98 protein-coding genes and 2 pseudogenes (1 of these 100 running past the window's edge) are annotated in these 115,033 nt (G+C 63.7%); 40 read left to right on the top strand and 60 right to left on the bottom strand.

Features of this window, described 5'->3' with window-relative positions; all coding sequences use genetic code 11:
• Positions 1-402: the beginning of a methyl-accepting chemotaxis protein gene (locus tag AB688_RS09880; RefSeq protein WP_063543770.1), read on the bottom strand. 1,164 nt of this gene lie to the left of the window's left edge; only the first 402 of its 1,566 coding nucleotides appear in the window; it begins with the start codon at positions 400-402; its stop codon lies off the left edge, out of view.
• A gap of 140 nt (positions 403-542) precedes the next feature.
• Positions 543-1,436, bottom strand: a complete 894-nt coding sequence (locus AB688_RS09875) for a LysR family transcriptional regulator (RefSeq protein ID WP_054893274.1) — start codon at positions 1,434-1,436, stop codon at positions 543-545.
• Between the two features lie 227 nt (positions 1,437-1,663).
• Between AB688_RS09875 and speB the strand changes: the two genes are divergently transcribed.
• Entirely contained in the window at positions 1,664-2,614 is a 951-nt protein-coding gene (gene speB / locus AB688_RS09870; RefSeq protein WP_063543768.1) for an agmatinase, read from the top strand.
• Between the two features lie 141 nt (positions 2,615-2,755).
• Positions 2,756-4,135, top strand: coding sequence for a sodium:solute symporter (locus tag AB688_RS09865; protein WP_063543766.1), 1,380 nt, complete (start codon positions 2,756-2,758; stop codon positions 4,133-4,135).
• Between the two features lie 226 nt (positions 4,136-4,361).
• Here the strand turns inward: AB688_RS09865 and AB688_RS27325 are convergent, their stop codons facing one another.
• Complete coding sequence (locus AB688_RS27325; RefSeq protein ID WP_256093825.1) at positions 4,362-4,490, bottom strand: PA1414 family protein; 129 nt, start codon at positions 4,488-4,490, stop codon at positions 4,362-4,364.
• A gap of 124 nt (positions 4,491-4,614) precedes the next feature.
• Positions 4,615-5,508 (bottom strand): putrescine utilization regulator PtrR, encoded by an 894-nt coding sequence (gene ptrR, locus AB688_RS09860; protein ID WP_063543764.1) that lies wholly within the window; start codon positions 5,506-5,508, stop codon positions 4,615-4,617.
• A 106-nt stretch (positions 5,509-5,614) separates the two neighbouring features.
• Here ptrR and AB688_RS09855 point away from each other — a divergent pair, with 106 nt between their 5' ends.
• Positions 5,615-6,784 (top strand): YbfB/YjiJ family MFS transporter, encoded by a 1,170-nt coding sequence (locus AB688_RS09855; protein ID WP_063543762.1) that lies wholly within the window; start codon positions 5,615-5,617, stop codon positions 6,782-6,784.
• Between the two features lie 207 nt (positions 6,785-6,991).
• On the opposite strand, the gene AB688_RS09850 is transcribed toward AB688_RS09855, so the two are convergent.
• The 13 genes and pseudogenes from AB688_RS09850 to AB688_RS09810 form a co-directional block, all read right to left on the bottom strand.
• The gene (locus AB688_RS09850; protein WP_063543760.1) at positions 6,992-7,237 is read right to left on the bottom strand and encodes a DUF3077 domain-containing protein; all 246 of its coding nucleotides are present in this window, start codon (positions 7,235-7,237) and stop codon (positions 6,992-6,994) included.
• Between the two features lie 402 nt (positions 7,238-7,639).
• The gene (locus AB688_RS09845; RefSeq protein ID WP_063543758.1) at positions 7,640-8,566 is read right to left on the bottom strand and encodes a DMT family transporter; all 927 of its coding nucleotides are present in this window, start codon (positions 8,564-8,566) and stop codon (positions 7,640-7,642) included.
• A 99-nt stretch (positions 8,567-8,665) separates the two neighbouring features.
• Positions 8,666-9,070 (bottom strand): hypothetical protein, encoded by a 405-nt coding sequence (locus AB688_RS09840; RefSeq protein ID WP_054893282.1) that lies wholly within the window; start codon positions 9,068-9,070, stop codon positions 8,666-8,668.
• 231 nt (positions 9,071-9,301) lie between these two features.
• Positions 9,302-11,065 carry a DUF637 domain-containing protein gene (locus AB688_RS09835; RefSeq protein ID WP_063543756.1) on the bottom strand — a complete coding sequence of 588 codons (1,764 nt, stop codon included), beginning with the start codon at positions 11,063-11,065 and terminating at the stop codon, positions 9,302-9,304.
• A gap of 384 nt (positions 11,066-11,449) precedes the next feature.
• Entirely contained in the window at positions 11,450-11,743 is a 294-nt protein-coding gene (locus AB688_RS26770) for a hypothetical protein (protein WP_155738199.1), read from the bottom strand.
• 52 nt (positions 11,744-11,795) lie between these two features.
• A complete protein-coding gene (locus AB688_RS09830; protein WP_063543754.1) occupies positions 11,796-12,071 on the bottom strand; it encodes a hypothetical protein in 276 nt (91 codons plus the stop codon).
• Positions 12,068-12,469 (bottom strand): hypothetical protein, encoded by a 402-nt coding sequence (locus tag AB688_RS26765; RefSeq protein ID WP_155738198.1) that lies wholly within the window; start codon positions 12,467-12,469, stop codon positions 12,068-12,070. Before AB688_RS26765 ends, AB688_RS09830 begins: the two co-directional genes overlap by 4 nt.
• A pseudogene (locus AB688_RS27385) lies at positions 12,468-12,851 on the bottom strand (hemagglutinin repeat-containing protein); the annotation flags it as partial. The pseudogene AB688_RS27385 and the gene AB688_RS26765, both read right to left, overlap by 2 nt.
• A gap of 72 nt (positions 12,852-12,923) precedes the next feature.
• Positions 12,924-13,169 carry a hypothetical protein gene (locus tag AB688_RS26755; protein WP_155738197.1) on the bottom strand — a complete coding sequence of 82 codons (246 nt, stop codon included), beginning with the start codon at positions 13,167-13,169 and terminating at the stop codon, positions 12,924-12,926.
• Positions 13,166-13,534: a hypothetical protein gene (locus AB688_RS26750; protein ID WP_155738196.1), complete on the bottom strand. Its 369-nt coding sequence runs from the start codon at positions 13,532-13,534 to the stop codon at positions 13,166-13,168. Before AB688_RS26750 ends, AB688_RS26755 begins: the two co-directional genes overlap by 4 nt.
• A gap of 116 nt (positions 13,535-13,650) precedes the next feature.
• Positions 13,651-15,839, bottom strand: a pseudogene (locus tag AB688_RS09825) (hemagglutinin repeat-containing protein); the annotation flags it as partial.
• A gap of 405 nt (positions 15,840-16,244) precedes the next feature.
• On the bottom strand, positions 16,245-30,497 hold the full coding sequence (locus AB688_RS26745) for a filamentous hemagglutinin N-terminal domain-containing protein (RefSeq protein WP_063543748.1): 14,253 nt from the start codon (positions 30,495-30,497) through the stop codon (positions 16,245-16,247).
• A gap of 27 nt (positions 30,498-30,524) precedes the next feature.
• The gene (locus tag AB688_RS09810) at positions 30,525-32,225 is read right to left on the bottom strand and encodes a ShlB/FhaC/HecB family hemolysin secretion/activation protein (protein ID WP_063543746.1); all 1,701 of its coding nucleotides are present in this window, start codon (positions 32,223-32,225) and stop codon (positions 30,525-30,527) included.
• A 154-nt stretch (positions 32,226-32,379) separates the two neighbouring features.
• Here AB688_RS09810 and AB688_RS09805 point away from each other — a divergent pair, with 154 nt between their 5' ends.
• Positions 32,380-32,652 (top strand): hypothetical protein, encoded by a 273-nt coding sequence (locus tag AB688_RS09805; RefSeq protein ID WP_063543744.1) that lies wholly within the window; start codon positions 32,380-32,382, stop codon positions 32,650-32,652.
• 179 nt (positions 32,653-32,831) lie between these two features.
• On the opposite strand, the gene AB688_RS09800 is transcribed toward AB688_RS09805, so the two are convergent.
• Positions 32,832-34,154, bottom strand: a complete 1,323-nt coding sequence (locus AB688_RS09800) for a DEAD/DEAH box helicase (protein WP_063543742.1) — start codon at positions 34,152-34,154, stop codon at positions 32,832-32,834.
• A gap of 140 nt (positions 34,155-34,294) precedes the next feature.
• Here AB688_RS09800 and AB688_RS09795 point away from each other — a divergent pair, with 140 nt between their 5' ends.
• The 4 genes from AB688_RS09795 to AB688_RS09780 all read left to right on the top strand — a co-directional run bounded on the left by AB688_RS09795 (position 34,295) and on the right by AB688_RS09780 (position 39,496).
• The gene (locus AB688_RS09795; RefSeq protein ID WP_054893287.1) at positions 34,295-35,569 is read left to right on the top strand and encodes a mechanosensitive ion channel family protein; all 1,275 of its coding nucleotides are present in this window, start codon (positions 34,295-34,297) and stop codon (positions 35,567-35,569) included.
• 425 nt (positions 35,570-35,994) lie between these two features.
• Complete coding sequence (locus tag AB688_RS09790; protein ID WP_063543740.1) at positions 35,995-37,239, top strand: MFS transporter; 1,245 nt, start codon at positions 35,995-35,997, stop codon at positions 37,237-37,239.
• Positions 37,240-37,246: 7 nt separating this feature from the next.
• A complete protein-coding gene (locus tag AB688_RS09785; protein WP_063543738.1) occupies positions 37,247-38,494 on the top strand; it encodes an arsenic transporter in 1,248 nt (415 codons plus the stop codon).
• 207 nt (positions 38,495-38,701) lie between these two features.
• Complete coding sequence (locus tag AB688_RS09780) at positions 38,702-39,496, top strand: substrate-binding domain-containing protein (protein WP_063543736.1); 795 nt, start codon at positions 38,702-38,704, stop codon at positions 39,494-39,496.
• Positions 39,497-39,719: 223 nt separating this feature from the next.
• On the opposite strand, the gene AB688_RS09775 is transcribed toward AB688_RS09780, so the two are convergent.
• The 3 genes from AB688_RS09775 to AB688_RS09765 all read right to left on the bottom strand — a co-directional run bounded on the left by AB688_RS09775 (position 39,720) and on the right by AB688_RS09765 (position 42,907).
• Positions 39,720-40,655, bottom strand: coding sequence for an AEC family transporter (locus AB688_RS09775; protein WP_063543734.1), 936 nt, complete (start codon positions 40,653-40,655; stop codon positions 39,720-39,722).
• Between the two features lie 7 nt (positions 40,656-40,662).
• The gene (locus AB688_RS09770; protein WP_063543732.1) at positions 40,663-41,538 is read right to left on the bottom strand and encodes a carboxylate/amino acid/amine transporter; all 876 of its coding nucleotides are present in this window, start codon (positions 41,536-41,538) and stop codon (positions 40,663-40,665) included.
• 319 nt (positions 41,539-41,857) lie between these two features.
• A complete protein-coding gene (locus AB688_RS09765) occupies positions 41,858-42,907 on the bottom strand; it encodes an NAD(P)H-dependent flavin oxidoreductase (RefSeq protein WP_063543730.1) in 1,050 nt (349 codons plus the stop codon).
• 263 nt (positions 42,908-43,170) lie between these two features.
• On the opposite strand from AB688_RS09765, the gene AB688_RS09760 reads away from it, so the two are divergent.
• Positions 43,171-44,058: a LysR family transcriptional regulator gene (locus AB688_RS09760; protein ID WP_063543728.1), complete on the top strand. Its 888-nt coding sequence runs from the start codon at positions 43,171-43,173 to the stop codon at positions 44,056-44,058.
• 102 nt (positions 44,059-44,160) lie between these two features.
• Here the strand turns inward: AB688_RS09760 and AB688_RS09755 are convergent, their stop codons facing one another.
• A complete protein-coding gene (locus AB688_RS09755; protein ID WP_063543726.1) occupies positions 44,161-44,760 on the bottom strand; it encodes an FMN-dependent NADH-azoreductase in 600 nt (199 codons plus the stop codon).
• Positions 44,761-44,870: 110 nt separating this feature from the next.
• Entirely contained in the window at positions 44,871-45,185 is a 315-nt protein-coding gene (locus AB688_RS09750; RefSeq protein WP_054893296.1) for a hypothetical protein, read from the bottom strand.
• Positions 45,186-45,234: 49 nt separating this feature from the next.
• Here AB688_RS09750 and AB688_RS09745 point away from each other — a divergent pair, with 49 nt between their 5' ends.
• The 4 genes from AB688_RS09745 to AB688_RS09730 are packed head-to-tail and all read left to right on the top strand — an operon-like array spanning position 45,235 to position 49,423.
• Positions 45,235-46,158 (top strand): LysR family transcriptional regulator, encoded by a 924-nt coding sequence (locus AB688_RS09745; protein ID WP_054893297.1) that lies wholly within the window; start codon positions 45,235-45,237, stop codon positions 46,156-46,158.
• Positions 46,159-46,171: 13 nt separating this feature from the next.
• On the top strand, positions 46,172-46,984 hold the full coding sequence (locus AB688_RS09740) for an alpha/beta fold hydrolase (protein ID WP_063543724.1): 813 nt from the start codon (positions 46,172-46,174) through the stop codon (positions 46,982-46,984).
• Complete coding sequence (locus tag AB688_RS09735) at positions 46,978-47,535, top strand: peptidylprolyl isomerase (RefSeq protein ID WP_063543722.1); 558 nt, start codon at positions 46,978-46,980, stop codon at positions 47,533-47,535. Before AB688_RS09740 ends, AB688_RS09735 begins: the two co-directional genes overlap by 7 nt.
• Positions 47,536-47,590: 55 nt before the next feature.
• Positions 47,591-49,423, top strand: a complete 1,833-nt coding sequence (locus AB688_RS09730) for an ABC transporter ATP-binding protein (RefSeq protein WP_054893300.1) — start codon at positions 47,591-47,593, stop codon at positions 49,421-49,423.
• A gap of 121 nt (positions 49,424-49,544) precedes the next feature.
• Here the strand turns inward: AB688_RS09730 and AB688_RS09725 are convergent, their stop codons facing one another.
• On the bottom strand, positions 49,545-50,672 hold the full coding sequence (locus tag AB688_RS09725) for a GNAT family N-acetyltransferase (RefSeq protein ID WP_063543720.1): 1,128 nt from the start codon (positions 50,670-50,672) through the stop codon (positions 49,545-49,547).
• A gap of 264 nt (positions 50,673-50,936) precedes the next feature.
• On the opposite strand from AB688_RS09725, the gene AB688_RS09720 reads away from it, so the two are divergent.
• On the top strand, positions 50,937-52,181 hold the full coding sequence (locus tag AB688_RS09720; RefSeq protein ID WP_054893302.1) for a putative porin: 1,245 nt from the start codon (positions 50,937-50,939) through the stop codon (positions 52,179-52,181).
• Between the two features lie 185 nt (positions 52,182-52,366).
• On the opposite strand, the gene AB688_RS09715 is transcribed toward AB688_RS09720, so the two are convergent.
• Both AB688_RS09715 and hrpA read right to left on the bottom strand, forming a co-directional pair.
• Positions 52,367-53,488: a beta-ketoacyl-ACP synthase III gene (locus AB688_RS09715; protein ID WP_063543718.1), complete on the bottom strand. Its 1,122-nt coding sequence runs from the start codon at positions 53,486-53,488 to the stop codon at positions 52,367-52,369.
• A gap of 187 nt (positions 53,489-53,675) precedes the next feature.
• Positions 53,676-57,581, bottom strand: a complete 3,906-nt coding sequence (gene hrpA / locus AB688_RS09710) for an ATP-dependent RNA helicase HrpA (RefSeq protein ID WP_063543716.1) — start codon at positions 57,579-57,581, stop codon at positions 53,676-53,678.
• Between the two features lie 908 nt (positions 57,582-58,489).
• On the opposite strand from hrpA, the gene AB688_RS09700 reads away from it, so the two are divergent.
• Together AB688_RS09700 and AB688_RS09695 are read left to right on the top strand one after the other, a co-directional pair.
• Positions 58,490-59,854 (top strand): glutamine synthetase family protein, encoded by a 1,365-nt coding sequence (locus tag AB688_RS09700; RefSeq protein WP_063543712.1) that lies wholly within the window; start codon positions 58,490-58,492, stop codon positions 59,852-59,854.
• A 31-nt stretch (positions 59,855-59,885) separates the two neighbouring features.
• Entirely contained in the window at positions 59,886-61,193 is a 1,308-nt protein-coding gene (locus tag AB688_RS09695) for an NAD(P)/FAD-dependent oxidoreductase (protein WP_063543710.1), read from the top strand.
• Between the two features lie 42 nt (positions 61,194-61,235).
• Here the strand turns inward: AB688_RS09695 and fadD1 are convergent, their stop codons facing one another.
• Both fadD1 and fadD2 read right to left on the bottom strand, forming a co-directional pair.
• Complete coding sequence (gene fadD1 / locus AB688_RS09690; RefSeq protein WP_054893308.1) at positions 61,236-62,933, bottom strand: long-chain-fatty-acid--CoA ligase FadD1; 1,698 nt, start codon at positions 62,931-62,933, stop codon at positions 61,236-61,238.
• A gap of 445 nt (positions 62,934-63,378) precedes the next feature.
• On the bottom strand, positions 63,379-65,067 hold the full coding sequence (fadD2, locus tag AB688_RS09685; RefSeq protein ID WP_063543708.1) for a long-chain-fatty-acid--CoA ligase FadD2: 1,689 nt from the start codon (positions 65,065-65,067) through the stop codon (positions 63,379-63,381).
• Between the two features lie 201 nt (positions 65,068-65,268).
• Here fadD2 and AB688_RS09680 point away from each other — a divergent pair, with 201 nt between their 5' ends.
• Entirely contained in the window at positions 65,269-66,213 is a 945-nt protein-coding gene (locus tag AB688_RS09680) for an alpha/beta hydrolase (protein WP_063543706.1), read from the top strand.
• Positions 66,214-66,246: 33 nt separating this feature from the next.
• Positions 66,247-66,717, top strand: a complete 471-nt coding sequence (locus tag AB688_RS09675) for a MaoC family dehydratase (protein ID WP_054893311.1) — start codon at positions 66,247-66,249, stop codon at positions 66,715-66,717.
• 23 nt (positions 66,718-66,740) lie between these two features.
• Here the strand turns inward: AB688_RS09675 and AB688_RS09670 are convergent, their stop codons facing one another.
• From AB688_RS09670 to AB688_RS09655, 4 genes are all read right to left on the bottom strand, one after another.
• Positions 66,741-67,988 (bottom strand): RNA polymerase sigma factor, encoded by a 1,248-nt coding sequence (locus AB688_RS09670; protein WP_054893312.1) that lies wholly within the window; start codon positions 67,986-67,988, stop codon positions 66,741-66,743.
• Between the two features lie 42 nt (positions 67,989-68,030).
• On the bottom strand, positions 68,031-68,375 hold the full coding sequence (locus tag AB688_RS09665) for a YciI family protein (protein ID WP_063543704.1): 345 nt from the start codon (positions 68,373-68,375) through the stop codon (positions 68,031-68,033).
• Positions 68,376-68,399: 24 nt separating this feature from the next.
• On the bottom strand, positions 68,400-68,825 hold the full coding sequence (locus AB688_RS09660; RefSeq protein ID WP_063543702.1) for a YybH family protein: 426 nt from the start codon (positions 68,823-68,825) through the stop codon (positions 68,400-68,402).
• A 150-nt stretch (positions 68,826-68,975) separates the two neighbouring features.
• Positions 68,976-69,929: a threonine dehydratase gene (locus AB688_RS09655; RefSeq protein ID WP_063543700.1), complete on the bottom strand. Its 954-nt coding sequence runs from the start codon at positions 69,927-69,929 to the stop codon at positions 68,976-68,978.
• A 75-nt stretch (positions 69,930-70,004) separates the two neighbouring features.
• Between AB688_RS09655 and AB688_RS09650 the strand changes: the two genes are divergently transcribed.
• Positions 70,005-71,375, top strand: coding sequence for a PLP-dependent aminotransferase family protein (locus tag AB688_RS09650; RefSeq protein WP_155738195.1), 1,371 nt, complete (start codon positions 70,005-70,007; stop codon positions 71,373-71,375).
• Between the two features lie 3 nt (positions 71,376-71,378).
• On the opposite strand, the gene AB688_RS09645 is transcribed toward AB688_RS09650, so the two are convergent.
• Complete coding sequence (locus tag AB688_RS09645; RefSeq protein ID WP_054893315.1) at positions 71,379-71,633, bottom strand: DUF2790 domain-containing protein; 255 nt, start codon at positions 71,631-71,633, stop codon at positions 71,379-71,381.
• A 221-nt stretch (positions 71,634-71,854) separates the two neighbouring features.
• On the opposite strand from AB688_RS09645, the gene AB688_RS09640 reads away from it, so the two are divergent.
• On the top strand, positions 71,855-72,304 hold the full coding sequence (locus tag AB688_RS09640) for a GNAT family N-acetyltransferase (protein ID WP_063543698.1): 450 nt from the start codon (positions 71,855-71,857) through the stop codon (positions 72,302-72,304).
• On the opposite strand, the gene def is transcribed toward AB688_RS09640, so the two are convergent.
• The 3 genes from def to AB688_RS09625 all read right to left on the bottom strand — a co-directional run bounded on the left by def (position 72,259) and on the right by AB688_RS09625 (position 74,117).
• Entirely contained in the window at positions 72,259-72,795 is a 537-nt protein-coding gene (gene def / locus AB688_RS09635; RefSeq protein ID WP_063543696.1) for a peptide deformylase, read from the bottom strand. The genes AB688_RS09640 and def overlap by 46 nt on opposite strands.
• Positions 72,795-73,751: a YihY/virulence factor BrkB family protein gene (locus AB688_RS09630; protein ID WP_054893318.1), complete on the bottom strand. Its 957-nt coding sequence runs from the start codon at positions 73,749-73,751 to the stop codon at positions 72,795-72,797. Before AB688_RS09630 ends, def begins: the two co-directional genes overlap by 1 nt.
• Before the next feature lie 186 nt (positions 73,752-73,937).
• Positions 73,938-74,117, bottom strand: coding sequence for a CsbD family protein (locus AB688_RS09625; RefSeq protein WP_063543694.1), 180 nt, complete (start codon positions 74,115-74,117; stop codon positions 73,938-73,940).
• A 216-nt stretch (positions 74,118-74,333) separates the two neighbouring features.
• Between AB688_RS09625 and AB688_RS09620 the strand changes: the two genes are divergently transcribed.
• Entirely contained in the window at positions 74,334-75,806 is a 1,473-nt protein-coding gene (locus AB688_RS09620; RefSeq protein ID WP_063543692.1) for a right-handed parallel beta-helix repeat-containing protein, read from the top strand.
• 126 nt (positions 75,807-75,932) lie between these two features.
• Positions 75,933-76,313, top strand: coding sequence for a hypothetical protein (locus tag AB688_RS09615; protein WP_054893320.1), 381 nt, complete (start codon positions 75,933-75,935; stop codon positions 76,311-76,313).
• Here the strand turns inward: AB688_RS09615 and AB688_RS09610 are convergent, their stop codons facing one another.
• Positions 76,314-77,150 carry a S1 RNA-binding domain-containing protein gene (locus tag AB688_RS09610; RefSeq protein WP_063543690.1) on the bottom strand — a complete coding sequence of 279 codons (837 nt, stop codon included), beginning with the start codon at positions 77,148-77,150 and terminating at the stop codon, positions 76,314-76,316.
• Positions 77,151-77,274: 124 nt separating this feature from the next.
• Between AB688_RS09610 and AB688_RS09605 the strand changes: the two genes are divergently transcribed.
• Positions 77,275-78,135, top strand: coding sequence for a DUF6279 family lipoprotein (locus AB688_RS09605; RefSeq protein WP_063543688.1), 861 nt, complete (start codon positions 77,275-77,277; stop codon positions 78,133-78,135).
• Positions 78,136-78,260: 125 nt separating this feature from the next.
• Here AB688_RS09605 and aceK read toward each other — a convergent pair whose 3' ends face one another.
• Positions 78,261-79,976 (bottom strand): bifunctional isocitrate dehydrogenase kinase/phosphatase, encoded by a 1,716-nt coding sequence (gene aceK, locus AB688_RS09600; RefSeq protein WP_063543686.1) that lies wholly within the window; start codon positions 79,974-79,976, stop codon positions 78,261-78,263.
• A gap of 151 nt (positions 79,977-80,127) precedes the next feature.
• On the opposite strand from aceK, the gene AB688_RS09595 reads away from it, so the two are divergent.
• On the top strand, positions 80,128-81,003 hold the full coding sequence (locus AB688_RS09595) for a DMT family transporter (protein WP_063543684.1): 876 nt from the start codon (positions 80,128-80,130) through the stop codon (positions 81,001-81,003).
• Positions 81,004-81,026: 23 nt separating this feature from the next.
• On the opposite strand, the gene AB688_RS09590 is transcribed toward AB688_RS09595, so the two are convergent.
• From AB688_RS09590 to cysK, 4 genes are all read right to left on the bottom strand, one after another.
• A complete protein-coding gene (locus AB688_RS09590; RefSeq protein WP_054895016.1) occupies positions 81,027-81,908 on the bottom strand; it encodes a DMT family transporter in 882 nt (293 codons plus the stop codon).
• Between the two features lie 113 nt (positions 81,909-82,021).
• On the bottom strand, positions 82,022-82,183 hold the full coding sequence (locus tag AB688_RS26995; protein WP_176717845.1) for a hypothetical protein: 162 nt from the start codon (positions 82,181-82,183) through the stop codon (positions 82,022-82,024).
• 120 nt (positions 82,184-82,303) lie between these two features.
• Positions 82,304-83,239 (bottom strand): aspartyl/asparaginyl beta-hydroxylase domain-containing protein, encoded by a 936-nt coding sequence (locus AB688_RS09585; protein WP_063543682.1) that lies wholly within the window; start codon positions 83,237-83,239, stop codon positions 82,304-82,306.
• Between the two features lie 164 nt (positions 83,240-83,403).
• Positions 83,404-84,378 (bottom strand): cysteine synthase A, encoded by a 975-nt coding sequence (gene cysK, locus AB688_RS09580; RefSeq protein WP_063543680.1) that lies wholly within the window; start codon positions 84,376-84,378, stop codon positions 83,404-83,406.
• Between the two features lie 135 nt (positions 84,379-84,513).
• Here cysK and AB688_RS09575 point away from each other — a divergent pair, with 135 nt between their 5' ends.
• The 3 genes from AB688_RS09575 (at position 84,514) to AB688_RS09565 (ending at position 87,832) form a co-directional block, all read left to right on the top strand.
• Positions 84,514-85,587: a DUF748 domain-containing protein gene (locus AB688_RS09575; RefSeq protein WP_063543678.1), complete on the top strand. Its 1,074-nt coding sequence runs from the start codon at positions 84,514-84,516 to the stop codon at positions 85,585-85,587.
• 210 nt (positions 85,588-85,797) lie between these two features.
• Positions 85,798-86,643: an AAA family ATPase gene (locus tag AB688_RS09570; RefSeq protein ID WP_054895020.1), complete on the top strand. Its 846-nt coding sequence runs from the start codon at positions 85,798-85,800 to the stop codon at positions 86,641-86,643.
• Positions 86,644-86,653: 10 nt separating this feature from the next.
• The gene (locus AB688_RS09565; protein ID WP_054895021.1) at positions 86,654-87,832 is read left to right on the top strand and encodes a vWA domain-containing protein; all 1,179 of its coding nucleotides are present in this window, start codon (positions 86,654-86,656) and stop codon (positions 87,830-87,832) included.
• Positions 87,833-87,937: 105 nt separating this feature from the next.
• Here AB688_RS09565 and AB688_RS09560 read toward each other — a convergent pair whose 3' ends face one another.
• Genes AB688_RS09560 through AB688_RS09545 form a run of 4 tightly spaced genes read right to left on the bottom strand, consistent with a single transcriptional unit; the run spans position 87,938 to position 91,630 of the window.
• Complete coding sequence (locus AB688_RS09560) at positions 87,938-88,855, bottom strand: biotin-dependent carboxyltransferase family protein (protein ID WP_063543676.1); 918 nt, start codon at positions 88,853-88,855, stop codon at positions 87,938-87,940.
• A complete protein-coding gene (gene pxpB, locus AB688_RS09555; protein ID WP_063543674.1) occupies positions 88,852-89,547 on the bottom strand; it encodes a 5-oxoprolinase subunit PxpB in 696 nt (231 codons plus the stop codon). The genes AB688_RS09560 and pxpB overlap by 4 nt, the downstream gene beginning before the upstream one ends.
• 10 nt (positions 89,548-89,557) lie before the next feature.
• On the bottom strand, positions 89,558-90,334 hold the full coding sequence (locus tag AB688_RS09550; RefSeq protein ID WP_063543672.1) for a 5-oxoprolinase subunit PxpA: 777 nt from the start codon (positions 90,332-90,334) through the stop codon (positions 89,558-89,560).
• Positions 90,335-90,343: 9 nt separating this feature from the next.
• Complete coding sequence (locus tag AB688_RS09545; RefSeq protein WP_063546681.1) at positions 90,344-91,630, bottom strand: MFS transporter; 1,287 nt, start codon at positions 91,628-91,630, stop codon at positions 90,344-90,346.
• A gap of 150 nt (positions 91,631-91,780) precedes the next feature.
• On the opposite strand from AB688_RS09545, the gene AB688_RS09540 reads away from it, so the two are divergent.
• Entirely contained in the window at positions 91,781-92,692 is a 912-nt protein-coding gene (locus AB688_RS09540) for a LysR family transcriptional regulator (protein WP_063543670.1), read from the top strand.
• A 181-nt stretch (positions 92,693-92,873) separates the two neighbouring features.
• Here the strand turns inward: AB688_RS09540 and AB688_RS09535 are convergent, their stop codons facing one another.
• Genes AB688_RS09535 through AB688_RS09525 form a run of 3 tightly spaced genes read right to left on the bottom strand, consistent with a single transcriptional unit; the run spans position 92,874 to position 94,695 of the window.
• Positions 92,874-93,395 (bottom strand): DUF2937 family protein, encoded by a 522-nt coding sequence (locus tag AB688_RS09535; protein WP_063543668.1) that lies wholly within the window; start codon positions 93,393-93,395, stop codon positions 92,874-92,876.
• 9 nt (positions 93,396-93,404) lie between these two features.
• Positions 93,405-94,172: a class II glutamine amidotransferase gene (locus AB688_RS09530; protein WP_054895027.1), complete on the bottom strand. Its 768-nt coding sequence runs from the start codon at positions 94,170-94,172 to the stop codon at positions 93,405-93,407.
• Positions 94,173-94,188: 16 nt separating this feature from the next.
• Complete coding sequence (locus tag AB688_RS09525; protein ID WP_063543666.1) at positions 94,189-94,695, bottom strand: hypothetical protein; 507 nt, start codon at positions 94,693-94,695, stop codon at positions 94,189-94,191.
• Positions 94,696-94,865: 170 nt separating this feature from the next.
• On the opposite strand from AB688_RS09525, the gene AB688_RS09520 reads away from it, so the two are divergent.
• Both AB688_RS09520 and AB688_RS09515 read left to right on the top strand, forming a co-directional pair.
• Positions 94,866-96,908, top strand: coding sequence for a S9 family peptidase (locus AB688_RS09520; RefSeq protein WP_063543664.1), 2,043 nt, complete (start codon positions 94,866-94,868; stop codon positions 96,906-96,908).
• A 99-nt stretch (positions 96,909-97,007) separates the two neighbouring features.
• Positions 97,008-97,481 (top strand): cyclic nucleotide-binding domain-containing protein, encoded by a 474-nt coding sequence (locus tag AB688_RS09515; RefSeq protein WP_063543662.1) that lies wholly within the window; start codon positions 97,008-97,010, stop codon positions 97,479-97,481.
• Here the strand turns inward: AB688_RS09515 and AB688_RS09510 are convergent.
• Positions 97,478-97,747, bottom strand: a complete 270-nt coding sequence (locus AB688_RS09510; RefSeq protein WP_054895031.1) for a hypothetical protein — start codon at positions 97,745-97,747, stop codon at positions 97,478-97,480. The two genes, AB688_RS09515 and AB688_RS09510, sit on opposite strands and share 4 nt — an antisense overlap.
• Positions 97,748-97,878: 131 nt before the next feature.
• Between AB688_RS09510 and AB688_RS09505 the strand changes: the two genes are divergently transcribed.
• From AB688_RS09505 to AB688_RS09495, 3 genes are all read left to right on the top strand, one after another.
• Complete coding sequence (locus AB688_RS09505; RefSeq protein ID WP_063543660.1) at positions 97,879-98,250, top strand: YajD family HNH nuclease; 372 nt, start codon at positions 97,879-97,881, stop codon at positions 98,248-98,250.
• A gap of 73 nt (positions 98,251-98,323) precedes the next feature.
• Positions 98,324-98,794, top strand: coding sequence for an RNA methyltransferase (locus AB688_RS09500; protein WP_054895033.1), 471 nt, complete (start codon positions 98,324-98,326; stop codon positions 98,792-98,794).
• A gap of 80 nt (positions 98,795-98,874) precedes the next feature.
• A complete protein-coding gene (locus tag AB688_RS09495) occupies positions 98,875-99,216 on the top strand; it encodes a YgaP family membrane protein (RefSeq protein WP_063543658.1) in 342 nt (113 codons plus the stop codon).
• Positions 99,217-99,317: 101 nt separating this feature from the next.
• On the opposite strand, the gene AB688_RS09490 is transcribed toward AB688_RS09495, so the two are convergent.
• Positions 99,318-100,526 (bottom strand): hypothetical protein, encoded by a 1,209-nt coding sequence (locus tag AB688_RS09490; RefSeq protein WP_063543656.1) that lies wholly within the window; start codon positions 100,524-100,526, stop codon positions 99,318-99,320.
• A 40-nt stretch (positions 100,527-100,566) separates the two neighbouring features.
• Positions 100,567-101,016: a YcgN family cysteine cluster protein gene (locus tag AB688_RS09485; RefSeq protein WP_063543654.1), complete on the bottom strand. Its 450-nt coding sequence runs from the start codon at positions 101,014-101,016 to the stop codon at positions 100,567-100,569.
• 147 nt (positions 101,017-101,163) lie between these two features.
• Here AB688_RS09485 and AB688_RS09480 point away from each other — a divergent pair, with 147 nt between their 5' ends.
• Positions 101,164-101,757: a nitroreductase family protein gene (locus AB688_RS09480; RefSeq protein WP_054895037.1), complete on the top strand. Its 594-nt coding sequence runs from the start codon at positions 101,164-101,166 to the stop codon at positions 101,755-101,757.
• 54 nt (positions 101,758-101,811) lie between these two features.
• Here the strand turns inward: AB688_RS09480 and AB688_RS09475 are convergent, their stop codons facing one another.
• From AB688_RS09475 to AB688_RS09460, 4 genes are all read right to left on the bottom strand, one after another.
• Positions 101,812-102,744 (bottom strand): D-2-hydroxyacid dehydrogenase, encoded by a 933-nt coding sequence (locus AB688_RS09475; RefSeq protein WP_063543652.1) that lies wholly within the window; start codon positions 102,742-102,744, stop codon positions 101,812-101,814.
• A gap of 73 nt (positions 102,745-102,817) precedes the next feature.
• The gene (locus AB688_RS09470) at positions 102,818-103,111 is read right to left on the bottom strand and encodes a YcgL domain-containing protein (RefSeq protein ID WP_054895039.1); all 294 of its coding nucleotides are present in this window, start codon (positions 103,109-103,111) and stop codon (positions 102,818-102,820) included.
• Complete coding sequence (gene rnd, locus AB688_RS09465) at positions 103,108-104,241, bottom strand: ribonuclease D (protein WP_063543647.1); 1,134 nt, start codon at positions 104,239-104,241, stop codon at positions 103,108-103,110. Before rnd ends, AB688_RS09470 begins: the two co-directional genes overlap by 4 nt.
• Positions 104,242-104,344: 103 nt before the next feature.
• Positions 104,345-105,982 (bottom strand): phosphoethanolamine transferase, encoded by a 1,638-nt coding sequence (locus tag AB688_RS09460; RefSeq protein WP_063543645.1) that lies wholly within the window; start codon positions 105,980-105,982, stop codon positions 104,345-104,347.
• A 277-nt stretch (positions 105,983-106,259) separates the two neighbouring features.
• On the opposite strand from AB688_RS09460, the gene AB688_RS09455 reads away from it, so the two are divergent.
• Positions 106,260-106,496 (top strand): YdcH family protein, encoded by a 237-nt coding sequence (locus AB688_RS09455; protein ID WP_054895041.1) that lies wholly within the window; start codon positions 106,260-106,262, stop codon positions 106,494-106,496.
• 54 nt (positions 106,497-106,550) lie between these two features.
• Here the strand turns inward: AB688_RS09455 and AB688_RS09450 are convergent, their stop codons facing one another.
• Positions 106,551-107,720 carry a trans-sulfuration enzyme family protein gene (locus AB688_RS09450; protein ID WP_054895042.1) on the bottom strand — a complete coding sequence of 390 codons (1,170 nt, stop codon included), beginning with the start codon at positions 107,718-107,720 and terminating at the stop codon, positions 106,551-106,553.
• Between the two features lie 151 nt (positions 107,721-107,871).
• On the opposite strand from AB688_RS09450, the gene AB688_RS09445 reads away from it, so the two are divergent.
• The 3 genes from AB688_RS09445 to AB688_RS09435 all read left to right on the top strand — a co-directional run bounded on the left by AB688_RS09445 (position 107,872) and on the right by AB688_RS09435 (position 110,397).
• On the top strand, positions 107,872-108,330 hold the full coding sequence (locus AB688_RS09445) for an Lrp/AsnC family transcriptional regulator (RefSeq protein ID WP_054895043.1): 459 nt from the start codon (positions 107,872-107,874) through the stop codon (positions 108,328-108,330).
• 144 nt (positions 108,331-108,474) lie between these two features.
• Entirely contained in the window at positions 108,475-109,479 is a 1,005-nt protein-coding gene (gene moaA, locus AB688_RS09440) for a GTP 3',8-cyclase MoaA (RefSeq protein WP_081255212.1), read from the top strand.
• A gap of 21 nt (positions 109,480-109,500) precedes the next feature.
• Positions 109,501-110,397 carry a bestrophin family protein gene (locus AB688_RS09435; protein ID WP_063543643.1) on the top strand — a complete coding sequence of 299 codons (897 nt, stop codon included), beginning with the start codon at positions 109,501-109,503 and terminating at the stop codon, positions 110,395-110,397.
• Positions 110,398-110,466: 69 nt separating this feature from the next.
• Here AB688_RS09435 and moaB read toward each other — a convergent pair whose 3' ends face one another.
• The gene (gene moaB, locus AB688_RS09430; protein WP_063543641.1) at positions 110,467-111,006 is read right to left on the bottom strand and encodes a molybdenum cofactor biosynthesis protein B; all 540 of its coding nucleotides are present in this window, start codon (positions 111,004-111,006) and stop codon (positions 110,467-110,469) included.
• A gap of 109 nt (positions 111,007-111,115) precedes the next feature.
• On the opposite strand from moaB, the gene AB688_RS09425 reads away from it, so the two are divergent.
• Positions 111,116-112,003 carry a LysR family transcriptional regulator gene (locus tag AB688_RS09425; RefSeq protein WP_063543640.1) on the top strand — a complete coding sequence of 296 codons (888 nt, stop codon included), beginning with the start codon at positions 111,116-111,118 and terminating at the stop codon, positions 112,001-112,003.
• Positions 112,004-112,009: 6 nt separating this feature from the next.
• On the opposite strand, the gene AB688_RS09420 is transcribed toward AB688_RS09425, so the two are convergent.
• Positions 112,010-112,870, bottom strand: a complete 861-nt coding sequence (locus AB688_RS09420) for an alpha/beta fold hydrolase (RefSeq protein WP_081255211.1) — start codon at positions 112,868-112,870, stop codon at positions 112,010-112,012.
• Positions 112,871-112,949: 79 nt separating this feature from the next.
• Positions 112,950-113,840 carry a LysR family transcriptional regulator gene (locus tag AB688_RS09415; RefSeq protein ID WP_063543638.1) on the bottom strand — a complete coding sequence of 297 codons (891 nt, stop codon included), beginning with the start codon at positions 113,838-113,840 and terminating at the stop codon, positions 112,950-112,952.
• A 154-nt stretch (positions 113,841-113,994) separates the two neighbouring features.
• Here AB688_RS09415 and AB688_RS09410 point away from each other — a divergent pair, with 154 nt between their 5' ends.
• Complete coding sequence (locus AB688_RS09410; RefSeq protein ID WP_063543636.1) at positions 113,995-114,735, top strand: SDR family oxidoreductase; 741 nt, start codon at positions 113,995-113,997, stop codon at positions 114,733-114,735.
• The last annotated feature ends 298 nt before the right edge of the window (positions 114,736-115,033 follow it).

Below are 115,033 nucleotides of genomic sequence, written 5' to 3'. Positions count from 1 at the left end.
CCGCAGGCGTGCGTATAACGCTTCGGCACGACGAATCTGTTCGCGGGTCGGCACCGAACGCACCGATTCGTAGCCACTGATGCGGCCGTTCTCGTAGACCGCCGTGACATAGGCGCTGACCCAGTAGAAATCGCCGTTCTTGGCGCGGTTCTTCACCACCCCCATCCACGGCTTGCCCTGCTTGATGGTTTCCCACATATGGCCGAACACCGACGGCGGCATGTCGGGATGGCGCACCAGGTTGTGCGGCTGCCCCACCAACTCGTCGTAGGTGAATCCGCTGATTGCCACGAACGCATCGTTGCAGTAGGTGATCCGGCTGTTCAGGTCGGTGGTGGAAATCAACCGCTGCTCGCTGGAGAACGTTCTTTCATGCTCGGTTACGGGCAGATTCGTGCGCATCTCGGGCGGTCCTTGCTTGTGTAGATGAGGGGGTAATTTCATCAAAGCAAGTAAAGGTTTAGCAGAGCTTTTTCACGTGCGTGATCAGCATCTGTAAGAAAAGTTTCCGACCTGATGGAATGTATTTTCGCCAACGCCAATCAGCCCACATTCAACTGCGACTTGAGCAGGTCGCGGAAGGTCTGGATCAACGGTTCGCGGCTGCGCCCACGCCGGATGATCAACGAAAATGGCGCCTGGTAGCCGAAGGTAGACGGCGATAACACTCGCAGATCACCTTTGTCGGCCCAGGCCTGGGCATAGTGCTCAGGCAGGTAACCGATGTAGGCACCGGACAGGATCAGGATCAACTGCGCCTCCATGCTTTCCACGGTCGCGGCGCTGTGCTTGAAGCCGTGACGAGCCAGCTCCGCCTGGCTCCAGTAACCGCGCCCGACCATGCGCTGCTGGGTGATGACTTGCGCCGGAATGCGCCGCTCGTTGAACAGCGGGTGGCGGCTGCTGCAGTACAGCCAGTGCTGCTCGCGGTACAACGGCTGGTACACCAGGCCGCTCATGCGCGAAGAGAAGGCGCCGATGGCCAGGTCCAGGCGGTTGTCCTGCACACCCAGCTGCAGCTCGTAAGGGCTGGAAACCGACAGGTGCAAATGCACGGCCGGGTGCTCCTGGCTGTAGGCGCCGATCGCCTCGGCCAGGGGCAGCGCGCGATCGCCGACGGTGGAGTCGATCACCCCCAGGTTGAGGGTGCCGCGTAGCTCACCCTTGAGCGCCGCAGCGTATTGCTCGAAACCGTCGAGCTCGCCCAGCAGGCGCAAGGTCTCCTGGTGGAACAGCTCACCCTTGCTGGTCAGGCTGAAACCACCACGGCCGCGGTGGCACAGCACCAGGCCCAGGGCACTTTCCAGCTGGCTCATGTAGGTGCTGATGGCCGACGTGGAAAGGTTGAGGTCACGCTGGGCGTTGGCGAAACCTTGGTGACGCACCACGCTGACGAAGATGCGCAGCAGTTTCAGGTCGGGCAGCGATGAGGCCATGGCGCACAGGTTCCGCAGACTGGAAATCCGTCAGAGTCTACCGCGCCTTCGTCGCGATAGTTCAGAAATTCCTGAAGTAAGTATTTGTCGGTAGCGATTCTTCCGGCGCACTACCTTGCGCAGACTTGGCCGAAATGTCCCTGGTCGCCGGCGCCTTCGCGCTTGCCGAGCGTGCCGCGACACAGGTTCGAACAAACAGAACAATCGACCGACTGATGAGGCCCACCGTGGACAAGATTCTCCACCAACCACTGGGCGGCAACGAAATGCCGCGTTTCGGCGGCATCGCCACCATGCTCCGCCTCCCCCACCTGCAAAGCGCCGAAGGCCTGGACGCCGCCTTCATCGGCGTGCCGCTGGACATCGGCACCTCGCTGCGCTCCGGTACCCGCTTCGGCCCGCGGCAGATCCGCGCCGAATCGGTGATGATCCGCCCGTACAACATGGCGACCGGCGCCGCCCCGTTCGACTCGCTGTCGGTCGCCGACATCGGTGACGTGGCGATCAACACCTTCAACCTGCTCGACGCCGTACGCATCATCGAAGAAGCCTACGACGAGATCCTCGAACACAACGTCATCCCCATGACCCTGGGTGGCGACCACACCATCACCCTGCCGATCCTGCGCGCCCTGCATAAAAAGCACGGCAAGATCGGCCTGGTGCACATCGACGCCCACGCCGACGTCAACGATCATATGTTCGGCGAGAAGATCGCCCACGGCACCACCTTCCGCCGCGCCGTCGAGGAAGGCCTGCTGGACTGCGACCGCGTGGTGCAGATCGGCCTGCGCGCCCAGGGCTATACCGCCGATGACTTCAACTGGAGCCGCCGCCAGGGCTTCCGCGTTGTGCAAGCCGAAGAGTGCTGGCACAAATCGCTGGAGCCGCTGATGGCCGAAGTGCGCGAGAAGGTCGGCGGTGGCCCGGTGTACCTGTCGTTCGACATCGACGGCATCGACCCGGCCTGGGCGCCAGGCACCGGCACCCCGGAAATCGGCGGCCTGACCACCATCCAGGCGATGGAAATCATCCGCGGTTGCCACGGCCTGGACCTGATCGGCTGCGACCTGGTCGAGGTCTCGCCACCGTACGACACCACCGGCAACACCTCGCTGCTGGGCGCCAACCTGTTGTTCGAAATGCTCTGCGTGCTTCCCGGCGTAGTGCGTCGCTGATCACCTGAAACACCTGCAATACCCAGGCAGGAGCCGTGGGACAGGGCCATAGAGGCCCGCCAACACTCGATGAGGAGCGCCGGACGCGGTGAGAGCGTCCGAGCGATCGATCTCGCATAATAAAGATAATCGGAGACACCCATGGCCTTGGACATCATTGTTGTACTGATCTACGCCGCTGGCATGCTCGGGCTTGGCTGGTACGGCATGCGGCGTGCGAAGACCCACGAAGACTACCTGGTCGCCGGACGCAATCTCGGCCCGACCCTCTACATGGGCACCATGGCCACCACCGTGCTCGGCGGTGCATCCACCGTCGGCACCGTGCGCCTGGGCTATGTCCACGGCATTTCCGGTTTCTGGCTGTGCGCGGCCCTGGGCCTGGGCATCATCGCCCTGAACCTGTTCCTCGCCAAACCGCTGCTGCGCCTGCGCATCTTCACCGTGACCCAGGTCCTGGAGCGCCGCTACAACCCGATGGCGCGCCAGGCCAGTGCAGTGATCATGCTGGCCTACGCGCTGATGATCGGCGTGGTCTCCACGCTGGCCATGGGCACCGTGCTGCAAGTGCTGCTCGATGTGCCGTTCTGGATGGCCTTGCTGTTCGGCGGTGGCGTGGTGGTGGTCTACTCGACCATCGGCGGCATGTGGTCGCTGACCCTCACCGACATCGTGCAGTTCGTCATCAAGACCGTGGGCCTGATGTTCATCCTCCTGCCGGTGTGCCTGTACAAGGCCGGTGGCTGGGATGCACTGGTGGCCAAGCTGCCGGCGGCGAGCTTCCAGCTCACCACCATCGGCTGGGACACCATCATCACCTACTTCCTGATCTACTTCTTCGGCATCCTGATCGGCCAGGACATCTGGCAGCGTGTGTTCACCGCACGTGACGAGAAAGTCTGCCAGCGCGCCGGCACCGCCGCAGGCGTGTACTGCGTGATCTACGGCCTGGCCTGCGCGCTGATCGGCATGGCCGCCCACGTGCTGATGCCAGACCTGGCCAACCCGAACAACGCCTTCGCCGAAATGATCAAGACCACCCTGCCCGACGGCATCCGTGGCCTGCTGATGGCGGCGGCACTGGCGGCGATGATGTCGACCGCAAGCGCCGGCCTGCTGGCGGCGTCCACCACCCTGACCGAAGACCTGCTGCCCAAGCTGCGTGGTGGCAAGCGCTCGAGCCTGGGCGTGAACCGCCTGTTCACCCTGCTCACTGGCGTGGCCGTGCTGGTGATCGCCCTGGCGGTGAACGATGTGATCAGTGCCCTCACCCTGGCCTACAACCTGCTGGTCGGTGGCATGCTGATCCCGCTGATCGGGGCGATCTTCTGGAAACGCGCCACCACTCCAGGCGCAATCGCCAGCATGTCGCTGGGCTTTGCCACCGCGCTGTTCTTCATGTTCAAGGACGGCCTGGATGCCAACTCGCCGATCTACTACAGCCTGGCGGTGGGCCTGGTGAGCTTTGTCGTGGTCAGCCTGATGTCGCGTAAACCGACGGCGGCGGTGAACCTGGCCTGATCTCCAGGGCAGAAAATCTCCGGACCAGCCCGCCCCTACCCTGTGGAAGCAGCTGTCTTGTTCAAAATCTAAAGGTCAGCCCAATCCCTGTGGGAGCGGGCTGGTCCCGCGATCACCGGCGAAGCCGGTGCCATGCACTGCGAAAGCCACACCACAGATCCCCCTTGCAAAAACGCAAAAGGCCGCCGCCCCCCCCAAGGATGCAGCGGCCTTTTTCCTGCGCTAATCAGCGCCGACGCGGCTGGCGCTTGCGCTGTTCTTCGTCGGTGGGGATCGGTACCGGTTGCAATGGCGGCGGTACCAGGCCAAGGGCGACGGCAAGGTCGTGGAGCCAGTTGTACATGCGCTTGTTCATAGTGCCCCCTTCACGGGTCAGCCTTGCGGCAAATCAGTCCTGCGATGCTTCATACAGATCATAGTCCCATGTTCTGTATATCGCCTGCGTCTAACCTTACAGATATGGGCGATTTTGCCGCAGATCAAGCGGAAATGCCGTACTCCGACAGCCGGTTTACTGTTTCACCTTGTTGCAGGTCGATCCACGCCTGCAAATTCGCCCCGCACATGCCCTGGCGCCACATCAGCCAGGTCTCGGCATGATCGAACGGCGCCTGCAGCGGATGCGCGCTGACCCGCTCGCGGCCCGGCAGGCTGTCGAGCATCGACTGCGACATCATCGCCACCCCCGCCCCCGCGATCACGCACGCCAGCATGCCCTGGTACGACTCGATCTCCATCACCCGCCCCATTGGCGTGTGGTCGTGCGCATACCAGGCCTCCAGACGCATGCGGTAGGCACAGCCCTGGCGGAACGTGAACACCGAACGCCCGGCCACATCACGCGCACTGTGCACCGGTGGATGCTCAGGGCTAGTGATCAGCACCAGCCGTTCCTCGCACAACGGCACGCCATCGAGCCCGGCCAGCCCCGGCGGGCCATCCACCAACGCGGCGTCCAGGCGGCGCTCGAGCAGGCCCTGCAACAACTCGCCACTGGGCGCGGCCTGCACCTGCAGGTTCACTGCCGGATAGGCCTGATGGTACCGCGCAAGCAACGCCGGAAGCTGGATGGCCGCCGTGCTGTACATGGTCCCGATGATGAAGTCCCCGGCTGGCTGACCGCCCTGCACCGCCGCCATGGCTTCATCGCGCAGTACCGAAAGCTTGTGCGCATAGTCCAGCAACACCTTGCCGGCCGGCGACAGCTGCAAGCGCTGACGCTCGCGCAGGAACAACTCCACGCCCAGTTGCTCCTCGAGCTGACGCAGGCGCGTCGACAGGTTCGACGGCACCCGGTGCAGGCGCTCGGCGGCGCGAGTCACTGAACCCTCCTCGGCGACGGCCTGGAAGATCCGCAATTGGCTGAAATCCACGACATTCTCCAAAACAGAACAACTTGATCATCATTATTCAATTTTATTGAAAGTCAAGAACTCCTAACCTGCCATCCACCGCTTACCACTGCGCAGGAGTCTTACCATGTCGCCCCTACTGCAACTCATGGCCAGTGCCGTCGCACTGATGATGGCCATGGGCATCGGCCGCTTCGCCCTGACCCCGCAGATGCCCCGCCTGATTGCCGAGGGCCAGTTCGACCTGACCGCAGGCGGCCTGGTGGCCGCTGCCAACTATCTCGGCTATTTTCTGGGCGCCGTGGACGGCATGTTCGCCCGCCACCCGCACCAGGTGCGCCTGCGCCTGCATGCCGGGCTGTGGCTGTGCGTGCTGCTGACCCTGGCCTCCTGGGCTGCCAACGGATTCTGGAGCCACCTGCTGCTGCGCTTCGGCACCGGTGTGGCAAGCGCCTGGGCATTGGTGATGCTGACCAGCCTCAGCCAGCACGTGGCCAGCAGCCATGGTCGCGCGCGACTCGGCGCCTTGGTGTTCGCAGGCCCAGGCGTGGGGATCGCCGTCACCGGTTTCCTCGCGCTCGGTGCGCACCTGCTCAGCCTCGATTCGGCGGCGCTGTGGTTGGTGTACTCGGTGGCCGCGCTGGTGATGCTGCTGGCTGTGCTGCCGTGGCTGCCGCGCGCTCATCTGCTGAAGCCTGCGACCAACACCGCAGCGGTACAGGCTCCACACCAGCGCAGCATCGCCCGTCTGGCGGTGGTCTATGCGTTGTACGGCATCGGCTACATCCTCCCCGCCACCTTCCTCTCGCAGATGGCCAGCCAGCAATTCCAGGGGCAGTGGCTTGCCGACCTGTTCTGGCCCGGCTTCGGCCTTGCCGCAGCGCTTGGCGTGGTGATCGTCAGCCTGCGCGGCCCGGGTCGCACCAGCGTCTGGCTGACCGCCACACTCTGGCTGCAAGCCTTGGGCGTGCTGGCCTGCCTGCTGGGCGGCGGTATCGGACTGGGGCTCGGGGTACTGCTGTGCGGTGCGCCGTTCCTGGCCTGCATGCAGTTGGTGATGCAGCGTTCGCGAGAGCTCGCGCCCCACGCCACCCAGCGCAACGCCGGCCTGCTGACCGCCTGCTTCGCCCTCGGCCAACTCAGCGGCCCCTTGCTGGCCGCGCTGAGCAACCACTTCAGCGGCGGGCTGCAACCCGCACTGTTGCTGGCGGCTGCGGGGCTGGGGGTCGCCGGGTTGCTGGTGGCGACAAGCAGATCGGATCAACGCGCCGCCGAGCAACTGGCGACCACAGTGTAGGAGCAGCTGTCTCGCTCAACATCTAAAGGTCAGCCCAATCCCTGTGGGAACAACTGTCTTGCTCAAAATCTAAAGACCAGCCCAATCCCTGTGGGAGCGGGCTTGCCCGCGAACACGGGCGTAGCCCGTGCCAGGCAGCGCGATATCTTCTTCGCGGGCAAGCCCGCTCCTACAGGGTCGAGGCGGTTTCGTAGCCGGGCAGTGGCCTCAATGCACCGAGTTACGCCCAACCTCCAGGTCGTTCAGCAACGCCTTGGCCATCGCGCTCAGGTAGTGCAGTGCGGTGATGCTCACCGGGTCCACCTGTTCCTGCTCGCTCAATTCGCGGACACAGCCAAGGATCACCGACACTTCTTCAAGCACCCGCTCGAAAGGAATGCCAGGCTGTACGCGGTACATGTCCAGGAAAGTCGCCACACCGGCGGTGGTGTAGCCATCGGATAGATCAGTCATGTTCACGTTTCCTCACTGTGGTGCGGGGAACGTGCTTAAGGCGGGGTGGATCGGGGACGAGCTTTTTCATGGGGTCAAATCTCACGTCTGGTCAGAGATATCACCACCCCACTCTTTCTCACGGAATTAGGGTGGCAACCGTGCACGGAGTGAGAAACCGAGGACGTGAGAGCCCGGCCGGACCGAAGCCCGTCCGCACACGGCTGCCATAAAGAAGTGCCGCTGCCACGTCGTCGGGTTTCTCACGCCCGGTCGCCAAATGACGACCCGGCGAAGTTATCCCTGACGCATTTCCACGACAATTAAGACGCTTCCGCAAGCCGCGTAGGATAGATCCTAACGACTCAAAACCTGACACCGGCGCCCGAGAATTAGGAAAAATCAGACACGCCACAGCCCGCCTTACCCCACCGCCCGACGCAACTGCCGCCGCACCCAAGGCTCGGCACTCACCAGCACCACACCACCGAGCACCATCACCGCCCCCACCACGAAGTTCACGCTCAGCGGCTCATCCAGCAACAACACCCCGAACGTCACCCCGAACAACGGCGTGATGAACGAAAACACCGCCAGGTTCGACGCCAGGTACTGGCGCAGCAACCAGAACCAGGTCAGGTAACTGAAGAACGACACCACCAACCCCTGGAACAGCACGCTGCCCAGTGCCAACGGCGTGAACGACACCGCACCGATCTGCCCGCTGAACAACGCCATCAGCAGCAAGCCGACGAAGCCCACCATCAGCTGATAGAACAGCGTCAAGGTCGCCGGCGCCTCCGACAGCCGCGAAGCCCGCACCACCACCGTGGTCGCACCCCACATCAGCCCGGCCAGCACCGCCATGGCATCGCCGAGCAGCACCCGCCCATCGAGTTGATCCAGCGACAGCCCGCCCGCAAAGGCCAGGGCAATCCCGGCAAACGCCAGCGCAATCCCCAGCCACTGCAACAAACGCAGACGCTCGCTGGGCAATATGAAGTGCAGCCCCAGCGCGGTGAACACTGGGGCCGTATAGAGAAATACCGACATATGCGCCGCCGAGGTCAGCTTCAGCCCCTCGGCGATGAACAGAAACTCCAGCCCGAACAACGCCCCGGCCAGCAAGCCCGCGCGCCAGGTGCTGCCCAACTGCGCCCAGCCGCCCCGCCAGCACATCAGCAGCCCGACCAGCAGCGCAGCGATACCAGAACGAAATGCCGCCTGCATCACCGGCGCGATATCCACGGCAGCCCATTTGATCATCACCTGCTGCGAGCCCCAGATCAGGCACAACCCCAGCATCACCTGCAGGGCAAAAGCGTCAGTGTTCTTGCGGGCCGCGCTCATGGGCGGGCCTCGTAGCGGGTCAGGGGCATGGGCAACGCTCGGCAGTCAGAAAATGGATCCATTGCCGATTATCGGTGCGCCCGCCCCGCCGATACCAGTCTAAATCGCACCTGGTGTGATCTGCGGCTTGCTCGAGACCTGATCGAAGGTGGACTCATCCAGCGCATCTGCCTGCTGATCCAGCTTCAAGCGTGGACTGTCCGCTCCTGGAATCGCGCTGTCGATAAGGCTGAGCAGGCGCGAGCCGCGCTCGGTGAGCACGAAGTTCTCACCATTGCCGCCATCCTCTTCAGGCCGGCTTTCGATGAAGCCGCGCTGGAACAGCAGCTTTTCGTATTCACAGGCGCGGGTTTTCAGCTGATCCAGATCGCCCACCGGCTGGCCTTTGGCGGCCATCGCCGCAGCATGCTGCTCGGCGTAGGGGCGTGGCGTGAAGCTTTGACCTGCGCCGTTCTGCACCTCGTGCAGCAAGCGTTCGATCAGGTCCCAGTCGTAGGTGCTCATGGCAGTGGCCTCTTGCTGTGGACGGTGGGTACACAGCATGGGACCGGAGGCGTTGGAGGTCCGTTCAAATCATCGACAGTACACGGTTGGAACCGGCTCGGGGCCTGCGAACAGGCATCTACGGCACTTAAAATCGGCTCAAATGCTTCGCAATCAAGTGCCCGCAAGCTGCTTCATGTGCCGCAAGCCCGCACCTGCGATAATCGTTCCAACTGCCTTTAGCAGCATCTTTTAGACCAAAGAAACAGTCTTACCTAGGCTCACTACCGCCGTATACCCCTCCGGCGCCACCACGTTCGCACCAACCCCTGAACCATCGCGGTAATACGACGGCAACCCCGGCACCTGTCTGCCCGTCGCACCACCCACCGCTTCGGCAATGGCCTCGCGCTCGGCCACCGTCTTGCTCACCTGACCCAGCTTCCCGGCCTTGCCGACCGGTACCGGCACCAGGCTCATCACGAACTTGGTCTGCCACTCCGCCTCCACCCGCGCCGCTGCCGTAGGATTGCCCTGCAGCCGATACAGGGTCGCCTCGGCGCGCATGTCCTGCCACTCCTGCACCACCGCTTCAGGGTGACTCAAGGCGTTGATCACCTGATGAGGCACCTGCGATGCGGTGTTCTGGGTGTCGGTCAGCAACCCCTTGCCTAGGCCATACAAGCCTTTGAGCATGTCGCCCAGCGCCGTGCCTACACCCGCCACCGAACCCAGCGTTTCTGCCGTGGGATCGTACTTGCCGAAGTTCAGGTTATTGGCGTAGTACGCGGCGTACTCGGGGTCCCCCCCAGGACGCAGGAACTCGCGATTCTTGGTGGAATCATTAAACTCGGCGCTATGCGTGCTCGCATAGTCCTTGAGCAATGCCACGGTCTGCTGCGCGGTGTACTGCTTGCCCGCCTCCCCCACCATAGGCACGTCACCATTGGCGCGGCTCACGTCGAGGCTGTCCGCCATTGGCGCCAGCGCCTGGCCGAGGTGCGCCAGGGTACTGGCGTCGATGCTCCTGCCATTGGCGGTAATCACCTGCCGCCACTCGTTGTCGGTGTAGTAGGCCAAGGCTTCGGCCATGCGCCGCTCCGCCTCGGCGGGGCTGATACCTAGCTCCTGGGCGAGTGCAGGTGCCTGCTTCTTGATCTGGACCACCTCTTTCGGATGCGCCTGCCGGTTGTAGCGGTCGGCCATCTGGGCGATCCAGGCACCTTTCTCGACGTCACCGTTGACCAGCCCCGCCGCAGCGAGTCCGGTGAGTTGCGAGAAGGTATCGCGCAGCGCAGGCTGCTTCTTGTAGAGCTCATCCAGCGCCCCCGCCATAGCGGCGTTGGCCCCGGCAGCCGTCGCTCCGCTGGCGAAGTCGCCGCCGGAGGCCACAGAAACGGCGCCCCCTGCCAACGCGTGCAAGGCTACACGGCCTGCGCCACCTTCCTGCCACAACGCGATAGCGGCGGCATCGCTGCGGCTTTCTGCGTCGGCCAGGTTCTTCGTTGCGAGGTTGCCGATGGCATTGAAGGCGGAGGCTGCGACGACGTTGGACGCCTGTGACACCAATGCGTTGAGCAGGTTGTCGCTCAGGCTCCCACCGTTCACCACGGTCTTGATCGCACCCGAGGTCACACCGATCGCACCGGCCCGCAGGCCGAAGCCACCTATGCCTTCGAGCTTGCTCAGGTCAAAGCCATAAGTACGGCTGAAGCCTGCATTGTCGCCGCTGAACTTGGGATCGATGTAGCCAGCGGTGACGCCGGTCACCAGGCCGGAGATCACCGCGCCCTTCAGGCTGTCGCTGCTGAAGGTATCCTTGACCACCAACCCCAGGTTGCCGCGGTTGTTGATGGCGCTGATCGCCGCATTGCTGGTCAAGCCGGTCAGCCCGGCCGTCACCGCCGCATTGGCCCAACCAATCCCGCTCAGGGCAGCGCCGGTACCTGCTGCCCAGGCACCACCTGCAGTGGTCGCGGTAACGGGCTGGCAAGCGTGATCGGCGTGCTCGCCCAAGGCTGTGCAGTGGACCAGTGCACCCCGTCGGCGGCCCCTCCTACCTGGCTCGACGTGCCTTGGCGGGCGGCCACTTCTCCGCTGCGGCTGGGCAGTTTACCCGGCCCTTGGGCCTGATCGATGGCGGCCACGCGCACGCGCGACACTTGAAGCAACCGACGGAGCTCTGAGGGCGAAACCAATCTTTGAATTTATTAAGCCCAATTGAATCAAGGGCAATAAATTTCATCTCACCTTTTCGATACGACACATTCGAAGTCTTTAGCTTTCCAAGCCCTTGAATTACATCGCCACGCTCTATTCTTGCGCCTATAAGCGAACTGATCCGACCAAATACACAATTGGCATCCTAGATAAATTTAGACCCCCACAAATTCCGCCCCTCTAAAGCCCAGACAACCCCAACACAACCACAAATAAAAAATCAGTCGCTGCGCTTTTTTTAACCTCTGCCACCTTTGACTTCACCCATATCCCTAAAGCGACTGGAACCCCGCAAGACAATCCAACAAGAATAGACTTATGAATATCCTCCCAACCAAATACCCAATAATCAAACTTATAATAACCAATAATCGACCCTACAAGGTGCCCCAACACCCCAACTCCAAGAAAAAACAATACAGAATACACCAACAACATAGCCATCAACAAAAACCCAGCTCTTTCCAGCTTCACTTTATATCTCCTACAGAACCGAGCTTGGTTACAGCACATAGAGGCATACCTTTCACCGTTTCTCCTCTTTATCTCTGGAGGCTTTACGTTCTTTATGGTCTTTCAGCCGAGCCAGCCCCCATATGCCCACCGTAGCAAACACCGTGTAGATTAAAGCTCCAGGAACCAGCCGGAAAATTTCCGACCACTCAAGCATCCAACTGCCTATCTTAAAAAAATTTATTGCCGCCCCTAGAACAACCCCCATAACACTCACTAGCATAAACCCTAAAAAACAGTAAAAAAACAGCAACAGAAAAGCTTGAAAACTTGATTTTGGCCTAATCATTTGCCCTCTCCCAAAGATCCCACTTTTCCTCCAGTGACTTCTGAAGCAACAGAACCAAACATATTACCTAAAACATCAGCCGAAGTTCCTACATATGGCTTCAGCTGGCCAGACACCACCTGCCCAGTTCTGAAACCCACTACCCCGCCTAAAATTGCTCCCAAAAGTGAATACGTCGGATCTTCACCCTTGATCAAACTTCCTAAATAAGAGCCACCCGCCCCAGCACCGAGAGTGAACCCTAACCCTCTGCCTTGAGTGGCCCCGCCAACAGTAGCAGCAATTGATGCATCCACGTAACTAAACGGCTTATCGGTGGATAACTGATAACCGATATTCGCTCCGCCGGAAATTGCCGCACCTGATACGACACCTGCAACACCGGTCGCTGGCGCCACTCTCCTGATGCAGGTCCTTGACCGCCTCGAACGTCACCGCGCCGCCACCGTCAATGGTTAGGTCATTACCCGAGGCAAGCTTCGCCCCCTGGTACAACTGATCGCAGCCGCTCTTGAGCGTCAGGTCGCCACCGCTGCTAACTTCGCTGCCTAGCGCCTTGACGTCGGTGACTTAGTCGCGCTGGGTCTGCTTGCTGCCCCAGCCGTCTTTCTTGCTCATGTCGTACAGCGAGCACTGGCTGTCGTTGGCCGCAGCAGCCAGGGTGAGGTCGCGGCCGGCCTGCAGGGCCAGGTCGCGGCGTGCCTCGACTTCGCTGACAACCATGCTCAGGTCCTCGCCTGCTGTGGCGGTGAGGTTGCCGCCTGCGCTGATCTCGCTGCCGTACTACCCGCACGCGCCAGTTTTCATTGAGCCATATAGGTCAAGAAAATTCATGAGCAGCGATTATAAAGATCAACGCCCACGACCATCCTTCATATATGACAAAACACAAATTCCAACCCCAACCGGCACTGCATATGCAATCGCACCGGGAAGCTCTCCAGGAACATCAGACCAACCAAAACTCCACACTCCAAAATTGTAGTAATTAATTGACGAACCTAAAAACCTTGAAGCAACACCAACTAAAAAAAACGCACCTATTAGATATATAAATAGCAAAATGAACGCTTGCAACCTTGATCGAGGCTTAATCACTTCCCATCTCCTAACGAACCTATCTCACCACTTACTTTTTCAGACGCGAAGGCACCGATGGCGCTTCCAGTCACCTCTGCGGAGTTCTTGAGGTATGGCCTAAGCTTTCCTGTTACCGTCTGACCAGTTTTTAGACCTGCTACACCGCCTAAAGCCGCTCCGATGAGAGAGTATGTCGGCGACTCGCCTTTGATTAAACTACCCAAATAAGCTCCAACCACTCCTGCACTTAGGGTAAAACCTGCCCCGCGACCTTGAGTTGCACCACCCACAGTGGTAGCAATGGCGGCATCCACATAACTAAACGGCTTATCCGTAGACAATTGATAGCTAATGTTAGCACCACCGCCAATGACACCGCCCATCGCTGCGCCAGCTAGTCCTGCCGGAGGCGATAAAGCCGTGCCCAACACAGCTGGAGAATACACCCAACCAGCTACATAATCATGACCTGGGCCTTTGTACCCATCGCTTTCCCATTACCCAGGGCTCCTGCCATAACCCCAATAATCTGGGCGGTCGCCACCTTGTTTTGTGCAGAGCCAGGACTGACGTTGAGATAATCAGCCAAATCGCCGACCTGTTTATTACCGAAGGCCGCCGCCAAATCCAATCCTTCAGACACAGCAGCAGCCCCAAGATTATCTTTGAAGCTGCCTCCATTTATCACTGTGTTCACACTGCCAGCGACCAAAGCATGTGTGCTGCTACGAAGGATGTTCTGGCTGACCGAATTCCAATCCAACATACCAGAGCTATACCCTGGATTATTGATGCCATTGGCACTCAGAACCAACGGGCCGTCGGGATTCCACCCCGCAACTGCTGTGTCTATTCCACTCAAAATTCCGCTTGTCACCATCTGTGTAGCGTATCCCTTTATGGCCTTGCTGCTGGTTGCCGCTTTTAGGCCAGCACCGATGTCTCCACCACCGTTTATGGTTCCTACTGCAAAGTTACTGGCCATGGCACCTGCAAGAGGACCAAGGTAGACGCTCGCGACAATTGAAATAATCAGGGCGGGCGCTGCTCCCAGTCCTGAATTTTTGTAATCCCAGCTGTCGTGAATTTCTTTTACTACTCGCCAATCCACTTGTCCGCTGGCCTCGGCCTGCTTGATCCACGCCAGTTGGGGTTCTGCTCGGACCATTGCATCAATCGTTTGGCTGACGGTGTTTTGGTCAATTTGCTTAATATCAATATTTATTTTGCCGGCGGCCCGAATCGCCGATTCCCCCTGGGTTACCATCAGGGTCTGGCGCAGCGTCTCATCAGTACTTCCCTTGCCTTTGGCGCTGGTCCACGCCAGATCCGACTTGCTCTTCTCGTGACTCTCCTGATGCAGGTCCTTGACCGCCTCGAACGTCACCGCGCCGCCACTATCAATGGTCAGATCAGCACCCGAGGCGAGCTTCGCGCCCTGGTACAGCTGATCGCCGCCGCTCTTGAACGTCAGGTCGCCACCGCTGCTGACTTCGCTGCCCACCGCCTTGACGTCGGTGACTTCGTCGCGCTGGGTCTGCTTGCTGCCCCAGCCGCCTTTCTTGCTCATGTCATACAGGGAGTACTGGCTGTCGTTGGCCGCCAGCAGCTCCAGCTTGTCGCCGGCCACCAGGTAGGCTTCCTCGCCGGCGCTGACTTTGCTCGCCACCAGGCGCAGGTCACGTCCGGCGTCGATGGCCAGGTCGCCGCCGGCCTTCACCACGGCAGACTGCTGCTCGACGTCATCCTCCTGCCGCTCGTACTTGGTCTTGCCCTTTTTGCCCTTGGCGTAGCTGTGCTCCTCGTTCGCCGCAGCGGCCAGGGTCACGTCGCGGCCGGCCTGCAGGGCCAGGTCGCGGCGTGCCTCGACTTCGCTGGCGACGATGCTCAGGTCCTGGCCTGCCGTGGCGGTGAGATTGCCGCCTGCGCTGATCTCGCTGCCATACTGGGTGATGCTGGTGTCGTGGCCGCTGACACGGCGGCGTTGATACTCGTGGCTGTCGACGCCTTCCTGGCTGACGATGGACAGGTCGCGACCAGCATCCAGCCTGATATCGCCACCCGCCTTGAGCACCCCGCCCACGTTGCCGATATCGCGCCCAGCGGTGACGGTCAGGTCGTTCGCCGCCTCGATGCGCGCAGCGCTGTCGACCAGGTCCTTGGTCACATGCTCGCCACCGGCCCGGCCTTCCAGGCGGGTGACGCTGCGTTCGTTGATCACATCGCCGGTCAGCGCGGTCAGGCTCACTTCACGGCCAGCGATGATCCCGCCCTGGGCGTTGCGGATCGAGTCGGTGGCGAGCATGTCCAGGCGCCCGCCCGCTTCGATCAGCCCGCTGTTGCTGATGTTGGTAGCGCTGGCGGCGAGGTTGTTGGTGGCACGCAGGGTGCCGACGTTGACCAGGTCGCCGCCGCTGATCAGTTGACGTCACGGCCTTGAATCAGCGCGCCGTTGAGGGGGACGCGACCGTTGGCGTGGGCCAGGTACAGCACTGGCGCCAGCACCTTCTCGCCGTTGACCTCGACCTGCTCCATCCAGACGATGTCGTGGGTCAGGGCGGCGACCTGCTCGGCGCTGAGCGACACGCCCACGCTCAGCGACAGCTTGTCCTTGCTGGCGATGGCGTTGTCCATCAGGTAGCGGAACAGCTTCTCGTCGGCGGCCTGGCCGGCGAGGAAGCATTGGCCGGGGTGGGTTAGGCTGCCTCTACTTTCGCCCGTGCAGTTAATAATGGAGCTATGTAGCTCTGCGACGCATTAAATTGCTCACACTAGGTCAATGCAGGCATGCTTCACTTAAGTTTGAAACCTTGAGACTCAAGCAATCCACGCTCGGAAATTACTTCGGAATTTACTTCCCACCGCCCCATTTGAAATATGAAGCAAGACATATCCCAAACCAGACAGGGACCGCATAGGCTAGAAATCCAGGAAACACGCCGGAAATATCAGCCCAGCCAAAATGCCATGTGTCATATTTAAAATACAGGGCTATAGCCCCTAAAAAATTTGATACGACCCCTCCAAAGAAAAACAAAACAACCAAATAGACTAAAAATAGTATATAAGCTTGAAACCTCGACTTGGGTTTCATTATTTGCTATCTCCTATTGATCCTATCTTGCCACCTGTAGCTTCGGAAATCTGAGACCCCAAAGAGGCACCTACAATTTCAGAATAACTTCCGAGATACGGCTTCAATTTATCAGTTACAACTTGCCCACTTTTCAAACCCACAGCACCGCCGATGGCCGCACCTAAAACTGGATATATTGGACTATCACCTTTAATCAAGCTCCCTAAAAATGCCCCTCCCGTGCCTGCACCAATAGTGAATGCGACCCCGCGACCTTGAGTTGCGCCACCCACAGTGGTAGCAATGGCGGCATCCACATAACTAAACGGCTTATCCGTAGACAATTGATAGCTAATGTTAGCACCACCGCCAATGACACCGCCCATCGCTGCGCCAGCTAGTCCTGCCGGAGGCGATAAAGCCGTGCCCAACACAGCTGGAGAATACACCCAACCAGCTACATAATCATGACCCGGGCCTTTGTACCCATCGCTTCTAGCCAAGGACTGGAGCGCATCAGAAATCTGCTCGGGTGTCTTGCCTTGCTCAGCCATATATGCTCCTAAGCTAGCAGCTTCCGCCCCCCAACTTCCCCCGGGATGTAAAAAGTCATTATAGCGCTGAGCGTTTCCTGCCACCCAACTGGCGGTTTCAGGGTTCCCATTACCCAGGGCTCCTGCCAAAACCCCAATAATCTGGGCGGTCGCCACCTTGAACTGGTCGTCCGTAGCAAACCGTGAATCGAGATACTTGCCTAGACCTGCACTTGTAGCCGCCGTGAGCCCCTGCGCTGCCGCACCTGCCAGTGCCCCTGTTTTGAAGTCTCCTCCCTTGGCGGATGACAGCGCACCACCCAAGACTGCGTGCATCAGGATTTTTTGTGCAGAGCCAGGACTGACGTTGAGATAATTAGCCAAATCACCGACCTGTTTATTACCGAAGGCCGCCGCCAAATCCAATCCTTCAGACACAGCAGCAGCCCCAAGATTATCTTTGAAGCTGCCTCCATTTATCGCTGTGTTCACACTGCCAGCGACCAAAGCGTGCGTGCTGCTACGAAGGATGTTCTGGCTGACCGAATTCCAATCCAACATACCAGAGCTATACCCTGGATTATTGATGCCACTGGCACTCAGAACCAACGGGCCATCGGGATTCCACCCCGCAACTGCTGTGTCTATTCCACTCAAAATTCCGCTTGTCACCATCTGCGTAGCGTATCCCTTTATGGCCTTGCTGCTGGTTGCCGCTTTTAGGCCAGCACCAATGTCTCCACCACCGTTTATGGTTCCTACTGCAAAGTTACTGGCCATGGCACCTGCAAGAGGACCAAGGTAGACGCTCGCGACAATTGAAATAATCAGGGCGGGCGCTGCTCCCAGTCCTGAATTTTTGTAATCCCAGCTGTCGTGAATTTCTTTTACTACTCGCCAATCCACTTGTCCGCTGGCCTCGGCCTGCTTGATCCACGCCAGCTGGGGTTCTGCTCGGACCATTGCATCAATCGTTTGGCTGACGGTGTTTTGGTCAATTTGCTTAATATCAATATTTATTTTGCCAGCGGCCCGAATCGCCAATTCCCCCTGGGTTACCATCAAGGTCTGGCGCAGCGTCTCATCCGTACTTCCCTTACCTTGGGCACTGTTCCACGCCAGGTTCGACTTGCTCTTCTCGTGACTCTCCTGATGCAGGTCCTTGACGCCCTCGAACGTGATCGCCCCACCACTGGCCAAGGTCAGGTCTTCACCGCTCTCAAGCTTCGCCGCCTGATAGCGCTGGTCGCCGCCGCTCGCCAGCGTGACAGCGCCTGCCGCCGAGACTTCGCTGCCAACATGTCGCACATCGGTGACTTCGTCGCGCTTGGTCTTCTTGCTGCCGAAGCTGCCTTTGCTCTTCTTGTCGTACAGGGAGTAGTCGCTGTCCGCCTCGGCGAGCAACGACAGTTGCTCCCTGGCATACAGGTACGCCTCGTCCCCGGCACTCACGCGGCTGGAAATCAGCGCCAGGTCCTGGCCAGCGGTCAGCGCAACATCACCTCCTGCCTTGACCGAAGTACCGACCTGGCTGACGTGGTCTTCCTGGCGGGTGACTTTCTTGGTCTTGCTGTAGAAGTTCGACTCGTTGGCCGCCGAGGCCAGGGTCAGGTTCTCCAGTGCATCGACCGCAACATTGCGCCCGGCCTCCAGGGTGCTGGCGATGGCGGTGAAATCGCGACCGGCACTCAAGGCCAGGTCGCCGCCTGCGGTCACCTGCGAGCCGTATTGCTGCGTGGTCTGCGTGCGGTAGTTGGAGCCTATCTGCGTGCTGTCGACCTGCTGCGCCGAGGTGATCAGCAGATCGCGCCCGGTGCGGATATCCAGGTCGGCTCCAGCACTCAATACACCGCCACTATTGATCAGGTCGCGACCAGCATGAATCGAAAGGTCATTGGCTGCCTCGATACGCGCGGCACTGTCGACGAAGTCAGCACGCTTGCTGTACGCACCGGCACCGCTGGCATGGCTGCTGACGCTGCGCTCGTTGACCACATCGCCGCTGAGGCTGGTGAGGCTGACGTCGCGGCCGCTGATCAGGCCGCCGGCGCCATTGACGATGCGGTTGCCAGCCAGCAGGTCCAGACGGCTACCGGCCTCGATCAGGCCGCTGTTGTCGAGGTCGTGGCCGGCGCTGGCGGAGAGGTTGTTGCTGGCCCGCAAGGTGCCGCTGTTGTCCAGGTTCTGGCCGGCGACCAAGGTCAGGTCGTTGCCGGCGATCAGGGCGCCGTTGGGCGCCAGACGGTTGTTGGCGTGGGCCAGGTACAGCACCGGCACCAGCACCTGCTCGCCCATCACCTCGTGCTGTTCAAGCCAGACGATGTCGTGGGTCAGAGCGGCGACCTGCTCGGCGCTGAGGCTGACGCCGACCTGGAGGTCGAGCTGGTTCTTGCTCGTCAGAGCGTTGTCCATCAGGTGGCGGTACAGGGCCTCGCCGTCGGCCTGGCCATCGATGAATTGCTGACCGGTGCGGGCGACCACCGCCTGCTGGATCAGACGCTGCTCGTAGAAGCCGTCGCCCAGGCGCTTCCAGCTCTGGTCAGGGTCGTAGCCGAGGTTGCCAAGCAGATAGTCCGAACTCATGAACTGCTTGAGGTCGGTGAGTACCGGATTGGTCTCGATCAGGTACTTGTGCGGCTGCGGGGTGCCAGTATTGGCCGGAACCCCCTGCACCCGCGGGATGCTCTGCGCCGCGGGCAGTGTCATGGCGGTGGAGACGGTGCTGGCGACGGTCGGGAGGGCCTGCTGGAGCGTCGGCGCGGCCACCGACGTCATTGCCGGGAGGCTGGTGTCGCGGGCAACGATGGTCTCGGTGGAGGGCTGGGCAAGCGTGATTGGCGTGCTCGGCCCAGGCTGTGCAGTGGACCAGTGCAACCCGTCGGCGGCCCCTCCTACCTGGCTCGACGTGCCTTGGCTGGCGGCCACTTCGCCGCTGCGGCTGGGCAGTGCACCCGGCCCCTGGGCCTGATCGATGGCCGCCACGCGCACGTTGGTGGCGCCCGGGTCCAGACCTGCGGCCTGACGCTGATGCGCCTGCAGGGCGCGGTCGCTGCCAGCGACGGTGGCCAGCTCGGCGAGGTCGACGCTGCGGCCCTGCACAAGCGGCGTGGGCTGCTGGCGCTGTTGCAGGTCGATGCTCGCGCTGCCCAGTTGCCACTGGGTCGGGACGCTGGACGTAGCGCTGGCCTTGGCCTGGTTGGCAGCCTGGGCGCTGAGGCGGAACAAGCCGTTCTGACCGGTAGGCAGGCTGAAGCCGGGCAGGGTCAGCGGGTTGACCTGCTGCTGGGCGAGGTCAGGCGGCAGTTGCTGATGAATCGTCACGATGGTCGGCTGGGCCCCGCCGGAGACCGTAGTGTCCGAAGACCGCTGGCTGATGGATGACGCGGTGTTCTGCACCACGATGTTGCTGATGTCGTTGCTGGCGGTCAGCCTTGCCTTGCCACCGGCCTGGATGATCGCGGGGGCCACGGGGGCGCCACCCTCGACCTTGATCTTGTCATCGATCCCGATGAACACACCCGGATCGAACTTGTCGACCAAGGCCTTGAAAGCCACCGGATCGAACGGCCCAGATTGCGGATGGGCCTGATCGTAGGCGGCCACCGCATCGATCATTTCGTAGAAGTAACGACCGGAGATCTTCACGTCCTTGCCGATCTGATGGCGGTCAGTCCCCGAAGCCGAACCGCCGGCCACGTTGGAGATATTGGCGCTGTCGATGGCCAGGTCGTTGACGGCGGAGATCAGGCTGAATTCGTTGTTCAGTGCAGTGCTGGCAATCGTCAGGTTACGGCCGGCCATCAGCATTGCCATGGGCGAATCTTCATGCACAACGGTGGAAACCGTCTGCGAGATGAACGCCGGCCCACGCACCCACTTGCCGCCAGGGCGACCGCAATGCTGGACGCAGTAGATGCTGATCGAGCCGCTGGTCACCTGCGTGTCCGAACGGAATTTTTCACGCTTGTTGATCACGCTCGCGGCCTGCAGGTCGATATCACCCGCCGCTTCGATACTGGCAGAGCTGTTGAGCACGCTGTTTGCCCGCGTTCCGCCCGTCACACCGCCAACCAGCAGATTGCCGAGGCTGTAGACATCGGCGTATTCGTTGCTGAAAGCGCCCACCTGAAGCCTCATGTTCTGGCCACTGAACATGAAACCACGGCTGCCATCGGCAGCCTGGACGTTGCGCAAGTCCTGGCTGACGACCGTCAAGTCCTGCGAGGCGGCCAGGGTACCGACGTTGGTCATGCTCCCGGCCAGCATTTCGAAGTTGCGTGCCGAGGTCAGGCGGCCTTGGTTGGACACTTGACCGGCTACTGCGATACGCGTGTTGTCGCCCCCGGCGATACTGCCAGTGACGCCAAGCTCTAGCTGCCCGGCATCAATGCCCAGTTGGCCAAGGCTGGCGATGCGACCATTGCCGGCATAGCGTCCGCCAAGGTGCAGGTCGAGGCTGCCATCACTGATGATCCGGCCGTCGTTGAGCCAATTGCCGCCACTTCCCGACAGCCGCTGGGTCGCCAGCAACTGCCCGGAGGCTGTCTGGGTCAGCTCGCCGACGTTGAGCGTCAGCCGCGCGGCCTGCAGCACACTGCTGTTGGTCCAGCTGGCCGCCTCCAGGGTCAGGCCGCCAAGGGTGGCAATGTCACCGCCGGCATTGCTGAGGTTGGCCATGCCGATCTGCAGGTCGCCACTGCCACCGTGCAGCAGGCGGCCCTGCTGGTTGAGGAAGGTGCCGGCCTGCAGGTTGAAGTCCTGGCTGCCGATTTCAAGGGCGCCAGTGCGGTTGTCGAGCAGCCCGGTAACCTGCAGGCGGCTCTGGGCGCCGCCAAGGCTGCGCAATTGACCGCCCTGGTTGTCGAGGGTGGCAGCGACCAGGCCCAGGCGGCTGTCACTTTCGATGATTCCTGCGCGGTTGTACAAAGCACCGCCAAGGGTCAAGTCCAGCGCTTGACCGGCGAGCTTGCCACCGGCGCTGTTGTCCAGCGCAGTCGCCTCGAGGGTGACCTGGCCCTGGCCGTAGAGCCCGCCATTACGGTTGTCCAACTGTTGCGTACGGATAACCAGAGGCCCTGCCTGCGCCGCCAGACGACCGCCCTGGTTGTTCAGACCGCCGAGGGCAACGAGGTTGAGCTGGCTGGCCTGCAGCGTGCCGCCTTGGTCGTTGCGCAACAGGCCAGCGACCTGCGCCTGCAAAAGCCCGTGAAGGCTGGCCAGCACACCGCCGCGGTTGTCCGTGCTGCTGGCCGACAGCGCCAGCGGGCCCTGCTGGGCGATCAGTTTGCCGCGCTGGTTGTCCAGCACTTGCTGCAGGCGCACATCGAGCGCCTGGCCGGCCTGTACCGCACCGCCCTGGTTGGTCAGGCTGGCGGCTTGCAGGCTGACGCTGGCGTCACGGCTGGAGATCAGGCCGTCCTGGTCGTTGGCCAGGGTGTCGGCGAGCGTCACGGCTACCGCGCCGTTGGCGGCCAGGGTGCCCTGGGCAGAGTTGTCCAGACGGCTGCCTGCCAACTGCAGGGTGCCCTGGCTGGCCAGTTGACCACCCTGGTTGAGCAGCGTCGCGTTGCCCAGCACCTGCAAGGCGCTGGTCGCGAGCAACTGGCCCTGGGCGTTGTTCAGCAGACTGGCCAGGTCCAGGCTGAGCAAGCCCTGGCTGATGACGTTGGCGCTGCGGTTGTCGAGGCTGGCGGCCTGGATGAACAGGTCGCCACCGGCATCGATGCGGCCCTGACGGTTGTCCAGGGCGCCGAGCAGGTGCAGGCGCTGGAGTCCGCCGCTGGCCAGGTAGCCGCTACGGTTGTCCAGCGCAGCCGCGTTCAGGCGCAGCGCGCCCTGGCTGACCAGGGCGCCGCCGCTGCTGTTGTCGAGGTTGGAAGTGACGCTCAGGTCCAGGTCGCCGGCGCGACTGGAGAGCGTGCCCTGGTTGCGGTTGTCCAGGCTGTCGGCACTGACCGACAGGCCCTGCCAGCCGGAAACCAGGCCGCCCTGGTTGCTCAACACGCCGCTGCCGACACCCAGGCGCTGGGCCGAAATCAGCCGGCCGCCGTCGTTGTTCAGGGTCCGTGCTGCCAGGTCGAAGCCCAGGTCGCTGGCGATCTCGCCACGCTGGTTATCCAGGTCGCGCAGGTTGGCCAAGGTCAGGGCACCCTTGGCGCGAATCAGTCCATCGCGGTTGTTCAGGCCGCCGCCATCCAGGCCCAGCAGTAGGGCCAAGGTGCTGTCGCCGAGCAGGCGTCCGCCCTGCTGGCTGAACTGGCGTGCCTTGATCTGCAGCGCCGCGCCAGCGGAAAGTTCGCCCCCGTCGTTGTTGACGTCGGTGGCTGTCAGATCCAGACCTGCCTGGCTGTTGATCAAGCCTTTGTTGCCGTTGTCGAGTTTGCCGGTCACGAGGGTCAGTCGTTCGCTGGCAAGCAACTGACCGCCTTGGTTGGCCAGGCTCGCGCTGTTCAGCACGAGTGCGCGACCGGCATTGAGCAGCCCGCCACCCTGGTTGGCCAACTGACCGGCAACGTCCAGTTGCAGATCGCCGCGGCTGGTCAGCAGGCCCGCGCCGTTGTCCAGGCTGGCGGCGCTGACCGAGAGGCTGGCGGCGGCGATCTGGCCCTTGAGGTTGGCCAGGCTGCGCGCGACGATCAGGTTCAGGCCTTGGTTGCCGAGCAGGCGACCGTTGCCGTTGTCCAGTTCGGCGGCCGCCAGGGTGAAGGCGTTGGCACTGGAAATTTCACCGCCACGATTGTCGACCCGGCCAAGGCGCGTAAGCAGCAGTTGACCTGGGGTATTGATCAGCCCGCCCTGGTTGTCGAGGGTGCCGCCGGCCAGATCGATTGCCACGCCGCTGGCGCTATACAGCGTGCCGCCATGCTGGCGCAGGCTGCCGAGGTTGGCCTGCAAGGCCTGCTGACTGGTGATGCGTCCGCCACTGTTATCGAGCTGGGTAGCCTCGATGCGCAGGCGATCGGCACTGCTCAGGCGGGCGCCGGAAAGGTTGTCGACGCTGGCGGCGCTGATACTCAGCAGGCCCTTGGCGCTGACCGTACCAGCGTCGCGGTTGTCCAGGTGCGCCGCTCTCAGTTCCAGGCCCGCGTCGCCCAGGATCTGTCCCCCGGCGTTGCCCAGCGTGCCCTGGCTGCGCAACAGCAGGTCGCCGGCACCGGACAGCACGCCGTGATCGTTGTCGATGCTTGCGGCGCTGACGCTCAGCGTGCCGTCGCTGTCCAGACGCCCATTCTGGTTGAGCAGGCCGTCGTCCAGCTCGACACTCAGGTCGGCGCCGCTGCGCAGTGTGCCGCCGGCGTTGTCCAGCCGCGTGCCGGTGAGGGTCAGCGGCCCCACGCTGGACACCAGCCCCATGGCGTTGAGCAGAGTGTGCTGCTCGATGACCAGCGCACCCTTGGCCAGGATCAAGCCAGCGCCGTTATCCAAGCGCTGCCCGCTCAGGCGCACTTCGCCCTGCCCGGAGACTTCGCCAGCGCGGTTGTCGAAGGCAGCGCTGTGCACGGTCAACAGGCTCTTGGCGGCGAGCAGGCCTTTGTCACGGTTATCGAGGGTGTCGGCCTGCAGGTTCAGCGTAGTGTCGCTGGCAATCTGGCCAGCCTGATTGTCCAGGCTGCCCAGGCGCGCTTGCAGACCCGATCTGGCAGACAACTGGCCTTTGCCGTTGAATACGCTGCCGGCCACCAGTAACAGCTTGCCGTCAGCCTGTAATGTGCCCGCTGCGTTGCCCAGCAGGCCGTCGACCTGCACCTGGAGGTCGCCGCGGCTGCTGATCAGACCGGCGCCGTTGTCCAGGCCGGCAGCCTGCAACTGCAGGCTGCGCGCACTGACCAGGCCGCGCAGGTTGTCCATTTGCCGGGCGATGCGCAAGGTCAGGCTGGCGCCGGAGAGCAGCTTGCCACCGGTGTTGTCCAGACCGTCCGCGGCCAGCTCGAAGCCGACCAGACTGGAGATCTCGCCATCGCGGTTGTCGACCTGACCAAGGTTGTGCAGCAGCAGGCTGCCCGGGCCGCGGATAAGCCCGGCACTGTTGTCCAGCACACCGCCGTTGAGGTCCAGGTTCAGGCCATCGAGGCTGAACAGTTCACCGCCGTGCTGATCGAGACCGCTGACGCTGGCCTGTACCTGACGTCCGGCCAAGGTGCCGGCCTGGTTGCCGACCTGCCCGGCGCGCACTTGCAGCAGTTGCCCACTGCTGATCAGGCCGCCCTGGCCGTTGCTCAAAGCACCGCTGCTCAGGCGATTGTCACCCTCGGCGGTGATGCGGCCGTGGTCACGGTTGTCGAGGCTGGCGCTGGCCAGTGTCAGCGCCGCGTCGGTCTCGATGGTGCCGCCGCGGTTGTCCAGCGCCTGGATGCCCGTGAGGGACAATTCACCGTGGCTGGAAAGCTGGCCTGCCTGGTTGAGCAGTTGCCCGCCTTCCAGGATCAGGCGGCCAGCGCTGTCCAGGCGTCCGCCGCGGTTGTCCAGCAGCGCCTCGGTCAGTGGCACGCCGCTGTTGTCGAGCACCAGGTGCAGAGCCTGCCCGGCAGCGATCGAACCGCCCTGGTTGTCCACCCGCGCAGCACGCAATTCGACCTGCTGGGCGAATACCAGCGCCGTATTGCGGTTGAGCAGGCGTTCGACGGTCAGGGCCAGACGCGTGCCGGCGATCAGCTTGCCACCGTCGCTATTGTCCAGCTGTGTGCCGCCCAGAGTAGCCTGCGCCAGGCTGCTGAGCTGGCCACCACGGTTGTCGAGCATACCGACCTGCAGGTCGAGACCCGTGTTGCCGGCGATCAGGCCACCGCTTCGGTTATCGGCATTATCGCCGTGCAGGGTGAGCCGACCTTCGGCGATCAACTCGCCACCCTGCTGCTGCAAGGTGGCAACACTGGCGTCGAGATTACCGCGAGTGGCAATACGACCCTTGCTGTTGTCGACCTGGGCCAGGCGCAGATCAAGTGGCCCGCTGGCGCTGAGCAGGCCTTCGCGGTTGTCCAGCGCGGCACCTTGGTAATCCAGGCGGTCCTTGCTGCGCGTCACCCCCTGGCGGTTATCGAAGCGGTCGACCAGCAGTTGCAACAGGCTGTCGGCATGCAGCAGGCCAGCCTGATTATCGACGCTGTTCGCCTGCAGGCTGAGCAGTTGCTTGCCGGAGACGACGCCGCCACGGTTGTCCAGACGGCCCAGGGCCAGGTCGATCAGGCCACGGGCACGCAGTTCGCCAGCTTGGTTGTCGAACAGGCCGGTGCTGCGTACGTGCAGACTGCCGTCGCTGACCAGGCTGCCCTGGGCGCTGTTGTCCAGGCCCGCGCTCTCGACCTGCAAGGCGTTGCCGGCAGCCAGGGTACCGCCGCGGTTGTCCAGTGCGTCGCTCAGGGTCAGGGTCGTGCTGTCGTCGCCCAGTACGGCGCCGTCCTGGTTGTCCAGGCTGGCAGCGCGAACCTGGGTCTGACCGCTGCTGGACAGCTCGCCGCCGCGATTGTCTACCTCGGCAGCCACCTGCACGTTCAGGCGTTGCCCGGCGCCGAGAGTGCCGTGCTGGTTATCCAGCGTGCCGGCCACCACCTGAAGCTGGTCGGCCTGTACCAGGCCCTGGGTATTGCGCAACTGTTGCGCCACACGGATGAGCAGTGCGTCATCGCTGATCAGTTGGCCGCCACCGTTGTCCAGACGCTGGGCGACCAGCTCGAAACTGCGCGCGCTGGAGATCTCGCCTGCGCGGTTGTCGACCTCGCCAAGCTGGCGCAACAGCAGTTGGCCGGCGGTGTGGATGAGGCCCTGACGGTTGTCGAGCCGCGCGCCGCGCATGTCGACGGTCAGGGCGGTGTCGCTGAGCAGCTGCCCGCCGCCTCGCTGGTCGAGCCCGATGAGTTCGGCCAGCAGTGCACCCTGACTTGTGACACGACCGCCGTTGCGGTTATCCAGGTTGGCGCCGATGAGGCTGAGGGTCGCGCCACTGGTAACGCGACCGGCCTGGGCGTTGCTCAGTTCAGCCAGTTCCAGGCGCAACGGGCCCTTGCCTTCGAACAGGCCGCTGGCACTGTTGTCCAGGCGCTGGCCAAGCAGCTCGATGCCGGCCTCGGCGCTCACCATGCCGCCCCGGTTGTCCACCTGACCGAGCACCAGGGTCAGGGCATTGCCACTGAGCAGACGGCCAGCGCGGTTGTCCAGGTACTCGCCGCTCAGGCTCAGCCCGGCCTTGCCCAGCAATCGTCCCTGGGCCTGGTTGTCGAGGCTGCCGGCGCTCAATTGCAACTGAGCGCCGGCTGCGAGCAGGCCGCCACGGTTGAGCAACCCGGCAGCGATACGGGCGCGCAGGCCCGCATCACTGGTCAGTTGCCCGGCGCTGTTGTCGAGGCTGCCGGCGTCGAGCGTCAGCGGCCCGCCGGCCTGCAACGTGCCGTTCTGGTTGTCCAGGTGCGTCGTCAACTGCAACTCGGCATCCTGTTCGACCTGCAACAGGCCCTGGCGGTTGTCCAGTTGGCCAAGTCGCGCATTCAGGTGCGCAGCACGCACTTCGCCCTGGCGGTTGTCGAGGCTTTCAGCCTGCAGGTCCAGGCGCTGAGTGGCGGCGAGCACTCCGGCGTTGTTGATCAGTGCCGTGCTGTGCAGATCGATGAGCGGTGCAGCCAGGCGCCCGCCGACGCTGTTGTCCAGGGCGCGAGCGATGCGCAAGGTGAGTGCTTGCTCGGAGAGCAGTTTGCCGCCCCGGTTGTCGAGGTTGTCAGCCAGCAGTTCGAACGCCCGCGCAGAGGAGATCTCGCCGCCGCGGTTGTCGACCTGAGCCAGTTGTCGAAGCAGCAACTGGCCAGGTGCATTGATCAGGCCGCCCTGGTTGTCGAGCAGACCGCCGCGCAGGTTCAGCAGCAGATCGGCGCCACTGAACACTTGCCCGGCGTTGTGCATTTGCGTGGCGCTGACCTGCAACCTCTGACCAGCATGCAGGCGCGCGGCAGTGCCGTTGTCCAGGCGTGCGGCATTCAGGCTCAGATGATCGGCGGCGTACAGTTGCCCACCGGTGTTGTCAAGGTCACCGCTGTCGATATTTGCCGACTGACCGGCGATCACGGCGCCACTGCGGTTGTCCAGCACAGCGGCGCTGGTCAGGGTCAGTCCCGCATCGGTCTGCACGCGACCGGCGCGGTTGTCGAGGCGGCCGAGGTGGGCATCGAGGGTCTGCCCGCCGAGGTTGCCGCGCTGGTTGTCGAGCGCGCCCTGAACGCTCAGGGTGAGCCCTTGACGGGCCTGCACGCGGCCATCGAGGTTGAGCACGTCACCGGCGCTCAGGTCCAGCTGCTCGGCGCTGATCAAGGCGCGACTGTTATCGAGTACGGCGGCGATACGCAGGATCAACGCACCATTGGACGACAGGCTGCCATCCTGGTTGTCGAGGCTGTCGGCGGCGAAGGTGAAACCGCTGCTGGCATGCATCTCGCCGTGACGGTTGTCCACGCTCGCCAGATTGCGCAACACCAACGCACCTGCACTGTGCAGGCGCCCGCCAGCGTTGTTCCAATGACCATGCAGCAGATCGAGGGTGAGTGCCTGATCGGCGTCCAGGCGCCCACCTTCACTGTTGTCCAGGCTGGCGCTGCTCAGGCTCAGGCTCTGCTGGCTGGTCATGCGCGCGCCACGGTTGTCCAGCGCGAGCGCCTGAACGTCGGCGGCCAGGACCGCGCTGGTCAGCCCGCCACGGTTGTCGAACCGGCCCTTGACCTGTGCAGCCAGGGTGCCACGCGCCTGCAAGGTACCCTGGCCATTGAGCAGTTCGGCGGCACTGAGCGCCAGCCCTTGTGCCGCGATCAGGCCTGCGCCGTTGTTCAACTGCTCGACAATCGCCAGTTGCAGGTCGGCGCCGCTCAGCACCTTGCCACCGCGGTTATCCAGCTGGCGCGTGGCAAGCTGGTAACCCTGCGCCGAGGAGATCTCGCCGGCGCGGTTGCCGACGCTGCCCAGGCCCAGCAGCCGCAGCGTACCAGGGCTGCTGATCAAGCCGCCGTCACTGTTCTCCAGGTGCCCGCCGCGCAGGTCCAGGCTCAACGCCTGGTCGGCGTGCAATTGGCCGCCGCCGCGCTGGTCGAGGCTGCCGGCCTGGACATCGAGCTGGCCGGTGCTGGCGATGCGTCCACCGTCACGGTTGCCGAGGCTGCCCGCCTGCAGGCGCAGCTCACGGTCGGCGGCCAGGGTACCGGCGCGGTTATCCAGTGCGCTGCTGGCGGTCACGGCCAGTTCACGGCCGGCACTGATACGCCCGCTGTCATTGTCCACCTGCTGCGCGGCAATGGCCTGGCGCTCGCCAGCGGCGAGCTGCCCGGCGCGGTTGCTGACCCGGGTGGCGGTGATCTGCTGGGCACGCGTGGCAACGACCTGCCCGCCCTGATCGTTGATCAGGCTGGCAGCCTGCACAGTCTGGTCGCGGCCTGCCAGAACGCGGCCCTGGGCGCTGTTGTCCAGCACACCGACGTGGCTGCGCAGGTCTTGGGCAGCGCTCAGCGTGCCGCCGCGGTTGTCCAGCGAGCCACGAATGTCGGCGTTCAGGTCACGGCTGGCAACGATGCTTTTGCCGGTATTGACCAGCGCACCAGCGGCCAGGTCGATATCGCCTTGGGTATTGCGGCTGCCGTCGGTGTTGACCCCGCTCTCGATCACGCCCAGGTTGCTCAGGGTGCCGACAGCCTGGACCTGCAGCTTGCCGCCTGCGGTCAGCGCCTGGCGATTGACCACTTCGGCACTGCTGAGCACTTCGACGCGCGACGCGCCATGAACCGGCCCCTGGAGATCGACACCTGCCGCCCGCACCGTCACCGCGCCGCTGGCGCTGGCCTGGTTCAGGGTGAGCTGCCCGTTGACATCGAGCTGGATGTCGCCGCCGCTGGCGGCCATCTGGCCATCGAGCTTGACCCCTACACCGGCTTCGGTGCCCACCAGCTTGATGGCCCCGGCATACATGCCGCCCAGGGCAGAGCTGTCGATGGCCAGTGTCGGCTTGGCGCTACCCTCTTCGGCTCGAGCCGTCGCCGCGAGCGTCCGGGCATCGACATCGTTGCGTCCGGCGACGATATCCAGGCGCTTGGCCTGCAGCCCAGCATTGATCTGCGCACTGCGGGTGATGATCTCGAAGCGGTCGACGTTGCTGGCATTGAGCCCGGCACCTTCGATCGCCACGCTGCCCTGCTCCACCTGGTAGCGGGTCAATTGACCGTTGTCGATCACCGGCGTACCCGTAGTCAAGGTCACCTGGGGCGTGTTGATAAAGCCGCAGCCATTACAGGTGATGCCATGCGGGTTGGCGACGATGACATGGGCCGACTGCCCCGCCACCTCCGTATAGCCGCGTAGCTGGCTGGAGTTGGCGCCGTTGACTTCGTTGAGGATGATGCTCGCCGCCGTGCCCTGCAGGTTGGGGTTGCCGACGATGATGCCGCCCAGTTGCGTCTGCTGCGTACGGCTGGTGGCGTTGTTGAGGATCAGCCCCTGCTGGCCGACGTTGTAATCGCTGAACTGGTTATGCGAGAGGCCACTGCCGTTGGGCGCGGCAATATTGACGATCGGCACGCCGTTGCCCGCCTGACCGACACTGGTATTGCCGCCGCTGACCATCACTCCTTCGGCAGCCTGCGCCCACAGTGGCTGCCAGAACATGACGTTGGCCAACAGGAAGGCCAGCGCGCGCTTGGACACACCGCAGAATTGCAGGCGGGGTTGCAGGCGCGCCGAAGGCTGGCGAACCAGGAAGGTGAAAAGGCGAACGTCCATGTGTTCTCTCGGGGCTCAAAGCACGAATCAGATGAAGAAATCGAGGCGCAGGTATACCGGATGCTCCTTGTCGGGCAGGGCATCCGGGCGTTCGAGGCTGCGGGCAAAAGTCACACTGGCCGCCAGGTGACGGCCCCGGGCGAACAGCTCCAGCGAATGGCTGCTGGCACGGCCATGGCGGTCGCCGTTGTAGCGGTCGTTGCGGATCACACCCAGGTCGTAGCCCAGGCCCATCCCGTATTCGGCAATCACCGGCTGTGCGACGGACCAGGTCACCGGGCGCGTCCAGCGCAGGTCGCTGCGCCAGTAGGCGCCGCTGTCGCCGGACAGCGACTGGTCCTTGAAACCACGCACCGATGACAACCCACCCAGGCTTATGCGCTGCGGGCTGAACAACACGTCTTCGCTGCGCTGGGCGGTAGCCAGGCTGGTAACGCTCAACTGCTCGCCGAATACCTCAAAGCCCTGCACGTAACTGACCGTCGCGGTGTACTTGCGATAGCGCGCGACCGGCTCGCCAGGTCGCGGATTGCCGTTGCCCTGGGCATCGAAGGCACCGATGCCCTCCTGCGTGCCCAAGTCAAGGTTGACGAAGGCCGTGCCCAGGCGCCGACCGTGGTTGATGCCGAACTGCGCTTCGCTCAGACGATTGCTGCTGGCGCGCAGCAGGCTGTCTTCGATGTAGTTGCGGGTGCGCAGATGGGCAACGCCCAGGTTGACCGAGGTCTTGCTCGTAGCGTCGCGATGCAGTACACGATCGACGCGCAATTGATGATTCTGGCTGTCGCCGGTCTGTTTGAAGTCGAAGCCGTTGGCCTGGCCTACGGAGCGGTAGTCGGACGCGCTGTAGCTGTACGAGAAGTTCCACCAGCCCCAGGGCAGGCTGTAGGCCAGTACCCCGTTCTTCGCCCCCTTGGTGTGATCGCTGACCACATCGTGGGCACCGCGTAGCACCAACTGGTCGGCCAGGCCCAGCGGGCTATCCCACTCGAAGCCTAGGTTGACCTGCTGCTCGCCGGTGCTGCGTTGGCCTTCGTTGTTGCGCGACAGGGAAGCCCGCCAGGGCTTCTGCGCCTGATTGCGTACCAGCACCTGGCTGCCACCCACCGCCTCGCCGGGGACCAGTTCCATCTGCGCCTTGTTCGAAGGCAGACGGTTGAGCTGATCGACCATCTGCTCGATCTCACGCAGGTTCAGACGCTCGCCGGGCGCGCCGGGAAAAGCCATGGCCAGCTCCCGCTCGCTCAGCCTGCTGTCGGGAGCTGCGCGCAAACTCTCCAGGCGCCCCTCTACCACCAACACCTGCAGGTGCCCGGTGGACAGATCCTGCTGCGGCAAGTAGGCGCGGCTGGTCACTTGGCCACGATCCAGATAATGATTGGTGATGACCTTAAGGAGCTCGTTGAGCTGGCTGACACCCAGGCACTGACCAATGAACGGCTTGAGCAGGCGCTCGCGCTCGGTCTCGGTGAGGCTGTCGGCACCCTTGAGGGTGATGGTGCGAATGGTGAAGCAGCGGCTGTCTTCAAGCGCCGGTACAGCACTCGGCGGCGCCGTGCTGCCGGGCAGGTTGCGCAGCTCTTCGATGCGCCGCTGCTGCTCTTGCAGCAGGCGATCCTGGCGGTCACGTATCAGTTCCTGCTCCAGCGGCGAGGCCGCCAGGGCAGGCATGCTGGCAGTCAGCATGAGGATCGCGCTGCAAAGGCGTGTGCGAAACCCTGTCGCCATGTTCCAGTCCCTGGGCGGTGAAAAAGTGGAGACGGAGGATACAGAGATGGCCTTTTGACGTCAATTTGCCATCACATCAGTGGCAAACGCCTACATGCTGAACCTTTGCTGGCCGACCAGACTCCACCGATAGACTGCACAAGGAGCAAGCGCCATGAACGTTATATGCCGCATCACCCTGCTCGCCACCCTGTCCTGCGCCGTGCCCGCCTGGGCCTGCACACCTGAAGAAGCCACGCAAAAGCGCGAGGAACTGGCCAAGCTGGTGACTCAACTGACCGAGCAGAACCCGCAGAAGGCCAAGGAGATAAATGATGAGCTCCAGGGTATGGAGCTAGGGACGGCGAGCAAGGACTTGCCGGACAAATGCCAGCTGATCGACAAGCGGGTGAAGGAGTTGAAAGAGGCGGAGCAAAAGGCGGGCTGAATCCAGCAGCCTGACCCCTTTGTGGAAGCGGCGGTTAGGCGCCCCGACTTGTCCCGCGGTCGGACGCGACACGGCCGCAAACCAGGCCGCCGGGATGTTTCTGGAACACCACGGTGACTGGGTTGCGGCCGCTTCGCGCCCGATCGCGGCACAAGGCCGCTCCCACAGGGGTGGGGGGGTTATTCTGCCTTCGGCGTACGCTTCTTCAGCGGTGCCAGGCCATCGGCGCTGGCCAGCGGCGCGTTCGGGCGCGGCTTGGCGGACGGTTTGCGCTTGGCGGCGGTCTTCTTCTCGCCGGTCTTCTTGTCGACCTTTTTCTTCTTCGCGCCCACTGCCTTGCCCGAAGCCTTGACCTTCTTCGGCCCGCTGTAGGTGCCCTTGACCTCCTTGATGACGCGGCGCTCGAACTGCTGCTTGAGGTAGCGCTCGATGCTCGACATCAGGTTCCAGTCGTTGTGGGTGATCAGCGAGATCGCCAGGCCTTCACCACCGGCACGGCCGGTACGGCCCACGCGGTGCACGTACTCGTCACCACTGCGCGGCATGTCGAAGTTGATCACCAGGTCCAGGCCGTCGATGTCCAGGCCACGGGCCGCCACGTCGGTGGCCACCAGCACCTTGGAGCTGCCCTGCTTGAAGCGCTCGATGGCCAGCTTGCGGTCCTTCTGGTCCTTCTCGCCGTGCAGGACAAAAGCCTTCACATCCTTGGCCACCAGGTGACCATAAATGCGGTCGGCCAGGGCGCGGGTGTTGGTGAAGATGATCGCCTTGTCGAAGGTCTCGTTGGCCAGCAGCCACTGCACGATCGCTTCCTTGTGCTGGTCGTGGTCGGCAGTGATGATCTGCTGACGGGTGCCTTCGGCGAGTTGCGAGACGCTGTTGAGCATCAGGTGCTCAGGATCCTTCAATACCTTGCCGATGATGTCGCGCAGCGCCGCACCGCCAGTGGTGGCGGAGAACAGCAGGGTCTGCTCGCGGTTCTCGCACTCCTTGCACAGGCGCTCCATGTCTTCGGCAAAGCCCATGTCGAGCATGCGGTCGGCTTCGTCGAGGATCATCACCTGCACGTGGGAGAGGTCGAGGTTGCCGGCATTGAGCTGCTCGAGCAGGCGACCTGGGGTGCCGATCAGCACGTCCGGCACCTTGCGCAGCATCGCGGCCTGTTCCTTGAAGTCTTCACCGCCGGTGACCAGGCCGGACTTGATGTAGGTGAACTGCGAGAACAGTTGCACCTGCTTGAGGGTCTGCTGCGCCAGCTCGCGGGTCGGCAGCAGGATCAGCGCACGGATCTCGACCCGTGGCCCGCTCAGGTCGACCAGGCGGTTGAGCAGCGGCAGCACGAAGGCGGCGGTCTTGCCGCTGCCGGTCTGCGCCGTGACCCGCAGGTCACGCCCTTGCAGGGCCAGGGGAATGGCCGCCGCCTGCACCGGGGTCGGCTCGACAAATTTCAGCTCGGCCACGGCTTTGAGCAGGCGTTCGTGCAGGGCGAATTGGGAAAACACGGGTGTACCTCAGACAGATGCGGACAATTCGGTTGCATAGGGTAACGTTTTCCGCAGCTGTAGCCGAATATCTTTTGGCAACATTCGCGGTTTCCGCGCTCTAATGGCGCTCCGTTCGACCCACTGAATGCATTGATTACATGGATATCCAACGAATCTGGCACGACACCCTGGACCTCTGGGGCACCCTCGACCAACACCCAATGCTGCACGCCTCCCTCGGCGTGCTGGTCCTGCTGCTGGTCTCGCTGCTGGTCGGCCGCCTGGCGCGCTTCCTGCTGCTGCACAGCACCCGCCTGCTGGCCCGCCAGCCGCCGCTGCGCTGGCTCGACGACCTGCGCCATAACAAGGTCTTCCACCGCCTGGCGCAGACCACGCCGTCACTGATCCTGCAGTTCGGCCTGAAACTGGTGCCGGAGCTCTCGGCCACCGCCCAGCATTTTCTCGGCAATCTGGCCCTGGCCGTCACCCTGCTGTTCCTCACCCGCGCCCTGTCGTGCCTGCTCGACGGCCTGCTGGACATCTACGCCCGCACCGAACACGCCCGTACCCGCTCGATCAAGGGCTACGTGCAACTGGCGAAGATGGTGCTGTGGGTGTTCAGCGCCATCGTCATCGTCGCCACCCTGATCGACCGCTCGCCGCTGTTGCTGCTGTCGGGCCTGGGTGCGATGTCGGCGGTGCTGTTGTTGGTGTACAAGGACACCCTGCTGTCGTTCGTTGCCAGCGTACAGCTCACCAGCAACGACATGCTCCACGTCGGCGACTGGATCGAAATGCCCCAGGTCGGCGCCGACGGTGATGTGATCGACATCACCCTGCACACGGTCAAGGTGCAGAACTTCGACAAGACCATCGTCTCCATCCCCACCTGGCGCTTGATGAGCGAGTCGTTCCGCAACTACCGCGGCATGCAGCAATCCGGCGGCCGTCGCATCAAGCGCAGCCTGTTCATCGACGCCACCGGCGTGCGCTTTCTCACCCTCGAAGAAGAACAACGCCTGGGCGGCGTGCGCCTGCTCGGCGACTACCTGGCCACCAAGCGCAAGGAGCTGCACGACTGGAACGAAGCCCAGGGCCTGGTCGCCGAACTCTCGGCCAACCGCCGCAAGCTGACCAACATCGGCACGTTCCGCGCATTCGCCCTGGCCTACCTGAAGAACCACCCCGACGTGCACCCGAACATGACCTGCATGGTCCGCCAGATGCAGACCAGCGCCGAGGGTGTGCCGCTGGAGATCTACTGCTTTACCCGCACCACGGTGTGGGCCGAGTACGAACGGATCCAGGGGGATATCTTTGATTATTTGCTGGCGGTGTTGCCGGAGTTTGGCTTGAGTCTGTATCAGCAGCCTAGCGGTAGTGATATGCGCTCGGGGCTGGCGGCGCGGGTCGAGCGCATGAGCGAGGCCTAAAAAGCGCTCCCCCAATGGATGCGGCGGTTCGGCGCCCCGACTTGCCCCGCGAAAGGGCCGCAAAGCAGCCCTCTGCAATGAAAAGCCGCATCCAATAACCAATGGGAGCTCAAACTCTTGGGTTTTCACCTAAAAGCCGTATAGCAACTCGCGCCTCCCTGCCAGTACCTCGCTTGCGCAACGCGTAGCCGCACTTATCGGCTGCCCCATTTAAACCGCAAATAATCTGCATGCTGACCGCTCGTGTGCCGAACCATTTGAGCAAGTCCTATGTCAACGACAGAGCCGCGTACAGATAGGGGCGCGCTGGCCTAAAGTGCAGGAAGTGCGTTGGACTGATGGGCATCAGACGGCAGCTTTATCAGCCCTGCGCGCGTCCAGTAACTACCCATCGCGCTCCCCCCTTGTTTTTAGAGACTGCGTCCATGGAACACTCAAGCTGCGCCGCTTCGCACGACCGTGCCCTTGACTGGCTGAACTTCTTCCTGGCTGACGTGCGTGACGGACTCGGGCCCTACCTCGCCATCTACCTGCTTGCCGTGCACCAGTGGCAGCCGGCGAGCATTGGCCTGGTGATGAGCCTGGCAGGCATCGCTGCACTGGTGGCGCAAACTCCGGCTGGAGCCTTGATTGACCGCACCACAGCCAAACACGCGGTGGTCGTGACCGCCGCCGTGCTGGTGACCGGCAGCTGCCTGCTGCTGCCGTGGATTTCGTCGTTCGCCGGGGTGGCCTTGACCCAGACGATCGGTGCCATAGCAGGCTCGCTGTTCGCTCCGGCGATTGCCGCCATCTCGCTGGGCATCACAGGCCCCAAGGCCTTTACGCGAAGGGTGGGTCGCAACGAGACGTTCAACCATGCGGGCAATGCCTGCTCAGCATTGCTGGCCGGTGGCTTGGCGTATCTGTTCGGCCCGGTGGTGGTGTTCTATCTCATGGCGGTGATGACCGTAGCCAGCATCGTGGCGATGTGGCGTGTGCCAGCAGCCGCCATCGACCACCAGGTGGCTCGCGGCCTTGTCCATGGTCCGGGTTGTGCTGAAAACCTTGCCAAGTTCAGGGTCCTCCTGCACAACCGCACGCTCTTGGTATTCGCTGTGTGCTGCGCGTTGTTCCACTTGGCCAACGCGGCGATGCTGCCGCTGGTGAGCCAGAAGCTATCGCAAGTCGACCTGCGCTTGGCCACGCCACTCACATCCGCCTGCATCGTCGCAGCGCAGTTGGTGATGGTGCCGATGGCGCTGCTGGTGGGGGCAAAGGCCGAGACCTGGGGGCGCAGGCCGTTCCTTCTGGCCGGCTTTTTCATCCTACCGCTGCGCGGAGCCCTGTATGTGGCGTCCGACAATCCATTCTGGCTGGTTGGCGTGCAATTGCTCGATGGAATCGGCGCAGGCATCTTCGGAGCATTGTTCCCGATCGTGATCAAGGACTTGACCGAAGGTACCGGGCGCTTCAATTTCAGCCTTGGCGCGCTGACGGCGGTGTTCGGACTGGGCGCTGCGCTCAGCCCTGGGATTGCCGGGCTGGTTGTTCAAGCAGCCGGCTACGATGCGGCATTCCTGACCTTGGCCGGCATTGCCGCGGTCGCCTTCGCAATAGTGCTGATGGCGCTGCCGGAGACTCACCCGCGCGTCGCGCCATCGCCCCTGCCTACCCCTGCCGGAAACTAGACGCCTCATGCCTTACAGCGAAAACGCCTCGATCATCTGGACGGTAGCCGCTCTGGCAACCTGCGGTGTCATCCTGCGCCCCTGGCGGATCCCGGAATACGTCTGGGCCATGGGCGGTGCGCTGCTACTGACAGGCCTGGGCCTGATCACACCGCGCAGCGCTCTGGCGGCAGTGGCCGAAGGCGGCGACGTGTACCTCTTCCTGATCGGCATGATGGTATTGGCCGAGCTTGCACGCCAGGAAGGGCTGTTCGACTGGCTGGCCCGCTACGCGGTCCGCCACGCCCGAGGTTCGGGGCAAAGGCTGTTCGACCTGGTATTTCTGGTGGGCACGCTGGTCACCGTGTTCCTGTCCAACGATGCAACGGCGGTGGTGTTGACTCCTGCGGTGTATGCGGCGTGCAAGGCTGCCAAGGCCGAGCCTTTGCCCTACCTGTTGATCTGCGCCTTCATCGCCAACGCCGCCAGTTTCGTGCTGCCGATTTCCAATCCGGCCAACCTGGTAGTCTTCGGCAGCCAGATGCCCCCGCTACTGGAGTGGCTGAGGCAGTTCAGTTTGCCATCGCTTGCGGCAATCGCTGTGACCTATCTGGTGCTGCGCCTGACCCAACGCCGGCAGATCCGCCAACCGCTGACCCTGAATGTGGATAACCAGCCGCTGTCTCCGGGCGCCCGTCTATGCGCAGTGGGCATCGTGCTCACCGCAATCCTGCTGCTGGGAGCCTCAGCGCTGGACCGGGCACTAGGCCTGCCGACCTTCTGTGCAGGCGTGGCAACCACAGCACTGATCCACTTACGCCAGCGGCGCAGCCCGATGCCGGTGCTACGCCATGTAGCGTGGGGTGTGCTGCCGTTGGTGGCGGGCTTGTTCATACTGGTCGAAGCTGTCGCCCAGACCGGCCTGATAGTGCAGCTTGCCCAGGGGCTGGCTGCTCTGGCCGCAGACTCGACGATCGGGGCGAGTTGGGTGGGAGGCGTGGGCGTGGCCATCGCCAGCAACCTGATGAACAACTTGCCGACTGGACTGATGGCCGGGTCCATGGGGTCGCTGGTGGCCCTGCCGCAGCCGGTGACCGCTGCGCTGCTGATCGGCGTCGACCTGGGGCCGAACCTGTCGATTACCGGATCACTGGCCACCCTTTTGTGGTTGGTGGCGATCCGTCGCGAAGGGGCGCATGTCAGCGCCTGGAACTTTTTACGCCTAGGGGTGCTGGTGATGCCGCCTGCACTTGCAGCAGCACTGCTGGCGCTATAGCGTCGGGCCCCGTGCAAGGGCAACTTGATGGCGGCGAGCGGTCCCAGACGATTTTTTGGGGGAATACAGCACATCCACGAAGGTCAACTTTCTACCTGTAGATGCCATTGGTGGGGAGAAAGTAAAACATTCTTAATCGCTGATTAATCACAACTTTGAGCTTCGCCCAGGTAGGATTTTGCGCGTATACCTGTGGAGAAAGCTCCGATGTTCCGAATGCTGTTCTGTGCCACCCTCTTAACCACTTCATTCGCCTGCTCGGCTGCTGACGTTGTACACGGCGGTAAGGAAACACTGACCGTTCTGAGTTCCGGCGGGATCATGGGCGCCATCCGGGAAGTAGCGCCGGCGTATGAGAAGAAATATGGCGTGAAGCTGGAAATTCTAGCCGCCCCATCGATGGGGGATACCCCACAGGCCATCCCGAACAGACTCGCTCGTGGTGAGCAGGCGGATGTTGTGCTGATGGTTGGTTCGGCCCTCGACAACTTGGTCGCCAGTGGACAAGCCGACAAAACGAGTCGAATAGATCTCGGGAAATCTTTCATTGCCATGGCCGTTCGCAAAGGTGAACCGAAGCCGGACATAAGCACCATGCAGACCTTACGCAAAGTGCTGCAAGATAGCAGCTCTGTCGCTTACTCCGACAGCGCAAGCGGGGTATATCTTTCCAAGACGCTGTTCCCTCGCATGCAGCTTGGTGAACAGTTCGAATCCAAGGCTCACATGATACCTGCCGAGCCCGTAGGCGCAGTGATCGCTCGCGGCCAAGCACAGATCGGCTTTCAACAGCTCAGTGAGCTTAAGCCAGTAAAAGGTATCGACATCGTTGGTCTGATCCCGGCAGAAGCGCAGAAAATGACCCTGTATTCGGGCGCTGTCGTCAACAAGAGCCAGCATCACGCCGCAGCCCAGGCGCTGCTCGATTACCTGGCCTCACCAGAAGCCGACGCAGCGATCAAAGATAGTGGCTTGACGCCGCTACCTCATGCAGCAAGCTGACGACGCGCGCCGACATTGACAACCCGGCTACGCAAGACACGACGGTCTTGCCTCGGCCTTCGCTGCGCGAGTGTCGGCTTTGGGTCGAGAGCATTCCGTCACGACCCGCAAGCCGCCGCTCGCCTTCAACCCTGTTTCAGTTGGCCGCATAGACTCGCTGAATGGCCCATATCCTCGGCCGTTCCTACAGACGCGGGCTTGTCCCGCGATCATTTCGTAGCAGTCAGCCCGCCACACCCAGCAGGTACATGAGCCCGGTCAGGGTCAGCAGCGAAGCCACCGTCGACAGCAGAATGGTGCGCGAAATGAGCCCCGCCTCGCGGTTGTAGTACTCCGCCAGCATGAACGGCCCGGTCCCGGTCGGCAGCGCCGCCAGCAGCACGGCCGAAGTCGCCCACATGGTCGGCAGGCTGAACACCTTGAAAGCCAGCACCCAGGTCAGTGCCGGTTGCCCGACCAGCTTGAGCCCCACCAGCGGCCAGGGGCTGGCCTGCGCGCCGCTGCGTTTCTGCGCCAGGAATGCCCCCAGCGACACCAGCGCGCAAGGCGTGGTGGCCAGGGAAAGCATGTCGAGAAAGTGCATCACCGGCTCGGCCAGGCCCAGGCCGGACATGGCCCAGGCGGCGCCTGCCAGTGGCGAAATCACCAGCGGGTTCGTCGCCAGCGCCTTGGCCACCAGCAATACGGCGCGGCCGATCTGGCGTTCTTCCTGCAGACCGATCTCGATCAGGGTCAGGGAAATCGCGAACACCAGGCAGACCACGATCAGCGACGAGATCAATGCCGGTTGCAACCCTGGTTGGCCGAACAGCAACAGGCACAGCGGGATGCCGATGTAGCCGGTGTTGGCATAGCCTGCACTCAAGCCATCGATGCTCGAGGCTACCAGGCTGTGGCCGCTGAACAAGCGCCAAGCAAGGGTGATGAAGAACATTGCCAGCGCGCCGGCACCAAAGGCGACGATGAAGCCGGGGTGCCAGATTTCGCTCCAGGTCGCGGTGGCGGTCACCTTGAACAGCAGCGCCGGCAGGCACAGCCAGACCACCATGCGGTTGATTTCGGCGGCGGCCTGTTCGCCGAGCTTGCCGGTCTTGCGGCACAGGTAGCCGACCAGGATCAGGGCGAAGATCGGCGCGACGATGACCAGGATGGTATGCATGGGCGCCTCAGGCTTTGCCGGCCAGCGCCGGGCTGGGGCGGTCGCCCAGGCGGCTCAGCCACACCGAGGCGAGGATCACCGCACCGCCGATGAACAACCGCCCCAGCGGCTCGTGCTGGTTCCAGATCAGCAGGTTGAGCAGCAAGCCCACCGGCACGTGCAGGTTGTTCATCACCGCCAGGGTGCCGCCGGAAACCAGGCAGGCGCCCTTGTTCCACCAGTACAACCCCAGTGCGGTCGGGCACAGGCCGAGGAACAACAGCACCAGCCATTGCACGTCGGTGCTCGGCAGGTGCTGGGCGTTGCCGAACAGCAGGAAGGCCGGCAGCACGACGATCAGCGCGCCCAGGTAGAAGTAGCCAAAGCGCTTGTAGTGCGGCAGGTCGCTGGGGTGGCGGGCGATCAGGTGACGGTACAGGACCTGCCCGGCGGCGTAGGTGAAGTTGGCCAGTTGCAGGAGCAGGAAGCCCATGAAGAACTCGCCGCTGATGCTGTCGAAGCGGATCACCGCTGCGCCGGCCACCGCGACCAGGGCCGCGAGCAGCGCCCAGGGATTGAAGCGGCGGTTCAGTGCATCTTCGATGAGGGTGACGTGCAGCGGGGTGAGGATGGTGAACAGCAGCACTTCAGGCACGGTGAGCACGCGAAAGCTCAGGTACAGGCAGACATAGGTGATGCCGTACTGCAGTGCGCCGATCAGCAGCATCGAGCGCATGAAGCGCGGTTCGACCTGGTGCCAGCGGGTGAGCGGCAGGAACACCAGCCCTGCCAACAGTACCCGCGCCAGCACGGCGAAGTAGCTGTCGACATGGCCGGCCAGGTATTCGCCGATCAGGCTGAAGGAAAACGCCTGGATCAGCGCGACGATAATCAGGTAGCCCATGGTTGCCTCTCGTGGATCAAGGCGGCGACCTTAGCGGGTACGGGGTGTTCTGGGCAACCGGGAGGAAGATGAAGATGCGGCGGTGGATGGCACCGGTTGTGCTGGTGTTCGCGGGACCAGCCCGCTCCCGCAACTCACATCCGTGAGTGCCACAGCGCCTTTGTAGGAGCGGGCTTGCCCGCGAACACCGGCGGAGCCGGTGCCATCCACCGCGGCGACCTTTTCGCGGGCAAGTCGGAGCGCCGAACCGCCGCTCCTACAGGGATTGGGCTGGTCTTTGGATTTTGAAAAGACAGTTGCTCCAGCCAGAGCTTGCCTGTCAGCGCTGCGCGTCGAGCTCGGCCATCAGCACTTCGACCAACTGCGCTGCCGGCATCGCGCGCGCCCGGTGGGCGCCGGTACCGGCCCATTGTGCGGCGAAGTCGCTGCAACCCTGGGCAGTCGCCACGCTATTGAGCGCCTTGTTGGCATCGTAGGCGCGGGGATAATCCGGCACGCCCGCAGCGCTCTTCACCTCGAACGCGCGGTTGACCATACCCCGCGCAGGCCGCCCGGAAATTGCGCTGGTGATCTGCGTCTGCCGCGCCCGTGGCCCGGTCAGCGCCTCACGATAGGCCGCGTTGGCCGCCGACTCCGGGCACAGCAAGAACGCTGTACCCAACTGTGCCGCACAGGCGCCCTGCGCGAACGCCTTGGCGATGTCTGCGCCGTCCATGATCCCGCCGGCCGCGATGATCGGCAGTTGAACGTGATCAGCCAGCAGGCGTACGAGTGCCAGGGTGCTCAATCGATCATCATGATCCTGGTCGAAGATCCCGCGGTGGCCGCCCGCTTCGTAACCCTGGGCGATCAGTGCATCGACCCCGGCTCGCTGTACCTGCAGCGCCTCCTCCACATTGGTCACGCAGGCCAGCAGCACGATACCGGCCGCCTTGAGCGCCTCGATGAACGACTGCGGCGGCAGACCGAAATGAAAGCTCACCACTGCCGGTTTTTCTTCCAGCAGCATCTGCAGCATCTCGGGGTCTTCGACGAACGAGCGATAGATTTCCCGCAGGCTCTGCGGCGGCTGGGCCTGGAACTCGGCAAAGGACGCTTCGAGCGCTTGCAGCCAGGCATTCTCGCGCACGTCATCTCGCAGCGCCGGGCGGTGGCAGAACAGATTCACGTTGAACGATTCTTGGGTCAGCGCGAAGGTTTCGCGTATGGACTGGCGAGCCTGCTCGACCGAGCACGCGCCGATCGCGATCGACCCCAAGCCACCCGCATTCGATACCGCCGCCGCCAGCGCTGGCGTAGAAACGCCCGCCATGGGCGCCTGGATGATGGGGAAACGGATGTTCAGCAAAGCGTGGATGTCAGTGGTCATGGAGGTTGCTCATCATGGATCGCTCATCGCAGCGCAGGCGACGGCGGGTGGCTCATGGCGGGCGCGCGTGTCCGTTGGCGTGGAGCGAGCCCAGAGTCGACCTTAAACACACCCACGAATTTTCACAAATGATGATAAATGATGAATTCCATCACTGATCGTGAACCAGCAGACGGGATCGGTTGCCTCCAAGCCACTGGAAAGCCGTGCATGAAATGATGCATAAACATGCCATCAATCATCATCAGTGATAGGTAGACCTCATGGAAATGCGCCAGTTGAAGATTTTCTGCGCCGTGGCCGACCTGGGCAGTTTTACCGCGGCCGCAGCCAGGATCAACACCGTGCAATCCAACGTGACCATGCGCATCAAGGAGCTCGAGGCGGAGCTCAATCGCGAGCTGTTCATCCGCAGAAAATCCGGCGTCGTGCTCACGGCTGCGGGCGAGACGTTTCTCGGGTATGCCCGACGCATCCTGCAACTGACCGAAGAAAGCCGCAGCGCCCTGCTCGATACCGGCGTACCCAACGGCCCGCTGCGCCTGGGCTCGATGGAGACCACCGCCGCCATTCGCCTGCCGAAGATCCTCACCCGCTACCGCGAGCAGCATCCCGATGTGCAACTGTCGTTGCTTACCGGCACCACTGCCGAACTGATCAAGGCCATCGAGTCCCACCGGATCGATGGCGCTTTCGTCGGAGGGTTTCACCAGAATCCGATGCTTGCCCAGCAAGAGGTGTTCTGCGAGGAATTGGTGCTGGTCAGCAGCGACCAGTTCGATTCGCTCGACAGCTTGATGGGGCGAATGCTCTCGCAGACAGTGCTGGTGTTTCGCAGCGGCTGCTTCTACCGCTCCACCTTGGAGAACTGGTTCTACCGGGTTGGCCTGGTGCCCAACCAGATCATGGAAATGGGCACCCTGGATGGCATCCTTACCTGCGTGTCGGCCGGAATGGGCGTGACCCTGTTACCCAGGTCGGTGACGCAGAACTGCAGCGTGCGCCATGCGCTTCGCTGCCATGAACTGCCCGCGGAATTCTCTCGCGTGTCCACGGTGTTCATCCGTCGCCAGGATTCGCTGCCGACTTCGGCGATGAGCGCCTTCATGGAGATGGCGCAGCAGCGCAGGGAAGTGGCGGATCTGCACTGAGAGTTTTGCGCGCAAAAAAAACCCGGTCATGCACATGACCGGGCACATACACCCAAAGGAGCAACAGGTGTCAGGGTTGGGAATTCGTGGATGCCTCGCGCTTCAAGCCACTGCGGCCAGCTTCGCCTTGGCCTGGTTCAGCCCCTTCTCGTGGAAGTCGCCACTCATGTTCAGGCCCTCGGCGTGAATGAAGTTCACCTCGTGGATACCGATGAAGGCCATCACCTGGCGCAGGTAGGGTTCCTGGTGATCGCTGGTGGCGCCGGCATGGATGCCGCCACGCGCAGTCAGGACGATCGCACGCTTGCCGTTGAGCAGCCCCTGCGGCCCGGTCGGGGTGTACTTGAAGGTGATGCCGGCACGCAGCACGTGGTCGAGCCAGGCCTTGAGGGTGCTGGGGATGGCGAAGTTGTACATGGGCGCAGCCATCACCAGTACGTCGGCGGCCAGCAACTCATCGGTCAGCTCGTTGGAACGGGCCAGCGCTTCGATTTCAGCCGCGCTGCGCTGTTCCTCGGGTTTCATCCAGCCACCGAGCAGGTTGGCGTCCAGGTGCGGCACCGGGTTGACCGCCAAGTCGCGTACCTTGATCTCGTCGGCAGGATGCGCCGCTTGCCACTGCTGGATGAAGTCGCGGGTCAGTTGACGGGAAACGGAATCCTGCTGGCGGGCGCTGCTTTCGATGATCAGTACGCGGGACATGGGGTGCCTCCATCGGCAAAAAGTGTTGCGATTCAATGGAGGCGAGATTAAGGCTTGACCTATCGATAAAAAAGCGTAAAAAGTGGGACCAATCTATCGATTAATCTGTTTTATTCAGGTTTGCAGCTCAGGTCGATGCGCAGCTTGATGATCTGCCGGTTGAACTTGGCAGTGACGTCGACGCTCTTGCCGGCCGGCACATTGACCCGACGCACCCTGGGTGCTTCCGGGCCGTTGCGCATCGTGACCTTGCAGGCAGCCGGCACCTGTCCATAGTTGTTCAGGCTGATGCTGCCGATGTCGTAGGCGGTGTCGTACGCGGTGTAGTCGAGCTTGACCCCTTCGATCTCCTTTTGCACATCGATCGGATAGGCCATGGCGCTCAGGGGCAGGGACGTCAGCAGTACCGCAAACCATTTCTTCATTTCGCGCTCTCCTTGTAGTGAGCGCAGCTTAGGACAACAGGAGCCGAAGATGAAAGCGCCGCGCGTGACCCTGGATCAGTGGCGAACCCTGCAGGCGGTCGTCGATCACGGCGGCTTCGCCCAGGCCGCCGAAGCCCTGCACCGCTCGCAATCCTCGGTGAGCTACACCGTGGCACGCATGCAGGAGCAACTGGGTGTGCCGCTGCTGCGCATCGACGGGCGCAAGGCGGTACTGACCGAGGCCGGCAGCGTGCTGCTGCGTCGCTCGCGGCAACTGGTCAAGCAAGCCAGCCAGCTCGAAGACCTGGCTCACCACATGGAACAGGGCTGGGAGGCCGAAGTGCGCCTGGTGGTCGATGCCGCCTACCCCAGCGCCCGCCTGGTGCGTGCGCTCAGCGCCTTCATGCCGCAAAGCCGCGGCTGCCGGGTGCGCCTGCGTGAAGAAGTGCTGTCCGGGGTCGAGGAAGTACTGCACGAAGGCATCGCCGACCTTGCCATCAGCAGCTTCAACATTCCCGGCTATCTGGGCGCCGAGCTGAGCGCGGTGGAGTTCGTCGCCGTCGCCCACCCCGAGCACAGCCTGCACCGCCTGGGCCGAGAGATCACGTTCCAGGACCTGGAAAGCCAGTTGCAAGTGGTGATCCGCGACTCTGGCCGCAGCCAGCCACGCGACGTTGGTTGGCTCGGTGCCGAACAACGCTGGACCGTCGGCAGCCTGGGCACCGCGGCGACCTTCGTCGGCAGTGGCCTGGGCTTTGCCTGGCTGCCCCGGCACATGATCGAACGCGAGCTGCGCGAGGGCCTGCTAAAGCCTCTGCCGCTCGATCAGGGTGGCAGTCGCCACCCGCTGTTCTACCTTTACTCGAGCAAGGAAAAGACCTTGGGTCCGGCCACGCAGATCCTCATCGAGCTGCTGCGCAATTTCGACACCGCGCCACTGGACGTGCCCTTCGCAGCCCCCCCGCAAGCCTGAGAGGACCGCGCCCATGGCCTGTTTCGAACGTGACGGATGCCTGCTGCACCATGAGGAACATGGCCAGGGCGAGCCCCTGGTACTGCTGCACGGGCTCGGTTCGAGCAGCCAGGACTGGGAACTGCAGGTCCCCGAGCTGAGCCGTCACTATCGGGTGATCCTGATGGACATCCGCGGCCACGGCCAGTCGGCCAAGCCTCGCCACGGCTACCAGATCAAGACCTTCAGCGAAGACTTGCTGGCCTTGCTCGACCATCTAAACACTGGCCCGGTGCACTTCGTGGGCTTGTCCATGGGCGGCATGGTCGGCTTTCAGTTTGCCGTCGACCATCCGCAGTGGCTGCGCAGCCTGTGCATCGTCAACAGCGCCCCCGAGGTCAAGCGCCACAATCTCGAACACTGGATCTGGTGGGCCAAGCGCTGGAGTCTGGCACGCCTGCTCAGCGTCGAGACGGTCGGCCAGGGCCTGGCCGCGCGCCTGTTTCCCAAGCCCGAACAAGGCGAACTGCGGCGCAAGATGGCCGAGCGCTGGGCGCGCAACGACAAGCGCGCCTATCTCAAGAGCTTCGACGCCATCGTCGACTGGGGCGTGCAGGAACGCATTGGGCAGATCCAGTGTCCGACGCTGGTGATTGCCGCCGACCACGACTACACCCCGATACAACAGAAAGAACGCTACGTTGCCCTGATGCCCCACGCGACACTGGCGGTCATCGAGGATTCGCGGCACGCTACGCCCCTGGACCAACCCGAGGTCTTCAACCAGACCCTGCTGCGCTTTCTCGCAGCCGCATCCACCTCTCAAGGATCATTGAGCCCATGCTGAAGAAACTCCTGCTCACCGCCTGCTCGTTCGCCTTCGCCGCCAGTGTCATGGCCTCCGACAAGACCCCTCACGTGCTGCTGGACACCAGCTTCGGCCAGGTGGAGATCGAACTGAACGCCGAAAAAGCGCCGATCAGCACGAAGAACTTCCTGGCGTACGTCGACAGCGGCTTCTACAACAACACCATCTTCCACCGCGTGATCCCGGGCTTCATGGTCCAGGGCGGCGGCTTCACCGATCAGATGGTGCAGAAGAGCACCAAGGATCCGATCCGCAACGAAGCCAGCAACGGCCTGCAGAATACCCGTGGCACGCTGTCGATGGCGCGCACCTCGAATCCTAACTCGGCGACCAGCCAATTCTTCATCAACGTGGCCGACAACGACTTCCTCAACCCCGGCCGTGACGCCGGCTACGCCGTATTCGGCAAGGTGACCAAGGGCATGGAGGTGGTCGACCAGATCGTCAACTCCCCCACCACGGTCAAGAAAGGCATGCGCGATGTACCGGCCGATCCGGTCTACATCAAGTCGGCCAAACGTATCGACTGATCGCGGGTCTCACAGGATGTGAAGCCGCCCGCGAGCGGGATCAACAGGAGTTTCCATGCTGTACCGTCGCTTCGAGCAACTGATCGACATTTTCCGTGAGGCGCCCAGCGAGGCGCCGCCGAGCACGGTCTGGCCGTTCTACCTGTACTACCTGCGTCAGGTCTGGCCGAGCTTTCTCGCCTTGCTGGTGGTCGGCCTGGTCGCCTCGCTGATCGAGGTGGCCTTGTTCAGCTACCTGAGCCGGATCATCGACCTGGCCCAGGGCACGCCCAACGTCAACTTCTTCAGCGAGCACAGCACCGAGCTGATCTGGATGCTGGTGGTCGTGCTGGTGCTGCGGCCGGTGTTCTTCGGCCTGCACGACCTGCTGGTGCACCAGACCATCAACCCGGGGATGACCAGCCTGATCCGCTGGCAGAACCACACCTATGTGCTCAAGCAGAGCCTGAACTTCTTCCAGAGCGACTTCGCCGGGCGCATCGCCCAGCGCATCATGCAGACCGGCAACTCGCTGCGCGACTCGGCGGTGCAGGCGGTGGATGCGCTATGGCACGTGCTGATCTACGCGATCAGCTCGTTGGTGCTGTTCGCCGAGGCCGACTGGCGCCTGATGATTCCGCTGCTGGTATGGATCGTCGGCTATATCGCCGCGCTCTACTACTTCGTGCCACGGGTCAAGGAACGCTCGGTGGTGTCGTCTGACGCACGCTCCAAGCTCATGGGGCGGATCGTCGATGGCTACACCAACATCGCCACCCTCAAGCTGTTCGCCCACACCGACTACGAACAGCAGTACGCCCGCGAAGCGATCAGCGAGCAGACCGAGAAGACGCAACTGGCTTCACGGGTCATCACCAGCATGGATGTGGTCATCACCACCCTCAACGGCCTGCTGGTGGTCGCCACCACTGGCCTGGCACTGTGGTTGTGGAGCCAGTCGCTGATCAGCGTCGGCGCCATTGCCCTGGCCACCGGCCTGGTGATCCGTATCGTCAACATGTCCGGTTGGATCATGTGGGTGGTCAACGGCATCTTCGAGAACATCGGCATGGTCCAGGATGGCCTGCAGACCATCGCCCAGCCGGTTTCGGTCACCGACACGCCCAATGCCCCGGCATTGAAAGTCAGCCGTGGCGGTGTGCGCTTTGACGATGTGGATTTCCACTACGGCAAGGGTGGCAAGGTCATCGATGGGCTGAACCTGGATATTCGCCCGGGCGAGAAGATCGGCCTGATCGGCCCGTCCGGCGCGGGCAAGTCCACGCTCGTCAACCTGCTGCTGCGCCTGTACGACGTGCAGGGCGGACGCATCCTCATCGATGGCCAGGATATCGCCCAGGTCAACCAGGCCAGCCTGCGTGCGCAGATCGGCATGATCACCCAGGACACCTCGCTGCTGCACCGCTCGATCCGCGACAACCTGCTGTATGGCAGGCCGGACGCGAGCGACGAGGAAGTCTGGGAGGCGGTGCGCCGCGCGAGGGCTGACGAGTTCATCCCGCAGTTGTCCGACGCCCAGGGCCGCACCGGCTTCGACGCCCATGTGGGCGAGCGTGGGGTCAAGCTCTCCGGCGGCCAGCGCCAGCGCATCGCCATTGCCCGCGTGCTGCTGAAGAACGCGCCGATCCTGATCATGGACGAGGCGACCTCAGCGCTGGACTCGGAAGTCGAGGCGGCGATCCAGGAGAGCCTTGAAACCCTGATGCAGGGCAAGACCGTGATCGCCATCGCGCACCGCCTGTCGACCATCGCCCGGATGGATCGGCTGGTGGTGCTGGAGAAGGGGCGTATCGTCGAGAGCGGCAGCCATGCCGAGCTGCTGGCTCAGCAGGGGTTGTACGCCCGGTTGTGGCATCACCAGACGGGCGGGTTCGTCGGAGTCGATTGATATCGCCTCAAGGGCCTTTTCGCGGGTAAACCCGCTCCCACAGGTACCGCGCTGTCCGTCAGTGCAACGCGGTACCTGTGGGAGCGGGCTTGCCCCGCGATAGGGCCGGCACAAACCCCACTCAACCCCGCCGATACGGCAGCATCTCCCGCGCCTGCAGCGCATACTCCCTTACCCCGTCCCGCTCCTGCGCCAGGAACTCGTCCACTGCCCGCCGCAACCCCGGGTGCAGCAGGTAATGCCACGAGCGCGTCAGCACCGGCTCGAATCCGCGAATCAGCTTGTGCTCCCCCTGGGCCCCGGCGTCGAACCGCTGCAACCCTTCGGCAATCGCATAATCCATGCCCTGGTAGAAGCAGGTCTCGAAATGCAGGCGGTCGAATTCGTCCAGGCAGCCCCAGTAGCGACCATAGAAACTGTCGCCGCCGACCAGGCTCAAGGCCATGGCCACGTCGCGGCCGTTCTGCCGTGCGACCACCACCCGCAGCGCCTCGGGCATGCGCTCGGCCAACAGGCTGAAGAACTCGCGGGTCAGGTAGGGCGCACGTCGCCGCACCGCATAGGTGTTGGCATAGCAGCGGTAGACGAAATCCCAGCGCGCCTGGTCAAGCTCATCGCCACGCAGCCACTGGAAGTCGATGCCCTGCCCGGCCACCTGTTCGCGCTCCTTGCGCATCTGCTTGCGCTTGCGCGAACTGAGGGTGTCGAGAAAGTCCTGAAAGTCCCGGTAACCACGGTTGCGCCAGTGGAACTGGCAGCCCAGGCGCTCCATCCAGCCCGGCTGGGCGAGCATCTGCTCGTCCAGGCTGCTGTCGGTGAAGTTGATGTGCGCACCGGACAGCTCACCCTTGACCAGGTACTCCGGCAACGCCTGCAACAACAGCAGGGCGTCAGCGGGGTCCGCGCTCAGCAGGCGCGGCCCGCTGACCGGGCTGAACGGCACTGCCCCGAGCAGCTTGGGGTAATAGGCGATACCCGCACGCTCACAGGCATCGGCCCAGCCATGGTCGAACACGTACTCACCGAACGAATGCCATTTACGGTAGGCCGGCAGTAACGCCCGCACCTCGCCGTCACGCTCCAGCACCAGGTGCTCGGCGGCCCAGCCGGTCTGGCGGCTGACGCTAACGCTGTCTTCCAGCGCACTGAGAAAAGCATGGCTGAGGAACGGCTGGCCGGCAGGCACCAGCGCGTCCCAGGACAGTGCCGGCAGATCACGCAGGTGGGCAAGGCTGTAGAGGCTGGTCACGACGTCGGCTCCCTGAACACAGGTCGCCAGTATCGCCAAAGGCGCCGGATCGCTCAAATGACGATGACTGTTCTTATAACCATGTGAGTAATTACTTAACAGCAGTGCCACTAAATAGACATTATTCTGTAATCCCCCCTCGCAATACTTGCGCCTGTTTTTCGGATGCCGAGAACCTGTCTAGTCAGGCCTTTTCCGGAGACATGCCAACTTGGGGGTGGGCGCACAAAAGCCTCCCCACACTTTTCCAATAGGGAGAACCTTATGCGTCTTGTTTCTACACTTACCGGAGTTAGCCTCACCGGCATGATGCTGGCCCTGAGCGCCCCGGCCAGTGCTGCAGTCGACGCCAAGCTGCTCGAAATGCTCCGCGCCAACGGCTCGATCAACCAGGCGCAGTACAGCGAACTGCAGGCCGATCTGGCAAAAGAAACCAAGGAAAAGGCCGACCAGAAGGCACAGTCCGAGCGCCTGAGCTCCTTCGAACAGAAAGTGGCATGGGCCGCCAAGACCCAGATCAAGGGTGACGTGCGCCTGCGTTACGAAGACGTCAACGTCGACAACCCACGCAGCGGCAGCGGCAACCAGGACCGCGAGCGCGTCCGTGCCCGCGTCGGCTTCTACAGCGAAATCAACCCGCAGGTCGACGCTGGCGTGCGTATCGCCACCGGCAGCAGCGCCGATGGCCGCTCGACCAACCAGAGCCTGGATAACTACTTCGAAAAGAAATCGCTGTGGGTCGACCTGGCCTACCTCGACTGGCACCCGACCGCCATCCCGAACCTGCACCTGATCGGCGGCAAGATGCAGCAGCCTTGGGTGAGCATGGGCGACATCATCTGGGATAGCGACCTGAACCCTGAAGGTGTGGCTGTCACCTACAAGACCAACCTGGGCGGCGCCGAGCTGTTCGGTAGCGCCGGTCAGTACACCCTCAAGGACAACGTCGACGGCGACGGCGTGCAGTTCAAGCACGACGCCCAGCTGTACCACGGCCAGTTGGGTGCTCGCTTCGCACCGGCTGATACCCTCAAGGTCACCGTTGGCGGCAGCATCTACGGCTACGACAACGACAAGGAATCTGCCGCTCTGCGTCAGTTCGGCAACACCACCACCGAGTTCAACCTGGTGGAAGGCTTCGGTCAGATCGACTTCACCGGCTTCGCCATCCCGCTGGCCGCCTACGGTCAGTACGTGAAGAACACCGACAGCACCGACGGCGAAGACAAGGCCTGGCTGGCGGGTGTGAAGACCAAGCTCGGCGCCTGGAGCCTGGACTACAACTACCGCGACGTACAGCGCAACGCTGTGGTCAGCGCCTTCACCGACTCCGACTTCGGCAACGGCTTCACCGGTAATCGTGGTCACAAGTTCAAGGTCGGTTACGAAATCGACAAGAACTTCGCTGTCGGCGCGGCTTACCTGATGGCCAAGACCGACCGTTCGCAGCTGCCGAACACCGACGCGGACGTCGACACCCTGCAGGTCGACCTGGAAGCCAAGTTCTAAAAGAACGCTCCCCTGCGTAGCTCAGCGGGAAGTGCCGACCCCATCCGGCGCTTCCCGCTTTTTTCGGCTGCTGACAATACACAGGCCTTTTCGCGGGCAAGCCCGCTCCCACAGATATACGACAGCCCTTAAGGGCAGCAGTACCTGTGGGAGCGGGCTTGCCCGCGAAAAGGCCGCAGCCGTTATCAGCGCTTGCGCAGAATCACACTGCCAATCGAATACCCCGCCCCGAACGAGCTCAGCACCGCCACCGACCCTTGCTCCAGGTCATCCTGGTACAGGTGGAAGGCAATCACCGAGCCGGCCGAACTGGTGTTGGCATAACGGTCGAGAATCACCGGTGCCTCCTGCTCGCTCACCTCACGTCCCAGCAGCTTCTTGACGATCAGGTGGTTCATGCTCAGGTTGGCCTGGTGCAGCCAGAAGCGCTTGACGTCGGACGGCTGCAGGTCGTTCTCGGCCAGGTGCTTGCCGATCAGCTCGGCGACCATCGGGCAGACTTCCTTGAACACCTTGCGTCCTTCCTGCACGAACAGCTTGTCGCGGGTGCCTTCACCCTCCTCCGCCGCACGGTTGAGGAAGCCGAAGTTGTTGCGGATATTGTTGGAGAACGAGGTCAGCAGCTTGGTGCTGACGATGTCGAACTGATGCTTCGATGTGGCCTGGTCGGCGCGCTCGAGCAACACGGCAGTGGCGGCATCACCAAAGATGAAGTGGCTGTCGCGGTCACGGAAGTTCAGGTGGCCGGTGCAGATCTCCGGGTTGACCATCAGGATCGCCCGGGCCTGGCCGAGCTGGATGCTGTTGGCGGCGTTCTGGATGCCGAAGGTGGCCGAGGAGCAGGCCACGTTCATGTCGAAGCCGAAGCCCTGGATGCCCAAGGCCTGCTGTACCTCGATGGCGATCGCAGGATAGGCGCGCTGCAGGTTGGAACAGGCGACGATCACCCCATCGACGTCGGCAGCGGTACGACCGGCGCGCTCCAGCGCCTGGCGGGCTGCAGCCACGGCCATTTCGCAAAGAATGGAGTACTCGTCATTGGAGCGCTCCGGCAGGCGTGGCTTCATGCGCTGCGGGTCGAGGATGCCGGCCTTGTCCATGACGAAGCGGCTCTTGATGCCTGATGCCTTCTCGATGAACGCCGCGTCGGACAGCGGCGCCGCTTCGACCTCGCCACGCTCGATGGCGGCGGCGTTGTCTGTGTTGAACTGTTGCGACCAGGTGTTGAAGGATTCCACCAGTTCTTCGTTGGAGATGCTCTGGGCCGGGGTATACAGGCCGGTGCCGCTGATCACGACGTTGTGCACGGTCGTTCCTCTGGTCTGTGGCCTGCGCCTGGCGGGCGTTGGCCGGGATTCTGTGGTTAATGGCACTTTAGTGCCAATTTGAAATAATGAAGCGGGATTCGCCTCGATCGCCTGTAGGAGCGGGCTTGTCCCGCGATGGGCCGCAACGCGGCCCAAATTGCACCAATATTGCCACAACTCAGGGAATTTAGGCTTCCACCAAACTCCACTGCTTGCTCAATCGCTTATCGGAAACCGCCACTTTCGTCCCCAGCTGCTGCGCGAACAGCGACACCCGGTATTCCTCCAGCAACCAGCGATACAGGGTCAGTTCGGCGTCACGCTTGCCCTCCTGGGCATGCTTGTCGGCGCGGGTCTTGTACTGCGTCCACAGGTTGCCCAGCTCGCCGCTCCAGACCCGGTCCTTCTGTACCTGCGAGCCCAGCTTCTCCAGGCGCAGCTCGATGGCCTTCAGATAGCGCGGCAGTTCCTTGAACCACTGCGCCGGCGTCTCGCGCACGAAGCCTGGGTACACCAGGTTGCCCAGTTGCTGCTTGATATCGTTCAGTGCCACCGCCTGGCTCAGGTCGATCTTGCCCTTGAAGCGCTTCTGCAGGCCATGCCACAGCTTGAGCACTTCCAGGGTCTGGCGCGCCAGCCGCTCGGCATGCTCGGCCCAGTCGCCACGCTTGCGTTCGGCGAGCGAGGCCAGCGCGGCGCCGTCGCGCGGCAGTGGCGTCTCGCCTTCGAGCACACAGCTGTCGAGGCTGGCCAGCAAGATATCCTCGACCAGCGACTCGACCCGGCCCAGCTCGCGGTACAGCAGCCCCAGCTCGGTCAGCCCCGGCAGCTTGCCGCGCAGGAACTTGGCAGGCTCGGCCAGCTGTTGCAGCAACAGGCGCTGCAGCGCGCGCCGGTGCTGGAATTCGGCTTCGGCCTGGGTCGAGAAACGCCCCTCGCGCACCGCGCCGTTGTCTTCCACCAGTGCCGGATACACCGTCAGCGAAAGGCCGGCGATCTTCTGCTGGGCAGTCTGCGCCACCTGGGCGAAGGCCTTGGCCTGCACCGGCTGTTCGGTTTTCTCGCTACGTGGCAACGCCAGCGCGGCCTGGCTGGCAGCGGCGAAGCGCGCGGTCAGCTCGGCCAGGTCGCGGCCTTCGCCGAGGAACTTGCCCTGGCCATCGACCACTTCGATGTTCATGCGCAGGTGTCCTTCGACCTGCCCCGCCGATTCGGCCCACGCCTCGTCCGAGACGCGCGCCCCGGTCATGCGCAGCAGTTCCTGGCCCAGGGCCTGCGGCAAGGCGCCCTGGCCGAAGGTCATGCGCGACAACGCCGCCTTGACGAAGTCCGGCACCGGCACGAAATTCTTGCGCAAGGCCTTGGGCAGATTGCGCACCAGGGCCACGCACTTGGCCTCCAGCAGCCCCGGCACCAGCCACTCCAGGCGTTCGCCCGGCAGGTTCGGCAACAAGGGCGCCGGCACCCGGACGGTGACACCGTCGCGCGGGTGATTGGGTTCGAAGTGATAGCTCAACGGCAGGCGCAGGTCGCCCACCTGCAGGTGGTCCGGGTACTGCGCGGCGGTGACTTCGCTGGCCTCGCGGGCGAGCACGTCCTCTTCGCGCATGATCAGCAGGTTGGCGTCCTTCTGGCTGTTCATCCGATACCAGCTGTCGAAGGTCGCGGTCTGGTGGATCTCTTCCGGCAGGCGCGCCTCGTAGAAGGCGTACAGCGTCTCTTCGTCGGCCAGGATGTCACGACGGCGGGCCTTGGCTTCCAGCTCATCGAGCTGCTCGAGCAGGCGCTTGTTGGCCGACAGGCACTTGGCCCTGGACTGGATCTCGCCACCGACCAGCCCCTCGCGGATGAACAGCTCGCGCGAGGTCACCGGATCGATCGGACCGAAGTGCACCGGGCGTCGACCGACCAGGATCAACCCATACAGCGTGATCTGTTCATAGGCGACCACCTGCCCGCGCTTCTTCTCCCAGTGCGGCTCGAAATGGTTCTTCTTGATCAGGTGCCCGGCCAGCGGCTCGATCCAGTCCGGCTCGATCTTGGCGACCATGCGCGCATACAGCTTGGTGGTTTCCACCAGCTCGGCCGCCATCACCCACTGCGGGCGCTTGCGGCCGATGCCGGACGAAGGGTGCACCCAGAAGCGTCGCTGGCGCGCGCCCTGGTAATCACCCTCTTCGGTCTTGTGGCCGATCTGGCTGAGCAGACCGCTGAGGATCGCCTTGTGCATGCGCTGGTAATCGGAGGCATCCTTGTTCACCGCCAACTGCAGGTCACGGCAGATCAGCGACAGCTGGCGATGCGCATCACGCCACTCGCGCAGGCGCAGGTAGCTGAGGAAGTTCTTGCGGCACCAGTTGCGCAGCGGATTGGCGGTCAGCGCCTGGCGCTGCTCCTCGAAGCCGCGCCACAGGTTGACCAGCGCGGCGAAGTCCGAATCGACATCTTTCCACTGCGCGTGCGCCTGGTCAGCGGCCTGCTGGCGCTCCGGCGGACGCTCGCGCGGGTCTTGTACCGACAGCGCACTGGCGACGATCAGCACTTCCTGCAGGCTGCCCTGGCGGGCACCTTCGAGCAACATGCGGCCCAACCGCGGGTCGATCGGCAGGCGCGCCAACTGGCGGCCCAGCGGCGTGAGCTGGTTCTCGCGGTTGACCGCCGAGAGCTCCTGCAACAGGTTGAAGCCGTCGCTGATGGCCTTGCCATCCGGCGGCTCGATGAACGGAAACGCGTCGATCTCGCCCAGGCGCAGGTGCAGCATCTGCAGGATCACCGCCGCCAGGTTGGTGCGCAGGATCTCGGGGTCGGTGAAGGCCGGGCGGCCGTTGAAATCGTCCTCGCTGTAGAGGCGGATGCAGATACCCGGCTCGACCCGCCCGCAACGGCCTTTACGCTGGTTGGCGCTGGCCTGCGACACCGCCTCGATGGGCAGGCGCTGGACCTTGGCGCGGTAGCTGTAGCGGCTGATGCGCGCGGTACCGCTGTCGATCACGTAGCGGATGCCCGGCACGGTCAGCGAGGTTTCGGCAACGTTGGTCGCCAGCACCACGCGTCGGCCACTGTGGGACTGGAAGATTTTCTGCTGCTCGGCCGGGGTCAGGCGCGCGTACAACGGCAGGATCTCGGTGTGGCGCAGCTGCGCCTTGCGCAGGATCTCGGCGGCATCGCGAATCTCTCGCTCGCCGGGCAGGAACACCAGCACATCGCCCGGGCCCTTGCCCTGGCTGCGTTCGTGCTGGGCGATTTCATCCAGCGTGGCGAGGATCGCCTGGTCGACCGTGAGGTCGTCCTCGACCTGGTTGCCCTCCTCGTCCTGCTCGCTGGTGAGCGGGCGGTACCAGGTGTCCACCGGGTAGGTACGGCCGGACACCTCGATGATCGGCGCGCCATCGAAGTGCTTGGAGAAACGCTCCAGGTCGATGGTCGCCGAGGTGATGATCAGCTTGAGGTCGGGGCGCCGGTGCAGCAGGGTCTTGAGGTAGCCGAGCAGGAAATCGATGTTCAGGCTGCGCTCGTGGGCTTCGTCGACGATGATCGTGTCGTAGCGTTCGAGGAAGCGGTCGTGCTGGGTTTCGGCCAGCAGGATACCGTCGGTCATCAGCTTGACCAGGGTGTTGGAGTCGCTCTGGTCCTCGAAGCGCACCTGGTAACCGACCAGCGCCCCAAGGGGTGTGCCGAGCTCTTCGGCAACCCGCGCCGCCACGCTGCGCGCGGCGATCCGGCGTGGCTGGGTATGGGCGATCAGGCCATGACTGCCGCGGCCCAGTTCCAGGCAGATCTTCGGCAACTGGGTGGTCTTGCCCGAACCGGTTTCGCCGGCGATCACCAGCACCTGGTGCTCGGCCAGGGCTTTCTTGATCTCGTCGCGCTTGGCGGCGATGGGCAGGCTGTCGTCGTAGCGGATGCTCGGCACGCTCTGCTGGCGCGCGGTGACCTGGGCGCAGGACGCCTGGACCTTCTCCACCCACTGCGCCAGCTTGCCCTCGTCGGGGCGCTTGCGCAGCTCGTGCAGTTGCCGCCGCAGGCGATGGCGGTCGGCGATCATGGCGTGGTCGAGGTTTTGCAGCAGTTTGTCGATGGCGTGGTCAGTCATGGGGCTTTCTGATGATGCAGGTGAGCCTGCTTTTGCATGATCGGCATTCTTGAGGATGCGCGATTGTCGCAGATTTACCGGTTCTCTGCTGCCTGTACCGGCCTCTTCGCGGGCAAGCCCGCTCCCACAAGGACTGAGCTGGCTATCAGATTTTGAACAAGACAGTTACCCCCTACGCGAGCGTGCACCCCGGCAATTTCCGATCAGCCCCGATCCCGTTCGAAATACCGCGAACGCTTGAACAGCAGTCGTGTGCCAGCCACTGTGAAAAAGACGGTCCAGACCAAACCGTCGAGCAACAGGTTTTCGTGCTCACCCAGTTTCGCGCAACTCGTAATCGCTGCTGCCATGAAAACCAGATACATGAACACTCGGAGCCTGCTAGACCGGAATAGCCAGTCGACGCCTACCGCGAGCATGCAGATGAAGCCAATTGCAAAGACGTCAGCCATCACTACCCCGGATTAAATGATCAGCATCAGGCTGCTGGACTGTGGCCCCCTATCCATTACGGTCTGAACATCTCGTAGGACTACTCCGAAACCCAATCACCAAGCGGCGCAAATGTTTAGCCACTTCTGGAGTGAACGTCGCCATTCACTGCTTTAATCAACCTTATCCACCATGTGAGTATCCAGGGCATGATTCCCGACCCGATCACCGCGCCCCCGCTGTCACGCCCTTCGCTGCCGAAGGTCAGGGCCCGCGCCGGTGAAAATCCGCTGGTCCACGTTATCCTCGCCTTCTGGGCCCTGTGGCACTGCCGCCATGCTCGCCCGCCGGATACCTCGCTCGCTGTCCATTGACGCCTACCGCAGCCCTGCGGCTGCCTGAATCCGTCCGACGCACCGCGCCAACCCGCGGTGGTCTTGTGCGCCCCTGAACGACAGGGGCGCGAGCGAGCCCCCATGCACTTTGCCAACCCCGAGCAAGCCCGCCGTTTCCTGGCCGAAAACCCCGACATCGACCTGATCGAACTGTTCATCCTCGACGCCAACGGCGTGCCGCGCGGCAAGCTGCTGCACCGTGACGAGCTGATGGCGGTGTATGAAAGCGGCCGGCCGCTGCCCAGCACCATCCTTGGCCTGACCCTCAATGGCGACGATGTGGAAAATTCGGGCCTGGTCTGGGATGTCGGTGACATCGACTGCCGCGCCTACCCCCTGGACGCCAGCCTGGTACGCCTTCCCTGGCGCCGGGTGCCGACCGCCGCAGTGCAGGTCAGCATGCACCCCAGCGAAGGCCTGCCCGCCAGCATTGCAGACCCGCGCCATGTCCTGCTGCGCACCATCGAGGCCCTGAAGGCCGACGGTTATCACCCGGTGATGGCCTGCGAGCTGGAGTTCTACCTGCTCGACCAGCAGCGCGATGCCCAGGGCCGCCCGCAACCGGCGCTCGACAGCGACGGCGGCCGACCACGCAGCACACAGGTTTATGGCCTGCGTGAGCTGGAACAGATCGAGCCCTTCCTCGCCGACCTGTATGCCGCCTGCAAGGCCCAGGGCATTCCGGCACGCACGGCGATTTCCGAGTATGCCCCCGGCCAGGTGGAAATCACCCTGGAGCACGGCGATGCGCTGGCAGCGATGGACCAGGCCGTGCGCTACAAGCGCCTGGTCAAGGGCGTGGCCCATGCCCACGGCATGCAGGCCTGCTTCATGGCCAAGCCCTTCGCCCAGATCGCCGGCACCGGCATGCACATGCACCTGAGCCTGGCTGACAGCGAAGGCCGCAACCTGTTCGCCAGCGAAGACCCGGCCGGTACGCCGCTGCTGCGCCAGGCCGTGGCGGGCATGCTGCGCCACCTGCGCGATTCGCTGCTGCTGTTCTGCCCCAACGCCAACTCGTTCCGCCGCTTCCAGACCAACAGTTATGCGCCGCTGGCGCCGACCTGGGGTGTCGACAACCGCACCGTGAGCCTGCGCGTACCCGGCGGCCCGGCCCCCAGCCGACACATCGAGCACCGTATCTGCGGCGCCGATGCCAACCCTTATCTGGCTGCCGCGGCCATTCTCGCCGCCACGCACCAAGGCATTCGCGAACAACTGGACCCCGGCGCTCCGGTCGAGGGCAACGGCTATGCCCAGGCCACCGAGCACCTGCCCACCGACTGGCTCACCGCCCTCGATGCACTGGAGCACTCGGTTTGGGCTCGCGAAGCGCTGGGCGATGCGTTCCTCGGGGTATACCTGAAGGTCAAACGCGCCGAATACCGCCAGTTCATGGCCGAAGTCAGCGAACAGGACTGGCGCTGGTACCTGCACCAGGCCTGAGCCCTACCCTATTCAGAACAAGGAACACCCCATGAACGCAGCACTGAACAACGGCCCGGCCCAGCGCGCACCGTCCTACTACAGCGCCACCCTCAACGATCGGACCGAGTACCCGACGCTCAACGGCACCGAGCAGGTTGATGTGGCGATCATCGGTGGCGGCTTCACCGGCGTCGCCACCGCCGTGGAGCTGGCCGAGCGCGGGCTGAAGGTCGCCATCGTCGAGACCAACCGCATCGGCTGGGGCGCCAGCGGGCGCAATGGTGGCCAGGTGACTGGCAGCCTGTCCGGCGACGAGGCCATGCGCACGCAGATGCGTGACCGGCTCGGCAGCGAGGTAGACGATTTCATCTGGCACCTGCGCTGGCGCGGGCACCAGATCATCGAACAGCGCGTGGCGCGCTACGGCATCCAGTGCGACCTCAAGCGCGGCCACCTGCATGCCGCAATGAAGCCGTCGCACCTGGAGGAACTGCGCGCCTTCGAAGCCGAGGCCCAGCGCCGTGGCATGGGCGACCAGGTGCAACTGCTCGACCGCCAGGGCATCTCGCGCCACCTGCAAAGCCCGCTGTACCTCGGGGCACTGAAGAATACGCGCAACTTGCACCTGCATCCGCTCAACCTGTGCCTGGGCGAGGCGCGGGCTGCGCACAGCCTCGGCGCGCTGATCTTCGAAAATTCGGAAGTGCTGGATATCGTCCACGGTCCGAGTCCGGCAGTGGTTACCGCCAATGGTCGAATCGAGGCGCGCCAGATCCTGTTGGCGGGCGATGTGTACCACAAGCTCGAGCAGCGCCAGCTCAAGGGCAAGATCTTCCCGGCCATGGGCGGGATCGTCACCACCGCGCCGCTGGGCGAGCTGGCCGAGCAGATCAACCCCGAGGACCTGGCGGTGTACGACTGTCGCTTCGTGCTCGACTACTACCGCCTGACCGCCGACAAGCGCCTGCTGTTCGGAGGTGGCGCCAACTATTCGGGGCGTGATTCGCGGGACATCGAAGCCGAGCTGCGCCCTTGCATCGAGCGCACCTTCCCGGCGCTCAAGGGCGTGCCGATCGAATTCAAGTGGAGCTGCGCCATGGGCATCGTGGTCAACCGCATCCCACAGCTGGGCAAGCTGTCGGACAACGTCTGGTACTGCCAGGGTTACTCCGGGCATGGCATCGCGACCAGCCACATCATGGGCGAGATCATGGCCGAGGCGTTGACCGGGACGCTGGAGAAGTTCGACACCTTTGCCGCGTGCAAGCACATCAAGGTGCCGATGGGGGATTTGCTGGGCAATCCGCTGCTGTCGGTGGGGATGTGGTACTACCAGATGCTGGAAAAGTTGCGCTGAAACCAAAACCGGCCCGCTCTTGCAGGAGCGGGCCGGTGTGAATCAGGCGATCTTCTTCAGCCCCAGCTTCTTCATCTCTTCGTCGCGCAACTCACGACGCAGGATCTTGCCGACGTTGGTGGTCGGCAGGGCATCGCGGAACTCGATGAACCGCGGGACCTTGTAGCCGGTGACGTTGGCACGCATGTGCTCCATCACCTGTTCCTTGGTCAGCGTGACACCTGGCTTGGCGACGATGAACACCTTGATCACCTCGCCCGACTTCTCGTCAGGCACGCCGATCGCGGCACATTGCAGCACGCCCGGCAGGGCGACCAGCACGTCTTCCAGCTCGTTGGGGTACACGTTGAAGCCCGAGACCAGGATCATGTCCTTCTTGCGGTCGACGATGCGCATGTAGCCGTCGGGCTGAATCACCGCGATGTCGCCAGTCTTCAGCCAGCCTTCGCTGTCGAGGATCTCGGCAGTGGCGTCTTCGCGCTGCCAGTAGCCCTTCATCACCTGCGGGCCCTTGATGCACAGCTCGCCGACTTCGCCCAGCGGCAGTTCCTGGCCGCTGTCGTCGATGACCTTGCACAGGGTGGACGGCACCGGGATACCGATGGTGCCGATCTGGTTGGCTTCGGACGGGTTGACCGCCGCCACCGGGCTGGTCTCGGTCATGCCGTAGCCTTCGCAGATGGCGCAGCCGGTGACCGCCTTCCAGCGCTCGGCCACGCTCAGTTGCAGGGCCATACCGCCGGAAAGGGTCACCTTCAGCGCCGAGAAGTCCAGGCTGCGGAAGGTTTCGTTGTTGCACAGGGCAACGAACAGGGTGTTCAGCCCGACGAAACCGCTGAACTTCCACTTGCCCAGTTCCTTGACCATCGCCGGCAGGTCGCGCGGGTTGCTGATCAGCACGTTGTGGTTGCCGATCAGCATCATGGCCATGCAATGGAAGGTGAACGCATAGATGTGGTACAGCGGCAGCGGCGTGATGATGATCTCGGAGCCTTCCTGCAGGTTCGAGCCCATCAAGGCGCGGCACTGCAGCATGTTGGAGACCAGGTTGCGGTGGGTCAGCATCGCGCCCTTGGCCACACCCGTAGTGCCGCCGGTGTATTGCAGCACAGCCACGTCATTGGCTTGCGGGCTGGCTTCGATGACCGGCTGGCCGCGGCCCTTGGCCAGTGCGTCGTTGAAGCGCACCGCCTGGGGCAGGCTGTAGGCCGGCACCATCTTCTTCACATACTTGATGACGCTGTTGATCAGCACGCGCTTGAGCGGTGGCAGCAGGTCGGCCACCTCGGTGACGATGACGTGCTTGACCTGGGTCTTGGGCAGGACCTTCTCGACCAGGTGCGCCATGTTGGCCAGGCACACCACGGCCTTGGCACCGGAGTCGGTGAACTGATGCTCGAGTTCACGCGCGGTGTACAGCGGGTTGGTGTTGACCACGACCAGGCCGGCGCGCATGGCACCGAACACAGCGACGGGATATTGCAGTACATTGGGCAGTTGCACGGCGATGCGATCGCCGGGCTTGAGGTCGGTGTGCTGTTGCAGCCAGGCCGCGAAAGCGCCGGACAGGGTATACAGCTCACCGTAGGTGAGGGTCTTGCCGAGGTTGCTGAACGCCGGTTTGTCGGCGAAACGCTGGCAGGATTGCTTCAGTACGGCCTGGATGTTGGGGAATTCGTCAGGATTGATTTCCGCCGTAATTCCGGCTGGGTATTTATCCTTCCAAAAATGTTCGATCATGGAAGCCCACTCCTTTAGCAACAGCGAATTCTTCACGCGTCGATGCGTTTATTATTGATATGAGATGAAGGGATTCATTGCAAACCGCATCATCTGAAAGCGCGCCGAGAGTAACAGCTTTGCCTGGGGTCGCCTAGAGGGCTTCGCAAGCCTCAATAGTCACCAAAGTGACTCAATGAAACTTTTAAGTCATTTCTAGAGTATTTAATCAAAATGTCGCATTGCGGTGCGTGCTGCAACCGACTCGGTCCCTGTAGGAGCGGGCTTGTCCCGCGATCGGGCGCGCAGCGGCCGCAAGCCAGACAGTCGAGATCGTCCTGATAAATCTCGTTGCCAGGTTCTACGGCCGCTTCGCGCCCGATCGCGGGACCAGCCCGCTCCCACAGGGATTGGGCTGGACTTTAAATCTTGAGCAAGGAAGTTGCTCCCGCAGGTACGGTGGATTTCAGGCGATGTCGCGCAACTCCCGACGCAGGATCTTGCCTACCGGCGTCATGGGCAGTGAATCGCGCAGCACGATGTGCTTGGGCACCTTGTAGCCGGTGAAGTTGGCCTTGCAGAAGGTCTTGAGCTCCTCGACGCTGACACCGCCCGCCCGAGGAACCACGAACAGTTTTACCGCTTCGCCGGAGCGTTCGTCGGGCACGCCGATCACCGCGCAACTGGCCACCTGCGGGTGGCCCATGACCACGTCCTCGATCTCGTTGGGATACACGTTGAAGCCCGAGACGATGATCATGTCCTTCTTGCGGTCGACGATGCGGGTGAAGCCGTCCGGGTCGATCACCGCGATGTCACCGGTCTTGAACCAGCCGTCGGCATCCAGCGCCTGGGCTGTCGCCTCCGGCTGTTGCCAATAGCCCTTCATGACCTGCGGCCCCTTGATGCACAGTTCGCCGCGTTCGCCCAGCGGCATCTCGTTGCCGTCGTCGTCGATGACCTTGAACGCGGTGCCGACCACCGGGATGCCCACCGTACCCAGCCGCGCCAGTTGCCCGTAGGGGTTGGTGCTCGCCACCGGTGAGGTTTCGGTCAGGCCGTAACCCTCGACGATGCGACAGCCGGTCAGGCTCTCCCAGCGCTCGGCGGTGGCCTTGACCAACGCTGTGCCGCCGGAGTTGGTGACCTTCAGCGCCGAGAAATCCAGCGACTTGAAGCCCGGGTTGTCCATCAGCGCGACGAACAGGGTGTTCAAGCCCAGCAATGCCGAAAAGCGCCACTTGCCCAGCTCCTTGATGAAGCCCGGAATGTCGCGCGGATTGGTGATCAGTACGTTGTGATTGCCCGTGACCATCATGCACATGCAGTTCGCAGTGAAGGCATAGATGTGATACAGCGGCAGTGGCGCGATCATCACCTCCTGCCCTTCCTTGATCAGCGGCTGGCCGTCGGGCCCGTGCTGGGCGAAGCAGGCCAGCACCTGCAGCATGTTGGCGACCAGGTTGCCGTGGGTGAGCATCGCGCCCTTGGCCAGCCCCGTGGTGCCGCCGGTGTATTGCAATACGGCGACATCCTCGAGCGTCTGCACCACCGGTTTGTACGTGAGTTCACGGCCCTCGCGCAGTACCTGCTTGAACGACACGGCCTGGGGCAGGCGGTAGGCCGGCACCATCTTCTTCAGCTTGTCGACCACCGTGTTGACCAGCCAGCCCTTGGCGGCCGGCAGCAGGTCGCCCATCTTCGCCTCGATCAGGTATTCGATGCCGGTGTCGGGCAACACCGTCTGCACGCGCTGGCCGAACATGTTCAGGTACACCAGCGCACGGGCGCCGGAATCCTTGAACTGGTGGCGCATCTCGCGCTCGGTGTACAGCGGGTTGGTGTTGACCACGATCAGCCCGGCGCGCATCGCGCCGAAGACGGCGATGGGGTATTGCAGGACATTGGGCATCTGCACGGCGATGCGATCACCGGGCTTGAGATCGGTGTGCTGTTGCAACCAGGCCGCAAAGGCCGCCGAATGGCGCTCCAGTTCGGCGTAACTGAGGGTGACGCCGAGGTTGCTGAACGCCGGGCGGTCGGCGAAGCGCTTGCAGGAACGCTCGAACACTTCGACGACGGATTTGTAAGCAGTGATGTCTATGGTGGAAGGCACGCCCGCCGGGCGCTTGTCATTCCAGAAGTCGGCTTGCATTTATTGTTGTTCCTCAGCCTGAACCGTCCATGACCTGATTGCCCAACGGCAAAAAGGCGTTGAGCCGACGTTAGCAGGTAAGCCGGAGGTGGCAAATACGCCAAGGGCTGCCATTAACATTGTGAATCTTATTTGTGCCCCTGCTGCAATCCTGGTCATTGTGCATACACTGAGCTCAATCCCGTGCACAAAGGATTTTCCATGGCCCACGACGCCTTCTGGCTGCCCGCCAGCGAGCACTGCAGTCTGTACGTCCACCAGTGGCTGCCGCAGACCCCGGTCAAGGCCGTGGTGCTGCTGGCCCATGGCATGGCCGAGCACGCCGGGCGCTACCGGCGCCTGGGCCATGCGCTGAACGATGCCGGCTTTGCCCTGTTCGCCCCTGATCTGCGTGGCCACGGCCGCACCGCAGAGCTAGGTAGCCTCGGCCTGTTCGCCCACCACCACGGCTGGAACACGGTGGTCAACGACCTGGGCCTGCTCAGCCAGCACATCGGCCAGCAGTTCCCCGGCACGCCGCTGTTCCTGTTCGGCCACAGCATGGGCAGCTACATCGCTCAGGCGTACCTGCTGCACCACAGTGGCAGCCTGCACGGGGCGGTGCTCAGCGGCTCGAACTTCCAGCCGGCTGCGCTCTATCGCGCAGCACGCCTGATCGCCCGCCTGGAGGCCTGGCGCCAGGGGGCGGAGGGCAAGAGCGCGCTGATCGACTGGCTGTCGTTCGGCTCGTTCAACAAGGCCTTCAAACCCAACCGCACGGCGTTCGACTGGCTCAGCCGCGACCCGGCCGAGGTCGACGCCTACGTCGACGACCCGCTGTGCGGCTTTCGTTGTAGCAACCAGCTGTGGCTCGACCTGTTGCAAGGCCTGGCACAGATCAGCCAACCGCGCCATCTGGCGCAGATCGATCCGAACCTGCCGATGCTGGTGATCGGCGGCGAATGTGATCCGGTCAGCGCTGGCAAGCGTCTCACCCACCTGGCCAACGCCCTGCGCGCGACCGGCAATCGCCATGTACAATTGCGCGTCTACCCGCAGGCACGCCACGAAGTGCTCAACGAAACCAATCGCGACGAGGTCACCCACGACATCATTGCCTGGCTGGAGCAGGCACTGGCCCTTGGCCGCCCTGCCCGCAGCGAATGATGTGCACCACCTCGTCCCTCCAAGGAAGCCCTGATGACCCAGGTCACCAACACGCCCTACGAAGCCCTCGAAGTCGGCCAGAAAGCCAGCTATGAAAAATCGGTGGAAGAACGCGACATCCAGCTGTTCGCCGCCATGTCCGGTGACCACAACCCCGTGCATCTGGACGCCGAGTTCGCGGCCAAGAGCATGTTCCGCGAGCGCATCGCCCACGGCATGTTCAGCGGCGCACTGATCAGCGCTGCGGTTGCCTGCACCCTGCCAGGGCCCGGCACCATCTACCTGGGGCAGAAGATGAGCTTCCAGAAGCCGGTGAAGATTGGCGATACCCTGACGGTACGCCTGGAAATCCTCGAGAAGCTGCCCAAGTTCAAGGTGCGCATCGCCACCAACGTGTACAACCAGAACGACGAACTGGTAGTCGAGGGCGAGGCCGAGATCCTGGCACCCCGCAAGCAGCAGACAGTGGAGCTGGTATCGCCGCCGAACTTTGTCGCCGGCTGACCGAGCAGTATCCTGTCGCGGATCTACCTGCGACAGGGCTCCAACGCCCTCAGGCAGCGCTCGATATGCCGCCGCTCAGGTTCCTGGCGGGCCAGCGCCAGCGCCCTGACCCACGCCTCCCGGGCCTGCTGCACATGCCCCAATTGCCCGTGCAACTGAGCCTGTGCCGCGTGGGCCAGATGGTAGTCGAGCAACTCGCCCCGCCCCAGAATCGCCTCCACCTCTGCCAGGCCCGCCGCCGCGCCGTCACGGCTGGCCAGCGCCACTGCGCGGTTGAGTTCGATCACAGGTGACGGCCAGTGCCGCAGCAACACGTCATACAGGCCGACGATCTCTGCCCAGTCGGTCTCCTGGGCGCTGGCGGCCTCGGCATGCACCGCAGCGATCGCCGCCTGCACGCTGTAGGGCCCGATATCACGGCTGCCCAGCGCATGACGCACCAGGGCGCACCCCTCCTCGATCTGTGCCTTGTCCCACAGGCTACGGTCCTGCTGGTCGAGCAGCACCAGCTCGCCTTCGCCATCGGTGCGCGCCCGCAGCCGCGAGGCCTGCAACAGCATCAACGCCAGCAGGCCGAACACCTCCGGGTCTGGCAGCAGTTGCGCCAGCAGCCGCCCCAGGCGAATCGCCTCGTCGCACAGGTCGCGCTGCACCAGGTCTTCCCCTGCCGATGCCGAATAGCCTTCGTTGAACACCAGGTAAATCACCCGCAACACACTTTCCAGGCGCTCTGCCAGTTCGCCCATGGCGGGCACCTGGTAGGGAATTCGTGCATCGCGGATCTTGGCCTTGGCCCGCACGATGCGCTGGGCGATGGTCGAGGGCGATTGCAGGAACGCGCGGGCGATCTGCTCGGTGGTCAGGTCGCACACCTCACGCAGGGTCAAAGGGACCTGGGCATCGGCGGACAACGCCGGGTGGCAACAGGTGAAGATCAAGCGCAAACGGTCGTCAGCGAGCAGTTCCTCCTCGCTCGGATCCTGCGCCGGGTCTTCGAGTTGCATGATCAGCTGTGCCTGCGAGCGGTCGAAACGGGCGCGGCGGCGCAAGGCATCGATGGCCTTGAAACGCCCGGCCGAGACCAGCCAGGCCCGCGGGTTGGCCGGCATGCCGTCGCGCTGCCAGCGTTCGACGGCAATGAAGAAGGCATCATGCAGGGCCTCCTCGGCGAGGTCGAAATCACCCAACAGACGGATCAGGGTCGCCAGGATGCGCCGCGAGTCGCGGCGGTAGATAACCTCGACCTGGGCATGCAGCTCATCACCCGTCATCGTGTTGCGGTCCGCGGCGTCATCTTGGCTGACCTCCCGTCATCAGGGTTGCAGTTCGCGCACCGGCCTCACTTCGACACTGCCGACCCGCGCCGCCGGAATACCTTTGGCGATGTTCAGTGCCTCGTTGAGGTCGCGGGCATCGACCAGGTAGAAGCCGGCCAGTTGCTCCTTGGTTTCCGCAAAGGGCCCGTCGGTCAGGCTCATCTTGCCAGCGCGCATGCGCACGGTGGTGGCCGTCTGCACCGGCTTGAGCGCCTCGGCCGCAAGCATCCGCCCTGAGCCGTGCAGGGACTCGGCGTAAGCCATGCACTCGGCGTCTTCGGGGCTGTCGGGCAGGCTGTGCAGCAGCCCCTCGTCACAATAGACCAGGCACAGGTATTTCATGATCGTCTCCAGCTGACGTACGGTTCAGGGCTTGAGGTCGAAGCGAGCCTTCTGGGTTTCCATGTCGAACGGTGCCGACCAGTGCTCATGGATCACCTGCCAGCGCCCTGCACTACGACGATAGCCCACCGTGACGCGCATGAAGCCGCACTGGCTTTCATCGTCGGCCGGGCCGCAGCGGTTGAGCCAATGCGCCAGGGCCAGGTCGCCATCGGCCTGAACGTCCAGCTCGGCCACCTCGAAGACCATCGGACCGGTGCAAAAGCCCATGCACATTTCCCAATGCGCCTGGTAGGCAGCCTTACCCTTGAATTGCAGGGCCTGGATGGCGTCGAAGGCAACGATGTCATCGGCATAGGGCGCGACGATGGCCGGCAGGTCGCGCTTGCGCACAGCCTGGATCCAGCCGTCGATGAGTTGACGGATTTCGGTTTCGGCGGGGGTATTCATGGGCAAGCCTCCAGCAGGTCATCAGTGGGTGGCGCCGAGTGTTTGCGGCGCCTTCACTGATGGTCGACTAGGGATGGGAGGAATCGACAACGCTGGAAAACTTTTTGCGGTTTTCCGTTATCGGCCTGTGTCGACAGGCCTTCGCTGTCTTTACCCAGCCAGCACCTGCGCATAACGCGCTCGGTCCACGTTGGCCCCGCTCAACACCACCGCAACCCTCCTGCCCTGCTGGCGTTCGCGCTCCTGCAGCAGTGCGGCCAGCGCTGCGGCGCCCGCGCCTTCGGCGGTGTTGTGGGTGGTTTCGTGGTAGAGGCGCATGGCCTGGGCGATTTCGTCATCGCTCACCCGGACGATGCGCGTGGCATGCTCACGCACCAGGGCGAAGGCGTCCGGGTGCGGCACGCGGCAGGCCATGCCGTCGGCAAAGGTGTCGGCGGTGGCCGTGGTGACGATACGCCCCAGCTCGAAGCTCTGTGCATAGGCATCCGCGGCGCTGGACACCACGCCAACGATCTCGGTCCGCAGCCCCAGCAGGTTGCGCGCCTGGATCAGCCCGCAAATGCCCGAACCCATGCCGATCGGCACATACACGGTGTCGAGGTCCGACACGGCCTCGAACAGCTCCAGCGCATAGGTCGCTACGCCGCGCACCAGCTCAGGGTGGAACGAGGGCACCATCCGGTAGCCGCGCTGTTCGGCCAGCTGGGCGGCGTACTCACGGGCCACGTCGAAATCGACACCGTGCTCGATCAGTTCGGCACCCAGCGCACGCATGGCGGCGTTCTTCTCCCGCGAGTTGCCTTCGGGCACCACGATCACCAGGGGCAAGCCTGCCTGGCGCGCCGCCAGGGCCATGCTCTGGCCGTGATTGCCGCGGGTGGCGGTGACCAGCCCCTGAGGCACATCACCGCTGGCCAGCAGCGAGCGCACATAGACCAGCCCGCCGCGTACCTTGAATGCGCCAGTCGGCGCATGGTTCTCATGCTTGACCCACAGTTGGCAGCCGGCCCGCTCGGCGAGCAACGGCCAGACGCGCTGTGGCGTCGCAGGCACATGCTGGTGAACGAAATCGGCGGCTTCGCGCAGGGCTGTGAGGTCGAACATGGCGATCATCCTTCATCGAGGGCAGTTGCGACGATCCTGAGCGCCGGGCATTGTATGGGTCAAACCTTATATTGCATGGGTAGCAATTTCGTGTGGACCCCGGAACTGATCGACGACGCCCAACCCCGCTACCTGGCACTGGTCGATGCTATCGCCGCCGCCATCGAGCGCGGTGAACTCAAGGTAGGGGAACGTCTGCCGCCACAACGGCGCCTGGCCTGGAAGCTGGGGCTCAACCCGAGCACCACCCAGCAGGCTTACCGCGAAGCTGCCGCGCGACATCTGGTGGCCGGCGAAGTCGGGCGAGGTACCTACGTATTGGCGGGTAGCAAGGAAGCAACGCTGTTTCGCCTCAAGCAGCACGACCGGCATTCGTCGCTGATCGACCTGTCGACCAACGTACCCGTGGCCGATCCGCACCCGCACGACCTGCAGCACAGCCTCCAGGCATTGCTGCGGGCGGACGACCTCAACCTGCTCGATCACTACCTCGATCACGACCAGTTGCTGCTCGGTCGCGTGCATGGCGCACGCTGGCTGGCCCAGCGCGGGCTGACGCTGGGCGCTGACGACCTGCTGTTGTGCGGCGGCGCCCAGCAAGGGCTGGCCTGTGTGCTGCAGTCGCTGTGCCAGCCTGGCGAGGCGGTCATGGTCGAAGCCCTGACCGCACCAGGGATCAAGGCTGCGTGTCGCCAGTTGCGCCTGCCAGTGCATGGCGTGGCCCTGGATCACCAAGGGCTGCGCCCGGATGAGCTCGACCGGGTGACGCGGGCCAGCGGCGCCAGGGTGCTGGTGACCACACCCACCCTGCACAACCCCACCGGGGCGTGCATGGGCGACAGCCGTCGCCAGGCCGTCGCCGAGGTGGTGAAGCGCCACGGCCTGCGGGTGATCGAGGACGATGTCTATGGCGCGCTGAGCGAGCGGGCGCCCTTGTACCCCTTGCTCGACGGCCAGGGGATACTCGTCAGCAGCTTGTCCAAGACGGTCGCAGCGGGGCTGCGCCTGGGCTGGATCGCCGCACCGGCATCGGTGCTGGAACACATCGACCCGCATGCCCGGGCCACGCACTGGCCGGTGTCACCGCTGAACCTGCGCATCGCCTGCCAATGGATCGCCAATGGCACAGCCGCGCGGCGACTGGCTTGGCAACGGGAGGAAATCGGGGAACGCTGGCGCCTGGCGCGGCGGGTATTCGGTGAAGCTATGCGTGCTCAGGATGAACCCTCGCCGCATGTCTGGGTGAACACCCCAGGGCCTGCTGAAGCCCTGGTAGGGGCGTGCCGGGCACGCGGGGTCGAAGTGGTGCCGGCCAGTGTCTTCGCGGTGGGGGGCGATGAAGTGAGGGCAGTGCGGATCAGCCTGTCGGCCGCCACCAGCCGCGCGCAGCTCAAGCAAGGGCTGGACGTCGTGCGCGCGGTACTTGGCGAGCTGGCAGGCAAATAGCACTCACCCCTGCTGGCAACCCTCGCCCATGGCTCGGTACTGAATGGTGTGCACCTGACCCTGATGATCTTCATAGGTCATGGTTGCCGGCACCACCTCGCAGACATCGGGGATGGTCGACAGATTGATCACCCGCTTGATATCCAGGTTCATCGAGTAATCGTACTGCACCGGGGGCTGGGTCTGGGTGGTCTTGGCCTCGTCCGCGAGGGCGAGCGAAGACATCCCGACCAATGCAAGAATGAGTAATGTTTTCATGAGTCTGTGGCCTTGAAAGCAATCACGTTGATCGATTGACTTCTTATGCCGTCACTGGCGGGGAGAAGTTGTCATCGTCGGCGATGACACGAAGCACCGATCCCGCATCGTCGTACTGCAGAAGGGATGAGTGAAATTCTACGCCCGCCACCGAATACTTGAACCCTGCAGTCGGATATTCACCCTTGCCAGATTTGCAACAATCTGCGACAAAGCCCCCCATGACCCTGCCCGAATTCCTCCCGCTCTGCCGCTCGCAGCGCCGCCTGCTCGACCACTTCTACCGCCAGCACGGCTCGCGCATGCGCGCCAGTGCAGAAGGCCAACTGTGGGTTGCCCGCGCGCAGGCGATGGTGGGTGCATTGAACCTGACGCCCGTCGCCGACGGCCACTGGCTGACCGGCCTGTTCGTGGCGCCGCAGTGGCGTGGCCAGGGTGTTGCCGCAGGGTTGGTCAGCGCAGCGCTGGCCAACAGGACAGGCCCGACCTGGCTGTTCTGCCACCCCGCACTGCAAAGCTTCTATGCGCGGCAGGCTTTCACAATGGCGAGCGCTCTGCCCGCCGAACTGGCCTCGCGGCTGGCCCGCTACCAGCGCAGCAAAACGCTGGTAGCGATGGTGTGCGCTCAGTCGTCGGCAACGTCGAGCCCGGGGAACAGCACCTCGGTGTAGCCGAAGCGGGAAAAGTCCTGGATCCGCGATGGGTAGAGCCGCCCGATGAGGTGGTCGCATTCGTGCTGCACCACCCGCGCATGGAAGCCATCGGCGAAGCGGTTGATCGGGGCCCCCTGGGGGTCGAGGCCCTCATAGCGGATGTGCTTGTAGCGGGGCACGACACCGCGCAAGCCCGGCACCGACAGGCACCCTTCCCAACCCTCCTCGAGCTCGGTGGACATCGGCGTGATCAGCGGGTTGAGCAGGATGGTCTGCGGCACGGGCTCGGCGTCCGGATAGCGCTCGCTGCGCTCGAATCCGAAGATCACCAGTTGCAGGTCGATGCCGATCTGCGGCGCGGCCAGGCCGACACCACCGACGTGGCGCATGGTCTCGAACATGTCGTCGATCAGTTGCTGCAGCTCAGGGCTGCCGATCATGTGCTCGGGCACGGGCGGTGCGATGCGCAGCAGGCGCTCATCGCCCATCTTGAGGATGTCACGGATCATCAGGGGTTCGGCTCACGGGTCTGGGGTTCGGCATGCGCGGGATGCTCATGGCCGAGCACAGTGATGGTCTCCTTCGGCTGCTCGCCGTCGAATTCCTTCTCGCCGGGGTTCTTGCCTTCAGCCGACATGTGCTCGATCACCGCATTCATCTCGGCGCCCAGCAATAGCACGGCGGCGGAGATATAGAAATACAGCAACAGCACGATGATCGCCCCGATGCTGCCGTACATGGCGTTGTAGTCGGCGAAGGTCTTGACGTAGTAGGCAAAGCCCAGCGAAGCGACGATCCACACCACCACCGCCAGTACGGAACCTGGGGTAATGAAGCGGAATTTCTGCTTAACGTCGGGCATCACGTAGTAGATCAGCGCCACCGCCACCATCATCAGGATGATGATCGCCGGCCAGCGCAGCACGGTCCAGATGGTGACGATGACCTCCTGCAGGCCGACCTGGGCCGCGATCCACTCCATCACCTGCGGCCCCAGCACCATGAGTGCGGCAGCGGCCAGCAGCATGCCGGCAATGCCGATGGTGTAGAAGATCGACAGCGGAATGCGCTTCCACACCGGGCGGCCTTCGGGCACATCGTAGGCAGCGTTCATGGCGCTCATCATCAGGCGCACGCCGGCCGAGGCGGTCCACAGGGCGATGACGATACCCACCGAGAGCAATCCGCCCTTCGATTGCTGCAACTGGTCGATCACCGGATTGACTTGTTCGAGTGCCTGGGGCGGCAGCACCAGTTCCGATTGCAGGCGCAACCAGGAGAAGAAGTCGGGCAGGTGCAGGAAACCGATCAGCGCGATCAGGAACAGAATGAAAGGGAACAGCGAGAACAGCATCTGGTAGGCCAGTGCCGAGGCATAGGTGGACATCTCGTCATCGAGGAATTCCTTGACGGTGCGCACCAACACGCGGTGCAGAGGCAGGCCCTGCAGGGCGGGAAAAATCATAGCGTCTCCTTTCGCCGCTTGATCGTCGTGGTTGCAACTGTGCAGACAAGTCTAATAGACCACGCGCACCGCGTACTGCTCACTGGCGAAATCAGGAAAACGGCTACGGCGGACGTTGGGGCAAAACGGTAAGGCCCCATGGGCGCGAAACGGCGCGCCCACAAGGCCCTATGCATCAACCGCGGTTCAAGGCTTCTTCACCGCATCCTTGACCTTGCCCACCGCCTGCTGCCCTTCGCCCTTGAGTTCCTGGGCCTTGCCCTCGGCACGCAGCTTGTCGTTGCCGGTCACTTTACCGACGCCTTGCTTGATGTTGCCAACCGCTTCGTTGGCCAGGCCCTTGGCTTTGTCTTTGGTGCCGCTCATGGCGAATCTCCTGCAAAAAGAGACACGTGAACCGTGTCGACAAAAGGTGGACCGGTTCGCTTGCGCAAGAGTTTCAACATTTTTTCGGGCACCAAGCCGAACGGCAAACAGCGGGCGAATACCGCACCGAATTGTCCCAGCGCCGCTGCGCACTCGGAAGGCGCAGCTCTAGAATCCGGCCATTCATAAAAACAACAGTCCGTGGAAACCTTGCACATGCGATTGATGCCCCTACTCGCGGCCATGCTGCCGTTACTTCCCCTGCCCGCCCTCGCCGCCGCCCCGACCGCCGTGCAAACCTTGCGGGTCGAGCGCTACACCGACGACGACCAACCCGGTACCCTGCGCTGGGCCCTGGAAACCAGCAACCGCAACCCCGGCCACTACCGCATCGACATCGCTGCGGTCGGCGAGCCGCCCTACGTGATCCGCCCGAGCCGGCCACTGCCGGAAATCAAGGGCCCGCTACGCATTACCGGCCTGGCCTGGGCACGTGACGGCCAGTACATCGCCATCGACGGCGCCGGCTATATCAAGGACCAGGGGGTACGCACCTGTCCAGGCGCCCTGCCCGGTCAGTTCGGCACCAATGTGCGCACCACCACCAACCCCGGCCTGGTGCTGCGCGACACCCAGGGCGTGCACCTGAGCGGCCTGGAGGTGCGCAACTTCTGCATCGGCATCCTGGTCAACCGCGCCAGCGGCAACGTCATCGAAGACAACCGTATCGTCGCCAACAAGGGCGGGGCCGGGATCATGCTCACGGGCGATGACGGCGCGGGCAACCCGACGGCCACCACCACGGTCAACAACAAGGTGCTGCGCAACCAGTTGATCGACAACGGCGACGGCCTGGAGCTGACCCGCGGCGCCGCCTTCAACCTGGTGGCCGACAACCTGTTCCGCTCCACCGACGCCAACCCCGAGCCCTCCCAGGGCATCGAGATCCTGCTGGGCAACGACAACAGCGTGGTGCGCAACCGCTTCGAGAACTACTCCGACGGCCTGCAGATCAACTGGGGCAAGCGCAACTACCTGGGCGCCAATACCTTCACCGGCAACTCCATCGGCATCAGCGTGACCGGCGAGGGCAACATCCTCGACGGCAACCTGATCCACGGCAACCGCATCGGCGTGGCCCTGCGTCCGGAGCCGGAAGTCACCGCCACACGCGTCACTGCCAATCGCATCTGGGGCAATGGCCTGGACATCCGGCGCTGCGAGGCGGGAGGCTCGTGCGTAGCAGACCAGCGCACCGGCGCGATCATCTTCGGTGTGCCAGCCCAGGCCCACGCGCTGTACGTCGGCTCGCGCGGTGTCGGCGCGGAACTGGCGAAGAAGGACCAGGCGATCATCTGCGATGGCAGCGGCCAACCCCAGCCGTGCCAGCCGCTGCCCAATCACAATCAACAGGCGCCGCGTCTGACCGGGCTTGCCGGGCATGTGCTGCAAGGTGAAGTGCAAGGGCCGGCATCCAGCCTGTTGCGCGTCGAGGTGTTCGGCAATGCGGCAGCGGAGGGGCGGGAAGCGGAGCAGTATCTGGGCGAGGTGTTGGTCGGCAGCGATGCCCAGGGCAAGGCACGGTTCGAGAAGACGCTGGATGCCATTGCGGGGCTGAACAGCTTTACCGCGACGGTGACCACAGCCGATGGCGCGACCTCGGAGTTGAGCCAGCCGTTGCGGCGCTGAAGCTCAAGGCCTCTTTGCGGGCAAACCCGTGAGGAGGCCGGCGCAACCCACCCCGCAACCCTTGCCGCGCCCCGCGCCACCCCGCACAATGTCATGCCTTTCTGGCGTCAACCCGCAGGAACCTGCATGAAACTCGACAAACCCACCGCCATCGCCCGGCGCAACCAAGCGCTGAACCGGCCGGTGCTCGACCGCGACAACACCCTGTTCGCCATCCTCGACAAGAAACGCAACCTGTGGTGGTTCGAGGTACCGGTGGCATTGCTGCGCAAAGGCCAGCCCGACTGGGTCAACCTGCTGCTGCACACCCCGGAAACCGACGAACTGCAGCACTTGAAAGTGCCGGTCAACTTCCTGCGCGCGCATCAGGAACAGATGGAAGTCCGCCACCCCGGCAAGCGTCGCTCGACCATCAGCCTGGCGCTGAGCGCCGACCGCGACTCGCTGCTGCGCGACACCCGCCCAGGCGGTGAGCAACTGGACTTCAGCACCTTCGTGCAGGCCTGATCAGGCCCGCTCGATACGATCGTCATGGATGACGATCAGCCCTTGCTTGAACAGCCCGCCGATGGCCTTCTTGAAATTGCCCTTGCTGACGTTGAACAGCTTGGCGATCACTTCCGGGGCGCTCTTGTCGCACACCGGCAGCACGCCTCCGGCTTCGTCCAGGCGCTTGAGGATCTGCTCCTGCAGGCTGTCGGCCAAGGCCGCGCCCACCGGCTGCAGACTCAGGGCGATCTTGCCGTCGTGGCGCACTTCCTTGATGAAGCCCTTCTCGTGCATGCCCGAGCGCAGGAACTTGAACACCTCGTTCTTGTGGATCAGGCCCCAGTGGCGGTTGTTGATGATCGCCTTGAAGCCCATCGGCGTCTCGCCCGCCACCAGCAGCTCGACCGGCTGGCCCGCCTTGTAGTCGACCGGCGTACGGTCGAGGTAGCGGTCCAGGCGCGCGGTGGCGGTGATGCGCCGGGTGCGCTTGTCGAGGTAGGCGTGCACCACGCAGTAATCGCCGATCTTCAACTGCTGCGCCTCTTCCGAATAGGGCATCAGCAAGTCCTTGGACAGGCCCCAGTCGAGGAAGATGCCGGCACCGTTGATGTCCTTGACCTTGAGACTGGCGAACTCACCGACCTGCACCTTGGGTTTCTCGGTGGTGGCGATCAGCTGGTCTTCGCTGTCGAGGTAGATGAACACGTTCAGCCAGTCGTCGAGCTCAAGCTCGGCGTCCTTGGGGAAGTAGCGCCTGGGCAGGAGGATCTCGCCGTCGGCGCCGCCGTCCAGGTAAAGACCGAACTCCACGTGTTTCACGATTTGCAAACTGTTGTAACGCCCAAGCAGAGCCATTTCCGATGTTCCTCAAGACAAGGCGGCTATTCTACACCTGAAGCTGCCCGGCTGCCCGATCCGTGGGAACCGCCGAGCGCGGCGCGCATCTATTGCCTGGCAAGCAACCTGCAAGGATTCGCTCATGCCTGTCCGTCTGCCCAGAGCCCTGCTGCTCATTCTCGCGTTTGCCCTCTCGCTCACGGCCTGCAGCCGTATCGACCTCGCGTACCGCAACCTCGACCGGCTGGTGCCCTGGTCGCTGGGCGACTACCTGGACATGAATCGCCAGCAGAAGGCCCTGCTCGACGAACGGCTCAAGGGCCACCTGGCCTGGCACTGCAAGACACAACTGCCCGGCTACCTCGAATGGCTCGACAAGGTGCGCCTGATGGTCGCCAACCAGGGCGTGACCGACCAGGCCCTGCAACAGCGCACCGCCGAGGCGCGCCAGGCCATCGGCCGGGTCGCTGAAGAGATCACCCCCTCCGCCGCCGAACTGCTGCGCGGCATGAGCGACGCGCAGGTCGGGGAAATGCGCAAGGCATTCAGCGACGACATTGCCGAGCGGCAGAAGGAATACGTCGACACCCCGCTACCCAAACAGATCCAGGCCCGTGCCACGCGCATGGAGAAACGCCTGACGCCGTGGCTGGGCGAGCTCAATGCCCGCCAGCGCCTGCGGGTGATGACCTGGTCCCAGGCCCTCGGCGATCAGAACAGCGAATGGATCGCCAATCGCCAGGCCTGGCAGCAACAGTTGCTGCTGGCCATGGAACAACGCCATTCGCCAGCGTTCGAGCCCCGTCTGGCGCAGTTGCTGCAGCGCAAGGAGAGCCTGTGGTCACCGGCCTACCGCATGGCCTTCGAGAACACCGAGCTGCAGGCCCGCAGCCTGCTGGTCGACCTGATGCAGCAGAGCAGCCCGGCGCAGCGGCAGTTCCTGCTGGACCGGCTGGCCAAGGTACGTCGTGACTTCAGTGAGCTGAAGTGCCTCAAGGGGTGAGGATCGGGGTGGCCTTTTCGCGGGCAAGCCCGCTCCCACAAGCCCCCACTGCCCTTGAGTTCAGTGGGGGCTTGTGGGAGCGGGCTTGCCCGCGAAAAGGCCACCATCGACTCAACTGACACCCCTCACCTGCCCCTGCGCCGATAGGGAAACACATCGATCACCTTCCCTTCCCGTATCGCCCCCTGCAATCCCTGCCAGTAATCCGCGTCATACAGCTCCCCATGCAGCCGGCTGAACAACCGCCGCTGGCCGATATCGGCGAACAGGAACGGCGGAAACTCCTCGGGAAACACATCGTGCGGCCCGATCGAATACCACGGCTCGCCAGACATCTCATCCTCCGGGTAGCGCGGCGGCGGGATATGGCGAAAATTCACCTCGGTGAGATAGCTGATCTCGTCGTAGTCATAGAACACCACCCGCCCATGCCGGGTAACGCCGAAGTTCTTCAGCAGCATGTCGCCGGGAAAGATGTTCGCCGCCGCCAGTTGCTTGATCGCCAGCCCGTAGTCCTCCAAGGCTTCGAGCACCTGGGCCTCGCTGGCCTGCTCCAGGTACAGGTTCAACGGCGTCATGCGCCGTTCGGTCCAGCAGTGGCGGATCAGCACGCTGTCACCCTCCACGACCACCGTCGAGGGCGCGACCTCCAGCAGCTCGGCCAGGCAATCGGCTTCGAACTTGGCCACCGGAAAGCGGAAATCGGCGAACTCCTGGGTATCGGCCATGCGCCCCACGCGGTCGACACTTTTCACCAGGCGGTATTTTTCGATCACCGTGGCTCGGTCGACGGTCTTGGAGGGTGAAAAGCGGTCCTTGATGATCTTGAACACAGTATTGAAGCCCGGCAGGGTGAACACGCTCATCACCATGCCGCGCACGCCGGGTGCCATGACGAAACGGTCGTCGGTACTGGCCAGATGATTGATCAACGCGCGGTAGAACTCCGACTTGCCATGCTTGTAGAAGCCGATCGAGGTATACAACTCGGCAACGTGCTTGCCCGGCAGGATGCGCTTGAGAAAGTTGACGAACTCCGCCGGCACCGGCACATCGACCATGAAGTACGAGCGGGTGAACGAGAAGATGATCGACACCTCGGCCTCATCGGTGATCAGCGCATCGGCCTCGATGCCATGGCCCTCGCGATGCAGTAGCGGGATCACCAGCGGCCACTGCTCGTCACGGGTGTAAAGACGCCCGACCAGATAGGCGCCCTTGTTGCGGTACAGCACCGAGGAAAACAACTCCACGGCCAGCGCCGGGTCCTTGCATACCCAGTCAGGCAGGCATTCACGCAGTCGCTCCTCAAGGCGCGCCAGGTCGGCGTCGAGGTCGCCATAGGGCACCTCGAAAGCCTGGTCGGCAAGGATCCCCCGCAACAGACCACCCAGGCCGTCGCGCAACTGATAGGTGCGGGTCTGTGCCGCGCGCTCGTGGCCGCGCATGGCCGGGCGGGTGGTGTGGATGAACATGCAGCCGTCGCTGATCAGGTCGTGGCTGAACAGGCTGCAGAACAGCGAGTTGTACCAGGTCTCGGCCAGCTCATCGTCCAGGCGCGGGTCGATCAGGCGGATGTAGGCGCTCTTGACCAGCGGCCAGTGCTCCACGTCCAGCAGCAGCGAGGGGGCGAAACCTTCGCGCAGCCAGCCGTTGATCTCGGCGACCTTCTCCTCGTACAGGTTGATCCGCGCAGCAGCGGCCTGCTGGATCGCCTGCCATTGCGCCTGTTCGAAGCGTTCGCGGGCGCCCAGGGTGATGCGGCGAAAGTGTTCTCGGTAGTTGTCGAAGCCATCGAGGATCATCCGGGCGATGGCTGCGGCGGGCCAGGGCTGGGGCATGGTGAGAGGCTCGGTGGGTGGCGGAATGAAAAGAGCTTAGTCGGGTGTCGGTCTTTTCGCGGGGCAACACAATTGCCAGAGCAAGAAAGCACAAGAAACGCCCCGACACCTGACGTACACTCGCGCCCCTGCCCAGAACCCGGAGATACCCGTGAGCCCCATCGCCCTCGCCCGCCTGCTGACCCTTGCTGCCGTCTGGGGTGCGAGCTTCCTGTTCATGCGCATCATCGCCCCTGAACTGGGTACGGTACCGACCGCCTTCTTTCGCGTCTCCATCGCCTGCCTCGGCCTGATCGGCATCCTCGCCGCAGCCAGGGTGCGCTGGGACTTCCAGGGCAAGCTCGGCGCCTGCCTGGTGCTGGGCATGATCAACTCGGGCATTCCGGCGACGTTCTATTCAGTCGCCGCGCAGGTACTGCCAGCGGGGTATTCGGCAATCTTCAACGCCACCACACCCCTGATGGGCGTGCTGATCGGCGCGTTGTTCTTCCGCGAAAGCATGACCCTGCCCAAACTGTGCGGGATCTTCCTTGGCCTGTTCGGCGTCGGCATCCTCAGCGGTGCCGGCCCGGTGGCGCTGGACATGGCCCTGGTGCAAGGCGCCCTGGCGTGCCTTGCGGCGACCACCTGCTATGGCTTCGCCGGCTTTCTCGCCCGCCGCTGGATCGGCGGCCTGGACAGCCGCCTGTCGGCCCTGGGCAGCATGCTGGGAGCGACCTTGCTGCTCAGCCCGCTGTTTGCCTGGAGCGCACTGACCCAACCACCCGCCAGCTGGGGTGGTTGGTCGGTGTGGCTGTCTTTGTTGGGCCTGGGTCTGGTGTGCACGGCCTTCGCCTACATCCTGTACTTCCGCCTGCTCAACGAGATCGGACCCGTCAAGGCCAGTACCGTGACCTTCCTGATTCCGGTGTTCGGGGTGCTGTGGGGGGCGTGGTTGCTGGATGAGCCGCTGTCGATGGCGCACCTGTATGGCGGGGTCCTGATAGCCGCAGCACTGTGGTTGGTGCTGCGGCCGGCGCGTGCCTGAAATCGTACCGCCGCAGGCGGTATTCAGGCCTCGGCCATCTTCACCCCAGGCTTGCGGAACACGAACAGCAACCCCACCACGATCAACCCCATCCCCAGCAGGCTCAGCGGCGCCAGGCGGTTACCGAAGATGAGGAAATCCATCACTGCGGTCACCGCTGGCACCAGGTAGAACAGGCTGGTGACATTGACCAGGTTGCCTCGGGCGATCAACCGGTAGAGCAGCAGCGTCGCCAGCAACGACACCACCAACCCCATCCACAGCAGGGCGCCGACGAAGCTTGCGCTCCATTCGACATGCAGCGGCTGGAACGGCGCAAACACCGCACACAGGGCAAACCCTGCCAGGTATTGCAGCGGCAAGGTTCCCATCGGGTTGTCGGTGATGCGCTTCTGCAGGATCGAGCCGAACGTCATGCTGGTCAGCGCCAGCAAGGCAAACAGCATTCCGGCGAGGGAAACCCCACCCAGGTTGATGCCCTGGTAGACCACCATCACCAACCCGCCAAGCCCCAGACCCAGGCCGAACAAACGGCTCCATGAACGCTGGCGCTCCATCAGCACCACGGTGAGGATCGGTTGCACCCCCATGACCGTGGCCATGACACCAGGGGTGACGTGAGTGTTGAGCGCCAGCAGGTAAAAGATCTGGTATGCACCGAGCAGCACGCAACCGGTCCCCAGGGCGCGCAGGATACCGCCGCGACTGCGCGGCCAGCGCAACCTCAGCAAGGGGCCGATCAGCAACAGCCCTGCCAGGGCCAATGCCGAACGCAGCAGCAGGAAGGCGAAGGGGCTGGCCTGGGCCAGGCCGAGCTTGGAGACGATCGCCCCGCTGCTCCACAGCAGGACGAACAGGCTGGTGGTGGCCGCCGAGGCCACGGATGCTTTCGAAAGGACAGACATGTATTGCCACCTGAATATTGGGCAAGAGCCAAACGGTGGGCGCGCTTCAGCGAGGAAAGAGGCCGACCGTGTTCAGTAGGTTGCGAGTGCGATTGGGCCGGCGAGAACGCCGATCAGCCCAGCACGACCACGCAGCGGGGCGCAGATACGCCGCCGACGACGCCACTGACAGGTGGTGGGTAGTGACTGATCATGGCCGGCTGCTGGCTGCCACGCACGACAACGCCCGCGACAGGCGCGAGAACGAAGGCGGTGGTGGAAGGGCTGGCTGGCATGACAGGTCTTCGGGGAAGTTGAATGTTTCGGAATATATCCGTGAATGCGGAGCTGGGCAACACCCTAGGGTGATCGGACGTCCCTCTTCGCGGCAAGCCCGCGAAGAGGGACGCAGCGAATCAGAACAACCAGCGATACAGCAGATAGGCCACCACCACCGCCAGCACCGGCCGCAGGATGCGGTAGGCCTTGGGGTTGGAGCGCTTGAACTGCTTCACATGGGTGCTGATGCGGTTGCTGAAGCGCTTGCTCCAGGCGTAGGCCTGGTTGATCCCACCCACCCGCTCGTCGTCGGTGTTCTGCGGCGCGGTGGCGCGGCCAAGGAACGCGCTGACCTTGCGGTTGATGCGGGTCATCAGCGGGCTGTTGAGCGGACGCTCGACGTCGCAGAACAGGATCACCCGCGTCACGTCGGTTTCGTTCTTCACCCAGTGCACATAGGTTTCATCGAACATCACATCTTCGCCGTCACGCCAGGCATAGACCTGGCCGTCGACGTAGATGCGGCAGTCGTCTGAGTTGGGCGTGGACAACCCCAGGTGATAGCGCAGGGAGCCGGCAAACGGATCGCGGTGCGGGTTCAGGTGGCTACCGCCAGGCAACAGGGCGAACATTGCACCCTTGACGTTGGGGATACTGCTGACCAGCTCGACGGTACGCGGGCACAGTGCCTCGGCCGACGGCAGTGGCTTGTCGTACCATTTCAGGTAGAACCGCTTCCAGCCCTTCTTGAAGAACGAACCGAAGCCGGCGTCGTTGTCTTTTTCGGCTGCGCGGATATACCCCTCGTCGAACAGGCGCATGGCCTCTTCGCGGATCTCCTGCCAGTTATCCTTGAGCACATCCAGCTCGGGGAAGCGCTGACGGTCCAGGTAAGGTTTGGAAGGCACACCGGAGAACAGGTACATCAGGCTGTTGTAGGGAGCGAACAGCGCCGAATGGTTGACGAACTGGCGCAGTACCGGCAGGCGTGCCTTGCCGCGCAGGTGCACGAACAGCACACTGCCGAAGAACACCAGCAGGACACCCGCCTTGGCGACGAAGGAAAAGGTCATGCAACACTCCTTGAGGGGAAATCAGGCCATCCCCAGATAGCCGGACATGATAAACCCATCGAAGGCCGCTGCAAGTCACAAGCGGCAAGCGCGAGGATGAAGATCGAGGTCGCTTGACCCGGATCAGCACTCCTCGGCTTGCTGACTGCGCTGTCGACCTGACGTTACTGCTGGTTTTCCTGCTCGCTGAACATGTCGCTGAACAACATGCTCGACAGATAACGCTCGCCCGAATCCGGCAGGATCACCACGATGGTCTTGCCCTGCATCTCCGGCTTTTCTGCCAGGCGCACTGCCGCCGCCATCGCCGCGCCGCAGGAAATGCCGCACAGGATCCCTTCCTCCTGCATCAGGCGGATGGCCATGGCCTTGGACTCTTCATCGGTGACTTGCTCGACCTGGTCGACGACCGACAGGTCGAGGTTCTTCGGCACGAAGCCTGCGCCGATGCCCTGGATCTTGTGCGGGCTGGGCTTGAGTTCCTCGCCGGCCAGGGTCTGGCTGATCAGCGGCGAAGCCACCGGCTCCACGGCCACCGACAGCACCGGCTTGCCCTGGGTGTGCTTGATGTAGCGCGACACGCCGGTAATGGTGCCGCCGGTGCCGACACCTGCGACCAGCACGTCAACGGCGCCGTCGGTGTCGTTCCAGATTTCGGGCCCGGTGGTCTTCTCGTGAATTGCGGGGTTGGCGGGGTTTTCGAACTGCCCTGGCTGGAAGTACAGCGCAGGATCGGAGGCGACGATCTCGTTGGCTTTTTCGATCGCCCCTTTCATGCCCTTGGCAGGGTCGGTCAGCACCAGCTCGGCGCCCAGCGCCTTGAGCACCTTGCGCCGCTCCAGGCTCATGGAGGCCGGCATGGTCAGCATCAGCTTGTAGCCGCGCGCCGCAGCGACGAAGGCAAGGCCGATGCCGGTGTTGCCCGAGGTGGGCTCGACAATGGTCATGCCCGGCTTGAGCTTGCCGCTGCCTTCGGCGTCCCAGACCATGTTCGCGCCGATCCGGCACTTCACCGAGTAGCCTGGGTTGCGCCCTTCGATCTTGGCCAGGATGGTCACCCCGCGCGGGGCGATGCGGTTGATCTGCACCAGCGGCGTGTTGCCGATGGAGTGGGCGTTGTCGGCGTAGATACGGCTCATGGCAGGGGTCCTTGAATCGTTGGAAACAGGCGGGAAAGCCTCAAGGGTAAGCCTGCCCCGGCAGCGCGTAAAGCCCGTTCGAACCAAGCCCGGCGCCTGGCGGTCAACCGCACAACCTGCCCTGGAGAGCTTGCGATGAAAGCCCGTTATCGCTGGCCGCTGATCGGCCTGGCCGGCCTGATCGTGCTGCTGGTGGCCCTGCACCTGGCCCTGCCCTACCTGGTACGCGACTACCTCAACGACAAGCTGGCCGACATGGGCGACTACCGCGGCGAGGTCGCCGACGTCGACCTCGCCTGGTGGCGCGGCGCCTACCAGATCAACGGGCTGAAGATCGTCAAGACCACCGGCAAGGTGCCCGTGCCGCTGCTCGATGCGCCGCTGATCGACCTGTCAGTCAGTTGGCATTCGCTGTGGTACGACCAGGCCGTGGTCGCCGAGGTGGCGTTCGTGCGGCCCGAGCTCAACTTCGTCGATGGCGGCAGCAAACAGAACTCGCAGACCGGCCAGGGCACCGACTGGCGCCAGCAACTGGAGAAACTGCTGCCGATTACGCTCAACGAAGTGCGCATCGAAAACGGCACCCTGACCTTTCGCAACTTCAACTCCAAGCCGCCGGTGGACCTCAAGGCAACTCAGCTCCAGGCCAGCATCCGCAACCTGACCAACGTGCGCGACGAAAAAGGCCGACGCGACGCCAGCTTCGAGGCCGACGCGCTGATTGCCGGCGATGCCAAGGTCGAAAGCCGCGCCGCCTTCGACCCGTTCAGCGACTTCGACGACTTCGAATTCCGTCTGCGCGCCACCGGCATCGAACTGCGCCGGCTCAACGACTTCGCCAGTGCCTATGGCAAGTTCGACTTCAATGCCGGGCATGGTGACGTGGTGATCGAGGCCCAGGCCGAGAACGGTAGGCTCAATGGCTATATCAAGCCGTTGCTGCGCGATGTCGATGTGTTCGACTGGCAGCAGGATGTCGAAGACAAGGACAAAGGCTTCTTCCGCTCGATCTGGGAGGCGGTGGTCGGTGCCAGTGAAACGGTGCTGAAGAACCAGCCGAAGAATCAGTTCGCCACCCGCGTCGAACTCAGCGGCAGTGTGCATCAACAGAACATCAGCGCATTCGAGGCGTTCCTGCAGATATTGCGCAATGGTTTCGTCCAGGCATTCAACGCCCGCTACGAGCAGCCGCCGCCCAAGACTGACTGAAACGCGGGTGACGGGCCATTCAGCGACTGAATACCCGGTCTGCGTTTGCAGCGGCCTGGGGCCGCGTTATAGTCGGGGCACATCATAGACATGAGTTCTCGGTGTCGGCCTTTTCGCGGGCAAGCCCGCTCCCACAAGGTACTCTCCCCTGTGGGAGTGGGCTTGTCCCGCGATGAGGCCGCCATCGACACCCCGCAGAGGATCGGCTCCATGAAATTCGAAGGCACCCGCAACTACGTCGCCACCGACGACCTGAAGCTGGCGGTCAACGCGGCCATCACCCTCGAACGCCCGCTGCTGGTCAAGGGCGAGCCAGGCACCGGCAAGACCATGCTGGCCGAGCAATTGGCCGAATCTTTCGGTGCACGCCTGATCACCTGGCACATCAAGTCCACCACCAAGGCCCACCAAGGCCTCTACGAGTACGATGCGGTGAGCCGCCTGCGCGACTCGCAACTGGGCGTGGACAAGGTCCACGACGTGCGCAACTACCTGAAGAAAGGCAAGCTGTGGGAAGCCTTCGAGGCCGATGAGCGCGTCATCCTGCTGATCGACGAGATCGACAAGGCCGACATCGAGTTCCCCAACGACCTGCTGCAGGAACTCGACAAGATGGAGTTCTACGTCTACGAAATCGACGAGACCATCAAGGCGAAACAGCGCCCGATCATCATCATCACCTCCAACAACGAAAAGGAGCTGCCCGACGCCTTCCTGCGCCGCTGCTTCTTCCACTACATCGCCTTCCCCGACCGCGAGACCCTGCAGCGCATCGTCGATGTGCACTACCCGAACATCAAGCAGTCGCTGGTCAGCGAGGCGCTGGACGTATTCTTCGACGTGCGCAAGGTGCCGGGCCTGAAGAAGAAGCCCTCCACTTCCGAGCTGGTCGATTGGCTCAAGCTGCTGATGGCCGACAACATCGGTGAGGCGGTGCTGCGCGAGCGTGATCCGACCAAGGCCATCCCGCCGCTGGCCGGTGCCCTGGTCAAGAACGAACAGGACGTACAACTGCTGGAGCGCCTGGCCTTCATGAGCCGTCGCGGCAACCGCTGAGGGGCTGGCCATGCTGCTCAACCTGTTCAATGAAATGCGCGCGGCCAAGGTGCCGGTGTCGGTGCGCGAACTGCTCGACCTGCTCAACGCCCTGCAACAGCGCGTGGTATTCGCCGACATGGACGAGTTCTACTATCTGGCGCGGGCAATCCTGGTCAAGGACGAGCGCCATTTCGACAAGTTCGACCGCGCCTTCTCGGCCTATTTCAAGGGCCTGGAAAACCTCGACCGCCACCTGGAAGCGCTGATCCCCGAAGAATGGCTGCGCAAGGAGTTCGAACGCTCGCTCAGCGATGAAGAGCGCGCGCAGATCCAGTCGCTCGGCGGGCTCGACAAACTGATCGAGGAGTTCAAGAAGCGTCTCGAGGAACAGAAGGAACGCCACGCCGGCGGCAACAAGTGGATCGGCACCGGCGGCACCAGTCCGTTCGGCTCCGGCGGTTTCAACCCCGAAGGCATTCGCGTCGGCGAGGCCGGCAAGCGTCAGGGCAAGGCGGTCAAGGTGTGGGACCAGCGCGAGTACAAGAACCTCGACGACCAGGTCGAGCTGGGCACGCGCAACATCAAGCTGGCCCTGCGCCGCCTGCGCAAGTTCGCCCGCGAAGGCGCCGCCGAGGAGCTCGACATCGACGGCACCATCGATCACACCGCCCGCGATGCCGGGCTGTTGAACATCCAGATGCGCCCGGAGCGGCGCAACACGGTCAAGCTGCTGTTGCTGTTCGATATCGGCGGCTCGATGGATGCCCATGTGAAAGTCTGCGAAGAGCTGTTCTCGGCCTGCAAGACCGAGTTCAAGCATCTGGAGTACTACTACTTCCACAACTTCGTCTACGAATCGGTGTGGAAGAACAACCTGCGCCGCACCTCCGAGCGGTTTTCCACCTTCGATCTGCTGCACAAGTACGGCGATGACTACAAGGTGGTGTTCGTCGGCGATGCGGCGATGGCGCCGTACGAGATCACCCAGCCGGGCGGCAGCGTCGAGCACTGGAACGAAGAGGCCGGGTACGTGTGGATGCAGCGCTTCATGGAGAAATTCAGGAAGATCGTCTGGATCAACCCCTACCCCAAGCAGACCTGGAACTACACCGCGTCCACCCAATTGGTGCGCGAGCTGGTCGAGGACCGGATGTTCCCGCTGACCTTGCAGGGGTTGGAGGAAGCGATGAGGTATCTGTCCAAGTAGCCTGTACCGACCCTATCGCGGGGCAAGCCTGCAGGCACCCTACCGCCCCTGCGAACAGTGGGGAATCTGTGGGCGCGGGCTTGCCCCGCGATAGGGCCCGATAGCTCACGCCCAGCGCTGCAGATACCCCTGCTGCTCCCGCCACGCCGTCTCCTGCACCACCGCCCTGAACCGCACCACCGCCCCTGGCATGCACTGCGCCAGCTGTGCCAACGCCAGTGGCGTCAAGGCCCCCAGGCGCGGATAGCCGCCAATGGTCTGGCGATCATTGAGCAGCACGATCGGCTGACCATCCGGCGGCACCTGCACCGCCCCCAACGGAATCCCCTCGGAAATCATCGGCGCACCCTGGTAGACCAGTTGCGGCCCCAGCAGGCGGCTGCCCATGCGATCGGCACGGCTGTCCAGCGTCCATTCGCTGTTGAAGGCCTCGAACAGGCTGGTGCCGCTGAAGTCGCCGATCTGTGCGCCCATCACTAGGTCCAGTACCGGCTTGGCCGGATATTCCGGGCGCAGGGCTTCGGGCACTTCACGCAAGGCCGGTGCGCCCTCGGCAAAGCGCAGAGCCTGCCCCTTGGCCAGCGCCTCGCCGCGCCCCTCGATGCCCCCCAGCGCTTCACGCGCCACCGTCGAACAACTGCCCAGCACGGCTTCGCCGACGAAACCGCCAGGGGCGGCCAGGTAGGCACGCACACCCTGGCGTGGTTGCCGCAGCGTCAGGCGTTGGCCCTTGTGCAGGGCGAAGCTGCGCCAGGGCGCCAGCGGCTGGTCGTCGACCCTGGCGTCCAGGTCGGCGCCGGCCAGGGCCAGCACACAGTCCTGCTCGGCGAGCAGGCTCAAACCACCCAGCGCCACCTCCACCACGGGCGCGTCCAGGGCGTTGCCCAGCAGCCAGTTGGCCCAGTTCATCGCCACCCAGTCCAGCGCCCCGCCCTGGGTCACGCCCAGATGCCGCACACCCAGGCGCCCGGCGTCCTGTAGCTGGCACAGCGCGGTGCTGGCTTCGATCCTCAACTGCGTCATGCCAGCGCCTCCAAAGGACGGTCATCCCCGCCCAATGCCATGAATTCGGTGTGCGACACCGCCACGAAACGTACCCGGTCACCCGGCTGCAGCAAGCTGTAGCCATCACGTTCGCGGTCGAACAGACGCACTGGCGTACGCCCGATCAGGTTCCAGCCACCCGGCGACACCGCAGGATAGGCCGCCGTCTGCCGCTCGGCGATGCCCACGCTACCGGCCGCAACGCGCTTGCGCGGCGTGCTCAGGCGTGGCGTGGCCAGGCGTTCGTCCACCAGCCCCATGAACCCGAACCCCGGTGCAAAACCCAGGGCGAACACCGGGTAGTCACGCGCGCAGTGCAGGCCAATCACCTCGTCTTCGCTCAGGCCGCTGCGCGCAGCCAGCAGCGCCAGCTCCGGGCCGACACTGGCGTGGTACCACACCGGAATCTCGTGACGCCGACCACTGTGGCCTGCATCCGGCTGCAAACCTTCCAGCGCCTGGCCAATTCGCGCGCGCGCCTCCCCTGGCGCCAGGTTCGACTGCAGCATCAGGGTGGTGTAGGACGGTACCAGGTCGACCAGGTGCTCACCGAACGCTGCACGCAGGCGCTGGTTGGCGGCGAGGATCCACGGCATGTTGGCCTCGTCGATGGTGTCGAACAGCCGCACCATCAGGCTATCGATCGCCACCACTTCGATACGTGGCTTCATCGCGACATCCTCATGCCTGCAACGCATCGAGGGCCTGGCGGATCTGCCGCACCGCAGCCACCGAGCTTTCGTTGTCGCCATGCACGCACAAGGTGGCGGCATCGAGGCGCAGCGCGCTGCCGTCGTTGGCCACCAGGGCCTCGCCACGCGCCAGGCGCACCGCCTGCTCGACCACCAGGGCCGGGTCATGGTGTACGGCGCCGGGCAGGCGGCGCGACACCAGGTGGCCGCTGGCGGTGTAGGCGCGGTCAGCGAACGCTTCGAACCACAACGGCACCCCGATCTCGTCGCCCAGGGCCTGTGCAGCACTGTCGTCGGCGGTGGCCATCAGCATCAGCGGCAGGCCGGCGTCGTAGGCGGCCACGGCTTCGAGCACCGCACGCAACTTCTGCGGGTCGGCCATCATGTCGTTGTACAGCGCGCCATGCGGCTTGACGTAGGCCACACGACCACCGAGCACCTTGCAGATGCCCTCCAGGGCGCCGATCTGGTAGTGCAGCAGGTCGCGAATCTCGTCGTCGCTGCAGGCCATCGAACGGCGGCCGAAGCCGACCAGGTCCGGGTAGGCCGGGTGCGCGCCGATGGTCACGCCATGCTGCAGCGCCAGGGCCACGGTGCGGCGCATGGTGCCGGGATCGCCGGCATGGTAGCCGCAGGCGATGTTGGCGCAGTCCACGAAGGGCATGACCTCGGCATCCAGGCCCATGCGCCAGTTGCCGAAACTCTCGCCCATGTCGCAATTGAGAAGCAGGCGGTTCACCTGTCGAACTCCTGTTGTGCTGTTCATAGGTCTACCTTAACGCGCCTTCAGTTCTTTGCCGCGGGTTTCTGGCAGGCTCAGGGCGGCGACGATCACGATGCCATAGGACACCGCAGCGAATGCGCCGATGCCCAGGCCCAACGGGATCTTCTCGCCCAGCAGGCCGATCAGCAGCGGGAACATCGCCGCCAGCACCTTGCCGACGTTGTAGCAGAAGCCCTGCCCCGAGCCGCGGATGCGCGTGGGGAACAGTTCGGTGAGGAAAGCCCCCATGCCACTGAAGATGCCAGACGCGAAGAAGCCCAGCGGGAAGCCCAGCCACAGCATCACGCCGTCACTGACCGGCACCTGCGTGTACAGCAGGACGATGACGAACGAACCCACCGCGAACAGGATGAAATTCTTGCGACGCCCCAGCAGGTCGCTGAGGTAGGCGCTGATCACATAGCCGATGTAGGAACCGACGATGACCATGGCCAGGTAGCCGCCGGTGCCCAGCACGCTCAGGCCGCGCTCGTTCTTGAGAAAGGTCGGCAGCCACGAGGTGATGGCGTAGTAGCCACCCAGGGCGCCGGTGGTCAGCAACGAAGCGCGGATCGTGGTCCAGAGCATGCCGGAGGCGAAGATTTCGTAGAAGTGCGAAGGCGCTTCGGGCTTTTCTGCACGCTTGGCTTCGCGGTAGACCTCCGGGTCCTTGACCATGCGGCGTACGAAGATCACGAAGATCGCCGGCAACAGCCCGAGCAGGAACAGTGCACGCCAGGCCTGTTCGGCCGGCAGCCAGGAGAACAACAAGGCGTAGAGGATTGCGGTCAGGCCCCAGCCGATGGCCCAGCCCGATTGCACCATGCCCACGGCCTTGCCGCGGTCCTGGGCGCGGATCACCTCGCCGATCAGCACCGCACCGGCGGTCCACTCGCCACCGAAGCCAAAGCCCATCAAGGTGCGGGCGATCAGCAGCTGCTCGTAGCTCTGGGCGAAGCCGCAGAGGAAGGTGAAGAAGGCGAACCACAGCACGGTCAGTTGCAGGGTGCGTACGCGGCCGATGCGGTCGGAGAGAATACCGGCGACCCAGCCGCCGATGGCCGAGGCGATCAGGGTGCTGGTGTGGATCAGGCCGGCCTCGGCGGTGCTGATGCCCCAGATCATGATCAGGGTGGGGATGACGAAGCTGAGCATCTGCGTGTCCATGCCGTCCAGGCCATAGCCGATCTTGCAGCTCCAGAAGGTACGTCGTTGCTGGGAGTCGATGTCACGGTACCAGGCAAAGGGCCCGCCCGAAGATCGGGTGGGTGCCTGCTGCTGTACGCCGGTAGGGTTCATGGATGCCTCGGCTTGTTGGTATTGTTTGAGGAACGACTGCGTGTTCGCGGCCTGGACGCTATTGTTCAAAGCCCGCGCAACCTGCGTCCAACGAGAAAAACCGTCGGTCTGGAACAAGAAAACCTGATCGCCCAGCCTTGCGAGCACACGATGAACCTGCGATTTCTCGAAACCTTCGTCTGGGTCGCCCGGCTCAAGAGCTTTCGCCTCACCGCCGAGAAGCTGTTCACCACCCAGGCCTCGGTATCCAGCCGCATCGCCGCACTGGAGGCCGACCTCGGCGTGAAGCTGCTGCTGCGCGACTCGCGCGGTGTCAGCCTGACCCCGGAAGGCAGCAAGGTGCTGGAGTACGCCGAGCGCATGCTCGACACCGCCAAGGCGATGAAACAGTCGCTGGGCGGCGAACGGGCGGTGGTCGGCCGGATCCGCCTGGGGGTCATGGACACGGTGATCCACACCTGGATGAGCGCCTTGGTGGCCGAGTTGACCGAGCGCTACCCGCAAGTGGAAATCGAGTTGGTCGCCGACACCTCGCTGAACCTGCGCGACCAGTTGCAGAAGGGGTTTCTCGACGTGATCCTGCAGACCGACCTGCTGCGCCAGGAAAGCATCCGCAGCCTGGACCTGGCGCGCTATCCCATGGGCTGGATCGTCGCCACCGGCTCACCGCACCATCGCGACTATGCGTCGCTGGCAGAACTGGCGCGCGAGCGGATCATCACCTTTTCGCGCAACTCCCGGCCGCATCAGGAGGTGTTCAGTCTGCTGCAGAGCGCGGGGAGCGAGACGCCTCGGCTGAACTGCGTGAACTCGGTGTCGGCAATCACCCGGCTGCTGCGCGATGGCTTCGGTATCGGCGCCCTGCCCCCGGCGCTGGTCGCCGCAGAGCTGGCACGCGGCGAGCTGGTGCTGCTGACGGGGCTGCAGCCACCGCCTAGTCTGGAGTTGGTGGTGTCGTGGCAGACCGGGGTGGAACTGGTCGATGAAGTGGTGGGGTTGTGCCGGCAGGTGCTGGGGCGCTATGCGCAGGATGTGGGGGGGCAGCGGATCGTGCTGGTCTGAGCCGGGGATGTGTCAGTTTCGGCCTCATCGGGGGACCAGCCCGCTCCCACAGGGATTGAGCTGGCCTTTAGATTTTGAACAGGACAGTAACTTCCGCAAGGTGCAACACTGTGAGAGCGGCGGTTCGCCGCTGCGACTCGTCCCGCGATGAGGCCCGCCCCGGCAACAAAATAGCTGCAATCTAGCGCCAGCTTTCCTTCACCGCCCGGCGCCGCCCGCCCAGGATCACCCAGCCGATCCCCAGCAACAGGCTCTCGACCAGGAACGCCAGCAGGAAGCCGCTGGCGATCCCCCAGCCGATCGCCTCGGGCACCAGCAGGATCTGGTAGCTGTAGCCCTTGAGCGTCTCTTCACGCAGCTGCGGATCGGCCTGCGCCAGCACATGCCAACTGCGGCTGGCCCAACTGCCTTGCAGCGCCTGCCATTCGTTTTCCAGCAACTGGTTGCGAATCACCAGGCTTTCGATGCTGTTGGCGTCACTGTTGAACACCGGGTCGTCACTGGTGCGGTAATGGCGCACCAATGCCTGCAGGTCGCCGTTGAAGAAGCGCTCGGCAGTTTCCTGGAAGCCCGCCAGCGCTTCGCGCGACTCGAGCATGTGGGCCTCGACCCGCTGGCTGTAGTCCTTGACCAGCCCAGGCACCTGGACACCGGCCAGCAGGCCGAAAGTGAACAGCAGCAACCGCAGGTAACTTCTGAACATGCTCTGTCCTTAGCCTTTGGCGACGCACTCGCCGTGCCGCCACAGGGCCCATTGACCCGGCTCGTAACGCTGCCAGGTCTCGTTTTCGGTCAGGGCCTCGGTGGCGATCACCGTGACCACGTCATTGGGCGTGGTTTCCGATTGAAAATCCACGATCAGGTCGACATCTTTCAACCGTGCAGCACCAAAAGGCGCGCGCCGGGTGATATGTACCAGCTTGGTCGAACAGAAGCAGAACAGCCAGTCGCCGTCGCTGAGCAAGCAGTTGAACACGCCCTTCGCACGATACCCGGCGCAGGCCTCGACCAGCACCGGCAGCAGCGCCTCGACCTCCACCGGTTCAGGGAATGCCGCACGCACGCGGTTGAGCAGGTCGCAGAAGGCCGCCTCGCTGTCGGTGTCGCCGACCGGGCGGTAGAACGTCTTCTCGCCACTGAAATCGGCGAGCTGGCCATTGTGCGCGAAGCACCAGTTGCGCCCCCAGAGCTCACGCACGAAGGGGTGGGTGTTGGACAGGCAGACCTTGCCGACGTTGGCCTGGCGGATATGGCCAATAACCACTTCGCTCTTGATCGGGTAACGCTGCACCAGGTTGGCCACCTCCGACTCGCTGCTCGCGGCCGGGTCCTGAAACAGGCGCAGGCCACGCCCTTCGTAGAAGGCGATGCCCCAGCCGTCGCGGTGCGGACCGGTACGCCCGCCACGCTGCATCAGGCCGGTGAAGCTGAAGACGATATCGGTGGGAACATTGGCACTCATGCCCAGCAATTCACACATTGGCGAGGGCTCCGTCCTAGATCCGTGGCTCGACGCGGCCGCCACCATTGCCCGGGCGACGCACCGGGGCGGCAGGGGACTCTTCACGGTAGCGATCACGACGATCGGCGACGGGAGCGTCGGCCATCACTGCATCGTCTTCGGCCGCCTGACGCTTGGCGGCGGCCTCGGCCTTCTCGCGGCGCTCGCCAGCCCGTTTTTCCAGTGGCCAGCGCACCAGCACGAACAGCAGGTAAAGGCCGAAGGCGATCATGCCGTACATCGCCAGGTCCGAGGCCGCGCGCCAGGCGTTGTTGCCCACCTTGAACGCCAGGTCCAGGGCAGTAATGGCAACGGCCGGGGCAAAGCTGTCCTTGACCGGATCGACAATGGTGGGGGTGAACAGCAGCACGGCAACGATCACCCGCAGCGGCTCGCGCAGCCAGCGCCACATCCAGCCGGTCAGCTTGAAGGCCACCAGCAGGCAACCCAGGGCGGCGACAGCGTAGAGGCCCCAGGCCAGTGTGTAGTCTTGTTCGATCATGGTGTCCGTGCAAGGCAGGCAAAGAGATGCCTATGATAAACACTTTTACGGGCACAGGCGCCTCTTCCCTCTTGATGCCTGAGCGGCCTCTTCGCGGGCAAGCCCGCGCCTACGGACCTGCGATGCTCGCGAAGAGACCGGCACAGACGCCACCAAACGACGGACATCCCATGCATACCAGACCCAAGCCCCCCATCGCCCGCCCTGCCCAAGCCGCCGATCCCTACGCCTGGCTGCAGGAGCGCGACGCCCCAGAAGTGCTGGCCTACCTGGAGCAGGAAAACACCTACCAGCAAGCCTGCCTCGCCGACCAGGCCGAGCTGCGCGAACAGCTGTTCGAAGAGATCAAGGGCCGTATCCTCGAAACCGACCTGTCGCTCCCCTCCCCCTGGGGTCCCTACCTCTACTACACCCGCACCACGGCGGGCGACGAATACCCGCGCCACTACCGCTGCCCGCGCCCGGCCGACGACAGCAACCGCGTCGACGAAAGCGCCGAGCAACTGCTGCTCGACCCCAACGCCCTGGCCAACGGCGGTTTCCTCGCCCTGGGCGCGTTCAATGTCAGCCCCGATCATCGCCTGCTGGCCTACAGCCTCGACACCAGCGGTGACGAGGTCTACACCCTGTACGTCAAGGACCTGGACAGCGGCAGCGTCGCCACCCTGCCCTTCGACGACTGCGACGGCAGCCTGACCTGGGCCAACGACAGCCGCACGCTGTTCTTCGCCGAACTGGACGACACCCACCGCCCGTGGCGCCTGCGCCGCCACACATCGGGTGAAACCGACGCGAGCACCGTGTTCGAAGAGCCGGACGGGCGTTTCTTCCTGCACTGCTACCGCGCAAGTTCCGAACGCCAGCTGGTGCTGCTGCTCAACAGCAAGACCACCAGCGAAGCCTGGGTGCTCGATGCCGCCACGCCACAGGCCGACTTCACCTGCCTGGCGCCGCGGGTCGAGGGCCACGAATACTTCCCCGACCACGGCCAGCTCGACGGCCAGTGGCGCTGGTTCATCCGCAGCAACCAGGACGGCATCAACTTCGCCCTGTTCCACGCCCCGGCCGACCAAGTGCCCAGCCGCGCACAATGGCAGGTGCTGGTGCCGCACCGTGACGACATCATGCTCGAAGGCCTGAGCCTGAACGCCTCGGCGCTGTCACTGAGCCTGCGTGAGGGCGGCCTGCCGATCATCGAAGTCCGCCCCCAGGGCCTGCCGGCCTATCGCGTCGAACTGCCCGACGCCGCCTACAGCCTCTACGTGCAGGACAGCCTGGAGTTCTCCAGCACACGCATCCGTCTGCGCTACGAAGCGCTCAACCGGCCGGCCCAGGTCCGCCAACTGGAGCTGGCCAGTGGCGAGCAGCAGGTGCTCAAGCAGACCCCGGTCCTCGGTCGCTTCGATGCCGACGACTACGTCAGCCAACGCCTGTGGGCGACCGCCAAGGACGGCACCCAGGTGCCGATCAGCCTGGTGCGCCGCCGTCAGGACCTGGACCGCGAGGTGCCGCTGTACCTCTACGGCTACGGCGCCTATGGCGAGAGCCTCGACCCCTGGTTCTCCCACGCCCGCCTGAGCCTGCTCGAGCGCGGCGTGGCCTTTGCCATCGCCCATGTGCGCGGCGGCGGCGAGCTGGGTGAGGCCTGGTACCGGGCCGGCAAGCAGGAGCACAAGCAGAACAGCTTCGACGACTTCATCGCCTGCGCCGAACACCTGATCGCCCAGGGCGTCACCCGCACCGAGCAACTGGCGATCAGCGGCGGCAGCGCCGGCGGCCTGCTGATGGGCGCAGTGCTCAACCAGCGCCCTGAGCTGTTCCGCTGCGCCATCGCCGAGGTGCCTTTCGTCGATGTGCTCAACACCATGCTCGACCCCGAGCTGCCGCTGACCGTCACCGAGTATGACGAGTGGGGCAACCCCGAGGAGCCTGAGGTGTACGCACGGATCAAGGCCTATGCCCCGTACGAGAACGTCAAGGCCCAGGCTTACCCGGCCATCTTGGTGGTGGCCGGCTACAACGACAGCCGCGTGCAGTACTGGGAGGCGGCCAAGTGGGTAGCGCGCCTGCGCACCTGCAAGACCGACGACAACCTGTTGCTGCTCAAGACCGAAATGGGCGCCGGCCACGGCGGCATGAGCGGGCGCTACCAGGGGCTGAAGGACGTGGCCCTGGAATATGCGTTCGTCTTCAATGAGCTGGGTGTGGTGTAAATCGCGTTTCTTGTTGTCATAGAGTTCTCGCATACCCCGTGGCCTCTCCCACAGGGTATGTGGAAGCTCTCAAATACCGGACGACACGAAGAACAACACATGCCCGACCCAAGCCTCCTCAGCGCCGAAATCCGCGACATGCTCATGGACTGCGGCTTGTTCGACAGCCTGCAGCCCAGCGACTTCCAGGCCGTCGCCGGTTACTTCGCCATCACAGCGATGACCGAGGGCCAGACCATCTTCGCCGAAGGCGACGCCGGCACCTTCATGTGCATCCTGCACCGCGGCGTGGTGTCGGTGCGCAAGACCGACGGCAACGGCCAGCAAGTCGAGATCGCGACCTTGCGCAAGGGCCGGGCCTTCGGCGAAATGGCCGTGCTCGACGGCGAACGGCGCTCGGCCAGTTGCGTGGCGGCCAGTGATTGCCAGTTGCTGACGCTGGGCAAGGACTCGCTGGACAAGATGCTCAACGACGCCCCGCGCATCGCCGCGCGGATCATCCGCGCGCTGGCCGTGGCGCTGTCGAAGCGCCTGCGGATGCAGGACGGCCAGCGTCTCTCGCAACAGGTCTAGTCGTTCTTTTTCGGTGGGTCCTGGGACAGCCCTGGCAACGGCTGGTCCTTTGGCGGCCCAGGCAACGGCATTGGCGGCAGCAACGGCGCGCCGGGCTGGCTGCTGCCGGCCTTCGGTGGTGTGCTCGGGGTAATCTGCGGATAGGGCGTGGGCGTCGGCGTACCCGGTGCACCTGGCACCGGAGTGATGCTTCCCGAAGGCTGCCCGGCGGCATCAGCCAGCGGGGCGGCAAGCAGGAGCAGCGTGGCAAGGATCACAGGCAACATCGGTAACCTCCCGTCCGGAACCTGCCTACAGGCTACGCCCAATTGCGCGCTTTTGCCTGTCCGCCAGGCCCGCAGGCGCGCTAGACTCGATGCATAACCGTCATTGCCCTGATAACGAAAAAGGTAACACCATGAGCTCGCCCTCCAACTCCGCCGCCACCGCCCGCCTCGACCGCATCCTCGCCGACGCCAAGCGCGACAAGGAAATGGGCTACCGCGACAAGGCACTGAAGATGTATCCGCACGTCTGCGGGCGCTGCGCCCGCGAGTTCTCCGGCAAGCGCCTGTCGGAACTGACCGTGCACCACCGCGACCACAACCACGACAACAACCCCCAGGACGGCTCCAACTGGGAGTTGCTGTGCCTGTACTGCCACGACAACGAGCATTCACGCTACACCGACCAGCAGTATTTCGGCGAAGGCTCGCTGAGCACGCCGAAAACCAATGTCGCCACGCACAACCCCTTCGCCGGCCTGGCTGCCCTGATGAAGAAGGACTGACCGTCGATTCATCCGCCCACGGCCTCGGCTAGCCCGTATAATCCCGCTCTTTTTTTGCGAAGGGCCCCGACTCGTGGCGAACAAACGGTACAGCTGCATCGGCCTGTTCAACCCAAAATCCGCTGAAAACGTAGGCTCGGTGATGCGTGCGGCGGGCTGCTACGGCGTCAACTCGGTGTTCTACACCGGCAAACGCTACGAGCGCGCCCGCGACTTCGTCACCGACACCAAGCGGGTGCACTACGACATCCCGCTGATCGGCATCGACGACCTGCAGCGCATCATCCCGCTGGGCTGTACGCCAGTGGCAGTGGAGCTGGTCGACGGCGCACGGCCGCTGCCCGAATACACCCATCCGGACCGGGCGATCTACATCTTCGGCCCGGAGGACGGCAGCCTCGACGAAAGCGTGCGCGCCTGGTGCGAAGAAACCATCTACATCCCCACCCAGGGCTGCATGAACCTGGCCGCGACGGTCAACGTGGTGCTGTATGACCGGCTGGCCAAGGGCTTGAATACTCGCTCCGGGCCCAAGTTCAAGTAACGGGGATCAGGGTAATTGCACTGAACGCCGGGGCAGCCTCCAAGGTCAGCTGATGTACCAACCCACAAGGAGACCTACCCATGCTCGATATCCATTCGGCGTCAGACAGGCATGACCACAACGTCCAGGGCTGGGAGCGCGTCAGCTCACTGGCAGGCGGTGCCCTGATGATCAGCAAAGGGATGCGCCACGGCGGGCTGATCGGCTTGTTGCAGGTAGCGGTGGGCGGCATGGCGCTGGCCCGCGGCATCAAGGGCCATTGCGCGACCAAGGCCTGGTTCCACAAGCATCGCGCGGAGTACCACCGGTTGCATGCCGATATCGAACGCGGGGCAGCTGAGTTGAAGGCACTCAAGGCCAGCGCCGAGGCGGCGACCCGCACGGTGACGGTGACCGGTAAGGATCCGTTGGCTGGGGTCTGAATCGGCGGTGGCCTCTTCGCGGGCAAGCCCGCTCCCACAGATCTCGAGAACACCGCTGAACCTGTGGGAGCGGGCTTGCCCGCGAAGAAGTCACCACCGGCTCAACGCAACAACTTGTTCTCCAGCACCTCGGACTCGCGCCCCAGCACGCTCTCGCTGATCTGGATGAATTCCTCCGTGCTGACACTGGCCATGCGCATCAGCGCGCGCGTGACGTCGTCCAGCGAGCGCTTGTTGTGGCTGTGCAGCCGAATCTCGCGGTCGAGCGCCTGCAGCAATAGCCCCCCCCTGGCTACCTGCATTGCGTCGGCCTGCTCGGTGCGAAGGGTCTTGACCTTGGCGCCGTCCTTCTGCAACCGCACCTGCAGCGCCTGGTAGCGATCATCGCTGATGCCGCCAGCGCGGCGCAGCACTTCGATGGCGTAGTAGTCGGTCAGGCTCTCGCCCAGCCAGTCACTGCGATCACGGTCGTCGATCTGCGCAAACAGTTGCACCAGCTCGCGCAGCAGCGGGCTGCTGCCGCTCTCGCTGATCAGTGGGCGAGTGCTGTGCAGGTACAGCGAGTTGCGCGAGGCACGCGCACCGCGCCACATGTCGTCGCGGGCACCGACCACCAGCAGCTTGGGCGGATTGCGCGGGAACACCGCCTGCAACTGCGGCCAGACGAAGGTCATCAAGGTGAGGGTATCCATGCGCCGCATGCCCTGCCCCTGCGGTGCGGCGATCGTCACCTCGGTATCCCCCAGGCGTGCGCGGCGGCTGCCGAGGTTGCCGGCGAGCATCCAGCCAGTGGGGCGATCGAACAGGCGCGAGACGTTGTCGATACGGAATTTCTGCTTGCCGATGCGCGGCCAGGCCGTCTCGACACTCTGCCAGCCCGACGGCAGCTCGAAGGCCAGGCGTGTCACCAACTCGGTGCCATCCTGCTGATCGAGACGGGCCGGGGGCACGAGCTGATCGCCGCGAAACAACGCCCAATGCGGCGTGATGCGTGCTTCATGGGCGCTGCCATGGGGCTTCACATCGAGCTGCACGCGGTAGCTGAGGCTGCTCTTGCCTGCTCCGGGGTGCCAGACGCCACGGTCCTGCTGCACCTGCCACTGGCCGTCCGCCTTGAAATCGCTGTAGGCGCCCTGCCTGCCCAGATCGAAGTCCAGGCTGCGCACCGGCGTGCCCTCGGCCAGGGTCAGGCGCACTTCGGCCTGGCCCGTCTGGGGCAGCAGGCGCACCTGGTAATCCAGATCGACCCTCTTCGCCCAGGTCGGGAAGCTGGCCGACAGGGCCAGTAGCAACAACAACGGGCGACGCATACAGAAACTCCTTGTTCCCCAGAGGCGCGGGCCAGGCGGATCAGCCGGCGCGAAATATCAGGTGGTCTTCCCAGTCGTCTTCGTCGACATCGTTCTCGCTGAGCATCCGCCCGGACTGGGAAATGCGCTGCTCATGGACCTGCTCACGGTCGCCGCAGACCAAGTGGTGCCAGGCCGGCAGGTCCTTGCCCTCACTGACCAGGCGATAGCCACAGGTGGTCGGCAGCCATTTGAACTGGTCGGCCTTGCCTGGCGTGAGCTGGATGCAGTCGGGCACCTGCTCGAAGCGGTTGGGGTAGTCGCTGCACTGGCAGGTGTTCATGTCCAGCAGTTTGCAGGCGATACGCGTGTAATAGATGCTGTTGTCATCCTCGTCTTCGAGCTTTTGCAGGCAGCATAGCCCGCAGCCGTCGCAGAGCGACTCCCATTCCTGCGGATCGAGCTGGTCGAGGGTCTTGCGCCGCCAGAAGGGCGCGGGGTCGGCGATCATCACACGTTTTCCTGCAATCACTTTGAAGGCCGCGGCGCGCGGCGGCGCCAGTCTAGAGCCTGGCCCGACGCAATGCCATACCGCTTGTCAGTGCCGAGCGGACGCAGTAGCGTTCAGGCTTTCCCTCTTCCTTTCGCAGGAGCCCGCATGAGCGCCAATCCCCGCATCGCCGACTATGCCATCAACGAGCAGTTCATCAACCGCTGGTCGCCCCGTGCGTTCAACGCAGAGCCGATCAGCGAAGAAACCCTGCTGAGCTTCCTCGAAGCCGCGCGCTGGGCGCCGTCGGCCTATAATTCGCAGCCCTGGCGCTTCCTCTATGCCCGCCGCGACACGCCGAACTGGGAGCGCTTCCTGGAGTTTCTGGTGCCGTTCAACCGCAGCTGGGCACAGCAGGCCTCGGCGCTGGTGCTGATCCTCTCCAAGACCACCTTCACCGCCCCGGGTGCCAGCGAAGAAACGCCTGCCCTGTGGCACACCTTCGATACAGGTTCGGCCTGGGGGCACCTGGCGCTGCAGGCGAGCATCAGCGGCTGGCACACCCATGGCATGGCCGGGTTCGACCAGGAGCTGGCGCGCAAGGAACTGAAGATCCCCGAAGGTTATGTACTGCACGCGATGGTGGCGATCGGCAAGCTGGGCGACAAAGCCAGCCTGATCGAAGCACTGCAGGCCCGTGAAGTGCCGAGCCCGCGTCGACCGCTGAGCGAGTTGGCGGCCGAGGGTGATTTCAGTCTCTAAGACTGGGCTGGCCCTATCGCGGGACAAGCCTGCAATAGGGCCAGCAGAAGCACTTCAATACCCGCGCGAGAAATCCACTTCCCCGCGCAACCCCTGCCCCGCCGCATACGCCCGGACGTTTTCGACGAACAAGCGCACCATCGCCACCGGCGAGGTAGGCGCCGAACTGTGCCCGGTCAGCAGCAGCCCCCAGGCGGTCCAGAACGGATGGCGCTGGGGCAACGGCTCCTGGCGGCAGACATCGATCACGGCACCCGCCAAGTGCCCGCTCTTGAGTGCCTCGACCAGGTCGGCATCGACCACCGCCACACCACGCCCGGCGTTGATGAACAGCGCGGTCGGCTTGAAGCACTGGAACAGCGCGGCATCGTACAGGTCATGGGTGGCCGGGGTATCCGGCAGCAGGTTGAGCACGTAATCGACCTCACCGACCAGCCGCGGCAACGCATCCAGCCCCGCCACTTCGACGAACGGCGCCTGCTCGCGCGGGCTGCTGGCCACGCCATACAGGGTCACGCCAAACGGCAGCAGGAACTCGGCCACCCGCTGGCCGATGTCGCCGGTGCCGACGATCAGCACCTTGCGCCCTTCCAGGCTGTTGCCCGGGCGGCCGTCCCAGCGCCGCTCGACCTGGCTGACCAGGCGCGCCAGCACATCGCGCTCGTGGACCAGCATGTAGGTCAGCATGTACTCGGCCATGACCTGGCCGAAGATGCCCACCGCACGGGTCAGGCGATAGTCACGCGGCAGGCCGTCGGCCAGCAGCGGCGTGATACCCGCCCAGGTGGACTGCATCCAGGCCGGCTTGTGGCCCTGGCGCAGCAGGCTGGCGACCAGGTGCGGCTCGCCCAGCCAGATCGGGCATTCAGGGGCGTGGCGCGACAATTCGGCGGAATCGCCACTGGTCAGGACCTCCAGGTCCGGTGCCAGCTCGCCCAGCAGGCGAGCGTAAAGGGCATGATCCTGTTCAGCGATCAGAACGCGCATCTCGATGACAACCTTGCAGAACGACGAAAGCGGCCCGTCGAGGGCCGCCTGGTGATAGGGTTCGCGCCCCGGCTCAGGCCGGATCGTTGCGCCGCAGCAGCTCTTCGGGCAGATGCTCGATGTAGTCGTCGTCCGGTGGCGGCATCTGCAGGTGGTAACCCTGGCTGTCGAGGTTCTCCAACACCTTGACGATGTCCTCGCGGGCCAGCTTGCGCTCGGGGGTCAGCACCAGGTCGAAGGCATGCACCGGCGTACCGAAGAACGGCAACAGGCCCTCGGGCACGCGCTCCAGGCCCTCGGCCTTGAGCACATACAGGTACATTTCGCGCTTGCGCGGGCTTTTGTAGATCGAGCAGATACGTTTCATCGAGTCTCTCCGGCGCCTGCCAGATCATCCAGCAGGGCCTGGCCCATCCGCTCACGGCGCCAGCCGCGCAGCGAATCGGGCAATTGATAGGGGCCATTGGGGTAGCCGCTCTTGAGCAGGGCTTCCAGGGCCTTCTTGCGCAGCATCAGCTCAGGGGCGATCTGCAGGCGCTCGCCTTCGGCCTGGCCGATGGCGCGCAGGCGCTTGAGAATGCCGGCGGCTTCGATCGGCAGCGGCTCGGGCAGCACCGCGGGCCATTGCTCGGCAGGCTGGCTGGCGGCGTTCTTGATCAGCTTGAGCAGCGTTTCGCCGTCCTGGCGGATGGTGCGCGGGTGCATCTCCTCGATCTTGGCCAGCGCCGACAGGCTGTCGGGCTGCCCCTTGGCCATGGGCCACAGCGAGTGCTCCTTGAGGATCCGGCTGCGCGGTACATCGCGGCTGCGCGCTTCACGCTCGCGCCAGGCGCACAGTTCGCGCAGCACCGCCAACTGCTGCGGGCCGAGTTTCCAGGCCAGCTTGACGTCGCGGTAAAGGGTTTCGGGCTCGACTTCACGGCGCATTTGCGCCACCAGCTCGGCGCCGTCCTCCAGCACCCAGGCGTACTTGTCATCCGACAGGCGCGGACGCAGGGCGGTGAACAGCTCGGCCAGGTGCACGGCATCTTCGGCGGCGTAGCTGACCTGGGTTTCGGACAGCGGACGCTGCAACCAGTCGGAGCGCGTCTCGCCCTTGGGCAACTCGATGCCCAGCACGTCCTGGACCAGGCGCGAATAGCCCATCGAGAAACCGATATTCAGGTAGCCTGCGGCCAACTGCGTGTCGAACAGCGGCTGCGGCAGCTTGCCGGTCAGGCGCAGCAGGACTTCGAGGTCTTCGCTGCAGGCGTGCAGTACCTTGACCACGCCGCTGTCTTCGAGCAATTCGCCCAGCGGCTGCCATTCACGGATCAGCAGGGGGTCGATCAGGTAGGCGCTTTGGCCATCGCCGACCTGCACCAGGCCAGCCTTGGGATAAAAGGTATCGACCCGCATGAATTCGGTGTCGACGGCCACGAACGGCAGCGTACGCCACTTCCGGCAGAGTTCGGCCAGGGTCTGGTCGTCACGGATCCAGTGTATTTCGATGGCCACAAGGCTCTCCCACAAACATTGGCGCGCAGTATATACGGCGCGGGCACTGCTCGTGAAACCCGGGCCATCCATGGTGGCGATCAGCGGTAGCGCTGGCGTGCGATCAGTTCCTGGCCGTCAGCCAGGGGCGACACCCCGCAAACATGTCCAGCGACTGCTGGTACACCTCGGTGCGCACCTGCAGCAGGCCGAGCATCGAGTGGAACAGGTTGTCCTGGCTCAGCGGCGTGTCACGCATCTTCGACAGGCAGTCGGTATCGACGGCGAAGTCCTGGCGGTAGCTGTCGGAGAACCAGGCCAGCAGCGGGATGTGTTTCTGCTGGTCAGGGGCGAGCATGTAAGGGGTGCCATGCAGGAACAGGTTGTATTCGCCCAGCGACTCGCCATGGTCGGAGAGGTAGATCATGGCGGTGTCGACCTTGTCCTGGTGCTTGCGCAGGGTGTCGATCAGCGACGCCAGCACCTCGTCGGTGTAGACCAGCGTGTTGTCGTAGCTGTTGACGATGTCCTGCTGGCTGCACTGGTTCAGGGCGTTGCTGCGGCACACCGGAGTGAAGTGCTCGAAGCCTGCCGGGTAACGCTTGTAGTAGTCAGGGCCATGGCTGCCCATCTGGTGCAGCACCAGCACGGTATCCTTGTCGAGGCTGTCGAGCAGCGCATCGAGGTTCTGCAGCAGGATCTGGTCGTGGCACTCGCCATCGGCGCACAGGACCGGGTCCTTGGCGCTGGTGAGGTTGACGTAGTTGAATCGATCGCAGGTGCCTTTGCAGCCTGACTGGTTATCGCGCCACTGCACCTCGATGCCGACACGCCCGAGGATATCGAGCAGGCCCTCGCGGCGGCTGGCCAGGCTCGGGTCGTAGTCCTTGCGTGCCATGCCGGAGAACATGCAAGGCACCGACACGGCCGTCTCGGTCCCACACGAATGCACATCGGTAAAGCCCAGCAGGCCAGCCTCCTTCGACAGGCGTGGCGTGGTATCGCGGCCATAACCCAGCACACCGAAGTTCTCGGCGCGGGCACTTTCACCCACCACCAGCACGGTCAGCGACTTGCGCTCGTGCTTCTGCCAGGCGGCATCGCGATGGGCATCTTCGCCGTATTTCTGGAAGGGTTTGGCAGCGCTGCCGAGCTTTTCGCTGGCATAGCTGAACGACGCCCCGACGATATTGCTCGGGGTGAGCATCAAGTGCAGTTCGTGGTGATTGCGAAACAGCGACGACAGGCCCTGGTAATTGACCAGCCCGATCGAGCCCAGGGCTGCGACGCAGGCGCCGCTGACGATGAGCTTGCCCAGCAGCTCGCGGTGCCAGGGGCGGTAGGCAATGCGTGCCTTCCAGAGCAACAACGACGGCACGACGCCCAACCCCAGCATATAAAGTGCGAACTTCAACGACAGCAAGTCACGCACTTCTTCGATGTTGGTTTCGGCGACATTGCGGAACATGCCGGCATCAATAAGTACGCCATATTGATTCATGAAGTAGGCGACACCGGCGCCACTCATGAACAGCACAATCAATACCGGTTTCAATACATACTTGAAGGCCAACAACGTCAATATCAGGTTGAAGGCGAATAACATCAGTACGGCAAACGCCAGGCCTAGCCACAGCCCAACCATGCCGGGGGGTAGGATGGTCTCCAGATGCTCCCAGAGGAACAGATTGAGGCCGATCAACAGGTAAAGGCTGGCCAGCAGCGTGACCCACTCGGTCCGCAGTGATTTGATTTTCAACATGGCGTTCGCAATCAGAGTTTAGAAGCGACCAGGCGTACCCGGGCGGGCACCTTGGGAAGTTGGCCGAACTGTAGAAAGCGTAGCATCAATTTTTTGTGAAAAAGACGCCAACAATCGGTTGTGATGCGTCTTTCATGATTAATTAAAGTTCATTCAGCTGCCATTCAGCAGCGTTGCGAGGCTGCAGCCACACCCGGCGAACTGCTCCCGCTGCCGGCAAAGGCAGCTATCCTGAAGGATCAGGATTCTTACCAACCCCTGAAACAGAGGTGAAGAGATGCCAGTCCCGCACGATCTGCTAGCCGACCTGCACATTACAGAAGACAAGTTCCAGGCCCTGATCGACAAGGATCAGGACCTGCACAAGCTGCACAAGGAATACAACGCCAAGGACAAGGAAGTGCTGGCCGCCGAAGGCAACGGCACCAACGACGAGGCGGTCAACCGCCTGCGCAAGGAACGTCTGCTGATCAAGGACAAGATCGAACGGATCATTCATCCGCCCAAGGGTTGAGGTCGTTCGTTGCAATGCCATCGCGGGACAAGCCCGCGATGGCGTCAGCCGCCGTTACGCAGAGGCCGCCGCCTGCAACCCCGCCTCGAGGTCGTCGATCAGGTCGCGGTAATCCTCGATCCCCATCGACAAGCGCACCAGGTTCTCGCTGATGCCCATCACGCCCTTCTGCTGCGGGCTGAGCGAGTTGTGCGACATGGTCCAGGAATGGTTGATCATGCTCTCCACACCGCCCAGCGAGTCGGCGAGGACGAAGATCGACAGCGCCTCGACCAGGCGGTTGACCGCCGCCCGGTCCCCCTTCACACGCAGCGCCACCACCGCACCGCCAGTGCGCATCTGGCGCTGGCACAGCGCATGCTGCGGATGACTCTCAAGCCCGGGGTAGAACACCTGCTCGACCTGCGGGTGCTGCTCCAGGTACTGCGCCACGCGCAGGGCGTTGGCGCTCTGGCGCTCCATGCGCACATCGAGGGTCTTCAGGCCGCGCAGGGCCAGGTAGCAGTCGAACGGCCCCTGGATCGCGCCCACCGCCATGCTGATCTTGCGCAGGCGCGCCAGCAGCTCATGATTGCCCGCCACCACCACCCCGCCGGTCAGGTCGGAATGGCCGCCGATGTATTTGCTCGCCGAGTGCATCACCAGGTCCACCCCCAGGGTGATCGGCTGCTGGTTCCATGGCGAGCAGAAGGTGTTGTCGATGCAGGTGAGGATGCCGCGCTCGCGGGCCAGGTCGCACAGCGGCTTGATGTCCACCAGGTGCAGCAGCGGGTTGGTCGGCGACTCAAGCCAGATCATCTTCGTATTCGGACGGATCGCTGCGGCGACGGCGTCCAGGTCGTTGAGGTCGACATAGGTGGTGGTCAGCCCGGAGGTGTGTGCCCGGTAGTCCTCCATCAGGCGGAAGGTGCCGCCATAGACGCCATTCATCACTACCACGTGGGCATCCTTGGGCAGCAGTTCGAGCACCGTGGCGGTGGCACTCACGCCCGACGCGCAGGCAACCGCACCGACACCCTCTTCCAGGGCTGCGACGCAGGTTTCATAGGCGTGGCGGGTGGGGTTGGAAACACGGCTGTAGGCGTATTCGGGATTGTCATCCAGCCCGCGCTTGATGAACGAGCTGGAGGTGACGATGGCCGGGAAGATAGCGTTGTCGGCGACGCTGGACTGCTCGCCAGCGTGGATGGTGCGAGTGGCGAAATTGCGCGGTTTTTCGGCCATGGTCGGATCCGTTGACTGAAGGGGGCACGTAGAAAACTGCCACTATCGCATATCCCGATTCGTCCCGCTGCTGCTGCGCCGGACGTAGCAAGCGATTCCCCGATTGGGCTACTCTCGAGAAACTTTTTCTGCAAAGCCGCCCCCTATCGCCATGGACAGTTTCGACCAGCACATCCTCACCCTGCTCCAGCGCGACGCCTCGATCTCCCTCAAGGACCTGGCCGAGGCGGTCAACCTGACTACCACGCCCTGCTGGAAACGGGTCAAGCGCCTGGAAGACGAAGGCTATATCCGCGGCCGCGTCGCCTTGCTCGACCCCGAGCGCATCAACCTCGGCCTGAGCGTGTTCGTCCAGCTCAAGACCCAGCGCCACGACAGCGCCTGGCTCGAGCATTTCGCCAGGACCGTGACCAGCTTCGAGGAAGTGATGGAGTTCTATCGCATGTCCGGCGACTGGGACTACATGCTGCGGGTGGTGGTCAGCGACATCGCTGCCTACGACCGCTTCTACAAGAAGCTGATCACCAGCACCGACGGGCTATCGAACATCACCTCCAGCTTTGCCATGGAACAGATCAAGTACACCACGGCGTTTCCGGTGTATCGGTGAGACGGTCGCAGTAGCGGTCTGATGCGCGCTCACTGATCGCTTGATAGACCAGACCTATCAAACAGTCGGGCAAAGCAATTTGACGCCCGTGCCTGCAGGTTATAGCGTGGACATTACCCCCATCCCACCCTTCCGAGCGCGAACGTGGAACACAGCAGCCAGGCCCTGATCGACGGTTTCAACCGGAAAATCGACTACCTGCGAATGTCGGTGACCGACCGCTGCGACTTCCGCTGCGTCTACTGCATGGCCGAAGACATGCAGTTCCTGCCCCGCCAGCAGATCCTCAGCCTCGAAGAGCTCTACCAGGTCGCCGAACGTTTTGTCGCACTGGGCACCCGCAAGATCCGCCTGACCGGGGGCGAGCCGCTGGTACGCCAGGGCATCGTCGACCTGTGCGGGCGCATCGCCGCCCTGCCCGGCCTGCGCGAGCTGTGCATGACCAGCAATGGCTCGCAGCTTGGCCGCCTGGCCCAGCCGCTGTTCGACGCCGGCGTCACACGCCTGAACATCAGCCTCGACAGCCTCGATGCCCAGCGCTTCAAGGCCCTGACCCGCACCGGCGACCTGGCCCAGGTGATCGCCGGCATCGACGCTGCGCGCCAGGCAGGCTTCCGCCGCACCAAGCTCAACTGCGTGGTGCTCAAGGGTCGCAATGACGATGAAATCGTCGACCTGGTGCGCTTTGCCATCGACCGCGAACTGGACATCACCTTCATCGAGGAAATGCCCCTGGGCGTGATCAGCGAGCACGAGCGCGGCGAGTCGTTCTACTCCAGCGACGATGTGCGCGAGCGCCTGGAGCCGCACTTCACCCTGATCGAATCGGCCGAATCCTCCCAAGGCCCGGCCCGCTACTGGCGCCTGGCCGAAGCGCCGCAGACGCGGGTCGGCTTCATCTCGCCGCACAGTCACAACTTCTGCGCCACCTGCAATCGTGTGCGCCTGACCGTCGAAGGCCGGTTGCTGCTGTGCCTGGGCAACGAGCACTCGATGGACCTCAAGCAGGTCCTGCGCAGCCATCCCGATGACAGCGAGCGCCTGGAACAAGCGATTCGCGAGGCCGTGCACCTCAAGCCCTACCGCCATCACTTCGAGGTGGGTGGCGAGGTGCAGATCCTGCGTTTCATGAACATGACCGGCGGCTGATCGGCCGTCTCTGGAACCGCCTTGATCGTCCATTCCAACACCGACATGCTGCGCATGCTGTTCACCCTGCGCGGATCGATCGTCAAGCGCATCGCCCTGCGCTGCCTGATGGTGACCTTGCTGGCCGCCCTGATCGTGCTGGTCGAGCGACGTTACCCAGCGCTGTTCTACCCGGTCAGCGCCACGCCCTTCACCCTGCTCGGGTTGTCGCTGTCGATCTTCATGAGCTTTCGCAACAACGCCTGCTACGACCGCTGGTGGGAGGGGCGCAAGGCGTGGGGACGAATGATCATCGAGACCCGTTCGTTCATCCGTGAAAGCGTGGTGATCGCAGATCCGGCCCTGCGACGTGAGCTGCTGCGCAGCCTATGCGGCTTTGCCCATGCGCTGAACGCGCGCCTGCGCAACGAGGACGAACTGCACGCCGCAAGCCCCTGGCTAGCCGAGGGCGCAGTCATTACCAAGCACAATGTCTGCGACGGCATCCTGCGCGAAATCGGCGCGCACTGTGCGCGACTGGCCGAACAGCAGCACATCAGCGAATTCCGCTACACCCTGCTCGAGCAACGTCTGTTGGGGCTTTCCGAGGTGCAGGCGACCTGCGAGCGGATCAAGGGCACGCCGCTACCGTTCCCCTATACCCTGCTGCTGCACCGCACCATCTACATCTTCTGCCTGCTGCTGCCGTTCGCCCTGGCCCAACCGCTGGGCTGGCTCGCGCCGCTGTTCACCACCATCGTCAGCTACACCTTCCTTGGCCTGGATGCGATCGGCAACGAGCTGGAGGATCCGTTCGGCCGCGACGAGAACGACCTGCCCACCGACGCCATGGTGCGCACGCTGGAGCGCGATGTGCTGTCGGCGCTGGGTGAGCCGCTGCCACCGGTGCTGGAGCCGGTGAAGCATGTGTTGAGCTGAAGCAAGCCCTCTCCTGTAGGAGCGGGCTTGCCCGCGAAGAGGCCCGCCAGACCAACACATCGCTAACGATCAACCCCGACTCTCACACGCCCCCACCGCCTTGAGGTGCGGCACGAAGTTGCACGGCCGATGCCGCGCATCCAGTTGCTCCACCAGAATGCCCTCCCACGCGGTGCGGCAGGCGCCGGTCGAGCCCGGCAGGCAGCACACCAACGTGCCATTGGCCAGCCCCGCCAACGCCCGGCTCTGCACGGTCGAGGTGCCGATATCGAGAATCGACAGCGCCCGGAACAGCTCGCCGAACCCATCGATGTGCTTGTCCAGCAGGCACTGCACCGCTTCCGGCGTACTGTCACGCCCGGTGAAACCGGTGCCCCCGGTGATCAGCACCACCTGCACCTGCTCATCGGCGATCCAGTTCGCGACCTGGGCGCGGATCTTGTACAGGTCGTCCTTGAGCAACACCCGCGCGACCAGGCGATGGCCAATCTGCACGGAACGGGTGGCCAGCAGCTCGCCGGAGGTGTCGTTGTCGAACGTACGGGTATCGCTGACCGTCAGCACGGCGATATTGAGCGGTACGAATACCGCATCCGGTTTGACACTCACGGGGTTTGTCTCCAAGGGGGATTTTGCGTCACGCTAGAGCCCTGGGGCGCATGCGTCCAATCGATACGACGCACCGTCCGATCAACACCCTCTATCGCCAGGCCGAACCATGGACATCAAGCAGCTCAAGTTCCTCATCGCCCTCGACCAGACCCGCCACTTCGGCCAGGCCGCCGCGCTGTGCCACATTACTCAGCCGACCCTGTCGATGCGCCTGCGCAACCTGGAGGACGAGCTCGACCTGGTGCTGGTCAAGCGCGGCCAGCGTTTCGAGGGCTTCACCGAAGCTGGCGAGCGCATCCTGGCCTGGGCCAAGACCCTGCTCGCCGCCCACGACGGCCTGCAGGCCGAGGCCGCCAGTTGCCGCGGCCAGGTGGTCGGCAGCCTGCGCCTGGGCACCGTGCCGCTGGCCAGCTTCAACCCCATGGAACTGCTGCTGCCGCTGCGCGAGAAATACCCCGAACTGCACTTCCAGCTGAGCTCGCTGAGTTCGGAGCAGATCATCGACGGCCTGAGCCGCAACCAGCTCGACCTGGGCATCTGCTACCTCGACCAGGTCAATGTCAGCTTCTTCGACGTGATCGAGCTGGGCACCACAACCATGGGCCTGCTGCACGATACCCGGCACTTCCAGTTCGACACCGAGCAACTGCGCTGGGAAGACCTCGACGGCCTGCCGCTGGGCCTGCTGAGCAAAGGCATGCACTACCGCCAGTCGCTGGACCTGAGCTTTCGCAGCCGCGGCCTGGAGCCCCAGGCCGTGCTGGAGAGCGACTCGACCTTCCAACTGATCCAGGCACTGAACGCCGGCATCTGCTGCGCGGTGATGCCGCTGGACTGCGGCCTGGAAGATCTGAGCGAACACCTGCGCATCATCCCGGTGGCCGACGCCAGCATTCACAGCCCGGTGGGCCTGCTGCTGCGCCGCAGCGAACCGCGTTCGGCCATCGCCGAACAGTGCTTCGACGAAGCGCGGGCACTGTTCGGCGCAGGCTGAGGCTGCTCAGCGCTTGGCCAGGAAATCCAGCATCACCTTGTTGAACACCTCAGGCTTCTGCAGGAACGCAAAGTGGCTGGTGCCCTCGATGAACTGCAGCTTGGCACCGGGAATGCTCTTGGCGATATAGCGGGTGTGATCAGGCTTGATCGCCTCGTCGTGATCGCCGTCGACGATCAGGGTCGGCGCCTTGATGGTCGCCAGTTGCGCCGGCGTCCAGTTCGGTTGCTGCTGGTACATCTGGGCCAGCGCGGCATTGAGCTTTTCGAAACCGTCCGGCGTCGGCGACAACTGCTTGTACTCGTCGGCGGCACGGGTGATGAAGGTGCCGAAGGCAGGCTTCTTGTCGGCATCCGGGAAGGCGCCGGTCGGGTCGGTGTTGGCGCCGAAGGCGATGATCCGACCGACCTTGTCCGGGTAGCGCATGGCCAGGTCCAGCGCGGTGATGCCACCGTCGCTCCAGCCCACCACATCGGCCTTGCCCAGGCCCAGCTGTTTCATCAGGCCGACCACGTCATCGGCCATGGCGTCGTAGCTCAGCGGCAAGCCATTGGCATTGCTGCGACCATGGCCACGGGTGTCCACCGAAATGACCTGGTAATGCGTCGACAGCGCCTTGGCCTGGCCGGCCAGGTAGTCGGCATTGGCCGGGCCGCCATGCAGCAGGAACACCGGCGTGCCCTTGCCTTCGATGTGGTAGGCGAGCTGAACGCCATTGACCTCGGCGGTCTTGAACGGCCCTGCAAGGTGTGGCGTGGGCGGCAGGACCTCCCAGGTTTCGGCAGCCTGGGCGGTAGCACCGAGCATGGCCAGGCCAAGGGTGCCGAGAAGCAGAGTGCCGCGGGCAAGGGTACGCAGGTGGGGCATGGTGACGACTCCGGTCGTTGGGGTTTCAGCTCGTAAACGCGCGCCACGCCGGTTTATTCCCTCACCACCCGTCACCCGGTCAGCGACCTTGCCCCAACTGCGCCGCCAACCACTGCGAAAACACCCGCACCCGCGCCGACAGTTGTCGACTCTGGGGGTACACCACCGACACCGGCATCGGCGGTGGCGGGCAGTCCGGCAACAATTCGCGCAGGCTGCCGGCCGCCAGTTCATGGACAATCCGGTAGCGTGGTACCTGAACGATCCCCAGCCCCGAGAGCGCCGCGCCGGTGTACAGGTCAGCGCCGGTCACCGAAACCCTCGCAGGCAACAAACGCTCCACCACCTCACGACCGACCCTGAACTCCAGGGGCACCGCCCGCCCGGTGGCGCTGGACAGGTAATCCACCGCGAAATGCTGCTGCAAGTCGTCCAGCGTCGCGGGCGTGCCGTGCTGCGCGAGGTACTCGGGGCTTGCCACGGTCACCTGTTCAAGGCTGGCGACCTGTCGGCCGATCAACGACGAATCCTGCAGCAGGCCCGCCCGCAGCACGCAATCCACCCCTTCGCGCACCAGATCGACCAGTCGGTCGTCCTCACCGATGTGCAGGGTGATGTCCGGGTACTGCGCCAGGAACCCACCCAGCGCCGGCATGACGAAATGCTTGGCCAGGGTGCCCTGCAGGTTGACCCGCAGCAGGCCCTTGGGCGGGGCATTGCGAAAGGCGCTTTCGCTCTCCTCGAGGTCCAGCAACAGGCGCACGCATCGGTGGTAGTAGGCCTCGCCATCGTGGGTCATGCGCACATGCCGGGTGGTGCGCTCGAGCAGGCGCACGCCGAGGCGCTGCTCCAGGCGCTTGATCAGGTTGGTGACGGTGGCCCGCGGGATCTGCAGGTCCTCGGCGGCCTGGGAAAAACTGCCGCGCTCGGCGATACGCACGAACACCTGCATTTCCTGGAAGCGATCCATGGACGGGTTCTCCTGGAGGGTGGCGGCTACGCTGGCTTCGCAAGGGAAAGACGCCAAGTCGATAATTAAAGCAAATGGAACACTGATCGCACTTACCGCGCAATTATCTTTTTTCGCCAACAGTCCACACTCCTTCCCACACCCACTCAGAAGGATGCCCAGCATGACCTCTTCCGTAGCCTTGATCACTGGCGCCTCACGCGGCATCGGTGCCGCCATCGCCCGCCGCCTCAGCCGTGACGGCTTCGCCGTGGCGATCAACTACGCCCGCAACGATGCCGAAGCCGATGCACTGGTGGCCGAGATCCGCCAGGCCGGCGGCAAGGCCATCGCCCTCAAGGCCGATGTGTCCAGTGCAGGCCAGGTACAGACCCTGTTCGACACCATCGAGCGGCAACTGGGTCGCATCGATGTGCTGGTCAACAACGCCGGCATCCTCAAGGTCGCGCCCCTGGCGCAGACCAGCGACGAGCTGTACGCCCGCAACTTCGCGATCAACACCCAAGGCGTGTTCAACACCCTGCGCGCTGCCGCGACACGGCTGAACGACGGCGGGCGCATCATCAACCTGACCAGCACCACGCTGGCCCTGAAAATGCCAGGCTACGCCATCTACAACGGCACCAAGGCCGCGGTCGAGGCCTTCACCCAGGTGTTCGCCAAGGAACTGCGCGGTCGCAACATCACCGTCAATGCCGTGGCCCCGGGCCCGGTGGAAACCGAACTGTTCCTGGCCGACAAGACGCCCGAGCAGATCCAGGCCGCCACCCAGGCACCACCCCTGGGCCGCTTGGGCCAGCCAGAGGATATCGCCGGTGTCGTCGCCTTCCTCGCCGGCCCTGACAGCGGCTGGGTCAACGGCCAGATCCTGCGCGCCAACGGTGGCGTGGCCTGAACAGCCGATAACGCCGCCCCACGCCCCTGATCTTCCTGCCTTTTCTGCACCCCGGCCCCCGGGGTGCTGTCATGCGTGGCGGTTTATCGCCACGGCCTGTTGTGGTGCAAAAAAATGATGGCGCGCGCAATGTATTCGAGCAATTACTCGAAACTTCCGAACTTTCCCAATAAAAACAGTCGATAACAAATTTCGTACACGTGACTGTATGCGAAAGACGACCGCAAACCCTACCGCAAACCCGCCATTTGTTTCATGACAAAGATGACAACTGCGAATGTGTTCACAAACTTCGCGA

Source organism: Pseudomonas putida (genome assembly GCF_001636055.1).
GTDB lineage: Bacteria > Pseudomonadota > Gammaproteobacteria > Pseudomonadales > Pseudomonadaceae > Aquipseudomonas > Aquipseudomonas machongensis.
The sequence above is the reverse complement of the archived record's forward strand: the minus strand, read 5'-3'. Positions and strand labels throughout refer to the sequence as shown.

Coding starts and splice junctions, on each gene's coding strand:
- AB688_RS09875 (WP_054893274.1), bottom strand. CDS start 1,436: ATGGCCTCATCGCTGCCCGACCTGAAACTGCTGCGCATCTTCGTCAGC.
- AB688_RS09865 (WP_063543766.1), top strand. CDS start 2,756: ATGGCCTTGGACATCATTGTTGTACTGATCTACGCCGCTGGCATGCTC.
- AB688_RS27325 (WP_256093825.1), bottom strand. CDS start 4,490: ATGAACAAGCGCATGTACAACTGGCTCCACGACCTTGCCGTCGCCCTT.
- AB688_RS09855 (WP_063543762.1), top strand. CDS start 5,615: ATGTCGCCCCTACTGCAACTCATGGCCAGTGCCGTCGCACTGATGATG.
- AB688_RS09850 (WP_063543760.1), bottom strand. CDS start 7,237: ATGACTGATCTATCCGATGGCTACACCACCGCCGGTGTGGCGACTTTC.
- AB688_RS09845 (WP_063543758.1), bottom strand. CDS start 8,566: ATGAGCGCGGCCCGCAAGAACACTGACGCTTTTGCCCTGCAGGTGATG.
- AB688_RS09840 (WP_054893282.1), bottom strand. CDS start 9,070: ATGAGCACCTACGACTGGGACCTGATCGAACGCTTGCTGCACGAGGTG.
- AB688_RS09830 (WP_063543754.1), bottom strand. CDS start 12,071: ATGATTAGGCCAAAATCAAGTTTTCAAGCTTTTCTGTTGCTGTTTTTT.
- AB688_RS26750 (WP_155738196.1), bottom strand. CDS start 13,534: ATGGGCGGTGTCATTGGCGGTGGTGCTAACATTAGCTATCAATTGTCT.
- AB688_RS26745 (WP_063543748.1), bottom strand. CDS start 30,497: ATGGACGTTCGCCTTTTCACCTTCCTGGTTCGCCAGCCTTCGGCGCGC.
- AB688_RS09810 (WP_063543746.1), bottom strand. CDS start 32,225: ATGGCGACAGGGTTTCGCACACGCCTTTGCAGCGCGATCCTCATGCTG.
- AB688_RS09805 (WP_063543744.1), top strand. CDS start 32,380: ATGAACGTTATATGCCGCATCACCCTGCTCGCCACCCTGTCCTGCGCC.
- AB688_RS09795 (WP_054893287.1), top strand. CDS start 34,295: ATGGATATCCAACGAATCTGGCACGACACCCTGGACCTCTGGGGCACC.
- AB688_RS09790 (WP_063543740.1), top strand. CDS start 35,995: ATGGAACACTCAAGCTGCGCCGCTTCGCACGACCGTGCCCTTGACTGG.
- AB688_RS09785 (WP_063543738.1), top strand. CDS start 37,247: ATGCCTTACAGCGAAAACGCCTCGATCATCTGGACGGTAGCCGCTCTG.
- AB688_RS09780 (WP_063543736.1), top strand. CDS start 38,702: ATGTTCCGAATGCTGTTCTGTGCCACCCTCTTAACCACTTCATTCGCC.
- AB688_RS09775 (WP_063543734.1), bottom strand. CDS start 40,655: ATGCATACCATCCTGGTCATCGTCGCGCCGATCTTCGCCCTGATCCTG.
- AB688_RS09770 (WP_063543732.1), bottom strand. CDS start 41,538: ATGGGCTACCTGATTATCGTCGCGCTGATCCAGGCGTTTTCCTTCAGC.
- AB688_RS09765 (WP_063543730.1), bottom strand. CDS start 42,907: ATGACCACTGACATCCACGCTTTGCTGAACATCCGTTTCCCCATCATC.
- AB688_RS09760 (WP_063543728.1), top strand. CDS start 43,171: ATGGAAATGCGCCAGTTGAAGATTTTCTGCGCCGTGGCCGACCTGGGC.
- AB688_RS09755 (WP_063543726.1), bottom strand. CDS start 44,760: ATGTCCCGCGTACTGATCATCGAAAGCAGCGCCCGCCAGCAGGATTCC.
- AB688_RS09750 (WP_054893296.1), bottom strand. CDS start 45,185: ATGAAGAAATGGTTTGCGGTACTGCTGACGTCCCTGCCCCTGAGCGCC.
- AB688_RS09745 (WP_054893297.1), top strand. CDS start 45,235: ATGAAAGCGCCGCGCGTGACCCTGGATCAGTGGCGAACCCTGCAGGCG.
- AB688_RS09740 (WP_063543724.1), top strand. CDS start 46,172: ATGGCCTGTTTCGAACGTGACGGATGCCTGCTGCACCATGAGGAACAT.
- AB688_RS09735 (WP_063543722.1), top strand. CDS start 46,978: ATGCTGAAGAAACTCCTGCTCACCGCCTGCTCGTTCGCCTTCGCCGCC.
- AB688_RS09730 (WP_054893300.1), top strand. CDS start 47,591: ATGCTGTACCGTCGCTTCGAGCAACTGATCGACATTTTCCGTGAGGCG.
- AB688_RS09720 (WP_054893302.1), top strand. CDS start 50,937: ATGCGTCTTGTTTCTACACTTACCGGAGTTAGCCTCACCGGCATGATG.
- hrpA (WP_063543716.1), bottom strand. CDS start 57,581: ATGACTGACCACGCCATCGACAAACTGCTGCAAAACCTCGACCACGCC.
- AB688_RS09700 (WP_063543712.1), top strand. CDS start 58,490: ATGCACTTTGCCAACCCCGAGCAAGCCCGCCGTTTCCTGGCCGAAAAC.
- AB688_RS09695 (WP_063543710.1), top strand. CDS start 59,886: ATGAACGCAGCACTGAACAACGGCCCGGCCCAGCGCGCACCGTCCTAC.
- fadD1 (WP_054893308.1), bottom strand. CDS start 62,933: ATGATCGAACATTTTTGGAAGGATAAATACCCAGCCGGAATTACGGCG.
- fadD2 (WP_063543708.1), bottom strand. CDS start 65,067: ATGCAAGCCGACTTCTGGAATGACAAGCGCCCGGCGGGCGTGCCTTCC.
- AB688_RS09680 (WP_063543706.1), top strand. CDS start 65,269: ATGGCCCACGACGCCTTCTGGCTGCCCGCCAGCGAGCACTGCAGTCTG.
- AB688_RS09675 (WP_054893311.1), top strand. CDS start 66,247: ATGACCCAGGTCACCAACACGCCCTACGAAGCCCTCGAAGTCGGCCAG.
- AB688_RS09670 (WP_054893312.1), bottom strand. CDS start 67,988: ATGACGGGTGATGAGCTGCATGCCCAGGTCGAGGTTATCTACCGCCGC.
- AB688_RS09665 (WP_063543704.1), bottom strand. CDS start 68,375: ATGAAATACCTGTGCCTGGTCTATTGTGACGAGGGGCTGCTGCACAGC.
- AB688_RS09660 (WP_063543702.1), bottom strand. CDS start 68,825: ATGAATACCCCCGCCGAAACCGAAATCCGTCAACTCATCGACGGCTGG.
- AB688_RS09655 (WP_063543700.1), bottom strand. CDS start 69,929: ATGTTCGACCTCACAGCCCTGCGCGAAGCCGCCGATTTCGTTCACCAG.
- AB688_RS09650 (WP_155738195.1), top strand. CDS start 70,005: ATGGGTAGCAATTTCGTGTGGACCCCGGAACTGATCGACGACGCCCAA.
- AB688_RS09645 (WP_054893315.1), bottom strand. CDS start 71,633: ATGAAAACATTACTCATTCTTGCATTGGTCGGGATGTCTTCGCTCGCC.
- AB688_RS09640 (WP_063543698.1), top strand. CDS start 71,855: ATGACCCTGCCCGAATTCCTCCCGCTCTGCCGCTCGCAGCGCCGCCTG.
- def (WP_063543696.1), bottom strand. CDS start 72,795: ATGATCCGTGACATCCTCAAGATGGGCGATGAGCGCCTGCTGCGCATC.
- AB688_RS09630 (WP_054893318.1), bottom strand. CDS start 73,751: ATGATTTTTCCCGCCCTGCAGGGCCTGCCTCTGCACCGCGTGTTGGTG.
- AB688_RS09625 (WP_063543694.1), bottom strand. CDS start 74,117: ATGAGCGGCACCAAAGACAAAGCCAAGGGCCTGGCCAACGAAGCGGTT.
- AB688_RS09620 (WP_063543692.1), top strand. CDS start 74,334: ATGCGATTGATGCCCCTACTCGCGGCCATGCTGCCGTTACTTCCCCTG.
- AB688_RS09615 (WP_054893320.1), top strand. CDS start 75,933: ATGAAACTCGACAAACCCACCGCCATCGCCCGGCGCAACCAAGCGCTG.
- AB688_RS09610 (WP_063543690.1), bottom strand. CDS start 77,150: ATGGCTCTGCTTGGGCGTTACAACAGTTTGCAAATCGTGAAACACGTG.
- AB688_RS09605 (WP_063543688.1), top strand. CDS start 77,275: ATGCCTGTCCGTCTGCCCAGAGCCCTGCTGCTCATTCTCGCGTTTGCC.
- aceK (WP_063543686.1), bottom strand. CDS start 79,976: ATGCCCCAGCCCTGGCCCGCCGCAGCCATCGCCCGGATGATCCTCGAT.
- AB688_RS09590 (WP_054895016.1), bottom strand. CDS start 81,908: ATGTCTGTCCTTTCGAAAGCATCCGTGGCCTCGGCGGCCACCACCAGC.
- AB688_RS26995 (WP_176717845.1), bottom strand. CDS start 82,183: ATGCCAGCCAGCCCTTCCACCACCGCCTTCGTTCTCGCGCCTGTCGCG.
- AB688_RS09585 (WP_063543682.1), bottom strand. CDS start 83,239: ATGACCTTTTCCTTCGTCGCCAAGGCGGGTGTCCTGCTGGTGTTCTTC.
- cysK (WP_063543680.1), bottom strand. CDS start 84,378: ATGAGCCGTATCTACGCCGACAACGCCCACTCCATCGGCAACACGCCG.
- AB688_RS09575 (WP_063543678.1), top strand. CDS start 84,514: ATGAAAGCCCGTTATCGCTGGCCGCTGATCGGCCTGGCCGGCCTGATC.
- AB688_RS09570 (WP_054895020.1), top strand. CDS start 85,798: ATGAAATTCGAAGGCACCCGCAACTACGTCGCCACCGACGACCTGAAG.
- AB688_RS09565 (WP_054895021.1), top strand. CDS start 86,654: ATGCTGCTCAACCTGTTCAATGAAATGCGCGCGGCCAAGGTGCCGGTG.
- AB688_RS09560 (WP_063543676.1), bottom strand. CDS start 88,855: ATGACGCAGTTGAGGATCGAAGCCAGCACCGCGCTGTGCCAGCTACAG.
- pxpB (WP_063543674.1), bottom strand. CDS start 89,547: ATGAAGCCACGTATCGAAGTGGTGGCGATCGATAGCCTGATGGTGCGG.
- AB688_RS09550 (WP_063543672.1), bottom strand. CDS start 90,334: ATGAACAGCACAACAGGAGTTCGACAGGTGAACCGCCTGCTTCTCAAT.
- AB688_RS09545 (WP_063546681.1), bottom strand. CDS start 91,630: ATGAACCCTACCGGCGTACAGCAGCAGGCACCCACCCGATCTTCGGGC.
- AB688_RS09540 (WP_063543670.1), top strand. CDS start 91,781: ATGAACCTGCGATTTCTCGAAACCTTCGTCTGGGTCGCCCGGCTCAAG.
- AB688_RS09535 (WP_063543668.1), bottom strand. CDS start 93,395: ATGTTCAGAAGTTACCTGCGGTTGCTGCTGTTCACTTTCGGCCTGCTG.
- AB688_RS09530 (WP_054895027.1), bottom strand. CDS start 94,172: ATGTGTGAATTGCTGGGCATGAGTGCCAATGTTCCCACCGATATCGTC.
- AB688_RS09525 (WP_063543666.1), bottom strand. CDS start 94,695: ATGATCGAACAAGACTACACACTGGCCTGGGGCCTCTACGCTGTCGCC.
- AB688_RS09520 (WP_063543664.1), top strand. CDS start 94,866: ATGCATACCAGACCCAAGCCCCCCATCGCCCGCCCTGCCCAAGCCGCC.
- AB688_RS09515 (WP_063543662.1), top strand. CDS start 97,008: ATGCCCGACCCAAGCCTCCTCAGCGCCGAAATCCGCGACATGCTCATG.
- AB688_RS09510 (WP_054895031.1), bottom strand. CDS start 97,747: ATGTTGCCTGTGATCCTTGCCACGCTGCTCCTGCTTGCCGCCCCGCTG.
- AB688_RS09505 (WP_063543660.1), top strand. CDS start 97,879: ATGAGCTCGCCCTCCAACTCCGCCGCCACCGCCCGCCTCGACCGCATC.
- AB688_RS09495 (WP_063543658.1), top strand. CDS start 98,875: ATGCTCGATATCCATTCGGCGTCAGACAGGCATGACCACAACGTCCAG.
- AB688_RS09490 (WP_063543656.1), bottom strand. CDS start 100,526: ATGCGTCGCCCGTTGTTGTTGCTACTGGCCCTGTCGGCCAGCTTCCCG.
- AB688_RS09485 (WP_063543654.1), bottom strand. CDS start 101,016: ATGATCGCCGACCCCGCGCCCTTCTGGCGGCGCAAGACCCTCGACCAG.
- AB688_RS09480 (WP_054895037.1), top strand. CDS start 101,164: ATGAGCGCCAATCCCCGCATCGCCGACTATGCCATCAACGAGCAGTTC.
- AB688_RS09475 (WP_063543652.1), bottom strand. CDS start 102,744: ATGCGCGTTCTGATCGCTGAACAGGATCATGCCCTTTACGCTCGCCTG.
- AB688_RS09470 (WP_054895039.1), bottom strand. CDS start 103,111: ATGAAACGTATCTGCTCGATCTACAAAAGCCCGCGCAAGCGCGAAATG.
- AB688_RS09460 (WP_063543645.1), bottom strand. CDS start 105,982: ATGTTGAAAATCAAATCACTGCGGACCGAGTGGGTCACGCTGCTGGCC.
- AB688_RS09455 (WP_054895041.1), top strand. CDS start 106,260: ATGCCAGTCCCGCACGATCTGCTAGCCGACCTGCACATTACAGAAGAC.
- AB688_RS09450 (WP_054895042.1), bottom strand. CDS start 107,720: ATGGCCGAAAAACCGCGCAATTTCGCCACTCGCACCATCCACGCTGGC.
- AB688_RS09445 (WP_054895043.1), top strand. CDS start 107,872: ATGGACAGTTTCGACCAGCACATCCTCACCCTGCTCCAGCGCGACGCC.
- AB688_RS09425 (WP_063543640.1), top strand. CDS start 111,116: ATGGACATCAAGCAGCTCAAGTTCCTCATCGCCCTCGACCAGACCCGC.
- AB688_RS09420 (WP_081255211.1), bottom strand. CDS start 112,870: ATGCCCCACCTGCGTACCCTTGCCCGCGGCACTCTGCTTCTCGGCACC.
- AB688_RS09415 (WP_063543638.1), bottom strand. CDS start 113,840: ATGGATCGCTTCCAGGAAATGCAGGTGTTCGTGCGTATCGCCGAGCGC.
- AB688_RS09410 (WP_063543636.1), top strand. CDS start 113,995: ATGCCCAGCATGACCTCTTCCGTAGCCTTGATCACTGGCGCCTCACGC.